113 protein-coding genes and 1 riboswitch are annotated in these 109,588 nt (G+C 72.9%); of the genes, 48 read left to right on the forward strand and 65 right to left on the reverse strand.

Going from position 1 to position 109,588, the window contains the following annotated elements; translation table 11 throughout:
- On the forward strand, positions 1–202 hold a 202-nt coding region (locus ABTY15_RS11535; RefSeq protein ID WP_350580204.1), incomplete at its 5' end, for a hypothetical protein.
- A gap of 4 nt (positions 203–206) precedes the next feature.
- On the opposite strand, the gene ABTY15_RS11540 is transcribed toward ABTY15_RS11535, so the two are convergent.
- From ABTY15_RS11540 to ABTY15_RS11555, 4 genes are all read right to left on the reverse strand, one after another.
- Entirely contained in the window at positions 207–1,373 is a 1,167-nt protein-coding gene (locus ABTY15_RS11540; RefSeq protein ID WP_350580206.1) for an MAB_1171c family putative transporter, read from the reverse strand.
- Positions 1,360–1,926, reverse strand: coding sequence for a hypothetical protein (locus tag ABTY15_RS11545; RefSeq protein WP_350580210.1), 567 nt, complete (start codon positions 1,924–1,926; stop codon positions 1,360–1,362). Before ABTY15_RS11545 ends, ABTY15_RS11540 begins: the two co-directional genes overlap by 14 nt.
- A gap of 64 nt (positions 1,927–1,990) precedes the next feature.
- Positions 1,991–2,485: a hypothetical protein gene (locus ABTY15_RS11550; RefSeq protein ID WP_350580212.1), complete on the reverse strand. Its 495-nt coding sequence runs from the start codon at positions 2,483–2,485 to the stop codon at positions 1,991–1,993.
- Positions 2,486–2,620: 135 nt separating this feature from the next.
- Positions 2,621–4,081 carry an NCS2 family permease gene (locus tag ABTY15_RS11555; RefSeq protein ID WP_350580214.1) on the reverse strand — a complete coding sequence of 487 codons (1,461 nt, stop codon included), beginning with the start codon at positions 4,079–4,081 and terminating at the stop codon, positions 2,621–2,623.
- Positions 4,082–4,234: 153 nt separating this feature from the next.
- Here ABTY15_RS11555 and ABTY15_RS11560 point away from each other — a divergent pair, with 153 nt between their 5' ends.
- Together ABTY15_RS11560 and ABTY15_RS11565 are read left to right on the forward strand one after the other, a co-directional pair.
- On the forward strand, positions 4,235–4,555 hold the full coding sequence (locus ABTY15_RS11560) for a DUF2530 domain-containing protein (protein WP_350580218.1): 321 nt from the start codon (positions 4,235–4,237) through the stop codon (positions 4,553–4,555).
- Positions 4,556–4,607: 52 nt separating this feature from the next.
- The gene (locus tag ABTY15_RS11565; RefSeq protein WP_350580224.1) at positions 4,608–7,055 is read left to right on the forward strand and encodes an HAD-IC family P-type ATPase; all 2,448 of its coding nucleotides are present in this window, start codon (positions 4,608–4,610) and stop codon (positions 7,053–7,055) included.
- Positions 7,056–7,125: 70 nt separating this feature from the next.
- Here ABTY15_RS11565 and ABTY15_RS11570 read toward each other — a convergent pair whose 3' ends face one another.
- Both ABTY15_RS11570 and ABTY15_RS11575 read right to left on the reverse strand, forming a co-directional pair.
- Entirely contained in the window at positions 7,126–10,434 is a 3,309-nt protein-coding gene (locus ABTY15_RS11570; protein ID WP_350580227.1) for a sacsin N-terminal ATP-binding-like domain-containing protein, read from the reverse strand.
- A gap of 198 nt (positions 10,435–10,632) precedes the next feature.
- The gene (locus ABTY15_RS11575) at positions 10,633–11,514 is read right to left on the reverse strand and encodes a DUF3027 domain-containing protein (RefSeq protein ID WP_350580551.1); all 882 of its coding nucleotides are present in this window, start codon (positions 11,512–11,514) and stop codon (positions 10,633–10,635) included.
- 609 nt (positions 11,515–12,123) lie between these two features.
- Here ABTY15_RS11575 and ABTY15_RS11580 point away from each other — a divergent pair.
- The 4 genes from ABTY15_RS11580 to ABTY15_RS11595 all read left to right on the forward strand — a co-directional run bounded on the left by ABTY15_RS11580 (position 12,124) and on the right by ABTY15_RS11595 (position 15,807).
- Positions 12,124–13,506: an MFS transporter gene (locus ABTY15_RS11580; RefSeq protein ID WP_502893483.1), complete on the forward strand. Its 1,383-nt coding sequence runs from the start codon at positions 12,124–12,126 to the stop codon at positions 13,504–13,506.
- Positions 13,507–13,645: 139 nt separating this feature from the next.
- The gene (locus tag ABTY15_RS11585; protein WP_350580231.1) at positions 13,646–14,182 is read left to right on the forward strand and encodes a hypothetical protein; all 537 of its coding nucleotides are present in this window, start codon (positions 13,646–13,648) and stop codon (positions 14,180–14,182) included.
- 10 nt (positions 14,183–14,192) lie between these two features.
- Complete coding sequence (locus ABTY15_RS11590; RefSeq protein ID WP_350580235.1) at positions 14,193–14,963, forward strand: futalosine hydrolase; 771 nt, start codon at positions 14,193–14,195, stop codon at positions 14,961–14,963.
- Complete coding sequence (locus ABTY15_RS11595) at positions 14,956–15,807, forward strand: 1,4-dihydroxy-6-naphtoate synthase (protein ID WP_350580237.1); 852 nt, start codon at positions 14,956–14,958, stop codon at positions 15,805–15,807. Before ABTY15_RS11590 ends, ABTY15_RS11595 begins: the two co-directional genes overlap by 8 nt.
- A 174-nt stretch (positions 15,808–15,981) precedes the next feature.
- On the opposite strand, the gene ABTY15_RS11600 is transcribed toward ABTY15_RS11595, so the two are convergent.
- Positions 15,982–16,365, reverse strand: coding sequence for a cold-shock protein (locus tag ABTY15_RS11600; protein ID WP_350580240.1), 384 nt, complete (start codon positions 16,363–16,365; stop codon positions 15,982–15,984).
- Positions 16,366–16,839: 474 nt separating this feature from the next.
- On the opposite strand from ABTY15_RS11600, the gene ABTY15_RS11605 reads away from it, so the two are divergent.
- Entirely contained in the window at positions 16,840–17,088 is a 249-nt protein-coding gene (locus tag ABTY15_RS11605) for a hypothetical protein (RefSeq protein ID WP_350580246.1), read from the forward strand.
- Here the strand turns inward: ABTY15_RS11605 and ABTY15_RS11610 are convergent.
- A complete protein-coding gene (locus tag ABTY15_RS11610) occupies positions 17,085–17,711 on the reverse strand; it encodes an HAD family hydrolase (RefSeq protein WP_350580248.1) in 627 nt (208 codons plus the stop codon). The two genes, ABTY15_RS11605 and ABTY15_RS11610, sit on opposite strands and share 4 nt — an antisense overlap.
- A 166-nt stretch (positions 17,712–17,877) precedes the next feature.
- On the opposite strand from ABTY15_RS11610, the gene ABTY15_RS11615 reads away from it, so the two are divergent.
- Complete coding sequence (locus ABTY15_RS11615) at positions 17,878–18,855, forward strand: ABC transporter substrate-binding protein (protein WP_350580250.1); 978 nt, start codon at positions 17,878–17,880, stop codon at positions 18,853–18,855.
- 32 nt (positions 18,856–18,887) lie between these two features.
- Here ABTY15_RS11615 and ABTY15_RS11620 read toward each other — a convergent pair whose 3' ends face one another.
- Positions 18,888–19,763 (reverse strand): LysR family transcriptional regulator, encoded by an 876-nt coding sequence (locus ABTY15_RS11620; protein WP_350580252.1) that lies wholly within the window; start codon positions 19,761–19,763, stop codon positions 18,888–18,890.
- A 71-nt stretch (positions 19,764–19,834) separates the two neighbouring features.
- Here ABTY15_RS11620 and ABTY15_RS11625 point away from each other — a divergent pair, with 71 nt between their 5' ends.
- Positions 19,835–20,197, forward strand: a complete 363-nt coding sequence (locus ABTY15_RS11625) for a nuclear transport factor 2 family protein (RefSeq protein ID WP_350580255.1) — start codon at positions 19,835–19,837, stop codon at positions 20,195–20,197.
- Positions 20,198–20,259: 62 nt separating this feature from the next.
- On the opposite strand, the gene ABTY15_RS11630 is transcribed toward ABTY15_RS11625, so the two are convergent.
- Entirely contained in the window at positions 20,260–20,856 is a 597-nt protein-coding gene (locus tag ABTY15_RS11630) for a TetR/AcrR family transcriptional regulator (RefSeq protein ID WP_350580257.1), read from the reverse strand.
- A 58-nt stretch (positions 20,857–20,914) separates the two neighbouring features.
- On the opposite strand from ABTY15_RS11630, the gene ABTY15_RS11635 reads away from it, so the two are divergent.
- Positions 20,915–21,790 (forward strand): alpha/beta fold hydrolase, encoded by an 876-nt coding sequence (locus ABTY15_RS11635; protein WP_350580259.1) that lies wholly within the window; start codon positions 20,915–20,917, stop codon positions 21,788–21,790.
- A gap of 80 nt (positions 21,791–21,870) precedes the next feature.
- On the opposite strand, the gene ABTY15_RS11640 is transcribed toward ABTY15_RS11635, so the two are convergent.
- From ABTY15_RS11640 to ABTY15_RS11650, 3 genes are read right to left on the reverse strand one after another with little or no spacing between them, the layout of a single operon-like run.
- Positions 21,871–22,644, reverse strand: a complete 774-nt coding sequence (locus tag ABTY15_RS11640) for an ABC transporter permease (RefSeq protein WP_350580261.1) — start codon at positions 22,642–22,644, stop codon at positions 21,871–21,873.
- Positions 22,641–23,582, reverse strand: a complete 942-nt coding sequence (locus tag ABTY15_RS11645; RefSeq protein WP_350580263.1) for an ATP-binding cassette domain-containing protein — start codon at positions 23,580–23,582, stop codon at positions 22,641–22,643. Before ABTY15_RS11645 ends, ABTY15_RS11640 begins: the two co-directional genes overlap by 4 nt.
- A 38-nt stretch (positions 23,583–23,620) precedes the next feature.
- On the reverse strand, positions 23,621–24,292 hold the full coding sequence (locus tag ABTY15_RS11650) for a DUF4097 family beta strand repeat-containing protein (protein ID WP_350580265.1): 672 nt from the start codon (positions 24,290–24,292) through the stop codon (positions 23,621–23,623).
- A 255-nt stretch (positions 24,293–24,547) separates the two neighbouring features.
- Between ABTY15_RS11650 and ABTY15_RS11655 the strand changes: the two genes are divergently transcribed.
- Entirely contained in the window at positions 24,548–25,282 is a 735-nt protein-coding gene (locus ABTY15_RS11655; protein ID WP_350580267.1) for a helix-turn-helix domain-containing protein, read from the forward strand.
- Positions 25,283–25,289: 7 nt separating this feature from the next.
- On the opposite strand, the gene ABTY15_RS11660 is transcribed toward ABTY15_RS11655, so the two are convergent.
- The gene (locus ABTY15_RS11660) at positions 25,290–25,775 is read right to left on the reverse strand and encodes a hypothetical protein (RefSeq protein ID WP_350580270.1); all 486 of its coding nucleotides are present in this window, start codon (positions 25,773–25,775) and stop codon (positions 25,290–25,292) included.
- Positions 25,776–25,896: 121 nt separating this feature from the next.
- A complete protein-coding gene (locus ABTY15_RS11665) occupies positions 25,897–26,418 on the reverse strand; it encodes a tetratricopeptide repeat protein (protein WP_350580273.1) in 522 nt (173 codons plus the stop codon).
- Between ABTY15_RS11665 and ABTY15_RS11670 the strand changes: the two genes are divergently transcribed.
- Positions 26,410–26,811, forward strand: coding sequence for a trypsin-like serine peptidase (locus ABTY15_RS11670; RefSeq protein WP_350580277.1), 402 nt, complete (start codon positions 26,410–26,412; stop codon positions 26,809–26,811). The two genes, ABTY15_RS11665 and ABTY15_RS11670, sit on opposite strands and share 9 nt — an antisense overlap.
- Positions 26,812–26,863: 52 nt before the next feature.
- Here the strand turns inward: ABTY15_RS11670 and ABTY15_RS11675 are convergent, their stop codons facing one another.
- A complete protein-coding gene (locus tag ABTY15_RS11675; protein WP_350580279.1) occupies positions 26,864–27,523 on the reverse strand; it encodes a hypothetical protein in 660 nt (219 codons plus the stop codon).
- Positions 27,524–27,619: 96 nt separating this feature from the next.
- Between ABTY15_RS11675 and ABTY15_RS11680 the strand changes: the two genes are divergently transcribed.
- The gene (locus ABTY15_RS11680) at positions 27,620–28,246 is read left to right on the forward strand and encodes a TetR/AcrR family transcriptional regulator (RefSeq protein WP_350580282.1); all 627 of its coding nucleotides are present in this window, start codon (positions 27,620–27,622) and stop codon (positions 28,244–28,246) included.
- A 41-nt stretch (positions 28,247–28,287) separates the two neighbouring features.
- On the opposite strand, the gene ABTY15_RS11685 is transcribed toward ABTY15_RS11680, so the two are convergent.
- Together ABTY15_RS11685 and ABTY15_RS11690 are read right to left on the reverse strand one after the other, a co-directional pair.
- Positions 28,288–28,878, reverse strand: a complete 591-nt coding sequence (locus ABTY15_RS11685) for a TetR/AcrR family transcriptional regulator (RefSeq protein WP_350580285.1) — start codon at positions 28,876–28,878, stop codon at positions 28,288–28,290.
- A gap of 95 nt (positions 28,879–28,973) precedes the next feature.
- Positions 28,974–29,738, reverse strand: a complete 765-nt coding sequence (locus tag ABTY15_RS11690; RefSeq protein ID WP_350580288.1) for an SDR family NAD(P)-dependent oxidoreductase — start codon at positions 29,736–29,738, stop codon at positions 28,974–28,976.
- Positions 29,739–29,851: 113 nt separating this feature from the next.
- On the opposite strand from ABTY15_RS11690, the gene ABTY15_RS11695 reads away from it, so the two are divergent.
- The gene (locus ABTY15_RS11695) at positions 29,852–30,487 is read left to right on the forward strand and encodes an NAD(P)-dependent oxidoreductase (protein ID WP_350580291.1); all 636 of its coding nucleotides are present in this window, start codon (positions 29,852–29,854) and stop codon (positions 30,485–30,487) included.
- Between the two features lie 25 nt (positions 30,488–30,512).
- Here the strand turns inward: ABTY15_RS11695 and ABTY15_RS11700 are convergent, their stop codons facing one another.
- Complete coding sequence (locus tag ABTY15_RS11700) at positions 30,513–31,040, reverse strand: hypothetical protein (protein ID WP_350580298.1); 528 nt, start codon at positions 31,038–31,040, stop codon at positions 30,513–30,515.
- A gap of 207 nt (positions 31,041–31,247) precedes the next feature.
- On the opposite strand from ABTY15_RS11700, the gene ABTY15_RS11705 reads away from it, so the two are divergent.
- A complete protein-coding gene (locus ABTY15_RS11705; protein WP_350580302.1) occupies positions 31,248–33,659 on the forward strand; it encodes an LPXTG cell wall anchor domain-containing protein in 2,412 nt (803 codons plus the stop codon).
- A gap of 108 nt (positions 33,660–33,767) precedes the next feature.
- Here the strand turns inward: ABTY15_RS11705 and ABTY15_RS11710 are convergent, their stop codons facing one another.
- Positions 33,768–34,640 (reverse strand): hypothetical protein, encoded by an 873-nt coding sequence (locus ABTY15_RS11710; RefSeq protein WP_350580304.1) that lies wholly within the window; start codon positions 34,638–34,640, stop codon positions 33,768–33,770.
- Between the two features lie 193 nt (positions 34,641–34,833).
- On the opposite strand from ABTY15_RS11710, the gene ABTY15_RS11715 reads away from it, so the two are divergent.
- Positions 34,834–37,335 (forward strand): helicase-associated domain-containing protein, encoded by a 2,502-nt coding sequence (locus tag ABTY15_RS11715; protein WP_350580307.1) that lies wholly within the window; start codon positions 34,834–34,836, stop codon positions 37,333–37,335.
- A gap of 22 nt (positions 37,336–37,357) precedes the next feature.
- On the opposite strand, the gene ABTY15_RS11720 is transcribed toward ABTY15_RS11715, so the two are convergent.
- A complete protein-coding gene (locus ABTY15_RS11720; protein ID WP_350580309.1) occupies positions 37,358–37,609 on the reverse strand; it encodes a hypothetical protein in 252 nt (83 codons plus the stop codon).
- 106 nt (positions 37,610–37,715) lie between these two features.
- Between ABTY15_RS11720 and ABTY15_RS11725 the strand changes: the two genes are divergently transcribed.
- Both ABTY15_RS11725 and ABTY15_RS11730 read left to right on the forward strand, forming a co-directional pair.
- Complete coding sequence (locus tag ABTY15_RS11725) at positions 37,716–38,120, forward strand: hypothetical protein (RefSeq protein WP_350580311.1); 405 nt, start codon at positions 37,716–37,718, stop codon at positions 38,118–38,120.
- 336 nt (positions 38,121–38,456) lie between these two features.
- Positions 38,457–38,990 carry an NUDIX hydrolase gene (locus ABTY15_RS11730; RefSeq protein ID WP_350580314.1) on the forward strand — a complete coding sequence of 178 codons (534 nt, stop codon included), beginning with the start codon at positions 38,457–38,459 and terminating at the stop codon, positions 38,988–38,990.
- On the opposite strand, the gene ABTY15_RS11735 is transcribed toward ABTY15_RS11730, so the two are convergent.
- The gene (locus ABTY15_RS11735; RefSeq protein WP_350580316.1) at positions 38,991–40,304 is read right to left on the reverse strand and encodes an NsdA family TPR-like regulatory protein; all 1,314 of its coding nucleotides are present in this window, start codon (positions 40,302–40,304) and stop codon (positions 38,991–38,993) included.
- Between the two features lie 180 nt (positions 40,305–40,484).
- On the opposite strand from ABTY15_RS11735, the gene ABTY15_RS11740 reads away from it, so the two are divergent.
- From ABTY15_RS11740 to ABTY15_RS11765, 6 genes are all read left to right on the forward strand, one after another.
- Positions 40,485–40,934: an ATP-binding protein gene (locus ABTY15_RS11740; RefSeq protein ID WP_350580319.1), complete on the forward strand. Its 450-nt coding sequence runs from the start codon at positions 40,485–40,487 to the stop codon at positions 40,932–40,934.
- Between the two features lie 62 nt (positions 40,935–40,996).
- Entirely contained in the window at positions 40,997–41,137 is a 141-nt protein-coding gene (locus tag ABTY15_RS11745) for a hypothetical protein (protein WP_350580322.1), read from the forward strand.
- Positions 41,138–41,257: 120 nt separating this feature from the next.
- Positions 41,258–41,386 (forward strand): albusnodin family lasso peptide, encoded by a 129-nt coding sequence (locus ABTY15_RS11750; protein WP_350580324.1) that lies wholly within the window; start codon positions 41,258–41,260, stop codon positions 41,384–41,386.
- 82 nt (positions 41,387–41,468) lie between these two features.
- The gene (locus ABTY15_RS11755) at positions 41,469–43,166 is read left to right on the forward strand and encodes an albusnodin/ikarugamycin family macrolactam cyclase (protein WP_350580327.1); all 1,698 of its coding nucleotides are present in this window, start codon (positions 41,469–41,471) and stop codon (positions 43,164–43,166) included.
- On the forward strand, positions 43,163–43,858 hold the full coding sequence (locus tag ABTY15_RS11760; protein ID WP_350580330.1) for a lasso peptide biosynthesis B2 protein: 696 nt from the start codon (positions 43,163–43,165) through the stop codon (positions 43,856–43,858). The genes ABTY15_RS11755 and ABTY15_RS11760 overlap by 4 nt, the downstream gene beginning before the upstream one ends.
- A complete protein-coding gene (locus ABTY15_RS11765) occupies positions 43,797–44,348 on the forward strand; it encodes a GNAT family N-acetyltransferase (protein WP_350580333.1) in 552 nt (183 codons plus the stop codon). Before ABTY15_RS11760 ends, ABTY15_RS11765 begins: the two co-directional genes overlap by 62 nt.
- Before the next feature lie 2,085 nt (positions 44,349–46,433).
- On the opposite strand, the gene ABTY15_RS11770 is transcribed toward ABTY15_RS11765, so the two are convergent.
- A complete protein-coding gene (locus tag ABTY15_RS11770; RefSeq protein ID WP_350580335.1) occupies positions 46,434–46,970 on the reverse strand; it encodes a GntR family transcriptional regulator in 537 nt (178 codons plus the stop codon).
- 176 nt (positions 46,971–47,146) lie between these two features.
- Here ABTY15_RS11770 and ABTY15_RS11775 point away from each other — a divergent pair, with 176 nt between their 5' ends.
- The 6 genes from ABTY15_RS11775 (at position 47,147) to ABTY15_RS11800 (ending at position 52,309) form a co-directional block, all read left to right on the forward strand.
- Positions 47,147–47,536: an SCO3933 family regulatory protein gene (locus ABTY15_RS11775; RefSeq protein WP_350580338.1), complete on the forward strand. Its 390-nt coding sequence runs from the start codon at positions 47,147–47,149 to the stop codon at positions 47,534–47,536.
- A 32-nt stretch (positions 47,537–47,568) separates the two neighbouring features.
- On the forward strand, positions 47,569–47,787 hold the full coding sequence (locus ABTY15_RS11780) for a hypothetical protein (protein WP_350580340.1): 219 nt from the start codon (positions 47,569–47,571) through the stop codon (positions 47,785–47,787).
- Positions 47,787–49,232, forward strand: a complete 1,446-nt coding sequence (locus tag ABTY15_RS11785; protein WP_350580343.1) for an FtsK/SpoIIIE domain-containing protein — start codon at positions 47,787–47,789, stop codon at positions 49,230–49,232. The genes ABTY15_RS11780 and ABTY15_RS11785 overlap by 1 nt, the downstream gene beginning before the upstream one ends.
- A 42-nt stretch (positions 49,233–49,274) precedes the next feature.
- The gene (locus ABTY15_RS11790) at positions 49,275–50,156 is read left to right on the forward strand and encodes a DUF2637 domain-containing protein (RefSeq protein ID WP_350580346.1); all 882 of its coding nucleotides are present in this window, start codon (positions 49,275–49,277) and stop codon (positions 50,154–50,156) included.
- A gap of 72 nt (positions 50,157–50,228) precedes the next feature.
- Complete coding sequence (locus ABTY15_RS11795; protein ID WP_350580349.1) at positions 50,229–51,743, forward strand: replication initiator; 1,515 nt, start codon at positions 50,229–50,231, stop codon at positions 51,741–51,743.
- Positions 51,740–52,309, forward strand: a complete 570-nt coding sequence (locus ABTY15_RS11800; RefSeq protein ID WP_350580352.1) for a hypothetical protein — start codon at positions 51,740–51,742, stop codon at positions 52,307–52,309. Before ABTY15_RS11795 ends, ABTY15_RS11800 begins: the two co-directional genes overlap by 4 nt.
- Before the next feature lie 63 nt (positions 52,310–52,372).
- Here the strand turns inward: ABTY15_RS11800 and ABTY15_RS11805 are convergent, their stop codons facing one another.
- Entirely contained in the window at positions 52,373–54,022 is a 1,650-nt protein-coding gene (locus tag ABTY15_RS11805) for a recombinase family protein (RefSeq protein WP_350580354.1), read from the reverse strand.
- Between the two features lie 27 nt (positions 54,023–54,049).
- On the opposite strand from ABTY15_RS11805, the gene ABTY15_RS11810 reads away from it, so the two are divergent.
- Positions 54,050–55,681, forward strand: coding sequence for a DNA repair helicase XPB (locus ABTY15_RS11810; RefSeq protein ID WP_350580357.1), 1,632 nt, complete (start codon positions 54,050–54,052; stop codon positions 55,679–55,681).
- Between the two features lie 17 nt (positions 55,682–55,698).
- Here ABTY15_RS11810 and ABTY15_RS11815 read toward each other — a convergent pair whose 3' ends face one another.
- On the reverse strand, positions 55,699–55,869 hold the full coding sequence (locus ABTY15_RS11815) for a hypothetical protein (RefSeq protein WP_350580360.1): 171 nt from the start codon (positions 55,867–55,869) through the stop codon (positions 55,699–55,701).
- Positions 55,870–56,158: 289 nt separating this feature from the next.
- Here ABTY15_RS11815 and ABTY15_RS11820 point away from each other — a divergent pair, with 289 nt between their 5' ends.
- Positions 56,159–58,210, forward strand: coding sequence for a HelD family protein (locus ABTY15_RS11820; protein ID WP_350580363.1), 2,052 nt, complete (start codon positions 56,159–56,161; stop codon positions 58,208–58,210).
- Between the two features lie 84 nt (positions 58,211–58,294).
- Here ABTY15_RS11820 and ABTY15_RS11825 read toward each other — a convergent pair whose 3' ends face one another.
- The 3 genes from ABTY15_RS11825 to ABTY15_RS11835 form a co-directional block, all read right to left on the reverse strand.
- Positions 58,295–58,981: a copper homeostasis protein CutC gene (locus tag ABTY15_RS11825; protein WP_350580366.1), complete on the reverse strand. Its 687-nt coding sequence runs from the start codon at positions 58,979–58,981 to the stop codon at positions 58,295–58,297.
- Positions 58,982–59,067: 86 nt separating this feature from the next.
- Positions 59,068–60,036, reverse strand: a complete 969-nt coding sequence (locus tag ABTY15_RS11830) for a hypothetical protein (protein WP_350580369.1) — start codon at positions 60,034–60,036, stop codon at positions 59,068–59,070.
- The gene (locus tag ABTY15_RS11835; RefSeq protein WP_350580372.1) at positions 60,033–60,416 is read right to left on the reverse strand and encodes a PadR family transcriptional regulator; all 384 of its coding nucleotides are present in this window, start codon (positions 60,414–60,416) and stop codon (positions 60,033–60,035) included. Before ABTY15_RS11835 ends, ABTY15_RS11830 begins: the two co-directional genes overlap by 4 nt.
- A 62-nt stretch (positions 60,417–60,478) precedes the next feature.
- Between ABTY15_RS11835 and ABTY15_RS11840 the strand changes: the two genes are divergently transcribed.
- Complete coding sequence (locus ABTY15_RS11840) at positions 60,479–61,174, forward strand: HD domain-containing protein (RefSeq protein ID WP_350580378.1); 696 nt, start codon at positions 60,479–60,481, stop codon at positions 61,172–61,174.
- A gap of 159 nt (positions 61,175–61,333) precedes the next feature.
- Here ABTY15_RS11840 and ABTY15_RS11845 read toward each other — a convergent pair whose 3' ends face one another.
- The 5 genes from ABTY15_RS11845 to thrC all read right to left on the reverse strand — a co-directional run bounded on the left by ABTY15_RS11845 (position 61,334) and on the right by thrC (position 66,188).
- Positions 61,334–61,702, reverse strand: a complete 369-nt coding sequence (locus ABTY15_RS11845) for a DUF8819 family protein (protein WP_350580381.1) — start codon at positions 61,700–61,702, stop codon at positions 61,334–61,336.
- Positions 61,703–61,807: 105 nt separating this feature from the next.
- Positions 61,808–63,430 (reverse strand): chaperonin GroEL, encoded by a 1,623-nt coding sequence (gene groL, locus ABTY15_RS11850; RefSeq protein WP_350580383.1) that lies wholly within the window; start codon positions 63,428–63,430, stop codon positions 61,808–61,810.
- Positions 63,431–63,766: 336 nt separating this feature from the next.
- Complete coding sequence (locus tag ABTY15_RS11855) at positions 63,767–63,970, reverse strand: cold-shock protein (protein WP_030057071.1); 204 nt, start codon at positions 63,968–63,970, stop codon at positions 63,767–63,769.
- A 602-nt stretch (positions 63,971–64,572) separates the two neighbouring features.
- A complete protein-coding gene (locus ABTY15_RS11860; protein WP_350580387.1) occupies positions 64,573–64,851 on the reverse strand; it encodes a MoaD/ThiS family protein in 279 nt (92 codons plus the stop codon).
- Positions 64,852–64,907: 56 nt separating this feature from the next.
- On the reverse strand, positions 64,908–66,188 hold the full coding sequence (gene thrC / locus ABTY15_RS11865) for a threonine synthase (RefSeq protein WP_350580389.1): 1,281 nt from the start codon (positions 66,186–66,188) through the stop codon (positions 64,908–64,910).
- A 17-nt stretch (positions 66,189–66,205) separates the two neighbouring features.
- A riboswitch (SAM riboswitch) is annotated at positions 66,206–66,342 on the reverse strand.
- A gap of 148 nt (positions 66,343–66,490) precedes the next feature.
- On the opposite strand from thrC, the gene ABTY15_RS11870 reads away from it, so the two are divergent.
- Together ABTY15_RS11870 and ABTY15_RS11875 are read left to right on the forward strand one after the other, a co-directional pair.
- Positions 66,491–67,516: a glucosyl-3-phosphoglycerate synthase gene (locus ABTY15_RS11870; RefSeq protein ID WP_350580391.1), complete on the forward strand. Its 1,026-nt coding sequence runs from the start codon at positions 66,491–66,493 to the stop codon at positions 67,514–67,516.
- A 50-nt stretch (positions 67,517–67,566) separates the two neighbouring features.
- On the forward strand, positions 67,567–69,033 hold the full coding sequence (locus ABTY15_RS11875) for an alpha,alpha-trehalose-phosphate synthase (UDP-forming) (RefSeq protein ID WP_350580399.1): 1,467 nt from the start codon (positions 67,567–67,569) through the stop codon (positions 69,031–69,033).
- Between the two features lie 15 nt (positions 69,034–69,048).
- Here the strand turns inward: ABTY15_RS11875 and otsB are convergent, their stop codons facing one another.
- A complete protein-coding gene (gene otsB, locus ABTY15_RS11880) occupies positions 69,049–69,888 on the reverse strand; it encodes a trehalose-phosphatase (protein WP_350580401.1) in 840 nt (279 codons plus the stop codon).
- A 31-nt stretch (positions 69,889–69,919) separates the two neighbouring features.
- On the reverse strand, positions 69,920–70,180 hold the full coding sequence (locus ABTY15_RS11885; RefSeq protein WP_502893479.1) for a DUF3263 domain-containing protein: 261 nt from the start codon (positions 70,178–70,180) through the stop codon (positions 69,920–69,922).
- Positions 70,181–70,247: 67 nt separating this feature from the next.
- Between ABTY15_RS11885 and ABTY15_RS11890 the strand changes: the two genes are divergently transcribed.
- The gene (locus ABTY15_RS11890; protein WP_350580408.1) at positions 70,248–70,598 is read left to right on the forward strand and encodes a cupin domain-containing protein; all 351 of its coding nucleotides are present in this window, start codon (positions 70,248–70,250) and stop codon (positions 70,596–70,598) included.
- A gap of 27 nt (positions 70,599–70,625) precedes the next feature.
- Here ABTY15_RS11890 and ABTY15_RS11895 read toward each other — a convergent pair whose 3' ends face one another.
- The gene (locus ABTY15_RS11895) at positions 70,626–71,906 is read right to left on the reverse strand and encodes an extracellular solute-binding protein (protein WP_350580415.1); all 1,281 of its coding nucleotides are present in this window, start codon (positions 71,904–71,906) and stop codon (positions 70,626–70,628) included.
- Between the two features lie 302 nt (positions 71,907–72,208).
- Here ABTY15_RS11895 and ABTY15_RS11900 point away from each other — a divergent pair, with 302 nt between their 5' ends.
- Positions 72,209–73,156, forward strand: a complete 948-nt coding sequence (locus tag ABTY15_RS11900; RefSeq protein ID WP_350580416.1) for an ROK family protein — start codon at positions 72,209–72,211, stop codon at positions 73,154–73,156.
- Entirely contained in the window at positions 73,153–74,328 is a 1,176-nt protein-coding gene (nagA, locus tag ABTY15_RS11905; protein WP_350580419.1) for an N-acetylglucosamine-6-phosphate deacetylase, read from the forward strand. Before ABTY15_RS11900 ends, nagA begins: the two co-directional genes overlap by 4 nt.
- 76 nt (positions 74,329–74,404) lie before the next feature.
- Here nagA and ABTY15_RS11910 read toward each other — a convergent pair whose 3' ends face one another.
- The gene (locus ABTY15_RS11910) at positions 74,405–75,379 is read right to left on the reverse strand and encodes a carbohydrate-binding protein (protein ID WP_350580421.1); all 975 of its coding nucleotides are present in this window, start codon (positions 75,377–75,379) and stop codon (positions 74,405–74,407) included.
- 148 nt (positions 75,380–75,527) lie between these two features.
- The gene (locus ABTY15_RS11915) at positions 75,528–77,312 is read right to left on the reverse strand and encodes a GGDEF domain-containing protein (protein ID WP_350580424.1); all 1,785 of its coding nucleotides are present in this window, start codon (positions 77,310–77,312) and stop codon (positions 75,528–75,530) included.
- A 361-nt stretch (positions 77,313–77,673) separates the two neighbouring features.
- On the opposite strand from ABTY15_RS11915, the gene ABTY15_RS11920 reads away from it, so the two are divergent.
- A complete protein-coding gene (locus ABTY15_RS11920) occupies positions 77,674–78,210 on the forward strand; it encodes a flavin reductase family protein (protein ID WP_502893480.1) in 537 nt (178 codons plus the stop codon).
- Between the two features lie 5 nt (positions 78,211–78,215).
- Here ABTY15_RS11920 and arfB read toward each other — a convergent pair whose 3' ends face one another.
- Entirely contained in the window at positions 78,216–78,647 is a 432-nt protein-coding gene (gene arfB / locus ABTY15_RS11925) for an alternative ribosome rescue aminoacyl-tRNA hydrolase ArfB (protein WP_350580431.1), read from the reverse strand.
- 67 nt (positions 78,648–78,714) lie between these two features.
- Between arfB and ABTY15_RS11930 the strand changes: the two genes are divergently transcribed.
- Both ABTY15_RS11930 and ABTY15_RS11935 read left to right on the forward strand, forming a co-directional pair.
- On the forward strand, positions 78,715–79,212 hold the full coding sequence (locus ABTY15_RS11930) for a hypothetical protein (RefSeq protein ID WP_502893481.1): 498 nt from the start codon (positions 78,715–78,717) through the stop codon (positions 79,210–79,212).
- A gap of 124 nt (positions 79,213–79,336) precedes the next feature.
- Complete coding sequence (locus ABTY15_RS11935) at positions 79,337–79,912, forward strand: TerD family protein (protein ID WP_350580435.1); 576 nt, start codon at positions 79,337–79,339, stop codon at positions 79,910–79,912.
- Between the two features lie 116 nt (positions 79,913–80,028).
- On the opposite strand, the gene ABTY15_RS11940 is transcribed toward ABTY15_RS11935, so the two are convergent.
- The 7 genes from ABTY15_RS11940 to ABTY15_RS11970 form a co-directional block, all read right to left on the reverse strand.
- Positions 80,029–81,204 (reverse strand): hypothetical protein, encoded by a 1,176-nt coding sequence (locus ABTY15_RS11940; RefSeq protein ID WP_350580438.1) that lies wholly within the window; start codon positions 81,202–81,204, stop codon positions 80,029–80,031.
- Positions 81,205–81,326: 122 nt separating this feature from the next.
- Positions 81,327–81,815, reverse strand: a complete 489-nt coding sequence (locus ABTY15_RS11945; RefSeq protein WP_350580441.1) for a DUF3180 domain-containing protein — start codon at positions 81,813–81,815, stop codon at positions 81,327–81,329.
- A 193-nt stretch (positions 81,816–82,008) separates the two neighbouring features.
- Positions 82,009–82,608 carry a 2-amino-4-hydroxy-6-hydroxymethyldihydropteridine diphosphokinase gene (gene folK / locus ABTY15_RS11950; protein ID WP_350580443.1) on the reverse strand — a complete coding sequence of 200 codons (600 nt, stop codon included), beginning with the start codon at positions 82,606–82,608 and terminating at the stop codon, positions 82,009–82,011.
- Positions 82,609–82,642: 34 nt separating this feature from the next.
- Positions 82,643–83,002: a dihydroneopterin aldolase gene (gene folB, locus ABTY15_RS11955; RefSeq protein ID WP_030059580.1), complete on the reverse strand. Its 360-nt coding sequence runs from the start codon at positions 83,000–83,002 to the stop codon at positions 82,643–82,645.
- Positions 83,003–83,250: 248 nt separating this feature from the next.
- On the reverse strand, positions 83,251–83,748 hold the full coding sequence (locus tag ABTY15_RS11960) for a nuclear transport factor 2 family protein (protein ID WP_350580450.1): 498 nt from the start codon (positions 83,746–83,748) through the stop codon (positions 83,251–83,253).
- Positions 83,749–83,762: 14 nt separating this feature from the next.
- Positions 83,763–84,635, reverse strand: coding sequence for a dihydropteroate synthase (gene folP, locus ABTY15_RS11965; RefSeq protein WP_350580452.1), 873 nt, complete (start codon positions 84,633–84,635; stop codon positions 83,763–83,765).
- Positions 84,636–84,736: 101 nt separating this feature from the next.
- Positions 84,737–86,575: a phosphatidylglycerol lysyltransferase domain-containing protein gene (locus tag ABTY15_RS11970; RefSeq protein ID WP_350580456.1), complete on the reverse strand. Its 1,839-nt coding sequence runs from the start codon at positions 86,573–86,575 to the stop codon at positions 84,737–84,739.
- Positions 86,576–86,951: 376 nt separating this feature from the next.
- On the opposite strand from ABTY15_RS11970, the gene ABTY15_RS11975 reads away from it, so the two are divergent.
- Positions 86,952–88,106 carry an alpha/beta hydrolase gene (locus ABTY15_RS11975; RefSeq protein WP_350580459.1) on the forward strand — a complete coding sequence of 385 codons (1,155 nt, stop codon included), beginning with the start codon at positions 86,952–86,954 and terminating at the stop codon, positions 88,104–88,106.
- A gap of 117 nt (positions 88,107–88,223) precedes the next feature.
- Positions 88,224–89,012, forward strand: coding sequence for a ferritin-like domain-containing protein (locus ABTY15_RS11980; protein ID WP_350580461.1), 789 nt, complete (start codon positions 88,224–88,226; stop codon positions 89,010–89,012).
- Between the two features lie 29 nt (positions 89,013–89,041).
- Here ABTY15_RS11980 and folE read toward each other — a convergent pair whose 3' ends face one another.
- The 6 genes from folE to dacB form a co-directional block, all read right to left on the reverse strand.
- A complete protein-coding gene (gene folE / locus ABTY15_RS11985; RefSeq protein ID WP_329883966.1) occupies positions 89,042–89,647 on the reverse strand; it encodes a GTP cyclohydrolase I FolE in 606 nt (201 codons plus the stop codon).
- A gap of 107 nt (positions 89,648–89,754) precedes the next feature.
- Complete coding sequence (gene ftsH / locus ABTY15_RS11990; protein ID WP_350580464.1) at positions 89,755–91,809, reverse strand: ATP-dependent zinc metalloprotease FtsH; 2,055 nt, start codon at positions 91,807–91,809, stop codon at positions 89,755–89,757.
- A gap of 226 nt (positions 91,810–92,035) precedes the next feature.
- The gene (gene hpt / locus ABTY15_RS11995) at positions 92,036–92,590 is read right to left on the reverse strand and encodes a hypoxanthine phosphoribosyltransferase (protein WP_350580467.1); all 555 of its coding nucleotides are present in this window, start codon (positions 92,588–92,590) and stop codon (positions 92,036–92,038) included.
- A gap of 70 nt (positions 92,591–92,660) precedes the next feature.
- Positions 92,661–93,788 (reverse strand): tRNA lysidine(34) synthetase TilS, encoded by a 1,128-nt coding sequence (gene tilS / locus ABTY15_RS12000; RefSeq protein ID WP_350580469.1) that lies wholly within the window; start codon positions 93,786–93,788, stop codon positions 92,661–92,663.
- A gap of 286 nt (positions 93,789–94,074) precedes the next feature.
- The gene (locus ABTY15_RS12005) at positions 94,075–95,265 is read right to left on the reverse strand and encodes an Rv3626c family coenzyme F420 biosynthesis-associated protein (protein ID WP_350580472.1); all 1,191 of its coding nucleotides are present in this window, start codon (positions 95,263–95,265) and stop codon (positions 94,075–94,077) included.
- Between the two features lie 256 nt (positions 95,266–95,521).
- Positions 95,522–97,141: a D-alanyl-D-alanine carboxypeptidase/D-alanyl-D-alanine endopeptidase gene (gene dacB, locus ABTY15_RS12010; RefSeq protein ID WP_350580475.1), complete on the reverse strand. Its 1,620-nt coding sequence runs from the start codon at positions 97,139–97,141 to the stop codon at positions 95,522–95,524.
- 76 nt (positions 97,142–97,217) lie between these two features.
- Between dacB and ABTY15_RS12015 the strand changes: the two genes are divergently transcribed.
- Entirely contained in the window at positions 97,218–97,709 is a 492-nt protein-coding gene (locus tag ABTY15_RS12015) for an inorganic diphosphatase (RefSeq protein WP_030244505.1), read from the forward strand.
- Between the two features lie 145 nt (positions 97,710–97,854).
- On the opposite strand, the gene ABTY15_RS12020 is transcribed toward ABTY15_RS12015, so the two are convergent.
- The 3 genes from ABTY15_RS12020 to ABTY15_RS12030 form a co-directional block, all read right to left on the reverse strand.
- Positions 97,855–98,064: a dodecin gene (locus tag ABTY15_RS12020; RefSeq protein ID WP_350580478.1), complete on the reverse strand. Its 210-nt coding sequence runs from the start codon at positions 98,062–98,064 to the stop codon at positions 97,855–97,857.
- Positions 98,065–98,159: 95 nt separating this feature from the next.
- Positions 98,160–99,119 (reverse strand): asparaginase, encoded by a 960-nt coding sequence (locus ABTY15_RS12025; protein WP_350580480.1) that lies wholly within the window; start codon positions 99,117–99,119, stop codon positions 98,160–98,162.
- 74 nt (positions 99,120–99,193) lie between these two features.
- On the reverse strand, positions 99,194–99,838 hold the full coding sequence (locus ABTY15_RS12030; RefSeq protein WP_350580483.1) for an RsiG family protein: 645 nt from the start codon (positions 99,836–99,838) through the stop codon (positions 99,194–99,196).
- Positions 99,839–100,310: 472 nt separating this feature from the next.
- On the opposite strand from ABTY15_RS12030, the gene dtd reads away from it, so the two are divergent.
- Positions 100,311–100,751: a D-aminoacyl-tRNA deacylase gene (dtd, locus tag ABTY15_RS12035; RefSeq protein ID WP_350580486.1), complete on the forward strand. Its 441-nt coding sequence runs from the start codon at positions 100,311–100,313 to the stop codon at positions 100,749–100,751.
- 57 nt (positions 100,752–100,808) lie between these two features.
- Here the strand turns inward: dtd and ygfZ are convergent, their stop codons facing one another.
- The 3 genes from ygfZ to ABTY15_RS12050 all read right to left on the reverse strand — a co-directional run bounded on the left by ygfZ (position 100,809) and on the right by ABTY15_RS12050 (position 102,920).
- Positions 100,809–101,771 carry a CAF17-like 4Fe-4S cluster assembly/insertion protein YgfZ gene (gene ygfZ / locus ABTY15_RS12040; protein WP_350580488.1) on the reverse strand — a complete coding sequence of 321 codons (963 nt, stop codon included), beginning with the start codon at positions 101,769–101,771 and terminating at the stop codon, positions 100,809–100,811.
- A gap of 10 nt (positions 101,772–101,781) precedes the next feature.
- Positions 101,782–102,246 (reverse strand): Fur family transcriptional regulator, encoded by a 465-nt coding sequence (locus ABTY15_RS12045; RefSeq protein WP_350580492.1) that lies wholly within the window; start codon positions 102,244–102,246, stop codon positions 101,782–101,784.
- 89 nt (positions 102,247–102,335) lie between these two features.
- Positions 102,336–102,920 (reverse strand): heme-binding beta-barrel domain-containing protein, encoded by a 585-nt coding sequence (locus ABTY15_RS12050; protein ID WP_350580495.1) that lies wholly within the window; start codon positions 102,918–102,920, stop codon positions 102,336–102,338.
- Between the two features lie 346 nt (positions 102,921–103,266).
- Here ABTY15_RS12050 and ABTY15_RS12055 point away from each other — a divergent pair, with 346 nt between their 5' ends.
- A complete protein-coding gene (locus ABTY15_RS12055) occupies positions 103,267–103,629 on the forward strand; it encodes a DsrE family protein (RefSeq protein WP_350580497.1) in 363 nt (120 codons plus the stop codon).
- Between the two features lie 22 nt (positions 103,630–103,651).
- Here ABTY15_RS12055 and ABTY15_RS12060 read toward each other — a convergent pair whose 3' ends face one another.
- The 7 genes from ABTY15_RS12060 to ABTY15_RS12090 all read right to left on the reverse strand — a co-directional run bounded on the left by ABTY15_RS12060 (position 103,652) and on the right by ABTY15_RS12090 (position 108,117).
- Complete coding sequence (locus tag ABTY15_RS12060; protein WP_350580500.1) at positions 103,652–103,924, reverse strand: DUF3099 domain-containing protein; 273 nt, start codon at positions 103,922–103,924, stop codon at positions 103,652–103,654.
- 63 nt (positions 103,925–103,987) lie between these two features.
- Positions 103,988–104,278, reverse strand: a complete 291-nt coding sequence (locus tag ABTY15_RS12065) for a DUF1416 domain-containing protein (protein ID WP_030059605.1) — start codon at positions 104,276–104,278, stop codon at positions 103,988–103,990.
- A 38-nt stretch (positions 104,279–104,316) separates the two neighbouring features.
- Complete coding sequence (locus ABTY15_RS12070; protein WP_350580503.1) at positions 104,317–105,153, reverse strand: sulfurtransferase; 837 nt, start codon at positions 105,151–105,153, stop codon at positions 104,317–104,319.
- A 224-nt stretch (positions 105,154–105,377) separates the two neighbouring features.
- Positions 105,378–105,458, reverse strand: a complete 81-nt coding sequence (locus tag ABTY15_RS12075) for an Ms5788A family Cys-rich leader peptide (protein WP_350517234.1) — start codon at positions 105,456–105,458, stop codon at positions 105,378–105,380.
- Between the two features lie 263 nt (positions 105,459–105,721).
- Complete coding sequence (locus tag ABTY15_RS12080; protein ID WP_350580506.1) at positions 105,722–106,444, reverse strand: LmeA family phospholipid-binding protein; 723 nt, start codon at positions 106,442–106,444, stop codon at positions 105,722–105,724.
- 150 nt (positions 106,445–106,594) lie between these two features.
- The gene (locus ABTY15_RS12085) at positions 106,595–107,818 is read right to left on the reverse strand and encodes a hypothetical protein (protein WP_502893482.1); all 1,224 of its coding nucleotides are present in this window, start codon (positions 107,816–107,818) and stop codon (positions 106,595–106,597) included.
- Between the two features lie 5 nt (positions 107,819–107,823).
- On the reverse strand, positions 107,824–108,117 hold the full coding sequence (locus ABTY15_RS12090) for a MoaD/ThiS family protein (protein ID WP_049659718.1): 294 nt from the start codon (positions 108,115–108,117) through the stop codon (positions 107,824–107,826).
- A gap of 684 nt (positions 108,118–108,801) precedes the next feature.
- Here ABTY15_RS12090 and ABTY15_RS12095 point away from each other — a divergent pair.
- Positions 108,802–109,533: a response regulator transcription factor gene (locus ABTY15_RS12095; RefSeq protein WP_350580510.1), complete on the forward strand. Its 732-nt coding sequence runs from the start codon at positions 108,802–108,804 to the stop codon at positions 109,531–109,533.
- Positions 109,534–109,588: the final 55 nt, after the last annotated feature.

Genomic DNA, 109,588 nt, shown 5'->3' on the forward strand with positions numbered 1-109,588 from the left:
GTTCCACCTCCGCATGGACGACGGCTCCCTCACCATCCTCAACTGGGGCGAAGCAGGCGACCTCCCCGTCTCCGCCAACTTCGACGGCGGCAACGGCGCCCCCGCCGGCAACGTCGGCATCTGGCGCCCCTCCACCGCCCAGTTCCACCTCCGCAACGACGACGGCAGCAACACCGTCCTCGACTGGGGCCAGCCCAGGTAGCCCGCTACCGCACCGCCCGCAGCCGATCCGCGGCGGCCACCACGGCCGCCGCGTCGGCCTGCGCGGCGACCCGGGTGAACCAGGCGATCTCGGCGTCCAGGTCCAGGCCGTCCCCGCGCAGCCGGATCAGGCCGCCGAACTCGGGCGCGCCGCCCGCCAGTTCGGCCGTCACCGCGTAGCGCAGCAGGGCCGCCTCGACGGACGCCGCGAGCCGGTCGCCGGACAGCCCGGCGGCGCGCAGTTGCTCCTCGGCGGCGGCCGCGTGGGCCGCGGAGAGGTGCCCGTCCAACGCGAGCACGCTGTCCCGGATCTCGATCACCTGCCGGTACAGCCTCAGCCGGGGGTTGTTCCGCCGCAGCTCATCGGGCAGCGGCAGGACGACTTCCGGCGTCGCCGTCTGGAGCAGCCGCCAGAGCGGGCCGATCCGCCGGGCGTGCCGCTCGGCCGCGTTCTTCTGTCGCCGCTCCGCCAGGGCCGGCCAGACCACCGAGAGGGTGAACAGCAGCATGGTGGCGGCCAGCAGGACCTGGGTCGTCCCGGCCACCGCCGAGGGCTCGGCGTTCGTCCAGCGCAGGTAGCGGGTCGTCAGGAAGTAGAAGCGGTGCCCGAGGTAGGTCATGCCGAACAGCGAGGAGGCCCGCATCAGCCAGAGCGAGGTGCGCACCGGCCCTGGCGAGGCGTGCCGCCCGTGGATCCAGCACAGCACCGCCGAGGCGGTCAGCCCGATCGCGGTGTAGCCGGTGAGCACCGTCCAGTACAGGTAGCCCACCGTCGAAGCCTGGCTGTACGTCAGCAGGTCCACCTCGCCGTCCGGCCGGGGCATCACGGCGAAGGTCGCCGTGAGCGTGACGGCCGTGGCCGCCAGTCCGGCCAGGTTCAGCCGGGACGCCCGGCCCCGGGAGGACGCGGTCATCTCCCGGACGAACTCCAGGATGAGCGCCGACGCCACCAGCCCGGACAGGTGCACCAGCAGGTTGGTGCCGCTGGCGACCCCGAGCGCGGCGTCGATCACCCGCCGGACCGCCGGCACCCCGATCGTCATCGAGACCGCCCAGCTGGCCCACACGCCCCACAGCAGCCGGGTCCGCCGGGCTGCCGAGCGCAGTTTGCGCAGGCTCCACAGGGTGGGCAGCCAGACGGCCGGCAGCAGCACCAGGTCAACCGGTCGCATCGGGGCGCTCCCACTCGTAGGCGTCGGCGAAGGTCCCCATCACGAGGCTGAGCGCGTCGGCGGAGGCGCGCGACGCCCGGGGCAGCGCGGCCGGGGTGGTGTCGAAGTGCTGCCACATCAGCGAGGCGAGCAGTTCGGTCTCCTGCTCCTGGTCGGTCGTCGCCCGGGTGCGGCCCCGGGCCAGCAGCCGGGCGGCCATCGCCGGATCCAGGTCGGGGAAGAGCCGCAGCAGCCCCTCGCGGTCGAGCTCGTCGCTCTGGTGGTGGTCGAGCAGGATGTGGGCCAGCTCGTGCAGGACGATGTGCGCCTGGTGGGCGGGGCTCGTCCCGACCGCGTAGTGGACGTGGTCGACGTCGGCGAAGGCGATCCACACTCCGCAGACCCCCGAGCCACGGGTGTCCCCGTCGGACAGCGGGATCAGCCGTAACGGCCGTCCGCGCCGGCGGGCCACCGCGTCGGCCAGGTTCTCGATCGTGAACGGCCTCGGGACGTCCAACTGTCCGATCAGCTTGTCGCAGCGCGCCCTGAACCTGCGCCACTCCCGTTGGTCCATCCGCGCCCCCGCGTTCGCACAGCTCCCCCGCCGCACGGCCCCCGCCGCACGCCGCTCGCGGAGTCTATTCGAACGCCTGGGCCCCCTGGTCCGGCGTTCCCTCGCGCTCGGCCAGCCCGCTGCGCTCGACCAACGACCGCACGGTGTCCACGCCGTGGGTCGACATGGTCGCCACGGCCGCGGCCCGCAACGCCACCGACCGGACGTCGTTGGCCCGCATCGCCGCGATCAGCGCGAGCTGGGCCGCGACCCGGTCCGCCACCTCGTCGTCGATGAAGTACGCCTGCGGCACGCCGAAGAAGTCGCCCAGCGCGCGCAGCGTGCCGACCGTCGGGTTGCCGGCGCGGCCCTTGACCAGCGCCCACAGCCGCCCGGTCGAGAGCGTCGGGTCGCCGGGTCTCGCGGCCGCGCGGATCCCGTCCACCACCTCGTTCAGGGTGTAGCGCCGGCCGAGCGGCTGCACGTAGCCGAACAGGAACTCCAGCCGCTGCCCCAGCCGCCCCGCCTCCGGATCAGGCTGCCGCTCGGCTTCGGCCCCGGTCCCGTCCCGCTCGCTCATCCGCCCCTACGCCCTTTCGCCCGCCCGCCGGTGACCCACAGTATTCCCGAACGGCCGGTACCCGCACCGCCCGTACGGCGACGGCCCCGCACCCGGGTGTCGGGTGCGGGGCCGTCGGCGTACGGGCGGTCGCGGTCAGAGCAGGCCGAGGGCCGGCATCAGGTAGTAGAAGGCGAACACCGCCGCCACCGCGTACAGCGGCAGCGGGACGCTGCGGCCGCGGCCGGCGGCCAGCCGCAGCACGCAGAAGACGATGAAGCCGAAGCCGATGCCGTTGGTGATGCTGTAGGTGAAGGGCATCATCACGATGGTCAGGAAGGCCGGGATCGCGATGGTGTGGTCGGCCCAGTCGATCTCCTTGACCGAGTTCGCCAGGATCAGGAAGCCGACGGTGACCAGGGCCGGGGTGGCGGCCTGGGCGGGGACCATGGTGGCGAGCGGGGTGAGGAAGAGCGCCACCACGAAGAGCAGGCCGGTGACGATCGAGGCGAAGCCGGTGCGGGCGCCCTCGCCGACGCCCGCGGTGGACTCGACGAAGCAGGTGTTGGCGGAGGAGGAGGTCGCGCCGCCGGCCGCGGTGGCGATGCCGTCCACCATCAGGATCCGGTTGATGCCGGGCAGGTCGCCCTTCTCGTCGAGCAGGTGGGCCTCGTCGGCGACGCCGAGGATGGTGCCCATCGCGTCGAAGAAGCAGGACATCAGCACGGTGAAGACGAACAGCGCGCCGGTGAGCAGGCCGACCTTCTCGAAGCCGCCGAACAGGCTGACCTTGCCGACCAGGCCGAAGTCCGGGGCGGCGACCGGGTTGCCGGGCCACGCGGGGACGGTGAGGCCCCAGTTGAGCGCCGGGATGTCGGCGACCTTGTCGATCACCACGGCCAGCGCGGTGCTGGCCGCGATGCCGATCAGGATCGCGCCGGGCACCTTGCGGATGACCAGCACCAGGGTGAGCAGCAGGCCGGCCACGAAGACCAGCACCGGCCAGCCGAGCAGGTGGCCGCTGCCGCCGAGCTGCACCGGCACGGTGGTGTGGGCGGCGTCCGGGATGCGGCTGACGAAGCCGGAGTCGACCAGGCCGACCAGGGCGATGAACAGGCCGATGCCGATCGCGATGGCCTTGCGCAGGCCGAGCGGGACGGCGTTCATGACCCGCTCGCGCAGGCCGGTGGCGACCAGCAGCATGATCGCGAAACCGGCCAGCACGACCATGCCCATGGCGTCCGGCCAGGTCATCTTGGGCGCGAGCTGGAGCGCGACGATGGTGTTGACGCCGAGGCCGGCGGCGAGGCCGATCGGGACGTTGCCGATCACGCCCATCAGCAGGGTGGTGAGCCCCGCGGTGAGGGCGGTGGCGGTGACCAGCTGGGCGCTGTCCAGGTGGGTGCCGTTCAGGTCCGTGGCGCTCGCCAGGATGATCGGGTTGAGCACCAGGATGTAGGCCATCGTGAAGAAGGTGGCCACACCGCCGCGGATCTCACGCGACAGGGTGGAGCCCCGCTCGCTGATCCGGAAGAAGCGGTCGAGGGCGCCGGCGGGGGGCTTCGGCGCGGTGTCGGCGGGCTGGGGCGACTCGGTCGCCGTCTGGGCCACAGGCATGCGTGCGTCCTCTGGTGGGGGCGGAGGAGGGGGGTGACCGCCCGGGGCGACAGTGGCCGGACGGGAAACCCAAAGTATGGTTTCCCGATCGCACACACGCTATCTTCGCGCGTAGAATCCGCCGGACCCCCCGCGCACCGTACGCTAGGCCCCATGCCCAAGACCCCGCTGCACCCCTCCCCGCCTCCGCTGGAGGCCAACGACGTCGCCATCGTCGGCGGCGGCACGGTGCTGTGGTTCGTCGCTTTCCTGGCCCTGCTCCCGTTCCAGAGCACCCTCTCCGACCACGGCCACGGCACCTGGCCGTGGATCTGCCTGGCCGGCGGCCTGCTCGGCCTGATCGGCCTCTGGTACTGCCGGGCCCGCCGGGACGCCATCGCCCGCGGCCGCGCCACCGAGGCCGCGGCGGCCGCGCAGGCCGCCGCGCACCAGCCGGACGGAGACGGTCAGGACCCGGCCACCCGGTCGGACTGAACAGTCCGTCAGCAGCACGCACCGGACATGAGGCACCCGTAGAGTCGGTGCCATGACGCAGCCTGCCCACCCCGCGGAAGAACAGCCCGGCGACGGCAACGGCCCGGACGGTGCGCACCCCCTCGGGCTGCTGCCCGGCCGGCGGGGCGGACTGACCGCCGCCGAGGTGGCCGAGCGCGTCACCCGCGGACAGGTCAACGACGTCCCGGTGCGGTCCAGCCGCTCCGCCAAGGAGATCGTCCGGGCCAACGTCTTCACCCGCTTCAACGCGATCATCGGCGTGATGTTCGGGATCATCCTGGTCGTCGGCCCGATCCAGGACGGTCTGTTCGGTCTGGTCATCGTCGCCAACACGGCGATCGGCATCATCCAGGAGCTGCGTGCCAAGAAGACCCTGGACAGTCTGGCCCTGATCGGCGAGGCCCGCCCACAGGTCCGCCGGGACGGCGCCGTCCAGCAGATCGCCGTCGCCGAGATCGTGCTGGACGACACCGTGCTGCTCGGCATCGGTGACAAGGTGATCGTCGACGGCGAGGTCACCGAGGCGGACGGCCTGGAGATCGACGAGTCGCTGCTCACCGGCGAGCCCGACCCCGTCCTCAAGCAGCCCGGCGAGCAGGTGATGTCCGGCAGCTTCGTGGTGGCCGGCGCGGGCGCGTTCACCGCGACCAAGGTCGGCCGCGAGGCGTACGCGGCGCAACTGGCCGAGGAGGCCAGCCGGTTCACCCTGGTGAAGTCGGAGCTGCGCAGCGGCATCGACAGCATCCTGCGGTTCATCACCTACCTGTTGATCCCCACCGCGATCGGGCTGATCATCAGCCAGCTGGCGGTCGAGGGCCGGGACTGGCGCGAGGCGGTGCGCCGGATGGTGGCCGGCATCGTGCCGATGGTCCCCGAGGGGCTGGTGCTGCTGACCTCGGTCGCCTTCGCGATCGGCGTGGTCCGGCTCGGCCGCAAGCAGTGCCTGGTCCAGGAGCTGCCGGCGATCGAGGGGCTGGCCCGGGTCGACACCGTCTGCCTGGACAAGACCGGCACCCTCACCGAGGGCGGCATGGACGTCGTCGACCTGCGGGTGATCTCCAACGGCGCCCCCGGTACGCACGACCCGGCGACGATCAAGCACGCGCTCGGCGTGATGGCCGGCGCCGACGCCCGCCCCAACCCCTCCATGCAGGCCGTCATCGACGCGTACGGCAAGGGCGACGGCGGCGGCGACGGCTGGCGGGTGATCGAGGCCATGCCGTTCTCCTCCGCCCGCAAGTGGAGCGGCGTGCAGCTGCTGGAGCCGCAGGGCGGCGAGGCCTCCTGGCTGCTCGGCGCCCCCGACGTGCTGCTGCCCGCCGGCCACCCGGCACTCGCCGAGGTGGACGAGCTGGGCGCCAAGGGCCTTCGGGTGCTGCTGCTGGGCCGCACGCCCGTCCCGCTGGACTCCCCCGACCCGGCCGCCGGGCTCACCCCGCTCGCCCTGGTGGTGCTCCAGCAGCGGCTGCGCGAGGACGCCGCCGACACCCTGCGCTACTTCGCGGGGCAGCAGGTCCAGGCCAAGGTGATCTCCGGCGACGCGGCGGTCTCGGTCGGCGCGGTCGCCGGGCACCTCGGCCTGCCCGGCGCCGAACACCCGCTGGACGCCCGCACCCTGCCCGCCGAGCCGGACGCCCTCGCCGACGCCGCCGAGCGCACCACCGTCTTCGGCCGGGTCACCCCGCAGCAGAAGCGCCAGCTGGTCGGCGCGCTCCAGTCGCGCGGCCACACCGTGGCGATGACCGGCGACGGCGTCAACGACGTGCTCGCGCTCAAGGACGCCGACATCGGCGTCGCGATGGGCACCGGCAGCGACGCGACCAAGGCGGTCGCCCAGATCGTGCTGCTGAACGACTCCTTCGCCACCCTGCCGTCGGTGGTCGCCGAGGGCCGCCGGGTGATCGGCAACATCGAGCGGGTCGCCGGGCTGTTCCTGGTGAAGACGGTCTACTCGGTGCTGCTCGCCCTGCTGGTGATCATCACCCACTCGCCGTACCCGTTCCTGCCCCGGCACTCCACCGTGCTCTCCACGCTCACCATCGGCGTGCCGGCCTTCTTCCTGGCGCTGGCGCCCAACAACGAACGGGCCCGCACCGGCTTCGTGAAGCGGGTCCTGCGGCTCGCCGTCCCCGGCGGCGTCATCGCCGGCACCGGCACCTTCGTCGCCTACGCGCTGGCCCGCGCCAACCACTCCACCGACCTCAAGGCCGACACCAGCGTGGCCACCCTGACGCTGTTCCTGATCGCCATCTGGGTGCTGGCCATCGTCGCCCGGCCGTACAACTGGTGGCGCCTGCTGCTGATCGGCACCATGGGCGGCGCCTTCGCGCTGGTCCTGACCGTGCCACCGCTGTCCGACTTCTTCGAGCTCTCGCTGGCCGGCACCCGCGACCCGTGGATCGGCGTCGGCATCGCGGTGATCTGCGACGTCCTGCTGGAGATCGCCTGGCGCTTCATGAAGCGCCACGGGTACGAGTAGCGCTACCTCCGGCTCAAGCGACGGCGCGGGGCCGGCCGATCGCTCGACCGGCCCCGCGCCCGCCGAGTGCTCAGCCCTCGAAGTCCCGGGCGGCGGACAGCTCGTAGGCCCGGTCCGGCTCGCTGAGCGCGGCCAGCACCTCGAAGCGGCGGTGCCACTGCCCGACCGACCAGGCCAGGCCCGCCGCCAGGCCCTCCGGGGTGGCGGCGTGCAGCAGACCGGACACCGGCGGCACCTCGAACTCGTCGTCCTCGTCGGCGGCCTCGGCCGCGTCCGGGTCGTACGGCACCTCGGGGGTGTCCGCCCCGGTGTCCCAACGCCAGTCCACGGCGGCCTCGTTGCCGTCCGGGCCGACCACCAGCAGCTCCTCGTGCTCCTCGTAGGCGACCGGGCAGCCGGGCAGCAGTTCCCGCACCACCGCCGGGACCCGGTGCAGCGTGCCCTCGGAGAGCACCCGACCGCCGGCCACCTCACTGGCCAGCGAGACGTGCAGCCGCTCGGCGAGGTCCGCGGCCAGCGCCGGGGCGACCGGCAGCAGCGGGTACGGGTGCAGGAGCTGGACCAGGTCCGGGGCGTCCGCGACGACCGCCTCGGTGGCGTCCACGATCACCGTGCGGTCCGGGCGGCGCCCGGTGTCCGGGTCCAGCGGCGGCAACGCGCGCACCACGTCCAGCGGTTCGATCCGCTCGACCTCGATCCGGGCCAGCGCGCTGTGGATGCCGTGCAGTTGGCGGTGGCTCACCTCGGAGACCGGGTCGGCGAGCCGGTCCAGCACCTCGTCCGGGCCGTGCGGTTCGGCGAGCAGCGCGGCCAGCGTGGTGCGCACCCCGAGGGCGTGCAGGAACTGCTCGTCCAGCGTGGTCCGCGCCTCGTCGTAGAGGCCGCGCAGCAGCGGGTCCGCCCCGGCGGCCCGCAGCCCGGCGGGCTCCCGGCCGTCCAGCACCGGGTGGTCGCGCAGCCACCAGGCGGTGTACGGCGGCAGGTCGGCGTACGAGCCGTCCGGCAGCAGGGTGCGGACGGGATTGACCACGGCGTCCCGGTACGGCGGGCGGGCGAGTGCCGCCAGCGCCTGCGGCCAGGCGTCGTCGTCGACCAGGTCGAGGTCGCGGACGGCCAGCAGCTCGGCGGCCACCGGCGGGACGCCCGCGACCTCGTCGGCGTCGTCCGCGTGCAGCGCCTCCAGGGCGTCCTCGGCCCAGTCGGCCAGGCCGTCGGGCGCCTCGTCGATCAGCCCGGTGGGGTGGCCGCCGGCGGCGCGGTCGGCGGGGGCGGTCGGGTCGAGCCGCTCCAGGTCGTCCGGGTCCAGCACCACGTCCTCGGCCCGGACCAGCACGAAGTCGGCCAGCACGCCGACGGCGGTCAGCACCTCGGGGCCCCAGCGCTCCAGCAGCTCGTCGTCCACCCAGCCGGCGTCCTCCTCGCGGGCGAGCGCCGCGAACGGGCTACCGGGAAGCACCAGTTCACCTGCCCGGGCGGGCTCGCCCTCGTCGTCGAGCAGCGCCAGCCGGGCCAACCAGGGGTGCTCCCCGGCGGCCGGGGCGGCGGCCTTGACCAGGGACAGGACGGCGTCGGCGAGCTCCAGCGCGGCGTCGAGGTCCTCCTCGGCCAGCTGGTGGGAGCGGGCGACGGCGGCCCGCACCTCGGGGGTGTCCAGCACCCCGGCCGGGGTGGCGGTGCCCGCGCCGAGCTTGGCCAGCAGCGGGTGGGCCGCCTCCGGGTGCGCCAGCCGCAGGTCGAGCGCGGCCAGCGCGTCCGCCAGCGACTCCGGGTACCCGGGGAAGGCCGCCCAGTCGGCGTCGTCGGAGGGCAGCAGGACGCGGCGCGGCCCGGTCACCGTCCGGCCGTCGGCCAGCGGGACGGGCAGCGCGCCCAGCGCCTCCGGGTCGGCCGCGCCGAGCGCCGCGTACAGGTTGCGCCACCAGGCGGGCTCGCGGTCGAGGCCGCCGAGCTGGTCCACCACCTCGGCCAGCGGCACCCGGCGCACGTTCAGCACCCGCAGCTCGGAGCGGCGTTCCAGACCGGCCGGCAGCAGCCCGGGGAAGATCGGCGCCAGCGCCTCGACCACCGAGCCGTCCGCGCCCTCCAGCAGGGTCGCGTCCCGGGGCCGCAGCGCGGGCGTGCCCTCCTCGACCGGCGCCGGGTGCGGCAGGAACGGCGTGCCGGGCAGCCGGGACAGGATCGCCGCCCGCAGCGCGTTGTCCAGCGCGCCCTGGCCGAGCGGCCCGGGCACCAGGCCGAGCGAGCCGAGGTCGGCGCCGCGGGCGCGCAGCAGGTCGGCGTAGCTGTCGGCGGCGCGCTCGGTGAGGAAGTCGGCGAGCGGGCCGGGGGCGACGTGCCGTCGGGTGGAGTCCAGCGGGTAGCCGGCGATCAACAGCGCGGGCAGGCCGATCGGCTCGTCGCTCGGGGTGGGCGCGTGCAGCACCGGCTCGATGCCGGGCCGCTGCGGGGTGCCGTCCTCGGCGACCGGGACGGCCCAGGTCACCGTCCAGTACGGCCGGGCGCGCTCCTCCGTGGGGCGGTCGGCGAGCAGCGCGGCGTCCAGCCGGCCGGAGGCGCCGGCGGTCTGCCAGACGGTCTGGCGCAGCCGCCCGCCCGCGTCGTCGGTGACGGTGACCTCCGTGACGCCGTCCGGGCGCGGCTCGGCGGCGGTGCGGGTCAGCGTCCGGGTGCCCTCCGGGGTCTCCACGACGACCTCGGCGAGGCCGGGGAGGGTGAGCAGCAGCGCGTCGTCGATGCCGGTGAGCAGGCGGCGGGTCAGGTCCTCGGCGGCGGCGTCCCGCAGCGGCAGCACCACCACCGTGTCGTAGCCGGCCGGCGCCGGGCCCTCGGCCGCGAAGGGCAGCCGCAGCAGCGGCACGTGGCCGTCCCGGCGGCGCAGCTCCTCGGCCAGCGCGGGCTGTGCCTCGGCCAGCGACCGGGCCTCGCCGAGCGACCAGCGCACCCCGCCGGCGGCACCGAGCACGGCCGGTTCGTCGGTGACCGCGAGGACGGCGGCGAAGCCGACGCCGAACCGGCCGACGGTGGGCTGCTCCTCGCCGCGCTTGGAGGAGGCGCGCAGGGTGGACAGCGACTCCACCGCGGCGGCGTCCAGCGGGGCACCGGTGTTGGCGGCGGCGAGCACGCCGTCGGCGAGGGTCAGCCGCAGCCGGCCGGGGCCGTGTCCGGCCCGAACCGCCGCGTCGGCCGCGTTCTGCGCCAACTCGACCACCAACCGGTCACGGTAACCGCCGAGCGCCAGCTCCTCCTCGGCGTTGGCGTCCTCCCGGAACCGGGCCGGCGAGGCGGCCCAGGCGTCCAGCACCCGCCGGCGCAACGCGGCACTCCCGAAGGGGTCCGCGAGGTGCTCGTCCGTGCCGCTGCCGATGATCCGAGGTTCCACTGGACCTGCCGCCTTCCGCCGCCCTGTACTTCGTACGGGGGCATTCTTCCTTGCCCCGGGCCCCGCTTCCGACCGGGGCGGGTCCGCGGCTCCGGTCGGGTCGGCGCACCGGGGCCGACCTGGGCGGATCACGGCCGTGCCCCGAACGCCGCGGCCCGCCCCACCGGTTCGGTGGCGCGGGCCGCGGGGCGGTGCGGGTCAGGAGTGGCCGAGCTCCTCGGCCGGGGCGTCGGGCTCGACCGAGCCGGAGGCGCGGTCCGGGTGGAGCTGGAGCGGCTCGACCACCAGCTCGTCCAGGATCAGCTCGGACGGCGCCGGCGGGGCCGGGATCACGGCCGCCTCGGAGTGCCCGCCGCAGCCGTACGCGAAGGAGACGATCTGGCCGTCGGCCGGGCCGAACTCGTTGCCGCACACGCCGAAGGCCTGCCCGAGCGAGCCGCCGATCGGGATCAGGAAGCCGCAGGTGTTGCAGTTCGCCGGAGCGGCCTGCGCCATCGGGGTCTGCGGGCCGTGCGACTTCTCCCAGCGGTCGGCGGCCAGGTGCAGACCGAGCCGGGAGAGCACCCGGCTGCGGCCCATGCCGAGCTCCTCGGCGACGGCGCCGATCTGGGCGCGGGCCGGGGCGGGCTGGACGTGCGGGTCGGTGACGACCACGTCCTCCTCGGCGGCGAGGGCCACCACGGAGTTCGGCGCGGGCTCGTCCTCGCCGCTCCAGCCCGGCTCCAGGCGAAGGTCGTCGGCGTCGGTGGGCAGCAGGTCGCCGGGGCCCATGTCGCCGGGGCGCAGCCGCTCGCTCCACGGCACCCACTCGGGGGCGAGGACGGCGTCGGGGCCGGGCAGCAGCACGACCTCGTCCAGGGTGACGTTCTTGGCGCGCGGGGCGCGGGCAACGGTCACCGCCCAGTGCCAGCCGCGGTAGGCGGCGTCCAGGCACTCGAAGGTGTGGGTGACGACGCGGTCGGCATCCGCCTGGGCGCCGAGGTGTGCCCCGACGGCCTCCGCTCCGACAGCCTCCTCGGCTGCCTGGCGGGCGAGTTCGACGGCCTCGGCACAGAGCCGATCGGGGGTACGGCTTCGCATCGCAGCACTCACGGCGTCGATTCTCTCCCAGTTCTTCTGTCGCCCACGGCGTGTTGCCTGTTCGTCGCGGCTCGGTAGTCCCTCGTCCATTCTGCGCGACCGGGGGCCGCCGCGGGTACCGGCCGCGCCGCTCGTCCGGGCCTGCCGGCGCCCCGGCGCCCGGCGGGCGGACCCTGGGCAGGCTACCCGTCGGTCGGCTCCCCGGCACAGTCCGGGGCCGCGACGGCCCTCCCGGAGGCCGCGCCGAGCGAAGCGGAATCCCGCGTCACCGTGGCGAATCTGGGGCAGGATGGGCTTGTGGCGGACGAGAACCCGTCGCAGCACGCACTGCGCGCCTCGCAGGCCGGCAGCCCCGACGAGGCGAACGCCGTGCCGCGACAGCAGCCTCCGGTCCTCGCTGCGGGCGAACCGCAGCCGGTGGACGATCCCGAGGCGCCCGCCCTCGCCGTGAGCCTGGTCAAGACGGACGTCCCGACGGACCTCGCGGCCGGGGCCACGACCGATGCCGCGACGACCGTCCCGACGGACCTGCGCTCCGGTGCCGGAATCGCCGCCACGGCCGTCGAGGAGGCCGTCCACAGCCGACACCTCACCGCCCTCGACGAGGACCTGGAGGAGGAGGCCGCCGGGCCGCACCGCCACTTCCTGGTCCGCACCGCCTCCGCCGCGGGCGTCCGCACCGGCCGGGTGGTGCACGGCACCGGCCGCCGGATCCGCAAGGCCACCTCCGCCGAGGGCGCGGGCGAGTCCGGCCTGGCCAAGCTGATCGAGCTGCACGCGCTGAACTCCTTCGGCGACATGCTGATCACCATCGCGCTGGCCTCCACCATCTTCTTCTCCGTCCCCACCGGCGAGGCCCGCGGCCGGGTGGCGCTCTACCTGCTGATCACGATGGCCCCGTTCGCCGTGCTGGCCCCGGTGATCGGCCCGCTGCTGGACCGGCTGCCGCACGGCCGCCGGGCGGCCATCGCGATGTCGATGCTGGCCCGGGCGGTGCTGGCCTGGACGATGGCCGGGGTGATCGCGGGCGGCGGCATCGCGCTGTACCCGGAGGCGCTGGGCGTGCTGGTGGCGTCCAAGGCGTACGGGGTGGTGCGCAGCGTCGTGGTGCCGCGGCTGCTGCCGAGCCGGATGTCGCTGGTGAAGGCGAACTCCCGGGTCACCCTGGCCGGGCTGCTGGCCACCGGGGTGGCCGCCGCGGTGGGCGGGCTGCTGCACCTGATCGGGCCGGGCTGGCCGTTGCGCGGGGCGTTCCTGGTGTTCGTGATCGGCACCCTGATGGCCTTCCACCTGCCGCACGAGGTGGACTCGGCGAAGGGCGAGCAGCGGGCGGTGCTGCACGCCGAGGTGCACGGCGAGTCGGCTCCCCCGCCGGGTGCGAAGGCGCCGAAGGCCTCGCTGCGCACGGTCGGCCCGTCGGTGATCCTGGCGCTGCGGGCGATGTCGGCGCTGCGCTGGCTGGTGGGCTTCCTGGTGATGTTCCTGGCGTTCCTGCTCCGGGAGGAGCCGATCGGCGGGCTGCGGCCGACGCTGGCGCTGGGCCTGGTGGCGCTGGCGGCGGGGACGGGCAACGCGCTGGGTTCGGTGCTGGGCTCCTGGCTGCGCACCCGGGGCCCGGAGGCGACGGTCACCGCGATGCTGCTGCTGGCCACCTGTGCCACCGCGGCGGCCGCGCTCTGGTACGGCGCGGTGACGGTGGTCCTGGTGGCCGGGGTGTCCGGGGTGGCGGCCTCGCTGGGCAAGCTGGCGCTGGACGCGCTGATCCAGCGGGACGTCCCGGAGGCGGTGCGGACCTCGGCGTTCGCCCGTTCGGAGACCCTGTTGCAGCTGTCCTGGGTGGCCGGTGGCGCGGTGGGCATCCTGCTGCCGCTGAACGGCGTGCTGGGGCTCTCGGTGGCCGCCGCGGTGCTCGGGGTGGTGCTGCTGTGGACGGTCCGCACGCTCTTCCGGGTGGGCCTGCGGGGGCGCCCGACGGCGCCCCGGGTGGCCTGAACCCGGCGGTGTCCGGCCCAGCGGCCGGGCAGGACGGGGCGGGACGGGGGCAGGACGGGGGCAGGACGGGGGCGGGGCACAACACGCGGTGGCCGACCCCCGCGTAGCGTGATCGGCGAAGCCCGGTAGATTCTGACGCATGAGCCTCAATTCCCGTGTCATCGCCGCCCTCGGCGCCGTCGTCGTGGTCGGCGCCGCCACGGTCGGCACGTCCGTCGCCATCGCCAGCGACCAGACCGAGCACAGCTCGCACCGCGCCACCCTGACGGTCGGCAACTCCTCCATCGCGGCGGACCCGCTCTGCTTCAACGGCGGCTCCGCGATCACCGAGGACCTCCAGCAGGAGTGCCAGGACAAGGCCACCCAGGCCCTCAAGGACGGCACCCTGCCGACCTCGGACGTCGTGGTGAGCGACCGGATCGGCGTCGGCGTGACCCCGAACGTGGGCGACACGGGCTGGTGGGCCTTCACCAACGGCGGCGCCTCGGCCGGCGGCCAGGGCGGCCGCTACAGCCTGATGAACTACGCCAAGGGCACCACCTTCTCCGGCAGCCAGTCGGCCGGCAAGGCGCTGAACGGCTCCGGCAAGACGCTGGTCACCGTGGTCGAGGGCGACAAGAACTCGGACAACCCGATCGCCGTCTGGTACTTCCAGCTGAACACCCAGGACAGCTGACGGTTCCGCGATGACCGCGCGCGCCGTCGCCCCCGCCGGGGAGCACGCACGCAGCGAGCAGCCGGGCCCCGCGCGGGCCCGGCTGCTCGTCGTGGTCGCGGTGCCCGCCGAGGCCGAGGCCGTCCTGCGCGGCCTGCCCGGCGGGGCCGCGGCGCGGCCGCTGCCCGGCGGCGGGCTGCACCGCTGCCAGGCCGCCCCGGTGGACGTCCTGGCCGGCGGGGTCGGTCCGGCCGCCGCCGCGGCCGCCGCCTCGGCCGCGCTCGCCGCGCACCGCTACGGCCTGGTGGTCTCGGCCGGGATCGCCGGCGGCTTCGCCCCGCACGCGCCGGTCGGCGCCACCGTGGTCGCCGACGCGATCCTCGCCGCCGACCTGGGCGCCGACACCCCCGAGGGTTTCGCCGACGTCACCGAGCTCGGCTTCGGCACCGTCCGGCACACCCCTCCCCCGGCCGCCGTCGCGCTGGCCGCGAAGGCCCTGGGTACCCTGGGCGCCGTCACCGGTCCGGTGCTGACCGTCTCCACCGTCACCGGCAGCGCCGAACGGGCCGCCGCGCTGGCCGCCCGCCACCCGGGCGCCGCCGCCGAGGCGATGGAGGGCTTCGGCGTCGCCGAGGCCGCCGCCCGGCACGGCGTGCCGGTGCTCGAACTGCGGACGGTGTCCAACCCGGTGGGCCCGCGCGACCGGGCCGCCTGGCGGATCGGCGAGGCACTGGCCGCCCTGGAGCGGGCCTTCGCCGCGCTGCCCGTCCCCGAACTGATCGAGGAGGCCGGCCGTGGCTGAACGGCTCAGCATCGCGTACTCGCCCTGCCCGAACGACACCTTCGTCTTCCACGCCTGGGCGCACGGCCTGGTGCCCGGCGCGGACGCGCCCGAGGTGACCTTCGCGGACATCGACGTCACCAACGGGATGGCCGAGCGCGGCGAACTGGACGTCCTGAAGATCAGCTACGGCGCACTGCCCTGGGTGCTGGACGAGTACACCCTGCTGCCCTGCGGCGGCGCGCTCGGGCGCGGCTGCGGCCCGCTGGTGCTGACCCGGCCCGGCAACGGCAGCCCGGCGGACCTCGCCGGGAAGACGGTGGCGGTGCCGTCCGAGCGGTCCACCGCCTACCTGCTGTTCCGGCTCTGGGCCGCCACGGCGGTGCCCGGCGGCTTCGGCGAGATCGTCGTCCTGCCGTTCCACGAGATCATGCCCGCGGTCCGGGACGGCCGGGTGGACGCCGGCCTGGTGATCCACGAGGCCCGCTTCACCTACCAGCAGTACGGGCTGCACAGCCTGGCCGACATGGGCGAGGCCTGGGAGGCGGAGACCGGCCTGCCGATCCCGCTCGGCGCGATCGTCGCCAAGCGCTCGCTGGGCGCCGAGCGGCTGCGCGCGCTCACCGACACCGTCCGCGCCTCCGTCCGACAGGCCTGGGCCGACCCCGCGGCCAGCCGGGACTACGTGCTGGCGCACGCCCAGGAGATGGACCCGGACGTCGCGCAGCAGCACATCGGTCTGTACGTCACCGAGTTCACCGAGGACCTCGGCGCGGAGGGCTACGCGGCCGTCCGCGCGCTGCTCACCCGGGCCGCCGCGGAGGGGCTGGTGCCCCCGCTCGACCCGGGTGCGCTCGCGTTCTAGGGCCTGTCTGACAATTCGCGCCGGATCAGCGCGCGGCGTTGGGCGCCCGGCTGGGCGGGCCGGCGAAGCGGCCTCGTACTGGGTCGTACTTGGGCGTTTCGCCGGTGCGTCCAGGCGGGATGCCCGGCGTCGCGCGCCCGGCGGGAATTGTCAGACAGGCCCTAACGCTCGGCCTCAGACGTCGAACTGGTCGGCCACCGCGCGCAGCAGGCCGGCCAGCTTCTGGCCGGTCGGCTTGGCCGGGTAGCGGCCGTGCTGGAGGCCCGGCAGCACCGCGTCCAGGGTGGTGATCAGGTCCTGGACGATCGGCGCCATGTCGTCGGCGCTCTTGCGCTGGGCGGCCGCCACCGACGGCAGCGCGTCCAGCAGCTGCACGGCCATCGCCTGATCGCCGCGGTGGCCGGCCACCACGCCGAACTCGACCCGCTGGCCCGGCTTCAGCGCGGTGACACCGGTGGGCAGCGCCTTGGTGTGGACGAAGACGTCGCCGCCGTCGTCGCGCGACAGGAAGCCGAAGCCCTTCGTCTCGTTGAACCACTTGACCTGGCCGGTGGGCATCTCGAACAGTCCTCGAATGGGTGTGAGGGATCCCGGCCCTGGCCGGGGATCACTGGGTGGTGGGAAGGTGCGGCCGACCTCGGCTCGGCGCCCGCGGGCGCTCATGGTCAGCACGCTGTCAGGAGCAGACTAACGGTCCGTCACTGCCTCATCCGCGTTCCGCGAGGGTTCCGCGCTCCGGGGCACGTTCCGGGCGGTACGGACGCGGCGGTCTCGCGGTCAGGGGTGATCCGGTACTGGCGCGGCCTGGGCGCGACTCGGCGCATTCCATCGGCTCACACCCCCGGGTCCAAGGACGCGGGGCGCACCTGTCGCGCCCCTCGGCACCCCCTGCATACCCCCGCCCAGCAGGGATCAAAACGTTCAGCTCCCGGGAAACTGCGCAACGTGACCGACCCGCTCCGGTGGCAGGGCCCGGCCGGTGCTCTGCCAGACTGGAGGCGCCCCAGCCCAACCCCGGAGGAGCGAGCAGACGTGAGCAGCCAGAGCGCCGACCGCGGCGACGTGTACGTCAAGGCCGGAGCCGTCGTCTTCGGTCTGGGCGCGCTCGCCACCCTGGTCACCTTCGTCCCGCTGTTCCTGCACCTGACGCCGCTGCCGACGGCCGCGTACTGGCTGAGCATGCTGATGCCGGCGGGCTTCCTGCTCGCGCTCACCGGCCTGTACGTGAACGCGCGGGACCAGCGCCGCCGACTGGAGTCCGCGGAGGCCGTGGGGTCCTAGCCGGCCAGGTGCCCGGCCAGCCAGGCCGGGAAGGCGGTGAGGTCCGCCAGCACCACGTCCGCCCCGGCCGCCCGCAGCTGGGCCTGGTCGTACGGGCCGGTGGCCACGCCGACCGCGACGGCCCCCGCGGACCGGGCGCCCCGGACGTCGCCGAGGTGGTCGCCGACGTACACGGTGGCGCCGTGCTCGCGCAGCGCCTCGCCCTTGGTCTCCGCCCACAGGTCGCCGACCAGGGCGTCCGCGTGCAGCCCGGCGTGCTCCAGGTGGAGGCGGGCGTTCGGCTCGTACTTGCCGGTGATCACCGCGACCCGGCCGCCGTGGGCGCGGACCGCCTCGACGGCGGCGTGCGCGCCCGGGAGGGCGACGGTCGGGGCGAAGGCGTGCTCGCGGTAGAGCGTGCGGTAGCGGTCGGCGATCTCGTCCAGCCGCTCCGCCGGGAACCAGTTGCGCAGCTCGTCCAGGAGCGGCGGGCCGAGCCTGGTCACCACCAGGTCCGCGTCGACGAAGGTGCCGGTCTCCGCCGAGAGCGCCCGGTAGGTGGCGTGGATGCCCGGCCGGGTGTCCAGCAGGGTCATGTCGAGGTCGAAGCCGACGGTGAGCGGGGCGGTGCGGAGCGCGGGCATGCGGCCAGGCTATCCAACGGCGGGCGGGCCGGACGAGGGGATTCGCCCCGGCCCCGCGGAGGCGGGTGGGCGGCGCGCTCGGGGTGGCACTTAACGGCAATTCAGGTGCCAGCTCGGACATAATCGACGCGCCCCCGAAGCCTCGCCGCCTGAGGACGGACCGCCGATGCACCGGATCACCCGCCGCTCCCTCCTCACCGGTGCCGGCGCCGCCGCGCTGGCGGCCTGCACCACCCGGCGCCCGGCCCCGCTCACGGTGGACAGCGTCGGCGCGGGCGTCACCGCCTCGCCGACCCCGGTGCCGCCGGTCACCGTGAACACCGCCACCGGGCCGGTGCTGGTGCCCGGCGAGCCGCTGCGGGTGGTGGTCCTGGACACCGACGCCCTCGACTCGGCGCTCACCCTCGGCATCACCCCGGTCGGCGCCGCGCTGCCCGCCGGGGACAGCGGCTTCCCCGACTACTGGCCGGCCTCCCGGACGGCCGGCATCCGCCCGGTCGGCCCGGCCGGCGCACCCGACCTGGCCGCGGTGCGGGCCCTGCGGCCGGACCTCATCCTGTCCAACCAGGCCCGCGACGGCGACCGCTACGAGCAGCTGCGCGAGCTCGCGCCGACCGTCCTCACCCAGACCAGCGGGGCCCCCTGGAAGGCGGACTTCCAGCTGCACGCCCGGGCGCTGAACCGGGAGGAGGCCGCGGCGGCCTTCGTCGGCTCGTACCAGCGGCACGTCAACCAGGTGACGCAGGCGCTGTCCGCCGCGAAGCTCTCGGGGCGGAAGGTCAGCCTGGTCCGGTTCGTGGAGGGCGGCGGGATCCGGCTGTACGGGCGACAGAGCTTCCCGGGGACCGTCCTGGCGGATGCCCAGGTCGCCCGGCCGGACGCGCAGAACGTCGACCACTCCGACGTCGAGATCCCGCCGGACCAGCTCGCCAAGGCGGACGGGGACCTGCTGCTGTACGCGACCTACGGCGATCCGGCGCGGGCGGGCACCACCGCGGTGCTGGCCGGCCCGGCCTGGCAGACGCTGAGCGCGGTGAAGGCGCACCGGGCGTTCCCGGTGGACGACCAGCTGTGGTTCCAGGGCATCGGGTACACCGGGGCCAACTTCATGCTGGACGAGTTGCAGCGCTTCCTCGGGGCGTAGCGGGCGCTCTGCGCGGTCCGCCCGACCGCGTCCTACCGGCCGCTCAGGGACTGGCGCAGCCGGGAGTGCAGCAGGCGGACGGCGGGCGCGGGCCGGTCGCGGTGGGCGGCCAGGCCCAGGCGGGCACGGACGGCGGCGTCGACGATCGGGACGGCCCGGAAGGCCGCTCCGGGCGCGGCGGAGGGGGTGAGGACGGCGACCCCGGCGCCGCGTTCGGTGAGGTGGAGGAGGGTCGCCGGGGAGCTGGCGTTGATGTCGACGCGCGGCTCCAGGCCGAGGCCGAGGCAGGAGCGCTCGTAGGCGGCGCGCAGGCCCGTCCCCGGGGAGAGGCAGAGGATCTTCTCGGCGGACAGGTCGGCGAGGCGGACGGACGGGCGGTCGAGGCGGTGGCCGACCGGGACGACGGCGACGATCGGCTCGTCGACCAGGATGACGGTGTCCAGCCCGGGGTCGGGCTCGCCGGCGAAGCCGATCAGGGCGAGGTCGAGGTCCCGGGCCAGCACCCGGGCCTGGAGCAACCGGGAGTCGTCCTCGTGGAGGGAGAGTTCGATCCCGGGGTGGGTGCGGCCGAGCTCGGCGACCACGTCGAGGAAGCCGGGGATCGAGCAGCCCATGATCATCCCGAGCCGGACCCGGCCCCGGACGGCGTCGGCGAACTCGGCGGCGGTGTGCTGGATGGCTTCGAGGGTGTGCAGGGCGTCCTTGGCCAGCGGGAGGATCGCCTCGCCGGCCGGGGTGAGCCGGATCCGGCGGTTCGAGCGGTCGAGCAGCCGCTGACCCAGCTCGCGTTCGAGCTTGGCGACCTGCGTGCTGATGCCGGACTGGCTCACGTGCAGGCGGGCCGCGGCGGCGGTGAAGGAGCCCTCGTCGACGACGGCGGCGAGGTAGCGCAGCTGGTGCATCTCCATAACTGCGGATGATAGCTGGCATCTGATCCATCTGTTGGACGGATCGTCAGCTTCGGGCGGACCATGGAGACATGACGACGACGAAGACCGTGCGCGAGATTTCCGAGACCTACTTCACCGCCTGGCAGGCGGGCGACTTCGAGACGCTGCGCGAGCTGCTGGCGGAGGACGTCGACTTCGTGGGTGCGCTGGGCACCGCCTCGGGGGTGGAGGAGGCCCTGGCCGGGCTCAAGGGCCTCGGGCGGGTGCTGGAGAAGATCGAGGTGCACGCGCGGGTGGTCGAGGGCGACGACGTGATCACCTGGTTCGACCTGCACACCAGCATCGCGCCGCCGGCGGCCACGGCGAACTGGAGCCACGTGGAGAACGGGAGGATCACCCGGATCCGGGTGACCTTCGACCCGCGCGAGCTGCTGGCGGCGATGGGTCGCTGAGCGGGAGCTCGACGGGGGCAGGAGGGCCGTGATCGCCGGAAGGCGGTCGCGGCCCTCCCCGGTTACCGGAACAGCTCGCCCAGGTGGTGGGTGAGGATGGCCAGTGCGGCCTCGCCGTTCCGCTGCCCGCCGAGGACGCTCGACCCGAGGCCGTTGACCATCGCGAGCAGCCCGGCGGCCGCCATTCCGGCGTCCCGGCCGGCGTCGATCTCCCCGGCCGCCTGCGCCGCGCGGAGCTGCTCGGCGAGGAAGCCCTCCAGCAGTTCGGGCTGCTGGACCACCTTGCCCATCACCTCGGGGTCGCTGAGCACCAGCGTGTAGTACGCGGTGTACGTCCGCGTGATCCGGCGGCTCTCCGGGTCGGTCGGCAGGATGCTCGTCAGGATCGCGGTGACGACGCGGCGGGGCGTGGGCGGGCTGCCGGCCTCGGCGATGAACCGCTCCATCCGGGCCTGGAGTTGGGTGCCGAGCCGGGCGAAGGCGTCCAGCAGCAGGCCTTCCTTCGTCGTGAAGTAGTACTGCACCAGCCGCAGCGACACGCCCGCCTCCGTGGCGACCGCCCGCATGCTGGCCGACTGCAGGCCCTCGGTGTCGGCGATGCGCAACAGCGCCTCGGCGATCTGCCGCCGCCGTTCCTCGTGGTCCACCTTCGCGGTCACGCGCCCGTCCTCCCGCTCTCCTGGTACACCCGTATCATGCCTGTGATACACATGTACCATGCGAATCAGCGAGTTCCGGAACACCACGGCCGAAGACCGCTTCCGCGCCGCCTACCAGCACGCCCTGACGCAGCTCTGGCCCGGGCCGAGGACCGCGCTCGACGTACCCACGGCCTTCGGCGCCACCCGCGTCTACCGCACCGGGCCCGCCGAGGGGCGGCCGATCGTCCTGCTGCCCGGTTCCGGCGGCAACGCATTGATGTGGCACCGGTACGTCGACGCGCTCGCCGCGCACCACCCCGTGATCGCCGTCGACACCCTCGGCGAACCCGGCGCGAGCGTGCAGACCGCGCCCGTCCGCGACGGCCGCGACGGCGCCGCCTGGCTCGACGAACTCCTCACCGCCCTCGACGCACCGGCCGCCCACCTGGTCGGCTGCTCCTACGGCGGGTGGCTCGCCCTGCACCACCAGCTCCACCACCCGGGCCGCGCCGACGACACCCTCACCCTGCTCGACCCGGCCGGGCTCGCCGACGTCGGCCGGCGCTTCTACACCTGGCTCATCGCCGGCGGCCTCGCCGCCCTGGCCCCGCGCGCCCTCCGGCCCCGGCTGGCCCGGCGGGTCGGCAACAGCGCCATCCTCGAGACCGAGCTGATGACCCTCGTCCGCGTCGGCATGGGCTTCCGCCGCGCCCTCCCGCCGGCCACCACCCTCACCGACGACGAACTCCGCCGCCTCACCACCCCCGCCCTCTTCCTGCTCGGCGCCCGCAGTGCCCTGCACGACTCCGCCGAGGCCGCCGCCCGGCTCCACCGCCTCGCCCCCACCGCGCGGGTCGAGCTCGTCCCCGACGCCGGCCACGCCCTCCCCACCGACAACCCGGACCTGGCCATCGCCCGCATCCTCACCATGGCCGCCGGGCAGGCCGGTTGAGCGCACCACCCCGGTCCGCAAAAAGGCTCAGGGCCGTCGGACCGGGGTGGTCCGACGGCCCTGTTCGGCCGGTTCACCGGTCAGGCCTTGTTGAAGGTGTTCTTGGCCCAGAGGTAGGAGAGCACGGCGATGCCGGCGCACCAGGCGGCGGCGATGGCGCCGCTGTTGCCGATCGGGGTGCCGAGCAGGAGGCCGCGCAGGGTCTCCATGATCGGGGTGAAGGGCTGGTACTCGGCGAACCAGCGGATGGCGGTGGGCATGGAGTCGGTGGGGACGAAGCCGCTGCCGAGGAAGGGCAGCAGGATCAGCGGCATCGGGGCGTTGCTGGCGGCCTCGGGGGTCGGGGACTTCATGCCGAGGGCGACCGCCAGCCAGGTGATGGCCACCACGAACAGGGTGAGCAGTCCGGCGGCGGCGAGCCACTCGACGGCCGTGGCGGTCGGGTGGAAGCCGATCCCGAGGGCGACGCCGATGACGACGGCCATGCCGAGCAGCTGCTGGATGACGCTGCCGACCACGTGGCCGGTGAGCACCGAGGAGCGGGAGATCCGCATGGTGCGGAAGCGGGCGATGATGCCTTCGGTCATGTCGCTGGCGACCATGACGGCGGTTCCGGTCGCGGCGGTGGCGGCCGCCATGAGCAGGATGCCGGGGACGACGTAGTCGACGTACTCGTCACGGCCGCCGCCGAGGCCGGCGCCGAGGGTGCCGCCGAAGACGTAGACGAACAGGAGCAGGAGGATGACGGGCGTCGCGACCAGCTGCACGGTCATGGACGGGTAGCGGACCAGGCGCTTGAGCTGACGCCGGATCATGGTCGAGGAGTCGCGGACGGCGAGGCTGACGGTGCTCATCGGGTGGTCTCCTTCTGCTGCTGGCCGGTGAGGGTGAGGAAGACGTCGTCGAGGTCGGGGGTGTGGACGCTCATGTCCGCGACGTCGATGGCGCGTTCGTCCAGGAGGTTGAGCAGTTCGCGGATCGTGCGGACGCCGCCGTCGCTCGGCACCTGGAGGGTGAGCGCCTCCGTGTCGGCGATCCCGGCGCCGAAGAGCCGGCGGGCCGCGTCCAGCAGCCGCTGGTCGGCGAAGGTGAACGTGATGTGGCCGCCGGGGATGAGCCGCTTGAGCTCCTCGGCGGTGCCCTCGGCGATCAGCCGCCCGTGGTCCAGGAGCGCGATGCGGTCGGCGAGTTCGTCGGCCTCCTCCAGGTACTGGGTGGTGAGGAAGATGGTGACGCCGCTCGCGACGAGCTCCCGGACGATCTGCCACATGGAGCGGCGGCTGCGCGGGTCGAGGCCGGTGGTGGGCTCGTCCAGGAAGATCAGACGGGGGTCGCCGACCAGGGTCATCGCCAGGTCGAGCCGGCGCTGCATGCCGCCGGAGTAGGTGCCGGCCGGCTTCCGGGCCGCCTCCACCAGGTCGAAGCGGTCGAGCAGTTCGGCGGCCTTCCGCCTGCCGTCCCGGCGGGACAGGTGCTTGAGGTCGGCCATGAGGAGCAGGTTCTCCTCGCCGGTGAGCAGCTTGTCGACCGCCGAGTACTGGCCGGTGACGCCGATCGCGCCGCGCACGTCGTCCGGCCGGCGGGCCAGGTCGTGTCCGGCCACCTGGACGGTGCCGCCGTCGGCCGTGATCAGGGTGGACAGGATCTGGACGGTGGTGGTCTTGCCGGCGCCGTTCGGGCCGAGCAGGGAGAAGATCGTCCCTTCCGGGACGGTCAGGTCGACGCCGTCCAGGACGACCTTGTCGCCGTAGGACTTGCGCAGTCCGTTCGCCGCGATGGCCAGGTTGGTCATGGTGCTGCTCCTCAGGGGCTCCGGTCGGGGACTGCGGGTCAGAGGCTGCGGGCGGTGATGTCGCCGTAGGAGGTGCTCGCGTGGATGGTCAGCTCGGCGGCGGCGCCCTCGCTGTTCCTGAGCGCGTTGTGGATCCGGCCGTAGGAGGTGCCGGCGTCCAGGGAGGCGGAGACGCCGTGGGCGGCGACGACCGACACCTCGCCGGCCTCGGTGCGCAGGGTGACCGTGCCGCGGACCGCCTCGGCGATGCGGATGTCGCCCTTCTGGGTGCTGATCCGGGCGGAGCCGCCCAGTCGGCCGACCGAGACGTCGCCGGCCAGGAGGCTGAGGCGGGCACCGTCGGTCTCGTCGAGCTCGATCGAACCGTGCGCGCTCTCGACGGCGACCTCGCCGAGCCGGCCGACGCCCCGGAACTCGGCGCTGGCCAGCTTCGCGTCCACCCGAGAGCCGGCGGGCAGCTCGACGGTCACCTCGACGGATCCGGAGGGGCCGAGCAACTGGTGCTTCGCCGCTGCGGCCTCGATCCGCAGGACGCCGCCGTCGTAGGAGACCTCGAACTGCTCGGCCGCCTTCACGTCGCGGCTCTTCGAGGCGTCCGCGGGCCGGATCTCGACCGTGGTGACGGCCTGGTCGCCGGCGACGAGCCGGACGCGCCCCGCGGGGATGTCGAGGACGGCGGCGACCGGGGTGGGGGTGTCGAACTTCTGCATCGTGCGCTCCTTGTCCTGGGCCGGAGTACCGGGCCGGGCGCCTTGCGCACCCGCCGTTTCCGACATTGGAAAAGCTACGTTGCTTTCCAATGTGTGGCAACAGGTTCGTTGCACAGGAGGTGCATTTGCGCAGGTGGGAGCCTATAAATCGTTGCAACTGGTGGGAATCTAATGCAACGTCAGCCGCCCGCCCGTTGCAATGGATTGAAGATGAACGCTATAGTGGGGGCATCAGGGACCACAAAGGAGGCTGTGATGCCGGGAGGCAGGCTCACCCAGCAGGAACGCCAGCAGATCGCACTGGGCCTGGCCGAGGACCTGCCCTACGCGGAGATCGCCAGGCGGCTCGAACGTCCGACCTCGACCGTCACCCGCGAGGTGATGCGCAACGGTGGCCCCACCGGCTACCGGGCCGACCTCGCCCACCGGGCCACCGAACGTCGAGCGCACCGGCGCAGGCCGACCGCGCCACCGGGGCCGGAGGCGGCCGCGCAGGCGCACGGGCCGGACACCGACGCCGTGCGCGAGTACGAGGAGATGTTCACCACCGTCCTCATGCAGTCGGGCCTGCCCAAGATGATGTCCCGCGTCCTGGTCTGCCTCTACACCACCAACGCGCGCAGCGTCACCGCGGCCGAACTCGTCCAGCGCCTCCAGGTCAGCCCGGCGTCCGTCTCCAAGGCGATCGCCCTGCTGGAGGCCCAGGGGCTGGTCCGCCGGGAACGCGACGAACGCCGCCGCGACCGCTACATCGTCGACGACGACGTCTGGTACCAGTCCATGCTGGCCAGCGCCCGCGCCAACGCCCAGTTGGTCGACGCCGCCCGCCAGGGCGTCGCCGTCCTCGGCCCCGACACCCTGGCCGCGGCCCGGCTGGAGAACATCGCCCGCTTCCTCGACTTCGTCTCCGAGAGCATCACCCGCGCCGCGGAACAGGCTCGCGACGTGCTCTCCACGAGGCCCGAAGCGCACTCGGACGCCGGGGTCTGACCTGCCCTCAGTCCCTGACCGGGCCGTCGGTGTCCTCGTCCTCGTCGAGCGTCTCGGGCGGGGGCGCGAGGAGCATCGGCGGCTCCGCCCCGGGGCCGAGGAGGGCGTCGAGCGGGGTGTCGTCGGCGGCCACCAGCACGACCGTGCCCTCGGCGAGGCCGGCCGGCAAGGACGGGTCGACCGCCGCCTCGACGTGCAGGACCAGCGCGGCACGCGGGTCGACGGCGGAGCGGGCCGGGAAGTCGGCCGGGTCGACGCGGAGGGCGCGCAGGCCGACCGGGTAGACGGCGACGGCGACCGTCAGCCGGTCGCCCGCCCGCGTGTGCTCGGCCCACCCGTCCGTCTGGAGCAGGTAGAACGCCCCGGACCCCTCGTGGCAGTACGCGCCGAGCCGGACCACGGCGCGCTCACCCGGCGTGCCGTCCGGGTCCACGACCAGGACGGCGGTGGGTAGGTCCGGGTCGAGGCCGGAGCGGACGTACAGGCGGGCCACGGGGACCTCCGGGCGAGTGCGGCGGGTCGGGCCACCAGTACAGCACCGGCCCAACGGCGCTGCGGCAGAAGGGTCGTGGTCACGCCGCCGGGGGCTCGGACGGACGGTGCGGTGGCAGGGGCTACCCGCACCGTCCGGCGTCCTCGGGGCAGCCCCGCAGCCGGTCGTGTTCGTCGAGGCCTTCGGTGCCTTGCACGATCAACGCGCCCAGGCCGTGTTCGCGGGCGATGTCGACGGCCCGCTGGAAACACACCCGGGCGTCGTCCCACTCGCCGAAGTGGGTGTGGGCGCGGCCCGTCACGACCAGGCAGTCCGCCAGAGAGTCGAGGTTCCCCATCCGCTGGTGGATCTGGCGGGCCTCCCCCAGCACGGCGAGGGCTTCCTCGCGTCGCCCCAGGCCGCGCAGCGCGTCGCCGAGATTGGACAGCGTGATCGCGACGTGGTTGGCGTTTCCGTGGCATCGCCAGATCTCCAGTGCCTCTCGGAACCGGATCTCGGCTGCTGCGAAGTCCTCCATGTGCAGATAGGAGAACGCCATCGTGCTCACCATGAAGCCGCTGGTCTCCGCCGAGCGGTCGAGGTCGAGGGCCATCTGCGCGTAGGCGAGGCCCGCCGCGCCGTCGCCCCTCTGGTTGTGGGCCACGGCGAGATTTCCCAGAACGACACCGGCAAGTCGCTGGAGGAGACGGTCGGTGGCGCCGTTCCGGTCTGGTTCAACGCCCCGCGCGACCAGCTGAACATCGCCGCCTACGGCTACCCGTCCGCTCCGCCGTTCGACGGCCAGGAGCTGGAGCGCTGCGACGGCGGCAAGCCCACCCGCCTGTCCTGGGACCGCACCCGCCCGACGATGCTCGTCATCGGCTGCACGATGACCGGCGGTTCCAGCGGTGGCGCCTGGCTGGTCACGAAGGACGGCAAGCCCGCCCTGATCAGCAATGTCTCCATTGGGCCGCACGGCCGGACGACGTGGCTGGCCGGACCGTACCTGGAGGGCGAAGCCGAAGGTCTCTACAACTTCATCGCCAAGAAGGGCTGACCGGCCCCGACCCGCGGCACGGGAAGGCCGCCGGGCCCTCCCCTCCCCCGCGTCAGGCGGCGGCGGTCCGCATCACCCGGGTGCGGACCGCCCAGGCCGCCGCGCCCAGGGCGAAGCCGTAGACCGCGACCAGGCCGTGGCCGTTCTCCTGCCCCAGCCACATGGCGAGGCCCAGCACGGGGACGCCGGCCGCCAGCGCGATCTCCTTGGGGAGGCGAGTGCGGGTGAGCAGAGCCAGGGCGAGGGTCGCGCCGAGGAAGTAGGTGGCGCCGGAGCTGCCGGCGAAGTTGCGGGGGTCGGCGCTGGGGCCGCCGCCGAGGCCGAGCAGGGTGTCGATCCGGCCGGGCAGCAGGATGCCGGCGAGGAAGAAGCCGAGGGTGAGCGGGCCGCCCCAGTACCAGTGGGCGAGGGCGGCGACGGCGGCGAGCGTGGCGAGGTTCCACAGGCCGCCGCCGAGGCCGCCGTTCTGCATGAACACCGAGGTGAACTCGCGCCACCAGCCGGACTTGGCGGGGTCGGCGTCCAGCGCGTCCATCGCCCCGGACCAGAGCAGTTGGAGCAGCACGCCGCCGACGGCGAGCGCGGTCAGGACGACGGCCGCCCACGGGACGGGCCGGCCACGCAGCGTGTCGCGGCCGACGACGCCGAGCCCGCTGTTGACCATCATCACCATCAACGCGGCCGTGGTCGCGTTGAACAGGATCGCCCCCATGCCCGTCCCCCCATTTCCAACACTGTTCGAAAACCGAGCAGGAGCAAACTAGCACAGTTTTCGAACGGTGTTGGAAAACCTTGTACGGTGGACCGCATGAAGCTCACCAAGGAGCGCATCGTCGACGCCGGCATGACCGTCTTCGCCGAGGTCGGCTACCACAACCTGTCGATGCGTCAGGTCGCCGAGCGACTCGACGCCCACGCCGGCAGCCTCTACTACCACGTGCGCGGCAAGGAGGAGTTGCTCGCCCTGATGGCCGACCGGGTCTGCCGCCGGGCCTACGACACCGGCACCGCGGCGCTGGCCGACCTCCCGCCCGAGGCCACCTGGCAGGACCGGGTCGAGGCCCAGGCCACCGCCCTGCGCCGCAGCATCCTGCCCCACCCCGGCGGCGCCCAGCTGCTCGCCGAGAGCCCCGGCGTGCTGAGCCCCGGCGGCCTCTCCCTGATGGAACGCCTGCTGCGCACCCTCCTCGACGCCGGCGTGCCCGCCGCGCACTGCGGGATCGCCGCGGACACCCTGCTCAGCCACGTCACCGGCTTCGTGCTCCAGGAGCAGAACCAACCCGCCGCCCCGCCGCCCGTCACGGCGGAGCGCTACGCCGAGCTGTGCGAGCAGTTCCCGCTGATCATGGGGCCGTTGCTGCCCCGGCTCGACCAGGACGAGAAGTTCCGCCGCAGCGTCCGGCTGCTCTGCGCGGGCTTCGCGGCACCGGCCTGAGCGGAAGCGAAGCAGCCTCGGAGCCGGCCTCGGAGCCGGCCTCAGCCGGCCGTGCCGCCCAGGGCGGCGCGGACCAGGCGGCCGATGACCGGGACGGCGCCCAGCAGATCGCCGTCCGCCGCCCGGGCTAGGCCGTCGTAGGTCTCGAACGCGGTGAGGACGAAGAGCAGCCTGGCCGCGTCGGCCGGGGCGGCCGGAAGGCGGGCGGCGAGCACGGCCGCGCCCTCGCGACGGCGGGCGTCCCGGTCGGCGACGACCCGGCCGACCTCCTCGTCCAGCGCGGCGAGGGCACGCAGGCGCCGGGTGCAGAGCGGGTCGACGGCCCAGAAGCCGCCCATCACCTCGACGAACCGGTCCACCGCCGCCCACGGGTCGGCCGGCGTGAACGCCTCGGCGAGCCGGGCCATGCCGCCCTGGGCGGCCAGGGCGTCGCAGACGGCCTCCAACAGGCCGGTCTTGGAGCCGAACTGGTAGTAGACGGTGGCCCGGGCGACGTCCGCGCGCCGGGCCACCGCGTCGAGCGAGAGTGCGCCGGTGTCGGCCAACTGGGCCCGCGCGGCCGCGACGATCCGCGCCCGGGTCTCGTCGACCTCCGCCTGCCGCTGTCCCATCCGGTAGGACCGGGGGCTCATCGCGCCCGCCTCCCCTCGCCACTCACGTCCGCAGGACCACCCGTACGACCATCCATACGACTAGGCAGTATCCACGATCCGCCCGCAGGCAGGCCTCAGACGATCACCCGCCCGCCACTGACGTCCAGGGTCTGCCCGGTGATCCAGGACGACGCCCCGGAGGCCAGGAAGAGCGTGGCCGAGGCGATGTCCTCCGGTTCGCCGAGGCGGCCCAGCGGGTGCGCGGCGGCGACCGCGGCCCGCACCTCGGGCGGCATCACGGCGGCGGTCCGCTCGGTGCGGACGGCGCCGGGCGCGAGGGCGTTGACCCGCACCCCCGCCCCGGCGAGTTCCAGCGCGAGGTGGCGGGTGTACATCAGCACCCCCGCCTTGGCGGCGGCGTACGCGGCGGAGGCGCCGCTGGGCAGCCGGCCCGCGGTCGAGGCCATGGTGACGACCGAGCCGCCGCCGCGCGCCAACACGCCGGGCAGGAAGGCCCGAACGGTGAGGAAGGTGGCGGTGAGGTTGCCGTCCAGGACAGACCGCCAGTGCTCCTCGGTCTCGCGGACGGTCGGGACGGGGTAGCCGTCGCCGCCGGCGAAGGCCGCCAACACGTCGACCGGGCCGAGGTCCTGCTCGATCCGCTCGGCGGCCGAGCCGAGCGCGGCCGCGTCGGTGCAGTCGGCGACCAGGCCGAGCGCCTGGGTGCCGCCCGCGCGCAGTTCCTCGGCGACGGCGGTCAGCGCGGCCCGGTCGCGGCCGAGGACGGCCACGGCCGCGCCCTGCCGGGCGAAGGCGCGGGCCGTCCCGGCGCCGATGCCGCGGCTGCCGCCGGTGATCACAACGACCTTGCCGTCCAGGTCGGGGTACCGAACTCCCATGTCCTGTCGCTCCTTTGGGGTTGCTTCCACGGATCGCTGTGGTTTCATTCATACAGTCCGTCTGAATGAATCTCAAGAGACGCCCCGGCCGCTCGCCCCCACAGGAGGAACCCGTGAAGATCGCCGTCGTCGGCGCCACCGGACGTACCGGCCGCCTGGTGGTCGGCCTCGCCCTGGCCGCCGGCCACACCGTCACCGCCGTCGCCCGAAACCCGGCCCGGCTACCGGAGTTCGCGACCGGCACCCCGCTCACCGCACAGGCCGACATCCACCGGCCCGGCTCCCTGCACGGGCCGCTGGCAGGCCAGGACGCGGTCGTCGCCACCCTCGGCACCGCCGACCGCCGGCCCACCACCGTCTTCTCCGACGGTGCACGCGAGTTGACCGCCGCCGCCCGGGCCGGCGGGGTGCGACACCTGGTCACGATGGGTTCGGCCGGCCTGGAGACCAGCCAACTCCCGTTCGCCCAACGGATGGTGACCAGACTGGTGGTCAACCGGGTGTACCGGGAGGTCCACCACGACCTGGCCCGGATGGAGGCGGTGCTGGACGCCTCCGACACCGACTGGACGGTGGTCCGGGTGCCGATGCTCAAGGACGGGCCGCCGGCCGCGCACCCGCTGGTCTCCTACGACCGGCCGCTCCCGCGCGCCGGCACCGCCACCCGCGCCACCGTCGCCGCCTGGATCACCGACCACCTCGGCGACCCGGAGACCTTCCGCCGCCTGGTCCACCTCGCCGACGGCTGACGGCGACGGGCGTCGCGCGGCCTGCTCAGCTCCCCGCCGCGACGCTCCGCCGCCACGCCTGGAACCGGTCGAACCGGCCGATCGACTCGCGCAGCCGGCTGTCCGGAGCCGCGAACAGGGACCTGATCCGGCCGGCCGGGTCCAGCAGCGGGATGGAGTACTCGTCCAGCTCCTCCAGCTCCGCCAACACCTCCCGCTCGTACGCGCCCAAGTCGCCCCGGGCGTACGTCACCAGCGGGTACCCGCCCGCCGGCTGCTCCGGGGGCGGCGGGACGGGGCTGCACCGCCACACCACCCCGCAGTGGCGGACCAGCGTCTCGCCCAGGTACCAGGCGGCGACCTCCAACAGCTGCTCCTCGCGGGCCTCGTGAACGGCCTCCCAGCTCGTGAACCGGTCCCGGACCAGCGCTTCGAGCCGGTCGAGCGAGGCCGGTGCGAAGTCCCAGCCGCCGCCGTTCTCCTCGGCCCACACGGGGAAGGCGCGGCGCTGCGCGGCCAGCCACGCGGTCAGCCGGGGGTTGTCGGCCCACACCGGGCTGTCGATCGTCGTCATGCGCGCCACCCTACGACGGCGGGGCCGAGCCAATCGTAATGATCCTGTGCGCAAGGCGAATTGACGTTCAGTAGACCGCGAGACGGCACGGCACTGGTATGACGATCCGTCTAATGTGAGAGGCCTTTGCGGCGTCGACATGTCACGGGGGCCCCCGACGCCGCAGCGAACCCTCATGCTTGCGGGGCCCCATGGGGGAAATTCCGCGTGACACACCACATACCCCGCCGCACGCGCCCGTGGGCGCGCGCCGGCGTCGCTCTCGCCTGCACCACCGTGCTCGCCCTCACCGGCCTGCCGGGCCTCCAGGGCACCGCGTACGCGGCCAAGGGCAAGCCCTGTGACCAGACCTACGTCCTGCCCGGCAACGGCAAGCCCGGCAGCTCCTTTCCCTGGAGCGGTGACAACCTCAGCACCACCCGGTCCAAGGACGCCTGGGACTCGTACGAGTACAACGCTCCGCGCCAGGCCCTCGACGGGCTCACCATCCCGTCCGACCCGGCCGAACAGGCCCGCTTCCTGGACCAGTTCACCAAGGAGTACGACGAGTACCCGGAGAACACGCCCGAACGCGCCTACGCGCGCTACAAGAAGTACCTCACCGAGAAGGACAACCCGAAGTACAAGACCTTCGACGCCTGGCTGGCCAACGGCTACATCCTTCCGCACAACAACAACCAGCGCGGCGCCTACTTCGAGCAGAAGGTCGTCAACGACCTCGGGCTGATCGGCCCCGACTGGCTCTGCCAGGAGGAGATCCCGATCCTGGACAAGGACGGCAAGCCCGTCCTCGGCAAGGACGGCAAGCCGCTGGTCCGCAAGTTCGACGCCGTGAACTACAAGACCAACGACTTCCTGGAGTTCAAGGCCGGCGCCAGCCGCGACACCAAGCAGGACCCGGCGAACGCGGGCTTCGTGAAGGACCCGCGGTACAAGGACGCCAAGATCACCTACGTGTTCGGCGAGAAGCAGACGAAGGCGACCAGGGACTACCTGGACGGGCTGCGCAAGGACGCCGGGAAGGACTCCCGGATCCGCACCTACGAGCACATCTCCACCAGCAAGCCGGTCTACAACAAGGCCAGCCCGTGGGCCAGCCGCGACAGGAACATGACCCCCGGCGGCAACGCGCCCGCCGGCGGGGCCTCCCGCACCGTCCAGGGCTCCCTGCCCACGCCGAAGGACATGGCCGAGCAGCTGGCGCGCCAGCGCGCCCAGGACCCGAACGGCCTGCGGGTGCGCGGCCCGGGTGGCGTCGACTTCTCCACCCTGGAACTGTCCTACGTCGGCAAGCCCGTCAAGGGCCAGGCCCTGAACTACGCCTTCTCCGCGAAGGAGGCCGACCAGGACGACGACGACCTCGGCTGGGGCGGCCAGGAGAAGGCGAAGCTCATCTCCGACTCCTTCTTCACCTGGCTCGCGCTGACGCCGGACCGGTTCTGGGTGAACCTCATGCCGGACCAGCCCGACCGGATCATGGACGAGACCTTCGGGAAGACCGACGCCGGCCGCGTGCTGCTCCAGGCCGACCTGGAGATGAAGCACGACTACGCCAAGGACGTGGACCCCCGCCAGGGCGTCGGGAAGAAGCTCTCGGACGCGATGACCGCCGCCGGCCTCCCCTGCGGCCCGACGGTCCGCAACTGGATCGTGCCGCAGCCCGCCAAGGTCCGCGCGGACGAGAACGGCATCTACATCCTCGACGCGCCGCTGAAGGTCAACACCGAGGCGTTCACCATCAACGCCCCGAACCCGAACGGGGAGTGCAAGCTCACCGACGCCCAGCGCGCGACCGCCGAGCGCCTGCTGCGCGAGATCGTCGTCCCGGACATCGAGCAGAAGGTCAACAACGCCCCGGCGTACGCGGACCTGCGCCGCGTCTACAAGGCCCGGGTCGCCGCCGAGTACGTCCGGCAGCAGGACCAGCAGCAGGCCACCGACTACCGGCCGATCATCAACAGCAACAACGTCGCCCAGTGGCCGGTCCAGGCGCCGAACCAGAGCTGGACGCCGCGCCAGACCTGGAACGACTACGTCAAGTCCTTCACCCAGGGCGACTACAGCTACCCGTGCGAGTTCGCCGGGCAGCAGAAGATGTGCGTCGTCGGCGGCGTCGACTTCTCGCAGGCCCCGAAGCAGGACCTCAGCCCCGCCGAGTTCGCCGCCCAGCACAAGGACCTGCCACGCTCCACGCAGAACGCCGCGCAGGCCATCGCCGCCAACGCGGACAACGACGCCACGCTGCTGCTCGGCGGCGGGGGCCAGGACGACGGCCGCACCTCGGTGCCGGATCCGACCCCCACGCCCACCCCGCCCACCCCGGGTGACACCGGCAAGCCCACCGCCAAGCCGACCACCCCGCCGAACGGCACCGCCGCCCCCGCGCCGTCCACCCCGGGCGGCACCGGCAACGGCACCCCCGCGCCGGGCCACGGCCCGGACGCCACACCGTCCACCCCGCCGGCCGGCACCGGCGGGACCAGCGGCGGAGGCGGCAAGGGCGGCGGCAGCCTGGCCAGCACCGGTACCCAGGTGCTGGGCATCGCGGGCGCCGCCGCGGCCCTGCTCGTCGCGGGCGCCGCCCTCCTCTGGTGGCGACGGCGCCGCACCCAGGGCTGAGACCCGGCACCCGAGCCGACCCGCGTCCGGCCCCGTACACCCGAGGTGTGCGGGGCCGGACCCGTGCTCAGCCGCGCTGCGCGGGAAGCGCCGAACGCCGGCGCAGGCTCACCCCTGCTGCGGCGGGCGCCGACGCAGGCTCAGCACCAGCAGCACCAGCGCCGACAGGACCGCCGACAGCCGCAGCACACCCGGCGCCGACAGCAGCGTGAACTGGCCCAACGGCGAGCCCGGCTGGATCCCGGCACCGCCGCCGCCCGCCTGGGCCGTCTGCTTCGCGTGCTGCATGCCGTACAGGGTGGTCGCGCTCATCGTGATCAGCGGAATCCCCAGGATCGCGAACTTGCGCATCAGATCGGTGAGTTGACGGGACAGGTAGCCGAGGCCCCAGCCCGCCAGCATGGCCGGGAAGAACCCCGTGGCGGCGCCGCCGACCAGCAGGGCGCAGGAGAGCAGGATCAGCGGGGACGGGCGCCGGGCGCCCTTCCCGCTCGCCGCGGCCTTGGCCTTCGCCCCGCCTCCGGCCTTCGCCTTGGCCTTGGCCTGGGCCTTCTTCTGCTGCCGCCGCGCCTTCGCCGAGGCCGCAGCGGTCCGGGCGGGCTCCGGCTGCGCCGCCGGCTCGGCCGCCTCCCCGGCGCGCTGGTCCGGAATCGGCTTCGCGGCCGGCTTCGGCGGCGAAGCCGACTGCGGCTCCGAGAAGTTGAGCATCACCAGGTCCCAGCCGGGCGCCCCCGAGCCGTACACCTGCGGCGGCGGGACGGCTTCCGGGTCCACCTCGGCCGGCTCCAGGCGCGGCGGGTCCAGCGGCACGGACTCCATCCCGCCCGCAGCCGGTGCCGTCGAGCCGTACGCGGCCGAGTCGTACACGCTGTCCGCGTCCGCGCCGCCCTCGGCACCGCCCTCCGCACCGCCCGCGGCCGAGCCCGCGGCCGAGCGGTCGCTCCACGGCCCGCTCTTGCGCCACCACTCGCCGTCCGTCATCACCGACACCCCGCCTCGCCCGTACCCCGGCCCCACCGAACCGCCCTCGGCCGTGACGCTACCCACCCGGCCCCCGCCCACGCGAGTCCCGCCGGCCCCGAGAAGGCCCGACCCCGGACCGACCCCGCGCCGGGGCCGAACCCGGGCGCAGCGGACACCCCCACCGTCGGTGCACCCGACTAACCTAGGTCGAATGACCACACAGCAGGGCCCCCAACGCCAAGCCAGGACGTCCGCCGGCCCCCGCACCCTCGCCGAGGAGCTGCGCGCCCGCCCCGACGACGGCCTCGCCGCCCTGCTCCGGTCCCGCCCCGACCTGCTCAACCCGGTCCCGGGCGACCTCACCCAGCTGTCCGCGCGGCTCTCCTCGCGAGCCTCCGCGCTGCGCGCCCTCGAACGCCTCGACCGGTTCACCCTCCAGGTCGCCGAGGCCCTGGCCACCGCCCCGGACGGCACCACGCTGACCACCGTCCGCACCCTGCTGACCGGCCCGGCCAAGGTGAAGCCGCACCCGGGCGCCACCGCGCTTTCAGCCGCCGAGCGGTCCGCCGTCACCGCCGCCCTGCCCCGGGCGATCGCCACCCTGCGCGACCGGGCGCTGCTCTGGGGCCCGGACAACGGGCTGCGGCTGGTCCTCGCCGTCCGCGAGGCGCTCGCCCCCACCGCCGCCAACCCCGGCCGCACCGGCCTCGGCCCGACCCTCTCCGACGCCACCATCGGCATGTCCCCGGCCCGGCTCCAGCAGCTGCTCGCCTCCGCCGGACAGCCCGCCACCCCGGACCCGGTCACCGCCATCGCCGCGCTCACCACGCTGCTCACCGACCGCGCCCGCTGCGCCGCCCTGCTCGACACCGCCCCCGAGCCCGCCCTGCGGCTGCTCGACCGGCTGGTCTGGGGCCCGCCCACCGGCACCGTCCCGGACGCCACCCGCCCGGTCACCGCGGAGGACGCGCAGAGCCCCGTCGAATGGCTGCTCGCCCGCGGCCTGCTGCTGCCCAGCGGTCCCGGCAGCGTCGTCCTGCCGCGCGAACTCGCCCTGCACCTGCGCGGCGGCCGCACCCACCGCACCGTCGAACCGCTCCAGCCCGAGCCCGCCCCGGCCGCCGCCCCGCGCGACCCCGAGGTGGTGGACCGGGCGGCGGCCGGCCAGGCGCACACCGCCGTCAAGACCGTCGAGGAGCTGCTCGACGGCTGGGGCCTCAACCCGCCGCCCACCCTGCGCGCCGGCGGCCTCGGTGTCCGCGACCTCAAGCGCACCGCGCAGGCCCTGGAGACCACCGAGCAGCAGGCCGCCTTCTGGCTCGAACTCGCCTACACCGCGGGCCTGCTGGCCCCCGACGGCGAGGCCGACGAACGCTGGGCCCCCACCCCCGGCTACGACACCTGGCTCCAGCAGGACACCGCCGAGCGCTGGAACGTGCTGGCCACCGCCTGGCTCGCCGCCACCCGCGTCCCTTCCCTCACCGGCAGCCCCGACGGCAAGGGCAAGCCGCGCGCCGCCCTCGGCCCCGAACTCGACCGCACCCTCGCCCCGTCCGTCCGCCGCGCCACCCTGGCGCTGCTCGCCGAACTCCCGCCCGGCACCCCGGCCACCGCCGTCGAGCTGCTGCCCACCCTGCGCTGGCAGCGCCCGCTGCGCGGCGGACCGGTCGGGCCCGACGGCCGTGAACTGCGCGACGACCTCACCGCCTGGACCCTCGACGAGGCCGAACTCCTCGGCATCACCGGCCGCGGCGCCCTCGCCGCCCCCGCCCGCGCCCTGCTCACCGCCGAGGCCGACCCGGCCGACGTGCTCGCCCCGCTGCTGCCGCAGCCGCTCGACCACGTCATTCTCCAGCCGGACCTCACCGCGATCGCCCCCGGCCCGCTGCTCACCCCGCTCGCCCAGGCACTCGCGCTCTGCGCCGACATCGAGTCCAAGGGCGGCGCCACCGTCTACCGCTTCACCCCGACGTCCGTCCGGCGCGCCCTCGACGCCGGGCGCACCGCCGCCGACCTGCGGTCCTTCCTCGAACAGCACAGCCGTACGCCCGTCCCGCAGCCGCTCGGGTACCTGATCGACGACGTCGCCCGCCGGCACGGCCTGCTGCGCGTCGGCGCCGCCTCCTCCTACCTGCGCTGCGACGACCCGGCCCTGCTCGGCGAGATCCTCGCCGACCGCCGCGGCGCCGACCTGCGCCTGCGGCTGCTCGCCCCCACCGTCCTGGCCGCCCAGGCCGCCCCCGACGTCCTGCTCGCCGCCCTGCGCGCGATGGGCTACGCCCCGGCCGCCGAATCCGCCGAGGGCGACATCCTGATCGCCCGCCCGGACAGCCACCGCACCCCGCCGCGCAGCGCCCCCGTCCCGGTCCCCGACGGCCCGCCCAGCCCCGACGACACCCTGCTCGCCGCCGCCGTCAAGGCCATCCGGGCCGGCGACCGCGCCGCCACCGCCACCCGCCGCGAACCCGCCCCGGACCCGCGCCACCTGCCCCGCACCGCCGCCGCCGAGACCCTCGCCACCCTCCAGACCGCCGTCCTGCTCGGCGAACGCCTGTGGATCGGCTACCTCAACGCCGAGGGCATCGCCAGCCAGCGCATCATCGACCCGGTCAAGGTCGAAGGCGGCTTCGTCACCGCCTTCGACCACCACGCCGACGAACTCCGCACCTTCGCCCTCCACCGCATCACCGGCGTCGCCGAACTCGACGAGTGACCTCCGGGGCGCCGGAAACGCCTCAGTGCCCCTGCGACTCCTTCATCTTCTGCTTGACCGCCTGGTCCGCCAGGGTGCCGATCTGACCCTGCCCGACCGGCAGCTCACCGCCGCTGACCACGTCCGCGAGCAGGAACCCGGGCGCCGCGAGCGGGCCGCCCGGGCCCTCCCCGATGCCCGCGATGGCGTGCGCGGAGCCGGCGGAGGACGCGGTGGCGGCGAAGGCCGTGCCGACGAGGGCGAGAGCGGTGAGGACACGCTTCGACTTGTTCATGACCGGCTCAACGAGCGAGGTCCCCGCCGGTCACCGGCGTGCGGTTGCGCCGCCCCGGGAGGCGGCGTAGTCCGGAAGGACAGGGGGGTTCCCCAGAGGAGGCATCATGCTCGGTGAACTGATCGGTGAGGTCAAGGGCAAGGAGACCGGCCGACGGGTCCTCGCGGCCGGTGACGGACACGCAGTCGTCGAGGTGTCGTTCGAGGGTACCGGCGGCTACTTCGGCGTCACGGTCTCCGGCTTCGGCACGTACGAGACCGAACTGCGCGCCGACGGAACGCTGTTCGGCGAGGGCCAGGGCGTCGACATGACCGCCGACGGCCAGACCGTCACCTGGCACGGCAGCGGCGTAGGCCACTTCGCCGAGGGAGGCGTCGTCGAGTACCGCGGCGCGATCTTCTTCTCCACCACCGCCCCGCAGCTGGAGCGGCTCAACTCCACCGTCGGCGTCTTCGAGTTCGACGCCGCCCCGGACGGCACGTCCACCGGCAAGCTCTACGAGTGGAAGTAGCCCGTCCCGGTTCCGCGCGGAATGCGCCACACTGGAGGGTCTGCGTCAATCCAGCCTGTCAGCCAGTGGAGGGCACCCCCGCGTGAACGACGGACCGCTCATCGTCCAAACGATTAAGCGGGATACACATCCTAAACGCTGAGTAGCCACGCGGAAAGACACGAGGGGAGATGTGGGGCCCGGCGCTCAGCATCTGCGCCCGCAGTCCGCTGGCTCCGGGCCCGGCACCACCTGGCTCGTTCCGGCATTTCGTCACCTTGACGCAAATTCGCTGGAACCTGCCTGCCCATGGGTCTGCGTCTGAGATGCTGAGGGTCCATCGAGAGGGGCCGCCGCATGCAGTGGAAGATCCACGGGGAACGTCCGATCTACGAGAACCCCTGGGTGAACCTGTGGCTGACCGACGTCGAGCAGCCTGACGGGCGCCGCTGGGAGTACCACGTGGTCAAGCTGCGGCACCTGGCCGTAGCCGCCATCGTGAACAGCGAGAAGCAGGTACTCATGATGTGGCGGCACCGCTTCATCACCGACACCTGGGCCTGGGAACTCCCGATGGGGCTCATCGAGCCGGACGAAACCCCGGCAGATGCGGCAGCCCGCGAGGCACTGGAGGAGACCGGCTGGAAGGTCGGCGAGATGAAGCCGCTGATCTACGCCCAGCCAGCGAACGGGATCACCGACTCCGAGCACTTCGTCTTCCGGGCCGATGCAATCGAGTATGTGGGCCCACCGACCGAGCGCAACGAGTCCGACCGGATCGAGTGGGTTCCTCTGTCCGAGCTGCGCGGCATGATCGACCGCCGCGAGATCGTCAGCAGCGGCACGCTCGTGGGCGTGCTCTACCTGCTGCTGGACGAGGCCGGCCTTTGATCAGCTGGCCGCGCTGGTGATCCGGTCGGCCAACGTCGCTACTGAGGCATTGGCCCGGTAGGGCTTGAGCAGGTGGCGGAACTCCTGGAGGTGGGCGACCACTCGGGGCGACTCGATCACTGCCGCGAGATCGAGGGCTTCCGTGGCGGTAGCGCACGCCAACTCGACCTGCCGTCGCTGGAGCTGGGTCCGTGCGAGCCAAAAGCTGTGGAACGCGCGGCCCCGGAGGTTCGTCGTCGGTTCGGCCCGTAAGGCTTCGGCGATGAGGGGTTCGGCGGCGGTCGCGTCCCCCAGCTGACCGAGGGCGATTCCGGTGTCCACGGTGAGCTTGGTGTGGTCGAAGTACTCGACCCATGCGGGGTCCTCGTCCCCCTCGCGGATGCGCTCGAAGTGCTGTTGCGCCTCGGTGATCGCTCGATGGGTCGACTCCTGGTCGTGTGCGCTCGCGTGGCCGAAAGCTTCGCGCATCGACAACATGGCCATCAGCCTCGGCGTACCGCCGACAAGGCGCGCGCTGTCCTGCGCGGCTCGGGCGAGCGTGATCGCGTCCTGTGCCCGGTCCTGGTAGGTCGACTGGAGGCTGAGACAGGCCAGCACGTTGGCGATGAACGGGCGGTCGTCGATCTCTCGTGCGAACCGAAGCGACTCGGTGAAGTAGCCCTGCGCTGTGTTGTACTGCCGTGCGTCGAAGTACGTCCACCCGGTGAGGCGTGCGAGTTCAGCAGCGATGCCGTGGAGACTGCGCCGATAGTTGGGATCGGCGGTGTCGCGCATTATGCCCGTGACGTATCTGAGCTGACCGATCACCGCCGGCCGGAGCGCTTCGCCGCCGTGCTGGTCATCGCGCCGCCAGTAGTCCTCGATGGACGCTTGGAGGGACCGCAGGACGTTGGGCGTGACCCGCGTGCCCGCCGCGATGGCGAGGATGTTGTCGAGATCGCTGCCTGAACGCGAATCCACGACCGGCAACGGGGCACGGGCAGGCCCGACCGCCGGTGTCGGGCCTTGGCGCGGGATCGGCGACGGTTCCCAACTGCGGTCCGCCAGACCGAGCATCCGTCCCGGAATCCGAAGGCCGTCCGCGATGCGTTCGATGACGGCCATGTTGGTGATCTTCGGTCGACCCTTCATCACCTCGCCGACCCTGCTGGGCGTCAACTCGCATGCACGGGCGATGCGCGACGGGTGAAACCCGCCTTTGCGCTTGGCGAGTTGGAAGATCAACGCGAAGTCTCTCTCCGCGCATGCCGCCACCATCTCGGGGTCTGCGAACAGTCGACGCGGAAGCCCTGGTGACGGCGTGGACTCGCTCATGGCCAGCTACCCCCAGGGCAAGGAAGATCATCGCTCAGTGTCACGCGAGATAACTGACCGCGAGTTTACCCATCGTGGGTACACGCGCTGGCCTTATTTCGATACCGCCTGCCCCGGGATTCTGAGATCGCCTCCGGGGGAACACCCGGAGCCCGACTGATGGAGGGGGCGGTCCTACCGATGAGCCTGATCAAAACCGCCGGCCCATCAGGCACCGAGCACATCGAGATCCCGGTAGTACGACCTGGCGACCTTGGGTGTCTGCTCCATCTGCGCTGCCATCCCGAATCCGCGGGGGCCGCACGCAAGTTGGTGACTACCGCTCTCACGGCCTGGTCCCTTGAGCACCTTGCGGACGTGGCTGAGCTGCTGGTGACCGAGCTGGTTGCCAACGCGGCCAAGCACACGGGGTGTTCGCGGATCTCCGTCTCGGTGGACCGGCAGGAGGCGTCGGTGTGGGTGGGGGTCCGGGACTCGTCCCGCGCGCTGCCGTGCCGTACGGAGCCGGAGGATCAGGCGGAGTCCGGGTATGGCCTCGGCCTGGTGGAATCGCTTTCGTTCCGCTGGGGGGTGGACTGGGCCCCGTTCGGCAAGTGGGTCTGGTTCGCGCTGAGGACGGTGACGCCATGACCTCGGACGGGACTGGGGCCCGCGGTCAACACCGTGGCGAGCATCGTGATCCCGTTGGCACGGTGCTGACGGGGGTCTGGGCGCTCGGGCACGTGATCACGGTTCTCCTCCTCGGAACCGCTGTGGTGAACCAACTGGACGCCGACCACCACGGCCTGGCGCACACCGCGCTGTCGGCGCCGGACCGCGAACCGCCGGCCTGAGCGGCGGCTCACCTCAAGACTCCCCCCGGCCTCGACGACGACACCGGGGCCGGGGGGTCGCACCACCGTGACGGGGACTGGACCCGCCACGCCCTACGGCAGCGAAGGGAGGTGATCAGCATGGAGGACTTCGCTCGGCTCGACCCTGAGCCGGAGGAGGAGGTCGTCGTCCTGGGTGACGCGGCGCTCCTGACGAAGGGCAGCAACAGCCAGAGTGTGGAGGGCAAGCGCTCGCCCTACGACGCCTAACGGCAGTACTGCGGCGGCACCCCAGGACCCCCGGTGGGGTGCCGCCGCACCACTCTCGCGCTCATCTCACGGAGGTGATCACATGAGCTTGTTCGGTGGGTCGATTTCCCGGTCTGCTCCGTCCCGGGTCCCAGTTGGTGCACGGGTTGTGTGGCGCGGGCCGCTGGCCTGGTCGGCGGGTGCTCCTGTGCGCTCGGCGAAGGGTGCGGGTGGGCGGCGCCTGGCTGTGTTCGGTCCGTGCGGGGCGACGGACGCCGAGCTGATCCGTCTTGCCCACTCTGCGGACCTACGTGCTCTGGACGTGGCGGCTACGGCCTGGGCGGGTGCGTACACCCTGGTCGTCGACGATGGGTACGGCGTGTGCACGGTGTGGGCCGACCCGGCGGGCGCCGCCCCTGTCTACACCGCCCGGATGGACGGGGCCCCGGTGTGGGCGTCGAGTTCGCTCGCGCTGGCTTCCCTGCTCGGCGCCGAGCCTGATACCGCCTGGCTGGCCGCTCACCTGGCCGGCCCGACCGAGTGGGTTCCCGGCCGGTCGGCCTGGACGGGAGTGGAGCAGGTTCCGCCGGGGCACCGCTGGTCGGCCACCGCATCGGGCACGTCCGGCTTCACCCCGTTCTGGCGGGTGCCGGAACTCGCCTGGGCCGATGCCGTGCGGCGGCTGCGCGCTGACCTGACGGACGGCGTCCTGATCCGCGTCTCCGGTCGTGCGGCCTCCTCGGATCTGTCGGGCGGTCTGGACTCCAGCACCCTGGCGGCCCTCGCCGCCCAGTGCGGTCCGGTCACCGGCCTGACCTACCACCCCAAGGGCAGGGAGAGCGGTGGAGACATCGACCACGCCCGTGCCGTCGCCCGCGCGTTTCCCTCAATCCGCCACCGCTTCATGGCCCTGGGCCCGGAGCACCTGCCGTTCACCGGCCTCGGTTCCCTCCCACTGACGGACGAACCGGCGCCGTCCGCCATGGTTCACGCCCAACTGGGCGCACAGCTCGACATGTTGGGTTCGGAGGGCGTCGATGTCCATCTGACGGGCGACGGTGGCGACTCGTTGTTCATGCCACCGCCCGTGCACATGGCCGATCTGGCACGATCGGGCCGCTTCCTGCGCTTGGCCAGCGACGCACAGGCATGGGCGCGCCTCTACCGGTCAAGCCCCTGGACGGCGGTGGCCGCCGCCTGCAATGCCCCGGGCAAGCTCGGCGGGGCATCGGCGCCAAGGCCGTGGCTCACCCGCTACTCGCTCGACCTGGCCGACGCCGTCACCGCTCCGTACGCGGAGGTGAACGGCCTCGGGCACGCGGACCGCCACCTCCTGGAGGAAGCCCGCTACGTCGGCCGGAGCGCTGCGACGGAGAACCAGCTCGCCGCCGCGCACGGCATCGAGATGCACAACCCCTTCACGGACACCCGCATCGTGGAAGCCGTCCTCGCCACACCCGCGCCCGAGCGGTGGTCCGCGCACCGGTACAAGCCCCTGCTGACCGATGTCGTGGCTCGTCTCCTGCCTCCCGGTGTCCTCCAGCGCGGGGCCAAGGGGGTGTTCGCGGCCGACCATCACCACGGGTTGCGCGCGAACAAGGCGGGCGTCCTGGATCTCACGGGCGGCTACCTCGCGGACCTCGGCCTCGTCCATCCGGCGGCCCTGCGCTCGCTGCTGGGCAATGCCGTGCTCGGCGTGGACATCCCGTGGGGGCTGATCGAACCCGTCCTCGGCACGGAGCTGTGGCTCCGGTCCTCGACGGCTGCCGGACAGGCTGTTCAGTGGGAGGAGACAGCGTGACCACGCCCGTGCCGACTTCGCACACGCGCACCGCCCTGACCGACCGGGCGGGCGTCGTCGTCAACTACCGGACCGGCGAGACGATCGTCCTCACGGGTGGCGCACTCGCTCGCTGGCTCGGTGCCCTGGAGCAGAGCTCGGCTCCGGCTCCGGTGATGGTCAGGGACTCGGTGGTGTCATGGGGCACGAGCGAGGCCCCCGCCCGCCTGGAAGCGCTCGCCCCACCGCCGTTGGCCTGGCGCATGGCTGCTGCTGCCGTGCTGGCGGCGACCCTTGCCGTGCGCACCGCCGGCCGCCCGGGATCGAGGTTCGGCCGCCTACGCCACCTCGCCGAACTCGGCGGGAACCTCCCGTTGCCGACAACGGCCCACGCCCGCCTGGCGATACGCTCGGTCCGCTGGGCCGCTCGTGCGTTCCCGGCCCGCGTCGCATGCCTGGAGGAGTCCACCGCGGCCTCGCTCCTGCTCGCGCTCGGCGGCCGTGGGGGTGCCTGGCGGCACGGGGTGGCCACCGACCCGATACGGCTGCACGCCTGGATCTGTGACGTTCACGGCCTGCCGGTCGAAGAACCCGAGCACACTGGCGACTACACGCCGATCAACGCACCAACCGACCTGGAACGAGGCACCGATGCCCACTCCGAACATCCTGCTGCCCGGCAAGCGCGTCAGCCTTGCGATGACCAACCGTGACCACCTGACCGACTACCACCGCTGGGAGAACGATCCCGGCACGATCCTCGGCTTCGGCACGCAGGTCGCCCAGTCCTGGGAGGTCCGCGCCGGTGGCTGGGAGGCCCAGGGCCGCAACCGCGACTACCCCCAGTTCGAGGTGGTCACCGCCGACGACCACACCCCGGTGGGCATCACGACGCTCCAGATCGATCCGGCCGTGCGGACCGCCGAGTACGTGATCCTCCTGGCCCCGGAGGCACGCGGGAAGGGCTTCGCCGCTGAGGCCACTGAGCTGACGCTCCGCTGGGCCTTCGAGTACACGGCCCTGCGCATGGTGTGGCTCAAGGTCCTGGAGCCGAACGCGGCAGGCATCTCGGCCTACCAGAAGGCCGGGTTCCAGCCCGCCGGCCGCCTGCGGCAGTCGGGTTACTGGCTGGGTCGTCCCTGCGACGAACTGCTGATGGACGCCGTCGCCGACGACTTCCTTCTCACCGCCGAGTCGGCCTGAACCACAGGCGTAACCCGGACAACCTCATAAGCGCGCCGGACCACCCCTGACCTTGGCGGGGAGGGTGGTCCGGCGGCGAGCTGACCTCGCTGACCAGCCCTGGTGCCGCATGGTACTGGGGCCAGCGGCATGTTCAGAGCGATTTTCTGACTGGGGGTCAGCATGGTGGACGTGGCATGGGCGGATCTCGGCTGGGGCAGGCGGGGCGCCACTCCGGTCGGGCCCCCCGATAGCTGCCGAGTTGTAGGGGCGGGCGGGTTCGGTCAAGCCCGCATGTACGGGCCTGTGCCTGGCGACGGTGGCGAGCGATGCGGGCTTGACGGGTTCCGTTCGCCCCGGAGAATCGGGCGGCGGGGGGCCCGAACGAACGGCGGGCAACCATCGGCCTGGAGCTTGGCCACGTCGGGCCGGACAGCCTGTCCGGGGTCCATCCTGCCCAGCCGACCGCCACCTCGTTCCTTGCGCCGCCAGCGGGGCCGGCCATAGCGGGGCGGAGACAGGAGCGGCGGGCGGCAACGCGGCGGCGCGCGGCCCGCCTCTGGCGGGCCGCTCTTGATCCAGTAATGAAACTTTGAACACGCTCCCCCCGCCCCCTTCGTCTCCCTGGTTCTGGCCGCTCTCTGCTGGCCGTACGACTTCTTGCCTACTGCTGCCCTGATCAACCATGGGCGCCAGGAAATCCGCGGTGCCCATCTCCGCTCACCCTCCGCACGCCTCGACCCTGGCGCGCTCGCGCGAGCGTGGTCCGTTCCCTCCCCACCCCTCGGCCTCGCGTTGCTTCGACCCTGCCCGGCCGACTGCGGCACCGATTGCGCCCTGGGCACACCGCCGGACCGTGGCCGTCCGGGTGCTTCTCGCGGTCCTCTACCACAAGATCGGCTCCCTACAGCGAGCCGTCCGAGCGCGAAGGTTGGTGCGCGGGCCAGAAAGTTCCGGCTGTCGTGTCACACGGAGGGCCGTTCCCGGACCTGTATGAGATGCCACGTCCTTCCCGGGCCGAGGCGCCACTACCACAGAGGCGGAGAAACGTTTTTCCCCGTCGCGGTCGGAGGGTGGTGCGCGGGGGACGGGAAGAAAGTTCGGCCGTCGTGTCACACCGAGGCGGTTTTTCCGGCCTCTAGGGGGTGACGGGGCGAACCGCGAGGACGAAAGGGAGGAACAGGGCATGTCAGGCATGGAGTCGCGATCGGCGAAGTCTGTCCACAGGCTGTGTGTGGCGAACTGGTTGGACCGCGAGCGGGGCGGCTTCTATCAGGAATCGGCGGCCGGACCCAATCGCGGAAAGGCGGCATCGTGCCCTGCGTGCGGCCTGCCGGGGCGATCCGGGCACGCATGTGGCGCACATCACTGCACCCTCTATCGGGGCTGCCAGAACTGGGAGGTATCTATGCGAACCAACATCGCGGCGGGGTCGAAATACCAGCCCGCGTATCTCCCGCGCAAGGACAGACCCGGCAGCGATGGTGTATGTGGACCGAACGCTTCGGGGCCGACACGGCGACGGAATCTAGGAAGGAACTTCCAACTATGCGATGTGACCTTCGGCACGGAAACGGCCGGTCATTCCGCTCGTCGGCGCCAATCAACTCTCGGCATTTCTCGATGGCGCTCCGGCCAGCGGAAACTTCCAGGTTTCCAGATTGGACTCATCCGCCCTTCTTGCGGTTGGCTCAGCGACAGAGTCCCGCACGGCGGAATCTGGGGAAACGTTTCTCCCGCCCTGCGGGACTCGGCTCGGCCTGGCTTGCGGCGGAGGCCCCTGCGCTGCCCCGATGGCGTGGGGGGACGGCCTGCCGGTTACCTCGCCTGCGGGTCCGGTCACCTTGATGGCCGGTCTCGCGAAACCTTGATGGCCCCCTGAACCTTGATGGGCTCACCTTGATGAAAGGAGTTGCGGGAACGTTATGAAATCCGCCGAATTCATCAAGGAATCCATCAAGGAACGCGGGGTTGAGTGCGGCGAAACAGAAACAAGCGACAAGCGGGGAGAAAGGAATCCGATGCACGGCGACATCAGCCGCATCATTCAAGGGCTGGCGCAGATCGGCGGAGCGCTGTCGGAACTGAACGAGAGGGTCGACAGCCTCAACGGGCGGCTTGCTCGGCTCGCTCCACCCGCTCTTCCAGCTCCTCGATCTTCTGCCGAAGTTGCATCACCTGAGTCTGGGTCGCGGCAACCAGCTCGGTCAGCGTGGCGAGATCGGCGGCGGACACCTCAACGGTTTCGCCGCCGGCCTCCGCCGCTCGCCCGGCCTCGTCTGGTTCTCGCGACGGCTTCGCCGAGCCGCCGTTCGCCTTGCCTTCGGCTTCCCGCCGCTCGTCCGCCTCGCGCTTGTAGCGCTGGAAAGCCTCCCGCCCGGCCCGCCTCATGGGGTTCTCCTCGGGCGTGCTGGTGCGCACGTAACTACCGCGCCCCTGGACCGCGTAGATGTACCCCTCGTCCTTGAGCAGTCGAAGGGCGTTCTGGACGGTCGAGCTGGCCAACCCGTACTGCTCCTGGAGCGCACGGGCGGAAGGCAGCCTCTCGCCGGGCTTGTACCGACCGGCCTCGATCTCCATCCGTAGCGCGTCCGCCGCCTGCACGTAGGGCGGCCGGGCGTCATCTTCAAGCGGCAGCGTCATGCATCGAGGGTAGCCGCCGCGACGCACACGCGACACACCCCGCGTACCCATGAATCCCGGGTGTATCGCAACACTCGAATGTATCGGGTGTTGCAGGTGTAGCGGGTGTGCGTGTACTGTCCTCGACGTCGGGAACTCCCGACAACCTCCAACCCCTCCTCTCACTGGAGTCCTTCATGGCTCGTATCACCATCCGCCCCGACCTGACCGGCACGTCCCACCTGCTCGCTACCCCTGCGGCGGTGAAGATGGCCGACGCCGCCACGGGCCAGGTCGCCACCGACCGCGAGAGTGGCGCGACCCTCTACACGGTCCAGCTCCTGGAGACCTACGAGGGCACGGCTCAGCTGATCAAGGTCACCGTTCCGGAGAGCGAGGCGCTTCTCTCGCTCACTCCGGGCAGCATGGTCCGTCCGGTCGGCCTGATCGCCACCCCGTGGGCGAACCTCTTCAACGGCCAGGTCAGCTCCGGTGTGGCCTACCGGGCTGAGGCCCTGGTGGCTGCGCCCCCGGCCGCCCCGGCGTCGAAGTCGGCCGCCAAGACCGCTGAGCCCGTCGCCTCGTGACCGGCATCGGCCCCGCCCGGATCGTCGGGCCCGTGGACTGCTCGTCTGCGGGCCCGGCCCCGGCCCCCTCCCCGATGCTCTACCCGCTCCTGGCGCCGGATGACGACCCCCGGTTCACCTTCGGCCTGGTCCTCGACCTCGCGGCCGTCCTCGCCGAACACGGCTACCCGCCGATCACCTCCGGCACGGACCTGGTGAACCTGCAACAGGCCCTCTTCCGCTTCCTCTACAACCTCAAGGACCCCGTCTGATGAACGCCTCCCCGCCCCCGACCGCCCCGCACCCGGCCACTTCGGGTGTCCTGGGCCCGATCGGCTCCGTGCCGTCGTGGCTGCCCTACGTCGTCGGTGCCGCCGTGCTCGTCGCGCTCGCCTACCTGGTCGTGATCGGCGTGCGCTACCTGTCCGCCGACACCGAGACGCGCCGCTCGATCCGCCAGGCCGCCCGCATCCGCCGCACCTGGCCGCGCCTGGCCCGCAACCTCGGCCTGGTCACTACCGACCGCACCCCCACGTTCCTCCAGTCCCTCGCCACCACCGGGGACAAGAAGCCCGAACCCCGCACCCTCACCCCCAAGCTCCACACCAAGCCCGACCCGTACGGCGTCACGGTCACCGTGAAGACGGTGCCCAAGATCGGCCTGGAGGAGTTCCAGAAGCGCGCCGACCACCTCGCCGACGCCTGGGAGTGCACCCGCGTCTCCGTCAACCCGGACGGCCCCGGCAAGCTCCGCATCCGCGCCGTACGCCGCGAACCCCTCTTCGAGCCCTACGCCTACACCCCGGACGGCAAGCCCCCCAAGGACCTGTCCGTCTGGGACCTGGGCATCGACGAGTACGCCCTCGCCTCGGTCCTGCGCATGTCCAACGTGCCCGGCGTGTGCGTCGCCGGCCTTCCCGGCTACGGCAAGACCAGCCTGATCAACGGCCTCATCTCCCGCCTCGCCCCCTCCGGCGCGGTCCAGTTCGCGGTGGCGGACGGCAAGGTGTCCGAAGCCCACGAAGGCGACTACGCCGACGTCGTCAACCGCCTGTTCGCCTTCGTCGGTGACGACCTCGAAGCCGCGAACAAGCTCTTCGACCGCCTCGTGAAGCTGCGGCGCCGACGCTCCTCCTCGATCCGGCGCGTGCTGGGCACCGCCAACATGTGGGCCAAGGGCCCCAGCGCGGCATGGCCGCTGGTCGTCCTGGTGATCGACGAAGCGCACACCTACTTCCGCGAGTACAAGGGCACCGACCCCGCGACCAAGCGCCTGGCCGGCCTCGCACAGGAAAACGCCCGCCTGGTCGAGGACCTGGTGAAGAAGGGCCGCTCGGTGGGCATCGTGGTCGTCCTGGCCACGCAGAAGGCCACCGGCGACGCCATCCCCACCTTCATCCGCGACGTGTGCCCGGTCTCGCTGTCCTTCGCCCAGAAGACCACCGATGCCGCAGTGGCCGCCCTGGGTGAGGACATTCGCAACTGGCCGGAGGCGAACCCGGTCTCGATGCAGGACCCCGGCTTCGTCGGCGTCGCGTCCATGGTCCGCCAGGGCCAGGAAGGCTACACCCGCATCCGCATCCCCTACGTCGAACCCGAGCACGTCGCCCGCGTCGCCGAAGCCTCCGCGCACCTGACGGCCGACCCGTTCGAGCTGCTGACCCTCCAGACGGGGCCGAACCTGACCAAGGACACCGACCTCGACACCGTCGCCTGACCATGACCCTCCCAACCGGTAGACCAGAAGGGAGGGTTGGCGATGGCCGCCACCACCCCCGCCGCACCCGGCACCGCCCGTGCGGGAACGTTCACCCGCGTCACGGTCACGATCGTGATGGCGGTCATCGCCTCCCTCGCCTTCGTCTTCTCCTTCGGCAACGTCTGGGCCCTCGCCCTGCGCCTGGGCGTCCCCCACCCGATCGCACCCCTGATCGCCCCCATGGTCGACCTGTCCGTCGTCGGCCTCCTCGTCGCCCTCCACCACCTCGTCCTGACCGGCACCGAGCCCGGCCAACTCCGCTCCGCCACCCGGCTCATGCACCTGTGCGGCGCTCTCACCCTCGCCCTCAACACCGCCGAACCCGTCATCGCCGGCCACTACGGACGCGCCTGCCTCGACACCGTCGCCCCCGCCCTCCTCCTCGGCTGGGGAGCGGTCGGCCCCGACCTCCTGCGCCACCTCGCCACCACAACACCCAACCCCAACAAGGGACTTGAACCTGACACCATCAACCCCCTGGCCCCGACTCCTGCCCCGCCGACCCCACCGGCCGACCAGCCCACCCCGGCACCCGAGCCCGCTGCGTCCCCTGCGGATACGGCCCCGCCGACCCCGGCGGCTGAACCCCCGGTGGAACCCGAACCCGCTCCGGACCTCCAGCCCGAGCCCGTTGCCACGCCCGCCCCGGCCGCTGAGCCCCCGGCCCCCGCGCCCCCGGTCCTGACCGACGCCCCGGCCCCCGCACCTGCGGCCCTGCCGGACGTACCGGCCCCGCTGCTGGGCGCCGCCCGCCGGATCGCCGACGACCACCGCGCCCGCACCGGCGACGTGATCACCCCCGGCGAACTGCGCGCCCGCCTCGGCGTCCCGCCCCGCCTGGCCGACGCCGTCCACGCCCACCTGGCCGCCGTCCCCGCCTGATCACCCCCGTCCCACCCGCCTCGCGCCGACCGCGAGCACCACACCCCTCGTGGTCGGCGCGACGGCACCCCCATGCCTCACCACCCCTCGACTGCCCGGAAGGACAGCCCTGTGACCGATCTCCACCCCGACCTCCTCGACCTGCGCGCGGTCGCCTCACTGGCCGCCCGGGACCTGGTCCACCTCGCCAACCGCGACGACTTCGACCGCATCGAGGCCACCGTCGAGCGCCTTGCCGGATGCGCCCACCCCATCCAACTGACCGGCAGTACCACCACGTTCGACAAGGCCACCGGCGACGTGCTGCGGCACTACTCCAGCGCCTCCGAACCCCTCGGCCGCACCCTCATCGCCTGCGGCAACCGCCGCTCCACCCGCTGCCCCTCCTGCTCCCGCGTCTACGCCGCCGACACCTACCAGCTCATCCGCGCCGGACTCGCCGGAGGCAAGGGCACCCCCGAAGCCGTCCGCACCCACCCCCGCGTCTTCGTCACCCTCACCGCCCCCTCCTTCGGCCCCGTCCACAACCGCCCCACCACCCGCACCGGCAAGCCCTTCCCCTGCCGCTGCGGCACCCTCCACGGCGCCGACCACCCGGCCCTGGGCACCCCCGTCGACCCCGCCACCTACGACTACGCCGGAGCCGTCCTCTTCAACGCCCACGCCGGAGCCCTCTGGGCCCGCTTCACCACCTACCTGCGCCGCGAGGTCGCCCACGCCGCCGGCCTCACCGTCAAGGAACTGCGCGACCACTGCCGGGTCTCCTTCGCCAAGGTCGCCGAGTTCCAAAAGCGCGGCCTGGTCCACTTCCACGCCATCGTCCGCCTCGACGGCCCCGAAGGCTCCACCACCACCCCGCCCGCCTGGGCCACCACCGACCTCCTCACCGACGCCGTCCGCACCGCCGCCTCCAAGGTGGCCGTCACCGTGACCGGCGACTCCATCGGCGAACGCGTCCTTCGCTGGGGCGCTCAACTCGACGTCCGCGTGATCCGCAACCCCGACACCGCCGACCGCGACGACACCCCGCTCACCGATGCTGCCGTGGCCGGGTACGTCGCCAAGTACGCCACCAAATCCGCGGAAGGCACCGGCACCATCGACCACCCCCTCTACTGCACCCGGTGCAAGGGACGCGGACGCACCCCCACCGACACCGGCGACACCCAATGCCGCTCATGCGAGGGCACCGGCCTGGCCGAACCCATCGCCGACCTCAAGGTAGCCGCACACGTCCGCCAGATGATCCGCACCTGCTGGGACCTCGGCCGCCGCGTCACCGACTTCGCCGACCTCAAGCTCACCAAGTGGGCCCACATGCTCGGCTTCCGTGGCCACTTCTCCACCAAGTCCCGCCGCTACTCCACCACTCTCGGCACCCTCCGGGGCGTCCGCCGCACCTGGCAGAGCGAACAAGCCCGCCTCCGCGCCGGACACCCGCCCCTCGACCCCGACACCACTCTCGTCGTCTCCGACTGGCGATACCTCGCCACCGGCTACACCCCCGGCGAAGAACTCCTCGCCCAAACCGTCCGCGACAACCGCACCGCCACACAACGCCTCAAGCGAGAAGGGGACTTGGAATGACGACAGCAGCCCCTAATCTCGACTGGGCGCGCGATTGTGTCGCCGAAGTCTTCGCCGACACCGTTGTCGGCGAATTCCTCACCGAGCAGCACGGAGACGGCCGATCGGCAGATGCCTCCACGTGGCTCGTGAGCACGGAGTTTCCAACCGTCGCCGCCGATCTCGCCGCGTTGCTTGGCGACGCTACGGCTGAGCCGATGGCGACCACCGGCGGCCACATCACTGTGGCAACGCGGACCACCGAAGTTCCGGTTGTGCTGGACGGACCGGAGGCTGTGACCTGTGCTCTTGTCCAGCACGCCGCGACGCGCAGTCTGGTACCTGCCATCTCTGTCCGTTTCCGACTCGCTCACGGCTATCAGCTCGGCGCATTCCGCTTCCGCTCTGCATCCTGGGATCTTGCCGAGACGGTCATGGACGTACAGCACGCGCTTGCCCAAACCGATGGGCGATCGCTCTGCAAGCTCTCCCTGCAACTGGTCCGGTTCACGGCACGGGACGGCGTCGAGATGGCCTTCTGCAAGCCCGCGCTGACGGTCCTCCGGGCCCACGGCGAGCAAAACTGACAACTCAACCCCGAACAGAGCGGCCCGCCTTCGATACCTCCGAAGGCGGGCCGCTCGCGTTCGTCAGTCCGCTACTTCCTCGGGGGCCGACCGGTCATCGCCTTGAGCGCTCGCCCCTTCCGCTGCCGTGACCTTCCCGGCTACGGACCGCCGCATCATCCCCTCCTCGCCGAAGTGGAGGGCGAGCCGCTTAAGGTCCAGGACCTTGCCCGCTTTCTCCGCCGGGGCCACCTCGACGTACGCGCCAGTGCTGAGCAACAGGTCCCGCTTCCCGGCCACGTCGGCGTCCCGCCAGACCTCCTCATGCGTCTTGCCGATCGGGACCACCTCCGTTCCCGCCGGCTTCGCGTTCCGCTGCCGCTCCTTGAGGTCGGCGATCCGATCCTCCAGCCGGGCGTACTGCGCCGTGTAGCGTGCCGCGCCGTCGTCGCCCTTGAAGAGACCGCGCTCGTACCGGTCCTTCTCCAGATCAGTCAGTGCCTCCTCGGCCTGCCTGATCTGCGGCCGGAAGTTCTCCCCTGCGTGCTCCACCACCCGCACAACGGGAAGACGGCCGAACTTCCGAAGGAACTCCGCCTCGACGTGATCCTCCATCCCCTTGCCCGCGATGCTCACGCCGTAGCAGTCGACCGCGACGCCGCCTTGCCGCTTCTTGAGCCGACCGATGCAGCGGTACCGGGTCCGCCCGCTGGCCACGTAGGTGTACATCCGGAAGCCGCACAGCGCACAGTGCACCACCCCGCGCAGCAACGACGTCGCTTCCCGCCTGCGCTCGCCCGGGTTGTTCGAGCGGCGGCCCAGTTCGTCCTGGAGCGCCTGCCAGGTGTCCATGTCCAGGATCGGCGGCCGGTTGACCAACGGCAGTCCATCGGTCCGAAGGATCGGCTTGCCGTCCTCGATGACCTGTCCGAGCAACTGCGGGTTGCTCAGCAGACTCCGGAGCGAAGTCGTGTACCACTTCTTCGAGTTGCTGCGCTTGCCGGTGGTCTGTCGCGACGTGTGCCCCGGCGACGGGACGTCGGCCTTCGTCAGGTCGATGGCAATCTGAATCAAGGAGTCCTTGGCCAGCACCCGCTTCACGATCGAGTGGATGGTCTTGGCCTCCTCCTGGTTGACGACCAGCACCTTTCCCGCGCCGTCCGGGTTCGGGGCCACCTCGTAGCCGTAGGGAACGCGTCCCCCGGTGTAGCGGCCCTCCCGCCGAAGGTGCTCATGGGCACCGGCGACCCGCATGCCGATGGTGTCCGACTCCAGCTCGGCGAAGACGGCGATCACCTTCGCCATGGCCCGTCCCATGGACGACGTGAGGTCGAGCGGTTCCGTCGCCGACGCCAGCGCGACGCTCTGCGCCTCGGTGATCTTCATGATCTCGGCGAAGTCCACCGTAGACCGGGCAAGCCGGTCGATCTTGAAGAACACGATCACGTCGAACTCGTCGAGCCGCTCCAGGATCTTCTGGAGCCCCGGCCGCTCCAGGCCCCGCGAGAACCCGGAGACGTCGATGTCCTCCTCGACGGCGACCACGGTCCAACCGCGAGCCGCGCACAGCTGCTCGCAGGCCGCCCGCTGGCGCTCTGGCGAAGTAGTTTCCTCTGTCTCGCGCGATAGGCGAACATAGATAGCTGCGCGCATGCCGGGTGCGCTGGCCGGAACGCCCTTCCGGCGTCGGGCTCGGGGCATGGCCCGAACGGTGGCAGTCGTGGTCTCTGTCACGCGGTGATCCTATCCACGGAGGTATGTGTGTCCTGCCTAATCGTCCAGAGCGACAAGACTCTCCTCCTGGAGATCGACCACCCCAAGGCCGCCGACTGCCGTCGCGCCATCGCGCCGTTCGCCGAGTTGGAGCGCGCGCCCGAGCACGTGCACACGTACCGGGTGACACCGCTCGGGCTGTGGAACGCACGGGCGGCGGGGCACGACGCCGAGCAGGTGGTGGACGCCCTGGTGACGTACTCGCGCTACCCGGTGCCGCACGCGCTGCTGGTGGACGTGGCCGACACCATGGGCCGGTACGGCCGGCTGCAACTCGTCAAACACCCGACGCACGGGCTGGTGCTGACCACGACCGACCGGCCGGTGCTGGAGGAGGTGCTGCGTTCCAAGAAGATCGTCCCGCTGGTCGGCGCCCGGGTCGACCCGGACACCGTGGTGGTGCACCCCTCCGAGCGCGGCCAGATCAAGCAGGTGCTGCTCAAACTCGGCTGGCCCGCCGAGGACTTCGCCGGTTACGTGGACGGCGAGGCGCACCCGATCCAGCTGGAGGAGGACGGCTGGCAGCTGCGCCCGTACCAGGCGCAGGCGGTGGAGGGCTTCTGGCACGGCGGCTCGGGCGTCGTCGTGCTGCCCTGCGGCGCCGGCAAGACCCTGGTGGGCGCGGCCGCGATGGCGCACGCCAAGTCGACCACGCTGATCCTGGTGACCAACACGGTGTCGGCCCGCCAGTGGAAGCACGAGCTGGTCAAGCGCACCTCGCTGACCGAGGACGAGATCGGCGAGTACAGCGGGACGCGCAAGGAGATCCGCCCGGTCACCATCGCCACCTACCAGGTGATGACGACCAAGCGGAAGGGCGTGTACGCGCACCTGGAGCTGTTCGACGCCCGCAACTGGGGCCTGGTGGTCTACGACGAGGTGCACCTGCTGCCCGCGCCGGTGTTCAAGTTCACCGCCGACCTCCAGGCCCGCCGCCGCCTGGGCCTGACCGCGACCCTGGTGCGCGAGGACGGCCGCGAGGGCGACGTGTTCAGCCTGATCGGCCCCAAGCGCTTCGACGCGCCGTGGAAGGAGATCGAGGCGCAGGGCTACATCGCGCCGGCCGACTGCTGCGAGGTGCGGGTCACCCTGACCGACTCCGAGCGGCTGGCCTACGCCACCGCCGAGCCCGAGGAGCGGTACCGCTTCTGCGCCACCACGGCGACCAAGCGGCGGGTGGTGGAGGCGCTGGTGAAGAAGCACGAGAAGGACCAGACGCTGATCATCGGCCAGTACATCGACCAGCTGGACGAGCTCGGCGAGGCCCTGGACGCGCCGGTGATCAAGGGCGAGACCAGCAACGCCCAGCGCGAGAAGCTGTTCGACGCGTTCCGCAACAAGGAGATCGGCGTGCTGGTGGTCTCCAAGGTCGCGAACTTCTCGATCGACCTGCCCGAGGCGACCGTGGCCATCCAGGTCTCCGGGACCTTCGGCTCCCGCCAGGAGGAGGCCCAGCGGCTGGGCCGGGTGCTGCGCCCGAAGGCGGACGGGCACGCGGCGCACTTCTACTCGGTGGTCGCGCGGGACACCGTGGACCAGGACTTCGCCGCCCACCGGCAGCGCTTCCTGGCCGAACAGGGCTACGCGTACCGCATCATCGACGCGGACGACGTGCTGTAGGGCGGCCCTACGACGGACTAGTACCGGACACCGTCGCGCCCGAGGAAGATCACGCGCGCGGCGGTGTCCAGGGCGATCCCGACGTTGCGGACGGCGGTGCTCAGCGGGTTGCGGTGACGGCCGGGAGCGGCGGTGGCACCGGCCGGACCGCCGGGGGGACGGGTACGGGTTCGGGTCTTTGTGCTCATACTTCAACCGTAGGCACCCGAGCGGCCGCGCACATCACTCCAACGGCCGTACCCGCCCGGCCGCGGCTCGTCCTCCGGGTGTACGGCACCCCTGAGAGCCTGCGGGGCTGGAACCCTGAGCCGGACCGGTCTAAGATCGTTCGCCTGCCCCCTCCCGAACCGTGGTACCTGCTGAAGTCCCGCAGGCAGCCGGGGGAGGCCCCGACCGCTCGGCAACCGGCCGGTTGTACCCACCGTGAGCTCCATCGATCCGCTGCACCCGCCACCGGGGCAGCCGGGAAGGTTCGCTGTGCCCGCCACCCCCACCACCGACCCCCTCCAGCGCGAACGCGACCACCTGGCCGCGTCCCGGGCCGCGCTGCGAGCGATGCGCGAGGACGTCCAGTCACTGGACCTGCGCGACGTGACCGGCACCTGGGTGTCCGCCGTCGTCCTCCAGAACCAGATCGAGGCCCGGATCGCCGCCCTGGCCGACCTGGCCCACACCCCGCTCTTCTTCGGCCGCCTGGACTACCTGCACGCGATCAGCGAAGAGTTGTCCGAAGGCGGGGGCGGAGAGAGCTTCTACATCGGCCGCCGGCACGTCCACGACGCCGACGGCGACCCGATGGTGATCGACTGGCGCGCGCCGGTCTCCCAGCCGTTCTACCGGGCCAGCCGCACCGAGCCGCTGGACGTCGAGCGCCGCCGCCGCTTCGGCTACACCGGCGGCGAGCTCACCGCGTACGAGGACGAGCACCTGAGCGACCCGAGCGAGGCGGACACCGCCTCCGCCCTGCTCGCCGCCGAGATCGAGAAGCCCCGCGTCGGCCCGATGCGCGACATCGTGGCCACCATCCAGCCCGAGCAGGACGAGATCGTCCGCGCCGACGTCTCGGGCACCATCTGCGTCCAGGGCGCCCCCGGCACCGGGAAGACCGCCGTGGGCCTGCACCGCGTCGCCTACCTGCTGTACGCGCACCGCGAGCGCCTGGCCCGCACCGGCACCCTGGTGATCGGGCCGAACAACGCCTTCCTCTCCTACATCGAGCAGGTGCTCCCGGCCCTGGGCGAGCTGGACGTCGCCCAGTCCACCGTGCAGCAGCTGGTCGGGCACGTCGAGGTGCGGGGCGAGGACACCCCGGAGGCGGCCCGGCTGAAGGGCGACGCCCGGATGGCCGAGGTGCTGCGCCGGGCGGTGCGCGCGGGCATCACGCTGCCCACCGAACCCTGCGTGGTGGTCCGCGGCTCCCGCCGCTGGCGCGTCCCGGTGTACGAACTGACGGAGATCATCGAGGAGTTGAAGGGCCGCGAGGTCCGCTACGGCGCCGCCGGCGACGCCCTGCCGCAGCGCATCGCGCACGCCGTGCTGCTGAAGATGGAGCAGGGCGGCGAGGCCCCGGACGACCGGGTGCAGGACGCGGTGGCCCGCAACACCGCGGTCAAGGCGGTGGTCAAGCAGTGCTGGCCACCGGTGGACCCGGCCAAGCTGGTGCTGCGGCTGCTCTCCGACCCGGAGTTCCTGGCGGCCTGCGCGGAGGGCGTGCTCACCGCCGAGGAGCAGCAGGCGGTGCTCTGGCCCAAGCCCGGCCGCTCGGTGAAGACCGCCCGCTGGACGCCGGCCGACGCCGTCCTGGTCGACGAGGCGACGGACCTGGTGCAGCGCACGCCCTCGCTCGGCCACGTGGTGCTGGACGAGGCGCAGGACCTCTCCCCGATGCAGTACCGGGCGGTCGGCCGCCGCTGCACCACCGGCTCGGCGACCGTCCTCGGCGACCTCGCCCAGGGCACCACCCCGTGGGCGACGGCGAGTTGGCCGGAGGCCCTGCACCACCTGGGCAAGTCGGGCGCCCACGTCGAGGAGCTGACCAAGGGCTTCCGGGTGCCGGAGGAGGTCATCGCCTACGCCTCCCGGCTGCTCCCGGCGATCGCCCCGGGCCTGGCCCCGGCCAGCTCGGTCCGCGACGCGCCGGGCTCGCTGACGATCCGCCAGATCGCCGACGGGGAGCAGCCGGAGGCCGTCCTCGCGGCCTGCCGGGAGGCCCTGACGCGCGAGGGCTCGACCGGGCTGATCGTCGCCGACGCCCGCGTCCCGCTGTTCGCCGAGGCGCTGGCCGCGGCCGGCCTGCCGTACCTCTCCCCCGGCGCCGAGACCAGCGCCGAGGCCCGGCTGACGCTCGTGCCGGCCTCGCTGGCGAAGGGCCTGGAGTACGACTACGTGGTGCTGGACGAGCCGGCCGCGGTGATCGCCGGCGAGCCGGACGAGCGGACCGGCCTGCGCCGGCTGTACGTGGCGCTCACCCGCGCCGTCTCCGGTCTGACGGTGCTGCACACCGAGCCGCTGCCCGAGCAGCTCCGGTAGCGCGCCGCGGGGGCCGGCCCGCAAAGGACCGGCCCCCTCCCGCACGACGGGTACGGCGACCGTCGGCTGTCGGCGCTTCCACGCTCAGCCGTCGATCAGCGCCCGCCACTCGGCGACCTTGGCCGCGTCCACCGGCGTCTGCCAGCCGCCGGCCCGGACCGCGCCGCCGACGTGGAAGGCGTCGAATCCCTCAGCCCGCAGGCCCTTGAGGTGTTCGGCCCGCAGGCCGCCGCCGATCAGGATCCGCTGGTCGTACCCGGGTTCGCCCCGGCGGGCCAGTTCGGCCGCCAGTACCTCGCGCCCGGCGCCCACACCGGCCGCGTCGCCCGAGGTGAGGAAGGTGTCCAGCCCGGGCAGCGCGCCGACGGCGGCCCGCAGGGCGGCCCGGTCGGTGCTGTGGTCGATCGCCCGGTGGAAGGTCCAGCGGCAGCCGGCCACCGCCTCGGCGACCACCGTGGTGGCGGCCAGGTCGACGGCGCCGTCCGTGTCCAGGAAGCCGAGCACGAACTCCTCGGCGCCCTCGGCCCGCAGCGCGGCGGCCCGGGCGCACAGCTCGTCCAGGTCGCCGGGGGCGAAGCCGTCCCGGATCCGGAGCATGACGCGCAGCGGCAGCCGGACGGCGGCCCGGATCCGGGCGAACTCCTCGACGGACGGGGTGAGCCCGTCCGCGGCCATGTCGGTGACCAGTTCGAGCCGGTCGGCGCCGCCCGACTCGGCGGCCCGGGCGTCCTGGGGGGTCAGCGCGATGACTTCGAAAATTGGTCTAGACATGCCGGACAGCCTGCCACATCCGCAGGTCCCCGGCGAGACCGCCCCGGCCCCGGCGAGACCGCCCCAGCCCCAGCCCACCGGGCCGGTCACGCCACGCTGCGGCCCGCCCCGGTGTCGCCGCCCTCGCCGCCACCGCGGCCGATCCGCTGCATGCCCATCGCGGCCAGCACCAGGAGCACCAGGACCGGCAGCGCCACCGGCAGCAGCTGCGACAGCCCGCGCGCCTCCCGCCAGATGTTGAACAGGCTGGCGAACGTCGTCAGCGACAGCACCGCGACCCCCACGGCGGCCGGCGCCACCCGCCCGCGCAACGCGGTGAAGGTCAGCAGCAGCGGCGCCAGCAGCAGCACCGCGAACCACTGGACGTCCAGCGGGAAGCTGGTGTCGTCCCACCGCTGGAGCGCCACCAGCAGCCCACCGCCGACCACCGAGGCCAACACCAGCCCGCGGGTGCGCCAGCCGGGCCGCGGCAACAGATCGGTCGGCGCCGCGAGCAGCAGCACCGCGGAGAGCGCGGACGGCAGGGTGGCCGAACCGACGTAGCCCGCCCACCACCAGTCGAAGAACGCCGGGCCCGTGAACGCCTGCGCCAGGACGGACAGTCCGAAGGCCGCCTGGAGCACCGCGACCACCCGCACCGCCGTCCAGCGCCCCAGCAGGGCTGCCATCCCGAGCAGCAGCGCGAGCACCGGCGGCGCGATGGTCAGGGCGTACGTGGTGTACGAGTGGTCCCAGGTGAGCCGCCAGGAGGCGTGGTCCGGATCGCTCACCCACGGCACCAGCCCCGAACCGGCCAGCGCCCCGGCGACCATCGGCGCGGCCAGCGCCAGCACCCGCCCCGGCACCGAGCCGCCGGTCAGCCCGAGCCGCACCCGCAGCCCGTACGCGGCTAGGTCGAACACCTCCCGGGCGAGGGCGGACCGGCCCGCCTCCGCGGTGGTGTCGGCGAACACCGCGGCCATCTCCTCGCCCCGCTCCCGGCGGTAGCGGGCCGGGTAGAGCTGGAGCACCGCGCGCAGCGCGGCCGAAGGCTCCCCGATCGTCGGCGTGGTCATGCGAAACTCCCCCCTGTCGTGGACCGCCCCTGCGGTCCTGCCTTTCCCCGCACCATCGACCGGACCACGGCGAGCCGGCGTTCGGCCTCGGTGGCGACGGCCCGCAGCCGCTCCGCCTCGGTGGCCAGCGCGCCGCGTCCGACGTCGGTCAGCGCGTAGGTGCGCCGGGCCCGGCCGTCCACGATCTCCTCGGCGGTGACCTCGATCAGGCCCTGGCCCAACAGTCGGTCGAGGGCGCCGTAGAGCGTGCCGGTGCGCATCTTGACCCGGCCACCGGAGATCGCGGCGATCTCCTGGATGAGCGCGTAGCCGTGCCGCGGGGCATCGGCGAGCGCGGTGAGCAGAAGCAGCGTGGGCTCCTGCATGGAGCGTTCTGTCATGTGACTACATATATCGTTGATCTACCTATAGGTCCAGCACTCGGCCCGACAGAATGTCTCCCATGCCCACCACCGAGGACCCGACCGACGCCCTGCTCGCCGACTGGACCGCCCTGCTGCACCGCTGCGCCGCCACCACCGACCCCGAGCCGTACGGGCGGGAGCTGCTGCGCCGCTGGTCGGAGCCGCAGCGCCGCTACCACACCACCGCCCACCTGCACGCGGCCCTGCGGCACGTGGACGACCTCGCCGGACACGCCGACGATCCGGACGCCGTCCGGCTCGCGGCCTGGTTCCACGACGCCGTCTACCGGCCCGACCGCTCGGAGAACGAGGAGCGCAGCGCCGCCCTGGCGGTCCGTGCGCTGACCGCCGCCGGCCTGCCCGCCGCCCGGGTGGCCGAGGTCGAACGCCTGGTGCTGCTCACCGTCACCCACCGCCCCGGGGCGGGCGACCGCGACGGCGAGGTGCTCTGCGACGCGGACCTCGCCGTGCTCGGCGGCACCCCCGAGGCGTACGCGGCGTACGCGGCCGCCGTCCGCGCGGAGTACGCCTTCGTCCCGGAGCCGGACTTCCGGGCGGGCCGGGCCCGTGTCCTGCGGCAGCTGCTCGCGCTCCCCGCGCTCTACCGCACCCCCACCGCCGACGCCCGCTTCACGGCCGCCGCCCGCCGCAACCTCGCCGCCGAACTCGACTCGCTGGCGCCCGCCGGGCCCGACCCCCTGACGCCCGCCGGGCCCAACCCCCTGGCCGGCTAGGGCGTGTCTTTCGGATCACGTCGGACCAGCGGGCGTCGTTGGGGTGCGTGCATCGGCGGCGCCGAGGAGGGAGTCCATGCGGAGCATCGGCGACTGACGAGAAGCCGTCGAGGTGCGTGCCCCGGCGGCGACCGCCCGGCGTGATCCGAAAGACACGCCCTAGACGAGTTGCCCCACCGGCGCGACCACCACGCCCTGCTTGCCGCACACCCAGTGCGGCTCGGGCCCGAGCTCCGGCTCCACGCTGAGCGCGTGCGGGTCCCCGTCGGCCGCACAGTCGGCGCACAGCGGCCAGCGCCCGTACGCCTCCAGCAGCGCGTCCTGGACGTCCTGGGCGACCAGCCCGAGCACGTACTCGGTGCCGTCCGGCCACTGCTCCAGCCACCACCGGCGGTGTGTGACCGCGTTCTCCACCAGCGAGACGACGGCGGCGTCCGCCACGTCCCGCGTGGTGAGGTCGGCCAGGATCAGCGCCCGCGCGTTGTGCAGGGCGGTCTCGATGTCGGTCTCGATGTCGTCGGAAGCCATCCGTCCATTCTCCGCTCGTACCCGGGAAACGCCGTGTGGGCGGCCCCCCGAAGGGGACCGCCCACACGATCCGGAATCAACCGATCCGATCGAATGCGATCAGGATCAGAAGTCCATGTCACCGCCCGGCATGCCGCCGCCGGCGGCCGCGGCGGCCTTCTCCGGCTTGTCGGCGATGACGGCCTCGGTGGTGAGGAACAGCGCCGCGATGGAGGCGGCGTTCTGCAGCGCGGAGCGGGTGACCTTGGCCGGGTCGATGATGCCCTCGGCGACCAGGTCGACGTACTCGTTGGTGGCGGCGTTCAGGCCGTGACCGGCGGGGAGGTTGCGCACCTTCTCCACCACGACGCCACCCTCGAGGCCGGCGTTGGTCGCGATCTGCTTGATCGGGGCCTCCAGCGCCACGCGGACGATGTTGGCACCGGTGGCCTCGTCGCCCTCCAGCTCCAGCTTGTCGAAGGCGACACCGGCCTGGAGCAGCGCGACGCCACCACCGGCGACGATGCCCTCCTCGACGGCGGCCTTGGCGTTGCGGACGGCGTCCTCGATGCGGTGCTTGCGCTCCTTGAGCTCCACCTCGGTGGCCGCGCCGGCCTTGATGACGGCCACGCCGCCGGCCAGCTTGGCGAGGCGCTCCTGGAGCTTCTCGCGGTCGTAGTCCGAGTCGCTGTTCTCGATCTCGGCACGGATCTGGTTCACGCGGCCGGCGACCTGCTCGCTGTCACCGCCACCGTCGACGATGGTGGTCTCGTCCTTGGTGATGACCACCTTGCGGGCGGTGCCCAGCAGGTCGATGCCGGCGTTCTCCAGCTTGAGGCCGACCTCCTCGGAGATCACGGTGCCACCGGTGAGGATGGCGATGTCGCCGAGCATGGCCTTGCGGCGGTCGCCGAAGCCCGGGGCCTTGACGGCGACGGACTTGAAGGTGCCGCGGATCTTGTTCACGACCAGGGTCGACAGGGCCTCGCCCTCGACGTCCTCGGCGATGATGACGAGCGGCTTGCCGCTCTGCATGACCTTCTCCAGCAGCGGCAGCAGGTCCTTGACCGAGCCGATCTTGGAGTTGGCGATGAGGATGTACGGGTCCTCGAACGTCGCCTCCATGCGCTCCAGGTCGGTCGCGAAGTAGGCGGAGATGTAGCCCTTGTCGAAGCGCATGCCCTCGGTGAGCTCGAGCTCCAGACCGAAGGTGTTGCTCTCCTCGACGGTGATGACGCCTTCCTTGCCGACCTTGTCCATGGCCTCGGCGATCAGCTCGCCGATCTGGGTGTCAGCGGCGGAGATGGAGGCGGTGGAGGCGATCTGCTCCTTGGTCTCCACGTCCTTGGCCTGGGCCAGCAGCTGGTCGGAGACGGCGGCGACGGCCTTCTCGATGCCGCGCTTCAGGGCCATCGGGTTGGCGCCGGCGGCGACGTTGCGCAGACCCTCGCGAACCAGGGCCTGGGCGAGCACGGTGGCGGTGGTGGTGCCGTCACCCGCGACGTCGTCCGTCTTCTTGGCGACCTCCTTGACGAGCTCCGCACCGATCTTCTCGTACGGGTCCTCGAGCTCGATCTCCTTGGCGATGGAGACACCGTCGTTGGTGATGGTGGGGGCGCCCCACTTCTTCTCCAGCACGACGTTGCGACCCTTGGGGCCGAGCGTGACCTTCACTGCGTCGGCGAGCTGGTTCATGCCACGCTCAAGGCCGCGGCGAGCTTCCTCATCAAAGGCGATGATCTTGGCCATCTGAAGTGGTCCTCCGGGACACGGTCGACTGCTCGGACCAAGGGGTGCCCGCGACGGACGGCCCTGGTGTGCGGGGGTCCATTCCCCTACCGCTCCCGGGGGCCTCACCGACCCGGTCCGCTGTCACTCTCACGCTGTGAGTGCTAACGCCAATGATTAGCACTCCGGGTGGTCGAGTGCAAGCCCAATCGCCAACCCGCGAGCCGCCGCTGGGGCCGCCGCTGGGGCCGCCCGGAAACGCCGACGGGCCCGTACGACGCGTGTCGCACGGGCCCGACGAGAAGCGAAGTGGTCACCAGCCGTAGGGCCGCGCCGAGCTCCTGGGGGCGGAAGGGGTCAGCCCGCGGCGCGGACCATGTCCGCCTGCGGGCCCTTCTGTCCCTGGGAGATCTCGAACTCGACCCGCTGGCCCTCTTCGAGGGTGCGGTAGCCGTCCATCTGGATCGCGCTGTAGTGGACGAAGACGTCCGCACCACCGTCGACCGCGATGAAGCCGTAGCCCTTCTCCGCGTTGAACCACTTGACGGTGCCCTGAGCCATTCCGAACTCCCCTAGTGCTGTGCTGGCCCTTCACGCGCCCGCAGGTCGCGGGCCCGGGTCTGGTTTGAAGGCCGGCCCGGGGAACCCCCCCTGAGCGCAGCCGTGCACGCCGCAATCCTCCGCCGGGCCACCGGACGGCATCCGGTGAGCGGGTGATTACGTCGACCGCCGCTGAATGTATCCGGATCGACGCCCTCTGCAACAGGGCCAGCCACGGGGAATTCCGGCGCCACAGCAAGGGACAGGCCGGGCGGAACCAGGAGAAATTCGGCATTCCACGCCGGACATAGCGGACGAATTACCCAAATCCCCGCAGGAATTCTGACATCTGCCTGACATGTTTCCCGGCCCTGGCCGGGCTGGTCTCACCGGCCGGACGACCGTCGGGCGATTCGCGGGCGAGGGGCGAGGAGAAGCCCCGTTCCCGTCCGAGCCACACTCTACTCCGACTTGACCCGCAAATATTCCAGCCCTAATGCGGCTGGAATGCGGACAGCCGCCCACGTGTACGGAGTGCGGAATTCCGTCCACGTGAGCGGCTGCGGTGCGGCCGTCGACATCACCGCGCCGCGGCTCGGCGGGCGCGGTTCGGCAGGCGCGGCTCAGCAGCCGCCGGCCACCGCCGGGATGATCGAGACGCTGGCGCCGTCGCCGATCTCGGTCGCCAGGCCCTCGGCGAAGCGCACGTCGTCGTCGTTCACGTAGACGTTGACGAAGCGGCGCAGCTTGCCGGTGTCGTCCAGGATGCGCGCGGAGATCCCCGCGTGGTTCTTCTCCAGGTCGGCGATGACCTCGCCCAGGGTGGCGCCCTCGGCGGCGACCTCGGCGGCACCGCCGGTGTAGGTGCGCAGGATGGTGGGGATGCGGACGTTGGCGCTCATGGCTCTCCTAGCGGGTGCGGCCGTGCGGGGGTGGGACCTGCGGGTCGGGGAGGGGTTCAGGCGGACGCGAGGCCGGCGTCGCGGAAGGACGCCAGCGTCGGGCGGATGACGGCGGTCATCCCCGCGTCGGAGACGGCGTCCAGGGTCTTCAGGCCGTCGCCGGTGTTGATCGCGACGGTCTCCTTGGCCGGGTCCAGCTGCCCGGTCTCGACCAGCTTCTTCAGCACGCCGACGGTCACCCCGCCCGCGGTCTCGGCGAAGATGCCCTCGGTCCGGGCCAGCAGCCGGATCGCCGCCACGACCTCCTCGTCCGTGACGTCCTCGACCGCGCCGCCGGTCCGGCGGGCGATGTCCAGCACGTACGGGCCGTCCGCCGGGTTGCCGATCGCCAGCGACTTGGCGATGGTGTCCGGCTTGACCGGGCGGATCACGTCCTGGCCGGCCTTGAACGCCGCCGACACCGGCGAGCAGCCGGCCGCCTGGGCGCCGAAGACCTTGTACGGCCGGTCCTCGACCAGACCGAGCTTGATCAGCTCCTGCAAGCCCTTGTCGATCTTGGTCAGCTGCGAGCCCGAGGCGATCGGGATGACGATCTGCTCCGGCAGCCGCCAGCCGAGCTGCTCGCAGATCTCGTACGCCAGCGTCTTCGAGCCCTCGCCGTAGTACGGGCGCAGGTTGACGTTGACGAAGCCCCAGCCCTCGCCCGCCGGGTCGCCGATCAGCTCCGAGCAGAAGCGGTTCACGTCGTCGTAGTTGCCCTCGATGCCGACCAACTCGCCGCCGTACACCCCGGCCATGACGACCTTGCCCTGCTCCAGGTCGTGCGGGATGAACACGCACGAGCGGAACCCGGCCCGGGCCGCCGCCGCCCCCACCGCACCGGCCAGGTTGCCGGTGGAGGAGCAGGACAGCGTGGTGTAGCCGAAGGCCCGGGCGGCCTCGATGGCGCAGGCCACCACGCGGTCCTTGAACGAGTGCGTGGGGTTGCCCGAGTCGTCCTTGATGTGCAGCTGCGCGGTGAAGCCGAGCTCGCGGCCCAGGTTGTCCGCCTTGACCAGCGGGGTCCAGCCGGGGTTCAGGTTCGGCTTCGAGGCGACGTCGGCCGGCACGGGCAGCAGCGGCGCGTAGCGCCAGATCGAGGTCGGACCGGACTCGATCCGCTTACGCAGCTCCTCGGCGGCCTCGCTGCCGAACTCGTACGCGATCTCCAGCGGGCCGAAGCACTCCAGACAGGCGAAGCTCGGACCGAGCGGGAAGCGGGTGCCGCACTCCCGACAGGACAGCGCGGCTGCGGGGCCGAGGTCAACGGATGCGGGTGCGACGGTGTCGAGAGCCATGATGGCGGAGGCCTTTCTCCTCATCTTCCCCGTGGCGCAAGCCGCGCCACAGGCCGGAATTGGCACCTGTCCCGCCGGGGCCTGTCGACGACAGCCGCGCGAGAAGGTTGCCGGGACGTCAACGGGCCGTTCCCTCAGTCCCTCTGGATGAGCTTGTGAAGTTGTGGTGGTGCTCAGCGGCGACCCCGGCGTGCGAAGGTCCGGCCGCTGTACGAAGACTGTATCCGAAGGCGCCAACCCTGAAAGGGACCGTCCGCCACGCGAGATGGCGCGTCCCACCCGATCCCGCCGAGGAGACTCCCGTGCCCGCCGAACCGACCCCCGCACTCCTCCCGCAGGCGGCGTCCTGGCTGCGCCGCCGCTCGTGGAGTGCGGCAGACCGGCCGGTGCGCACCCTGCTGGAGGCCAAGCGCCGCACCGGCCACACCGTCAGCGTGGTCCTCCCCGCGCTGGACGAGGAGGCCACCGTCGGCGACATCGTCCGCACCATCCGCCGGGAGCTGATGGAGCGCCTCCCGCTGGTCGACGAGCTCGTGGTGGTCGACTCCGGCTCGGTCGACGCCACCGCCGCCGTCGCCGCCGAGGCCGGCGCCCGGGTGGAGCACCGCGACGCCATCCTGCCCCGGCTGCCCGCCGCCCCCGGCAAGGGCGAGGTGCTCTGGCGCTCGCTGCTGGTGACCCACGGCGACATCGTCTGCTTCGTCGACGCCGACCTGCGCGAGTTCGACCCCGACTTCGTCTCCGGCATCCTCGGCCCGCTGCTCACCGAACCGGACATCCAGCTGGTCAAGGCCATGTACGACCGGCCCCTGGAAGTATCGATGGGCGGCTCCGCCGCGGGCGACGTCGCCGTCGACCCGGCCGGCGGCGGCCGGGTCACCGAGCTGGTCGCCCGCCCCCTGCTCAACCTGCACTGGCCGGAACTCGCCGGTTTCGTCCAGCCGCTCGGCGGCGAGTACGCGGCCCGCCGCACCCTGCTCGAACGGCTGCCCTTCCCCACCGGCTACGGCGTCGAACTCGGCCTGCTGGTCGACGCGTTGGAGATCGCCGGGCTGGACGCGCTGGCCCAGGTGGACGTCGGTGTCCGGCACCACCGGCACCAGGACGGCCAGGCCCTCGGCCGGATGGCCGCCACCATCTACCGCACGGCCCTGGAACGCCTCGACCGCACCCACCGGCTGAAGGCCTCCGCCGACCTGGTCCACCCGCTGCTGACCCAGTTCACCCGCGACCCGCGGACCAGGGAGTTCACCGCCCACACCCACCCGGTGACCGCCCTGGAACGCCCCCCGATGCACACCGTCCCCGAGTACGCGACCCGGCACTGAAGCCCCGCCGGAGGGGTTTGCCACGCCGGGGGCCCGGCAACGTACCATCCATGGGCGATCTCACGACCGAACGTTCGAGTGCGACCGGCACCGCACCCGTCCTGGTGGCCTCCAACCGGGGACCGGTGTCGTTCAGCACCGCCGACGACGGCACGCTGACCCTCCGCCGCGGCGGCGGAGGCCTGGTCTCCGGCCTCTCCGCCATCGAGGACCCCGACGCGGTCTGGGTCTGCGCGGCCCTCGGCGACGCCGACCGCCGGGCCGCCAGAGAGGCCCCCGACGGCCGCCTCGACCTCGCCGGGCACGAGGTCGGCGGACAGGCCGTCCGGATGCTGGACATAGATCCACAGACCTTCGCCCGCGCCTACAACGGCGTCGCCAACTCCACCCTCTGGTTCGTCCACCACCTGCTGTACGCGACCCCCACCGCCCCCGCCTTCGACGCCGACTTCCGCGCCGAGTGGAGCGCCTACCGCGCCTACAACACCGCCTTCGCCGACGCCCTCGCCGCCGAGGCCGCCCCCGGTGCCGCCGTCCTGGTCCAGGACTACCACCTGTCGCTCACCCCGGCCCTGCTCCGCGCGGCCCGGCCCGACCTGCGGATCGGCCACTTCTCGCACACCCCGTGGGCCCCGCCGGAGTACTACCGGCTGCTGCCGGACGACGTCGGCGAGGCCGTCCTCACCGGCATCCTCGGCGCCGACCGGGCCGGCTTCCTCACCCGTCGCTGGGCCCTCGCCTTCGCCGACTGCTGCGCCGAGCTGCTGGGCGCCGAGGTGGACCGCGCCGCCATGACCGTCACGCACGCCGGCCGCACCACCCAGCTCGGCGTGCACGCCCTCGGCGCCGACGCCGAGTTCCTGCGCGAACGCGCCCACCGCCCCGACGTGGACCAGCGCCTCGCCGCCCTGCGCGCCGCCGTCGGCGAGCGCCGCACCATCGTCCGGGTCGACCGCACCGAGCTGAGCAAGAACATCGTCCGCGGGCTGCTGGCGTACCGGCACCTGCTGCACACCCGCCCCGAGTGGCACGACCGGGTGGTGCACATCGCCTTCGCCTACCCCTCCCGCACCGACCTGGCCGAGTACCGCGCCTACACCGCCCAGGTCCAGCAGCTCGCCGAGGACATCAACGCCGAGTACTCCACCCCGACCTGGCAGCCGCTGATCCTGCACGTCGAGGACGACTTCGCGCGCTCCCTGGCCGCCTACCGGCTCGCCGACGTGGCCCTGGTCAACCCGATCCGGGACGGCATGAACCTGGTCGCCAAGGAGGTGCCGGTGGTCTCCGACCACGGCTGCGCCCTGGTCCTCTCCCGCGAGGCGGGCGCCCACGCCGAACTCGGCGAGGACGCGCTGAGCGTCAACCCGTACGACGTCATCGCCACCGCCGAAGCGCTGCACGCCGCCCTCACCATGAGCGCCGAGGAGCGCGCCGACCGCACCAAGCGCCTCGCCGCCGCGGCCACCGCGCTCCCCCCGCAACAGTGGTTCCTCGACCAGCTCAACGCGCTCTGAGCTCCTCCCCCGGCCTCAGCGCACGCCGAGCTCCGCCCCCAACGCGCCGAGCAGCTCCACCACGCCGGCCGGGCCCGCGACCACCAGGTCGGCCCGGTCGGCGAGTTCGCGCACCGGCGCGTCCCCCATCGCCCCGCTGCACACCAGCAGCCCCGCCAGGCCCTCGCCGCGCAGCTTCTCCACCGCCGCGAAGGCCGCCACATCGCCCAGGTCGTCGCCCGCGTACAGCACCGAACCGGCGCCGCGCTCCCGCAGGAAGCCGGTCAGCGCCGCCCCCTTGTCCACCCCGGGCGGCCGCAGCTCCAGCACCAGCCGCCCCGGCTCCACCACCAGCCCGTGCGCCGCCGCCAGCTCCGCCACCGGTGACCGCAACAGCTCCAGCGCCTCCTCCGGTGCGGCCGTGCGCCGGGTGTGCACCGCCAGCGAGCGCCCCTTGTCCTCCACCCACGTCCCCTCCGGCGCCCCCGCCGCCGCGAGCGCCCCGGGCAGTGCCGCCCGTGCCCCCGCCACGCCCGGGTGCACCGGCGGCGCGCTGACCTCGCCGTCCTCCCACCGCTCGGCCCCGTAGTGCCCCAGCACCACCACCCCGGGCAACCCGGCGAACCCGCCGTACTCCGCGGCCAGCTCCGCCGGCCGCCCGGTCACCACCACCACCGCCCGGACCAGCGGCGCCAGCGCCCGCAGCGCCCCCGCCACACCCGGGTGGGCCCGGGCGGCACTCGGATCCGCCCCGATCGGCGCCAGCGTCCCGTCGAAGTCGAGCGCGATCACCGCGCCGCCCGGCGCCGCCAGGATCGCCGCCAGCCCGTCCCGTCCGGCCCCGGTCACCGGTGCCCACGTCTCTTCGAAGCCCATGCCAGTGCCCATACCCCGGGCGCCCGGCCCGCTACCGCGCCGCCCGCCGGGCCTCCCGGACCCGCCGCAGCCGGTTCACCAGCACCGGCGCGTGCGCCAGCGCCTCCTCCCGGTCGAGCAGCGCGTTCAACAGCTGGTAGTACCGCGTGGCGGAGAGCCCCAGCTCCTCCCGGATCGCCCGCTCCTTGGCCCCGGCCGTCCGCCACTGCCGCCCTTCCAGCGCCAGCACCGCCCTGTCCCGCTCAGTCAGCTCGCCCACGTGTCCACCTCCGCCGTCACTACGGAGTGTCATTCTCACGCGCGACGCCGACACACTGTGCTCGCCCCGCCCCGCGGCCGCCCCGGCTAGCGTCGGGGCCATGACCACGCCCAGCTTCGCCGTGCACGTCCCCACCGCCGACCTCGAACCCGACCCGCTGGATCCGGCCCAGATCGTCTCCGGCACCCCCGAGGTCTCCGGGAGGGTCCTCGCCGAGTCCCCGGACGGCCGCCAGCTGCGCGGCATCTGGCAGATCACCCCGGGCGTGGTCACCGACGTCGAGGCCGACGAGATGTTCGTGGTGCTCAGCGGCCGGGCCACCATCGAGGTCGAGGGCGGCCCGACCCTGCACGTCGGCCCCGGCGACTGCGCCGTGCTGCGCGAGGGCGACCGGACCACCTGGACCGTCCACGAGACCCTGCGCAAGGCCTACGCCATCGCCCTCCCCTGATCCGCGGCAGCCACCCCCGGCCCGGGCCTACTTGCGGACCCGGGCCGTCTCCTTGACCGCCGCGTCCTGCAACCCGGCGAGCACCTGCTTCGGGTCCCCGGTGACCGCCTGTCCGATCCCGGCCTTGATCCGGTTGCTGACGTCACCCCAGGCCGGGTCCCCGAACGGGTAGAAGCTGGCGTTCGAAAGACCGACCGTGAACTGCTTGAGCTCCTCGTGCTTCGGGTCGGACGCCATCTGGTTGAAGGCGTCCTGGGTCACCGGCAGCAGGTTGTACCGCTCGTCGAACTTCAGCTGGTACTCGCGGGTGTAGACGAAGGACAGGAACTTCTTGATCTCGTTCTTGTGCCCGTTGGCCTTGAACGCCATCATCCAGTCCGCGACCCCGAGGCTGCCGGTCCTGCCCACCCCGTCCTTCTTCGGGATCGGCGCCGTACCGAACTCGATCTTCCCTGCGGTGGCCATCTTCAGCAGCGTGGGGTGCCCGTTGAGCATGGCGACCTTGCCGGCCGCGAAGTCCTGGAACACCGGGGTGCGGTTCATCCTGCCCGGGTCCTGGTAGGTCAGCCCGGTGGCCACCAGGTTGCTCTTCAGCCAGCCGAAGGTGGCCTGGTTCTGGGCGCTGTCGATGGTGTAGTTGCCGACGTCGTCGGAGAGGCTGCCACCGCCGCTGAGCGTCCAGAGCATGGATTCGGCGGGCGCCTCCTCGGGGCCGAGCGGCAGCCCGTACGGGGTGACGCCCGGCACCTTGGCCTTGATCTTCTCGGCGTCCTGGCGCAGCTCGTTCCAGGTGGCGGGCGGCTGGGTGAGGCCGGCCTGGCGGAAGACCGCCTTGTTGTAGAAGAGCACCCGCGAGGACGACACGAACGGGATCCCGTACTGCGTGCCGAGCACCTGGCCGGCGTGCGCGAAGGAGTCCAGGAACCTCGCCTGGGTGTCCATGGTGAGCACGTCGGCCGCCGGGTACAGCCGGTCGGCCGCGACCTGGTCGGCGAAGCCTCCGGTCTGCAGCAGGTCGGGGGACTTGCCGGCCGCGATCATGTCGTCGACCTTCTTGCCGATGTCGGTCCAGCTCTCCACCTGGACCTCGACCTTGATGCCGGGGTTGGCGCTCTCGAAGGCGTGCGCGAGCTCGTCCCAGTACGGCTTGGAGCCGGTCTCGGCGTTCTCCCCGTAGTCGGCGGCGACCAGCTTCAGGGTGACCGGCCCGTTGCCCTGCCCGCCGCACGCGCTGACCGCGGTGAGCGCCAGCGTGGCGGCCAGCGCGCTGCCGAGGACTCGGGTGGGGACGTGGGCGCGCCTGTTCAACGCGGGTACCGCCTTCGGAGGGAGAACTGCGGCCGGGGGAGGGAATCCGGCTGGGGGAGGCGCCACACTGCCAAATCCACCGCGCAGTGGTCCACACCTCTCCCGCGCGCCCGCCGCGTCGTTATCGAAGTGCGGACGTCATTGCGCGATGCGCAACGCGACGCCCGGCAGGATGCGAACAAATCCGGCCGGGCAAAGCCCCGCACAACCGCCGCAGCTGCGACAAAGCTCACCCACTTTGGACCAGACCAATCCGACAACTGGACTAGACCTCTTCGACCCGACCAAGGAAACTGTCCCCCGTGAAGCACGTCATCGCACTCGATGTAGGCGGCACCGGCATGAAAGCCGCGCTGCTCGCCCAGGACGGCTCCGTGCTGTTCGAAGCACGCCGACCGACCGGGCGGGAGCACGGCACGGACGCCGTCGTCGCCGCCATCCTCGACTTCGCCGCCGATCTGGCGGACGAAGGCCGGGCCCGCTTCGGCCGCGCCCCGCTCGCGGCCGGCGTGGCCGTCCCGGGCACGATCGACGAGGAGAACGGCATCGCGGTCTACTCCGCCAACCTCGGCTGGCGCGACCTCCCGCTGCGGCGGCTGCTGGGCGAGCGGCTGGTCGGCCCGGACGGTTCCGCGATGCCGGTGGCGCTCGGCCACGACGTGCGCTCGGGCGGTCTGGCCGAGGGCCGGCTCGGGGCCGGCCGGGGCGTCGACCGCTTCCTGTTCATCGCCCTCGGCACCGGCATCGCCGGCGCCATCGGCATCGACGGCCGGATCGAGGCCGGCGCCCACGGCTACGGCGGCGAGATCGGCCACGTCGTGGTGCGCCCGGGCGGGCCGCAGTGCGGCTGCGGCGCCCGCGGCTGCCTGGAGACCCTGGCCTCCGCCTCCGCCGTCTCCCGTGCCTGGGCCGAGGCCAGCGGGGACCCCGACGCCGACGCGGCATCCTGCGCCGCCGCGGTGGACGCCGGGGACGAACGCGCGCTGGCGGTCTGGCGGACCGCCGTCGACGCCCTCGCCGACGGCATCGTGCTCGCCCAGAGCCTGCTCGACCCGTCCACGGTGATCGTCGGCGGCGGGCTGGCCGAGGCCGGCGACACCCTCCTCACCCCGCTGCGCGCGGCGGTGACGGAGCGCCTGACCTTCCAGATGCCCCCGGAGGTCGTACCGGCCATGCTCAAAGACACCGCCGCATCCCTCGGCGCCGGCCTGCTCGCCTGGGATCTTCTCTCGATGGAGGTGACCGCGTGACCACCGCGGACCGTACTGCCCTGGCCGGCGCCCGGCTGGTCCTGCCCGACGGCGTCGTCGACGACGGCCGGATCGTCGTCGACGGCCCGACCATCGCCGCCTTCGGCGGGGAGACCGAACCCGGCGACCTCGACCTGGCCGGGTACACCGTCGTCCCCGGCTTCGTCGACCTGCACGTGCACGGCGGCGGCGGCGCCTCGTACGCCTCCGGCAACGCCGAGGAGGCCCTGCTCGCCGCCCGCACCCACCTCGAACACGGCACCACCACCACCGTCGCCTCCACCGTCACCGGCGAGATCGACGAGGTCGCCCGCCAGGCCGCCGTCCTCGCCGAACTCGTCGAGGACGGCGTGCTGGCCGGCATCCACTTCGAGGGCCCGTTCATCTCCCACAACCGCTGCGGCGCCCACCGCCCCGACCTGCTGCGCGACCCCGACCCGGCCCTGGTACGCAAGCTCGTCGACGCCGCCCGCGGCCACGCCAGGATGGTCACCCTCGCCCCCGAACTCCCCGGCGGCCTCGACTCGGTGCGGATGCTCGCCGACCTCGGCGTGATCGCCGCCGTCGGCCACACCGACGCCGACTACGCCACCACCCTGCGGGCCGTGGACGCCGGTGCCACCGTCGCCACCCACCTGTTCAACGCCATGCCCGGCATCGCCCACCGCGCCCCCGGCCCGATCGTGGCGCTGCTGGAGGACGAGCGGGTCGTGGTCGAGCTGATCAACGACGGCGTCCACCTGCACCCCTCCGTGCTGGACCTCGCCTACGGCACCGCCGGCGCCGACCGGGTCGCGCTGATCACCGACGCCATGGGCGCCGCCGGCATGGGCGACGGCCTCTACCCGCTCGGCCCGCTCCAGGTCGAGGTCAAGGACGGCGTCGCCCGACTGGTCGAGGGCGGCGCGATCGCCGGCTCCACGCTCACCCTGGACGTGGCGTTCAGGCGCTCGCTCACCGTCAACGGCCTGACCCTGAACCAGGCCGTCCGGTCGCTCTCCACCACCCCGGCCCGGCTGCTCGGCCTCGACGGCACCACCGGCTCCCTGGCGACCGGCAAGCACGCCGACCTGGTCGTGGTCGACTCGACGAGCTACCAGCTGGTCGCCGTCATGCGCCGCGGCCGGTGGGCCGTCGGCGGTGAGCGCTTCGGCACCGTGAAGCCCGCCTGACCGACCGCCGGGCCTCCCCGCGGACGACGACGGCCGCCCTCCCCACCGGGGACGGGCGGCCGTTGTGCGGAGCGGCTCAGCTGCTGGGCTCGACGGTGACCTGGTCGATCAGGATCGGCCCGGACGGGGCCGTGATGGTGATCGTGTTCGGGCCGGCCTGGAGCTGCGGGAGTATCCAGGTGGTGTACCAGGACGCCGCCGGGTCCTTGCCCGGCGAGTAGTTCCTGAACGCCAGCCCGCTCGGCCAGTCCTTGCCGTTCACCGCGGCCGCGCCCTTCACGTCCGCGCCAGCGTTGTTGAAGTGCACGGTCAGCTTGTACGTCCCGGCCGCGGCGACCTCGCCGGTCCAGGTCACCGAGCCGCCCTGCTGGAGCGTCAGGTAGCTGCCGTCCGCGGACTTGGCGCCCTTGACGCTGTTGCCGGACGGCGCGTTCTGGGCCTGCAACTGGCTCGCGTCCACGGTCGACGGGCCGGCCGTGGCACTGGCACTCGCCGAGGGCGTGGCCGTCCCGGACGGGCTGCCGCTCGCCGCGGCGCTGGGGGTCGCCGGGGCGGTGGTCCGGGCGCCGCCCTTGGCGTTCTTCTCGCCGTCCGGGTCGCCCTTGGAGAGCGCGATCCCGGCCCCGATCGCGATGGCCGCGATCACCGCGACGGCACCGATCACCGCGCCCTTGCTCCGGCCGCCGCTCGGCCGCTCCTCCCCCGGCTGCGGCCGGGAGTGCTCGGCGTAGCGGGTCTGCTGGGTGGGCGCCGCACCGTACTCGGCCTGCTGCGGGTAGGGCTGCGGCTGCCCGCCCGGGTAGCCCTGCGGCGGGATCCCGGCCTGCTGGCCGTACGGCGGCTGCTGCGGCCGCTGCCCGTACTGGGCGCGGCCGACCTCCATCGGGCGGCTGTACGGCGTGCGGGGCACGCCCTGCTGCGGCTCGGCCGACGGGCCGGAGGCACCCTCGGCCGGACGGTAGAGGTAACCGAACGGGTCGTCGTCCTGCGGGGCACCGCCGCCCTGGCCCTCGGGTGCTCCGTTGCTGCCGGCGGTCGTCACGGTGGTCAACTCCCCCATCCGGTTGGGCGTCGCCGGACCTGGCGGGCCGCCGGCGCTGATCATGGACGCTGTCGTCCCCGGGAACCCTACCTGTCCCGGGTGACTGCCGGAAAAGAGCCCTTGACAACCCGCCGGTAACCTGCGATCGGGCGGCCCTTCAGCCGGCCCTGCGGTGCGAGCGCTCGCCCCGGGCCCCGCGCACCGCGCCGCCCCTGGCCCGCTTCTCGTCGTACATCCGCTCGTCCGCGGTGTGCAGCACCTCCTCGATGCTCATCCCGCAGCCGGCCCAGCCGATCCCCAGGCTCACGCCCACCCGCATCGCCCGGCCGTCGATCCGCATCGGCGGGATGATCGCGTTGCGCAGCCGGTGGGCGAGGTCCTTGGCCTCCTCGCGGCCGATGCCGTCGGCCAGCACCACGAACTCGTCGCCGCCGAGCCGGGCCACCGTGTCGCCGTCCCGGACGGCCTGGCTGAGCCGGCGGGCGACCTCGACCAGCACCGAGTCGCCCGCGTTGTGGCCGAACCGGTCGTTGATCGACTTGAAGCCGTCCAGGTCGCAGAAGAGCACCGCGAGCCCCTTGTCCACCGGGGCCGCGCCGCCGGAGCGGAACGGGCCGGACCAGACCTCGCCGTGGTCGGCCGGGACCACCGCGTGCACGTGCTCGCCGTAGCCCGGGCCGAGGCCGGGCAGCGGACCGGCCTCGGGCAGCCCGTAGCCGTGCACCGGCCCGCCGTACGGGTCCACGCCCTCCAGCCCCTCGTAGGCCGCGTGCGCGCTGTAGGAGTCGGCCGGGTAGCCGCCGTACGACGACGGGTGGGCCGCCTCGCCCGGCCCGGCGACCGCGCCGACGGTCTGCGGCTCGTTGCAGAGCCGGCGGGCCAGCCGGGCCTTGAGCTCGGCGCTGTTCGGCAGGCCGGTGAGCGCGTCGTGGCTGGCCCGGTGGGCGAGCTGGAGTTCGTGGCGCTTGCGGTCCTCGATGTCCTCGACGTGGGTGAGCAGGAAGCTCGGGCCCTCGGCGGCGTCCGCGACGATCGAGTTGCGCAGACAGACCCACTGGTAGCCGCCGTCCCGCCGGGACAGCCGCAGCTCGGCCCGGCCGCTCTCGGCGCTGGTGCGTTCCAGCAGGGCGCGGTCCTCGGGGTGGACGAGGTCGGCGAAGCTCTGCTGGCGCAGCACCGCGCGGGGGCGGCCGAGCAGCCGGCAGAGCGCGTCGTTGACCCGGGTGAGCTGGCCCCTCCCGGCGCCGTGCAGTTCGGTGATGGCCATCCCGCTGGGCGCGTACTCGAAGGCCTGGCGGAAGCTCTCCTCGCTGGCCCGCAGGGCCTGCTGCTCCTTCTCCAGCCGGGCCAGCGCACGCTGCATCTCGGCCCGCAGCCGGGCGTTGCCGATCGCGATGGAGGCCTGGAGGGAGAACATCTCCAGTGCCTCGCGGGTCCACGCGCCGGGCCGCTTGCCGCTGCGCGGGCGGTCCACCGAGAGCACGCCGAGCAGGTCGCCGCCGGCGCTGTACATCGGGGCGAGCAGCCCGTCGGCGGGGTGCCAGTCGTTGGCGTAGACGGGCAGCGGGCCGTCCCCGATCCAGCGCGGGATGTCGCTGGCGACGGCCCAGCCGCGGTCGTACGGCAGGAAGCGCAGGGTGCCCCAGTGGTCGCTGACGCCGAGCAGCCGGTCCCAGGACTCGCGCGAGCCGACCTGGCCGAGCAGCACGGAGGGGCCGCCCATGGCGCTCTCCTCCAGCTCCCAGACGGCCGCCACCACGAGGTCGCCGTCCGGGCGGACCAGGCTGACCGCGGCGGCGTCGAAGCCCAGCCCGTGCACCGCGCCCTCGACGACGGCCTGCAGCGTGCCCGCCAGGCTGCGGGCAGCGTTGAGGTCCGCCACGACCCGGTGCAAGGTGCGGAGGGTCGCGAGACGGACGTACGGCTCCGACTCGGCTTCCATGCGGGGGCTCCCCGGCTGCTTCGGATAGTTCTTGATTGGTTATCGTCCGATTGCCAGAAGAACTGAATCACAGGGAGCACAGCGTTCGGCACGCTCGGTCAGCAATAGGCCACCACTTGTGACTTAAATCACACGACACTAATGCGCCCTTAATCAGCTCATCCGCCCCATAGCGGGACATAAAGCGTTATCGGAACATTTCTCGTGGTCGACCGCATTGGCCGCGCACTGAAGCCGACTGTCGCCCGGCAGGACCCCTGCTTCACTCCTGGGAGTGAGTGCGGCCACCGGCCGTGACCAGGCGTGCGCCGGTGGTCCTACGACCACGGCCCGATGCCGTTTCCGGCGACCGCCGACTACCGTGCGGTACGTGTACCCGTCACCGCAGCCCGAAGCTGCCCCCCACGCGACGCCCGACGAGTTCCGGGCCGCACTCTCCCAGCTCGCCGCCGGCGTGAGCCTGGTGACCGTCCACGACCCGGAGGACAGCGAGGACGTCGGGATGACCGCGACGTCCTTCCTCTCCGTCTCGCTGGAGCCGCCGCTGGTGCTGATCTCGGTCCGCGAGGACTCCCGGATGGACGAGGTGCTCTCCCGGGCCGACACCTGGGCGGTCTCGCTACTGACCGAGGGGCAGAAGACGCTCGGCTCCCGCTTCGCGATGAAGGGCCGGCTCAGTGACCGGCTGCTGTTCGCGGACACCCCGCACCACCGCGGCCCGCGCAGCGGCGCCCCGCTGATCGAGGGCGCGCTCGCCACCGTCGAGTGCCGCACCGAGCAGCGGATACCCGCCGGCGACCACACCCTGCTGCTCGGCCGCGTGCTGGAGGCCGTGGTGCCCGACCCCGGCGGCCGGCCGCTGCTCTACTTCCACGGCGGGTACCGCACGCTGGGTTAGCCGGTTCACTCGCCCCGCGGCGCCTGGCGGCCCTGCTTCAGCTCCGAACGGTGCCGCTTGTTGAACAGCCGCCGCTCCACCATGCCCTTGCTCGGCCTGGTCGCCCGGCGGGCCTTCGGCGGCGGCGCGCACGCCTCGGTCAGCACCGCGCCCAGCCGGACCGCGGCCGCCTCCCGGTTGCGCCACTGCGAGCGGAACTCCGAGGCGTGGATCACCAGCACCCGGCCGTCCACCAGCCGCCCGGCCAGCCGCTCCAGGGCGCGCTGGCGCCACACCTCGGGCAGCGCGCGGGAGGCCGCCAGGTCGTACCGCAGCTCGACCTTGCTGTCGGAGGTGTTGACGTGCTGGCCACCGGGGCCGGAGGAACGCGAGAAGCGCCAGACGAGCTCGGCGTCGGGGACGACCACCGACCCCCGTACGCGGATGGGCTCGGGCATGCGCCCATCATCCCGCGCCCGGCCCGCAGGGTCACCCGGTTATCCACCCGCGCCCGCAGCCCCGACAATGGCGTACGTGATCGAGCTCGGCTACTCCCTCTCCAACCGCTTCCCCGACCCCCCGCAGACGGACTACCGCACCGCCTCGGTGCACGCCCTGCGGTACGACCTCTTCTGCGGCGACGTCTACCTGGACGCCGAGGGCGCCGAGTTGTCCACAGCCTGGGGATGGGTCCCGGTGCTGGACTTCGCCTGGGCCCTGTGCGACATCGCCGAGCACCTGGACCGCGACCCGGACGGCAGCCGCGCCGCCCGGGTGCAGACCGCCGACCTCGACTTCACCCAGAACACCGAACTGCTGCAGTTCGCCCGCCGCTTCAACTGGGTCGAGATCACCGCTACCTGGCTGCCGGACGAGCCGCCCGCCGTGGTCCGCCACAGCGAACTGCGGCGCGAGGCCCGGGACTTCCTCCAGGACACCCTCGCCGATCTCTTCGATATGCACCCCGACCTGGCCGACAATCCGAACATCTGGTCCTTGCAGGGCCGGTTCCGGCGGATCTGACCCGGGTATTGTCCGGCCATTGCGCGGGATTGGCGCACCACGAAGAATTCACGGCCCTCGTGGAACCAACCCACCGGACCATTGCGTTCTCCGGGAAAAAGCGAACGAAGGGACAGCAATCGCCATGCCAGTGAGCCTCTCCAAGGGTGGCAACGTCTCGCTGACCAAGGAGGCCCCCGGCCTGTCCGCGGTGAGCGTCGGCCTGGGCTGGGACGTCCGGACCACCACCGGCGCCGAATTCGACCTCGACGCCAGCGCGATCGTCCTGAACGCGGACGGCAAGGTGCTGTCCAACGCGCACTTCGTCTTCTTCAACAACACCAGCACCCCGGACAACACCGTCGTGCACACCGGTGACAACCGCACCGGCGAGGGCGTCGGCGACGACGAGTCCATCAACGTCAACCTGGCCGGCCTGCCGGCCGAGGCGGCCCGGATCACCTTCCCGGTCACCATCTACGACGGCACCGCCCGCGGCCAGAGCTTCGGCCAGGTCCGCAACGCCTACATCCGTGTGGTGAACGCCGCCGGCGGCGCCGAGATCGCCCGCTACGACCTCTCCGAGGACGCTGCCACCGAAACCGCGATGATCTTCGGCGAGCTCTACCGCAACGGCGGCGAGTGGAAGTTCCGCGCCGTCGGCCAGGGTTACGCCTCCGGTCTGGCCGGCATCGCCCAGGACTTCGGCGTCCAGATCTGACGCCCCCTCCGGGCCCGGCCCGGACAGCACCGCGGCGCGGGAAGTCGGTCGGTCCGACTTCCCGCGCCGCGGTGTTCGACGTTCAGTGCCCCGGGGCGTTCAGTGCCCCGAAGCGTTCAGTGCCCCGAGGCGCGCAGCTCCGGCAGCTGGATCAGCTCGGTCTCGTCCTCCGGCGTCAGGTCCACCACCTCGGGAGCACCCTGCTCCGCCCCGGCCGCCGGGCGCTCCTGCGCCGCACCGTCCACGGACGCCCGGGCCGCCAGGGCCTCCTGCGCCTCGGCCTTCGCCTTCGCGGCGAGCGCCTCGTCGCCCACCACGTCCGCCAGGTCCGCGCGCTCGCCCAGCTCCGCGACGCTGCCGACGGCCGGCGCCGGGGCCGCCGCCCGCAGCGAGGCGCCCGAACCGCGGCCGAAGAAGCTGAAGCCCTGCCCGCGCGCCTGCCCGGACTGCGCCGGCCTCGGCCGCTGCCGCTCCACCGCCGTCGTCGGGGCGGCCGGAGTCCCGCCCAGCTGCCCGACCTTGGCGGTCAGTGCCGGCCGGGCCGGCGCGGCCGGCACCGGGGTCTGGGCCGGGCTCGGGCCGGTGGCCGCCGGGGCCTGGCTCGTCGGCGCCGGAGCCGGGGTGGGCACCGTCGGAGCCACCGGAGCCGGCACCGCGGCCGCCACCGGCGCGGGCGCCGGAGCCGTCGTCGCCGGGGCCGTCCGCGCCCGCAGCGCGACCTCCGCGCCGGCCGCCCGCTCCCGCTGCGCCTCCTGCGCCGCCGCCCGCCGCTCCAGCAGCCGCAGCACGGCCGCCGCGCGGACGAACGCGGCCGGACTGGCCGGGTACTTGGGGCGGCTCGCGGCGAGCGCCCGCTGGGCCGCCTCGGCCTCCTTGAGCGCCTGCTCCGCCACCGCCACGGCCCGCTCGCGCAGCAGCCGGGCGATCTCGGTCTCGGCCTTGGCGAGGCGCGACTTCTCGGCCGTCAGCCGCCGCCCGAACCGGGTGGCCCGCTCCTCGGCGACCTCGGCCGCGTACTCGGCCTCGGCCAGCTGCTCCTCGAACCGCTCCTCGGCCCGCAGCCGCTGCGCCGCCGACATCTCGGCGGCCGCCCGGGCCGCCTTGTCGCGCTGGCGCAGCAGCACCGCGAAGCCGAGCGTCGCGATCACCGCCGCGACGCCCACCGAGCGCACCAGGATGGTGTCCTGACTGAAGAGCAGGGCGGCCAGCGCGGCGACGAGCAGCACGCCGGCGGCGGTGGGGGGGAAGATCCGGCCGAGGACGGAGGAATGACGGTGACGTCCGCGAGACATGCCAAGAAACTAGCGTGCGAATTGGGGCCGTGTCAGCCCAGGGTCCCCTTCCGCCCTTGACAGTGCGCGGGATCCGCCGCAGGCGCCCGAAAACTCACCCAAGATCACGGGAAGAGCCCTGCTCAGCGGTGTGAGGCCGCCGGACCGCTCGGATCGTCGTGGTTCTCGGGCAGCTTGCACACGTGCTGGAGCCAGAGCGCCGCGGCGATCACCGCGGCCCCCGCCAGCACCGCGAGACCGGCCGTCACGGCCTGGTCCTTGCGGGCCGACACGTCGAGTTCGCCGAGCAGGTAGATGCCCGCGCCCGCGTAGATGCCGGTGACCACCGCGGAGACCAGGGCGCTGGCCTGCCCCAGCACCACCGCCCGGGCCGCCAGCAGCGGGTCGACCCGCTTCGCGCCGGGCTGCCGCTCGCGCACCGCCTTCAGCCGGGACCGCAGCGAGAACGCGGTCGCCAGCAGGATCACCGCCACCGCCGCCAGCACCACCGGCGCCGCGCCGGGCACGGCCGGCAGCGTGTCCAGGGAGGCCCACAGCTTGGAGCCGGCCCAGGACAGCGCCGTCGTCGCGGCGGTGATGCCGACCAGCAGGCGGAGGCGAAGCAGCTTCACTCGGAGCAGGTCCTTCCCGGGGTTCCAGAGACGGCCGGCCGCCCCGGTGACCCGGCGCGGCGATGCCAGGCCACCGTACCGGGCCCGGCCGGGCGGACACCCGCGCGAACGAACGGACACCTACTCGTACGGCCGGGCCCCCGGCCGAGTTCCCCGGCCGGGGCCCGACCCGGAGGCCCGGGGGGGGTGGCCGTCACTCCGGCAGCGTCAGCCAGATGTCGTCCCGGCGCTTCACGCCCTGCGCGTCCGCGCCGCCGAGCGCCTCCAGCAGCGCGGCGACCTGCCCGCGCCCGGGTACCTCGGCCTCCGGCTGCGCGTCCAGCCAGGGGGCGAGCACGAACGCCCGCTCGTGCGAGCGCGGGTGCGGCAGCAGCAGCTGCGGGTCGTCGCTGAGCACGCCCTCGTAGGCCAGGATGTCGACGTCCAGGGTGCGCGGCCCCCAGTGGACGGTGCGGACCCGGCCGAAGGCGTCCTCGATCGCGTTGCCGCGCTCCAGCAGGTCGTGCGGCGGCAGCGTGGTGCGCAGCACCACGACCGCGTTGTAGTAGGTGGGCTGTTCCTCCGGGCCGCCGACGGCCTCGGTCTCGTAGACCGCGGAGACGGCCTTGACCTTGAGCCCGGGGGTGTCGGCCAGGGCGTCGACGGCACCCTGGAGGGTGTCCAGGCGGTTGCCCAGGTTGCTGCCGAGCGCGATCACGGCGCAGCGCTGGCTGTGCAGCGTGGTGTCGGCGGAGTCCACCCGGCTCTCCAGGTCGAACGTGGTCGGCGAGGCGGTCGGGTCGCTGGTGCTCATCGGGATTCCTCTACTCAAACCGGGTCCACCGCGGTCACGCGCGGCCCCGGTGAATGGTCACGGTCACGTCGTCGAACGGCACGGTGATCGGGGCGTCCGGCTTGTGCACGGTCACCTCGACCTCCTCGACCGCCTCGTGCTTCAGGCACTGGTCGGCGATGCGCTGGGCGAGGGTCTCGATCAGGTCGACCGGCTCGCCGGCGATGATCGCGGTGACCTCCTCGGCCACGATGCCGTAGTGCGCCGTGCGGGTGAGGTCGTCGCCGGACGCGGCGGGGCGGGTGTCCAGGTACAGCACGAGGTCGACCACGAAGGTCTGGCCCTCGACGCGCTCGCGCTCGAAGACGCCGTGGTGGCCCCGGGCACGCAGACCCCGCAGGGTGACGCGGTCCAGCAAACGAATCACTGCTCCCAGTCGGACGGGCCCCACCCGGAGAAAAGGCGTGGACGGGCAGGGCGAAGGCGGGCTCCAGGCCCGCCACTCCGTTTCGAATCTACCCGCGAGCGCGGACAACACCCGACCGTCCTACCCGGCACGAACCGTCGCCACGCACACCGGAATGGCGATTGACGTGAACGTTCGGTGACCACTCGGAAATTCCCCGGCGACCTCCGGGGGGCGATTTCCCGGCCCAGTCCGGATCAGTCCTCGTCGTCCTCGTCGCCGCTGGTCAGAACGGGTGAACCGTGGTGCGACCAGAGCTTCCACCCGGCCGGGGTACGACGGAACAGATTGGTCGCGACGACCTTTCCGCCGACCAGCGGTCCGAGTTCCCCCTCCTCCTCCGCCTCGCCCCCGGAGAGGATGTTCTCGGTGCACGTGACAAGGGCCACATCGCCGTGCACCTCGGCCTCGACATCGGTCAGGAAGAACTGGATGTACTCCGTGTTCATCATGATCAGCATGTACGAGCGGGTCACCTGGGCCCGCCCGCGCAGCACCGGCCACCCGGGGTGCACGCACACCACGCCGCCCTTGTCGTCCGCGTCGGCGGCCCCCAGCCAGACGTCCTCGACCGCCTCCAGGTCCCCGCGCTCCAGCGCCTCGTAGAGCGCCCGGTTGGCCGCGAGCACCGCCTCCAGGTCCGCCTCGCGGGCCCGTCCGGCCGTCCCGCCGCTCAACCTGCCGTCACCCGTCACAGACCCTCCCGAATTCACCCTTGCCGGGCCGCGCGCTGCCAGGCCGCGACCACCCGGACGGCGTCCGCCGTGCCGGACACGTCGTGCACCCGCACCGCCCAGGCGCCGGCCCGGGCCGACAGCACCGACACCGCAGCGGTCGCGTCGTCGCGCTCCCGGGCCGGGCGGAGCTCCCCGGTTTGCGGGTCGGCCAGCAGCGTACCCAGGAACCGCTTGCGCGATGCGGCGACCAGGACGGGACGACCGAGCGCGGTGAGCGCGTCCAGCCGGCCGAGCAGCGCCCAGTTGTGTTCGGGGGTCTTGGCGAAGCCGAGCCCCGGGTCGAGGATCAACTGGTCCTCCTTGACCCCGGCCGCCAGCAGCGCGTCCACCCGGTCGGTCAGCTCGCCGACCACGTCCGCGACCACGTCCTGGTAGACCGCCAGCCGGTCCATGTCGGCGGACTGCCCGCGCCAGTGCATCACCACGAACGGCGCGCCGGTCTCGGCCACCACCCGGGCCATCGCCGGGTCGGCGAGGCCGCCGGAGACGTCGTTGACGAGCCGGGCGCCGGCCGCGACGGCCTGTTCGGCGACGGAGGCGCGCATGGTGTCGACGGAGACCACCACCCCGGCGGCGGCCAGCTCGCGCACCACCGGCAGCACCCGGCGCAGCTCCTCCTCCTCGGGCACCCGCTGCGAGCCGGGCCGGGTGGACTCGCCCCCGACGTCGACCAGGTCGGCGCCGCGGGCCCGCAGCGCGAGCCCGTGCGCGATCGCCTTGGCGGGGTCGTGCCAGAGCCCGCCGTCCGAGAAGGAGTCGGGCGTGACGTTGACCACACCCATCACGGCACAGCGGTCCAGCCGCGGCAGACCGGCCGGCAGGGCGGAGGCGGGCGAATTGCTCATGCCCTCATTATCGGACGGGGCCCCCGCCGGTGGTTCCCGGCGGGGGCCCCGTGCCCCGAGCTCGAACGACCTCGAGCGACCTCAGGGGGCCGCAGGCGGCCTCAGGCGGCCTCGGTGACCTCCTGGGCGGCCGGCGCGGGCATCAGGCCCTCGCGCTGGCGCCGACGGCCGAAGCGCGGCATGCCGAGGGTGATGAAGGCCTCGGCCTGCATCGCCGCGAAGCCGATCCGCGGCAGGTCCCGGGTGTTCGGGTACACCAGGAAGCGCGGCTCCCACTCGGGCTGGAACTTGGCGTTGAACTTGTACAGCGACTCGATCTGGAACCAGCGCGAGAGGAAGACCAGCAGCCCGCGCCAGGCCCGCAGCACCGGTCCGGCGCCGATCCGCTCGCCGCGGGCCAGCGCCGAACGGAACATCGCGAAGTTGAGCGACACCCGGCGCACGCCCATGGCGGGCACGGCCTGAAGGGCGGCGACGATCAGCAGCTCGTTCAGGCCCGGGTCGGCGGCGCGGTCGCGGCGCATCAGCTCCAGCGAGATGCCGTCCGCCCCCCAGGGCACGAAGTGCAGCACGGCCTTCAGGTCGTCGCCGCTCTCGCCCTCCTCCGGTGCCTTGTGGGCGGTGACCACCACGCAGTCGTCGTCCAGCGGGTCGCCGAAGCGGCCCAGGGCCATCGAGAAGCCGCGCTCGGTGTCGGTGCCGCGCCAGCGGACGGCCGCGTCGGCGATCCGGTGCTTCTCGGCCAGGGTGAGGTCGCGGACCCGCCGCACCTGGCAGGAGTAGCCGTTGCGCTCGATCCGCTTGACCATCTGGCGGACGTTGCGCATGGCCCGGCCGGAGAGCGAGAAGGTGGTGGCGTCGACGATCGCCTCGTCGCCCAGCTCCAGCGCGTCCAGGCCCGCCTCGCGGGTCCAGACCTCGCCGCCGAGCTCGCTGCAGCCCGTCACGGCGGGCACCCAGGCGTGCTCACGGGCCTCGGCCATGAAGACCTTGATCGCGCCCGGCCAGGCCTCCACGTCGCCGATCGGGTCGCCGGAGGCCATCATCACGCCGGAGATCACCCGGTAGGAGATGGCTGCCTTGCCGGTGGGCGAGAACAGCACGCTCTTGTCGCGGCGCAGCGCGAAGTAGCCCAGCGAGTCGCGCTCGCCGTGCCGCTTGAGCAGCTCGCGGACCTTCTCCTCGTCCTCCGGAGTGAGCTCCGGCTTGGGCTTCTCCGGGCGCAGCGCCAGGTAGGCGGTGGTGAAGGCGGTCATCAGGCCGAGCCCGCCGAGCAGGTAGGCGACCAGGTCGGACATCCGGATGTTGGTGTACCGGATCGGTCCTTCGAACCCGAACAGCCCGTACCCGACGTGCTGCAACCGCTCGTACAGGCCGGGGTGGCCGATCTCGTACTTGGTCCGGGTGCTCACGATCAGCAGGCCGAGCAGCACGCTGACGGTGCCCATCGCGATCAGGTTGACCAGCGCCCGCCAGCGGGTGCGCGGGTCGGCCTTGGCGTAGAACTCGCGCTGGTGCACCAGCATGACCACGAAGAGCACCAGCGAGACGATCGCCGGGCCGACCTGGTGCCACCGCACGATGTGCAGCGCCGCCCCGACCGGCAGCAGCACGCACACGGCCCGCCAGGCCCGGCGCTTGCGCCGGCGCAGCGCGTGCGCGAGCAGCACCAGCAGCAGGCCGACCATCAGGGTGCCGACCGCGGCCAGCGTGGTGGTGCCGCCCGGCAGCTGCCCGGCGAAGCTGTGCATCTTGGTGTGCCGCAGCTTGGGGAACACCGCGCTGGCGATGTCCACCAGTCCGATCAGCAGACAGGCGTACCCGACCACACCGGGCAGCCAGGCCCGCGGAACGGCGGCCGCCTGGGTGCGAAGCGTCTGCAGACCACGGCGGCGGCGCGGCTGCTCGGGGCTCGGCTCAACGGACACGGGAACACTCATGGAAGCTCAGCGTAGAGGCTGCGGGGCGCCGTCCGGTCACTTCGGAGGAGGACGCGTGATGGACCTTCATGCCTTTTCCTTCATCAGGCAATGCGCACACCAAGGACCCGGAAACGGTCGGTAAACCGGGGCCTCGGACGCGCTGCGGTTGAGCCGGGGGCGGGAGCCGGGGGCCGCACGCCGCGTGGCGCGGCAGGACCCTCCGGGACGCTTTACGTACGGTGGACGCCGCATTCTAGGGCGCCGGTTGCCTGCCGCCTCCCCCGCCCTCCCGACCTGCGCGGGCGTCCGGACAGCCTAGCCGCGGTGGCCCGACCTGACGGACCGCCAGACGATGAAGCATGCATCGACAGTGTCCCACCGGAAGGCCGACGGCATGGAACTGACCAGCGACGCGCTGGTGAACTCGCTGCTCGCGCTCGGCGCCGCGGCTCTCGTCACCACCCTGTGGATCTGGCCCCGGCTGGCGAGGCAGCGCCCCCTCCCGGTCCTCGGCCGGATCGGCCTGCTGACGGTCACGCAGGTCTCGGTGCTGGCGGTGCTGGCGCTGTCGGTGAACAACTCCTTCGGGTTCTACACGTCCTGGGACGACCTGCTGAGCCCCGGCGGCGCCAAGCTCGCCCTGACCAGCAACGAGAACCACAAGGGCGGCACCCCGGTCTCCGACGCGCTGGTCCAGCCGACCAACGAGGGCGGCCTGGAGACCGTCACCGACCTGCCCAAGGGCCCGCCCGAGGAGGTCGGCAAGGTCGAGTCGGTCCGGGTGACCGGCAAGGAGACCGGGCTGTCCGACCAGATGTTCGTCTACCAGCCGCCCGAGTACTTCGACCCGAAGTTCGCCCTGGTCCGCTTCCCCGTCCTGCTGATCCTCTCCGGCTACCCCGGCACCACGCTCAACCTGATGAAGGAGCTGCCGGTCGTCCGCACCGCCGCGGAGCTCCAGAAGTCCGGCAAGATGCCGCCCACCATCGTCGTGATGGCCCGGCCGACCGTCGCCCCGCCGCGCGACACCGAGTGCGTGGACGTCCCCGGCGGCCCGCGCGCCGAGTCCTGGTTCGTCAAGGACGTCCCCGAGGCGCTGCGCACCACCTACCGGATCGGCCGCTCGGCCAGCTCCTGGGGGATCTTCGGCTACTCCACCGGCGGCAGCTGCGCGATGCGGCTGGCGATGCGCTTCCCGGGCGTCTACGGCGTCACGGTGGGCCAGCACGGCGACTTCAGCGTGCACGAGGACCAGTTCACCGGCGGCAGCCTGTTCGGCGGCGACAAGGCGCTGGCCCAGCAGAGCGACCTGGTCTGGCGGCTGCAGAACCTGCCGGCGCCGCCGCTCGCGATGCTGGTCGTCTCCACCCGCAAGGAGGCGGACTACCAGCAGACCGTCCAGTTCGTCGAGCAGGCCCAGCAGGTCGCGCAGGCCAACCCGCAGTTCACCGTCGAGTCGATGTACCTGGACGACGGCGGCCACAACTTCGACAGCTGGATCCGGGAACTGCCCGCCTCCCTGGAGTGGGCCGGCGCCCACCTCGGCTGACGCATCCGGGTGATTACCGGCCGGTCGCCCCACCCGGCCGGAACCCCGGGGGGAACGTATCGCGACCGCCCGCCCGGCCCCGGGCGGGTGCCGCCCCGGATCCGTGCAGGAGGCACCGTGCTGAGCACCAGATCGCTCTTCAACGAGATCTACCGGAACGACCAGGCCTACCAGCTGTTCTGCAGCATCGCGGCCGGCGGCGAGGACCAGGGCGGCTGGGAGAACGAGCGGATCACCGCGCTCACCCGGGACCCGGTGCTCGCCCCCAAGGTCGCCCGGCACGGCGCCGACGAGCGCAAGCACGGCCGGATCTTCACCCAGCTGCTGAACAAGCGCGGCCTGCCCAAGGTGCCCGTCCCGGAGGACGCCGACTACTGCATGCTCCTGGAGCGCCAGGGCATCGGCCTCTCCCACGAGCGGCTGAACAGCGACGTCCCGCTCACCGACCGCGAGATCATCACCTACCTGGCGCACAGCCGGGTCACCGAGCAGCGCGCCGCCGAGCAGATGCGCCAGCTGGTCAAGGTGTACGGGGACAACCCCGACCTCGGCCGGGCGATGCGGATGATCTCCGCGGACGAGGACAACCACCTGGCGTACTGCCACGAGGAGCTGCTGCGGCTGCTGGCCGAGGGCCACGGCCCGTACATCCGGCACACCCTGGAGACCAGCGCCCGCGGCGAGATCCGCACCCACCGGGACGTCGGCCTCGCGGTCACCGCCCGGATGGCCAGGATCCTGCGCTGGCCGCGCTGGCAGCTGGCCGTGGTGAGCCTCGGGGTGCACGCGCTCTACCTGTACGACCGCGCATTCGGCTGGCGGCGGATGGTGACGCTGCGGATGCCCGAGCGCCGCAACGCCCTGGGCACCCCGGCCCCGCCGCACGCCGAGCACGAGGTGCTCTGAGCCCGGCCTTCAGCAGCCCTCGCGGGAGCTCAGCGACCGATGATCAGGCTCATCGCCTCGGCCCGGGTGGCCGGGTCGCGCAGCTGGCCGCGCACGCAGGACGTGATGGTCTTGGCGCCCGGCTTGCGGATGCCGCGCATCGACATGCACATGTGCTCGCACTCGACCACGACGATCGCACCGCGCGGTTCGAGGATCCGCATCAGCGCGTCGGCCACCTGGCTGGTCAGCCGCTCCTGCACCTGCGGGCGGCGGGCGTAGACGTCGACCAGCCGGGCCAGCTTGGACAGGCCGGTGATCTTGCCGCTGGTGGACGGGATGTACCCGACGTGCGCCACGCCCCGGAACGGCACCAGGTGGTGCTCGCAGACGGACGTCAGCTCGATGTCCTTCACCAGCACCATCTCGTCGTGACCGAGGTCGAAGGTGGTGGTGAGGACCTCCTCGGGCTCCTGCCAGAGGCCCGCGAATATCTCCTTGTACGCCCGGGCGACCCGGGCCGGAGTCTCCAGCAGGCCCTCGCGGTCCGGGTCCTCCCCCACGGCGAGCAGCAGCTCGCGGATGGCGTTCTCGGCCCGCTTCTGGTCGAAGGTCCCGACGGCGGGCGGACCGTCGAGCGTCACCGGGTCGATCATGCGAGCCTCGCTTACTGGGAAGACAGATTTTGCTGAGCAGCACGAATGCCGCGCCTCCAGGGTACAAACCCTGGTGACGCGGCATCCATTCCGTTCCGCGCGGGGCCTCAGCCCTCGGTCGGCGGCTCGGTTGCCGGAAGCGGCGGGAGCTTCACCACGTCGACCGGAGCGGTCTCGGTGGCGGCGGCGCCGTTGGTGAGCGCCAGCTCCTTCGGCGACTGCACCGGGGGCCGGGTGGACGGCGTCCGACGGCTGGAGCCCGTCCAGGCCGGCCGGGTCGGGCGCTTGACCACCGGGGCGAAGATCTCGGCGATCTGCTCCTTGTTCAGGGTCTCCTTCTCCAGGAGCTCCAGGACCAGGTTGTCGAGCACGTCGCGGTTCTCGACCAGGATCTCCCAGGCCTCGTTGTGCGCGGCCTCGATGAGCTTCTTGACCTCTTCGTCGACCAGCCCGGCGACCTCTTCCGAGTAGTCGCGCTGGTGGCCCATCTCACGGCCCAGGAACGGCTCCGAGTTGTCGCTGCCGAACTTGATCGCACCGAGGCGCTCGGTCATGCCGTACTGGGTGACCATGGCCCGGGCCGTCGCGGTGGCCTTCTCGATGTCGTTCGAGGCACCGGTGGTCGGGTCGTGGAAGACCAGCTCCTCCGCCGCGCGGCCGCCCAGCATGTAGGCCAGCTGGTCGAGCATCTCGTTGCGGGTGGTGGAGTACTTGTCCTCGTCCGGCAGCACCATGGTGTAGCCGAGGGCCCGGCCGCGGGACAGGATGGTGATCTTGTGCACCGGGTCGCTGTACTGGCAGGCCGCCGCGACCAGGGCGTGACCGCCCTCGTGGTACGCGGTGATCTTCTTCTCCTTGTCGGACATGATCCGCGTGCGCTTCTGCGGACCGGCCACGACGCGGTCGATCGCCTCGTCCAGGATGCCGTTGTCGATCAGCTTCTTGTCCGAGCGGGCGGTCAGCAGAGCAGCCTCGTTGAGGACGTTCGACAGGTCCGCGCCGGTGAAGCCGGGGGTGCGCTTGGCGACGGCCGACAGGTCGACGTCGGGCGCGATCGGCTTGCCCTTCTGGTGCACCTTGAGGATGTCCAGCCGGCCCTGGAGGTCGGGGCGCTCCACCGCGATCTGGCGGTCGAAGCGGCCCGGGCGCAGCAGCGCCGGGTCCAGGATGTCGGGGCGGTTGGTCGCGGCGATCAGGATCACGCCGCCCTTGACGTCGAAGCCGTCCATCTCGACCAGCAGCTGGTTGAGGGTCTGCTCGCGCTCGTCGTGGCCACCGCCGAGGCCCGCACCGCGGTGCCGGCCGACGGCGTCGATCTCGTCGACGAAGACGATCGCCGGGGCGTTGGCCTTGGCCTGCTCGAACAGGTCGCGCACGCGGCTGGCACCGACACCGACGAACATCTCGACGAAGTCCGAGCCGGAGATGGAGTAGAACGGCACCCCGGCCTCGCCCGCGACGGCACGCGCCAGCAGGGTCTTGCCGGTACCGGGCGGGCCGTAGAGCAGCACGCCCTTGGGGATCTTGGCGCCGACGGCCTGGAACTTGGCCGGCTCCTGCAGGAACTCCTTGATCTCGTGGAGTTCCTCGACCGCCTCGTCGGCACCCGCGACGTCCGCGAAGGTGGTCTTCGGGGTGTCCTTGGTGAGCAGCTTGGCCTTGGACTTGCCGAACTGCATGACCCGGGAGCCGCCGCCCTGCATCTGGTTCATCAGGAACAGGAAGACCAGGACGATGATCACGATCGGGAGCATCGACAGCAGCAGGCTGACGAAGGTGCTCTGCTTCTCGGGGCTGATGGTGTAGCCCTCGGAGAGCGTGCTCTGGTCGTTGTCGTTGATCTGGGCCTGGAGCTTGTCGGCGATCGCGACACCCTGGTCGCCGATGTACGAGGCCTGGAACTTGCTGCCGGACGGGGTCTTGCCCGTACCGGCGTTGGACAGCGTGGCGCCGTCCTTGAGCTGGATCTTGATCGTGTTCGAGTCACCAGTGGTGATCTGCGCCGACTTGACCTGCTTCGCGTCGATCGCGGCGACCACCTGACCGGTGTCCACCGTCTTGTAGCCGTTCGAGTCCGAAACGACCTGCATCAGCACGATGACGGCGAGGACGGCCAGCACGATCCACATGATCGGCGCACGGAAGTATCGCTTGACGTCCATCCATGCGGGGCGTTGCCGCCCCGTCCCTCCTGCCACTCAACGGCGCCGTGGGGCTGTGGGCCGCGGCGCATCCGGTCGGTGCTCATGTGAAGAGCGGTTTTATTGGACCGTACCGCAGGACGCCCCGTCAGTGACGGGAGCGCAGCGAGACGGCCTTCGTTCTTTTCCCCCCGGTCCAACGGGCGGGAACAGGCTCCTGTTCCCGCCCATCGCCCGAACGGGGCTCTCAGCCGCCGTAGACGTGCGGGGCGAGGGTCCCGATGAAGGGGAGGTTACGCAGCTTCTCGGCGTAGTCCAGTCCGTAACCGACCACGAACTCGTTCGGGATGTCGAAGCCGACGTACTTCACGTCGATCTCGACCTTGGCCGCGTCCGGCTTGCGCAGCAGGGTGCAGACCTCCAGCGAGGCCGGGCCGCGCGAGCCCAGGTTGCCCAGCAGCCAGGACAGCGTCAGACCGGAGTCGATGATGTCCTCGACGATCAGGACGTCCCGGCCGGCGATGTCGGTGTCGAGGTCCTTGAGGATGCGCACCACGCCGGAGGACTTGGTCCCCATGCCGTACGAGGAGACCGCCATCCAGTCCATGGTGACCTGCGAGTGCAGGGCCCGGGCCAGATCGGCCATGACCATCACGGCCCCCTTGAGGACGCCGACGATCAGCAGGTCCTTGCCTGCGTAGTCCCGGTCGATGCGCTCGGCCAGCTCCGCGAGCTTGGCGTCGATCTCGTCCTTGCTGATGAGCACCTTCGCGAGGTCAGCGCCCATGTCGTTCTGGTCCACCGGGGATACGTCCTCAAACGTTCGGGGTCTGTGTGACCGGCGGTCGGCTCCCCCGGGGCATGCCAGCCCGTCAGTCGCCCTGTCGCCGAAAGACCAGCGTGCCACACCTGCGGGTGGCCTCGACGCCCCCGGGTAGGTGCAGCGGGCCCTGACCGCGCCATCCGGTGACCAGCAGGTCGATCGTCTCCAGGTGCCGCGCGAACAGGTCGCCGGCCGGACAGCCCGCCCGCAGCGCCGCCCGGCGCAGCACCCGGCGACGCACGGCGGGCGGCAGTTCGGCGAGCTTCACGGCGTCCAGGGCGCCTTCGCCCGTCCGGAGGTCGCGTTCGGCCAGCGAGGCCCACTGGTCCAGCGCGTCCGCGTCGTCGCGGAACAGCCGGGCGGTCCGGGCCAGCGCCTCCACCACGCCGCCGCCGAGGTGCTTCTCCAGCACCGGCAGCACCTCGTGCCGGACCCGGGAGCGGGTGTAGGCGGGGTCGCAGTTGTGCGGGTCGTCCCAGACCGGGATCGCCTGCGCGGAGCAGGCCTGCCGGGTGGCCGCGCGGTCCAGCTCCAGCAGTGGGCGGCGGTAGCGGCCCTTCTGCGCCGGCATCCCGGCCAGCGACCGGGCGCCCGAGCCGCGGGCCAGCCCCAGCAGCACCGTTTCGGCCTGGTCGTCCCGGGTGTGGCCGAGCAGCACCGCGACCGCGCCCAGGCGCTCGGCGGCCTCGTCCAGCGCCGCGTAGCGGGCGTCCCGGGCGGCGGCCTCCGGCCCGCCGGCGCGGCCGACCCGGACCGGGATCGCCTCGACCGGGTCCAGGCCGAGCGAGCGCAGCCGCTCGGCCACCTGCGCGGCGCGCTCGGTGGAGCCCGGCTGGAGACCGTGGTCGACGGTGACGGCGCCGACCCGCAGGCCGATCTTGGGGGCCTCGAAGGCGGCGGCGATGGCCAGCGCCATCGAGTCCGCGCCGCCGCTCACGGCGACCAGGACCAGCGGCGAGCCGGGGGCGGCCGGGGTGCGGGGCAGCCCGGACGGGTGGCGCGGGGCGTTGCCGATCAGCGTGGTGCCGACCGCGGCGCCGACCAGCGGCGCCCCGGCCGGGCGTTCGCGGGGATCGCGCACGGGCGCGGTGAAGGTGGTACCGGTCTCGGCGGCGAGCTCGGTGAGCGTGCGGCGAACGGCCAGGCGTATCGCGGCGACGGCGGGGTGAGGGCCCACGGCGGACGACTCCTCGGCGGAGGGGGACAGGACGGCGGCGGGCGCGGCGGGACCGCGCACCTGCGTGAGCGCCGTGTTACCGGGCGCTCACAGATGGTGGCAGAAAGGAGCGACCCGCTACGCCACCCGCGCCACCGGTACGACCACCGTCCCACGTTCGGGTGAATGGAGAAACGTATCTTCACCCCCCGTCTGCCCGATTGGACCACTCGTACGAACGGGTTTGACCGCCGCCGACCACGCGGCGGCGGTCCCGGGCCGGTGCGTGCCTGGGGCCGGTGCGCGCCTAGGGCCGGGCGACGCGGGCCACCCAGGCGGCCGGGTCGTGGATCTCCTCCTTGGTCGGCAGCGTGTTCGGGGACGTCCACACCCGGTTGAAGCCCTCGATGCCGACCCGCTCCACCACCCCGCGCACGAACACCGCGCCGTCCTGGTACTGGCGGAGCTTGGCGTCCATCCCGAGCAGCCGGCGCAGCACCAGGTCGAGCCGGTTCGCGCCGCGGTCCCGGCGCTGCTGGAACTTCTCCCGGATCTCCGCCACCGACGGCACCACCGCCGGGCCGACCCCGTCCATCACCACGTCCGCGTGGCCCTCCAGCAGCGACATCACCGCCGTCAGTCGGCCCAGGATCTCGCGCTGCGCCGGCGACTGGACGATCTCCAGCAGCCCGGCCGAGGCCGTACCCTCCCGGCCCCCGGCGCCGCCCGGCAGCCCGCCACCACCGCCACCGAGCGAACCCGCCGCCTCCCGCAGCCGCTCCAGCAGGGCGCCCGGATCGACGTCCGTCTCCGCGAGGAAGGACTGCACCTCGGACTGGATGTGGTCGCGCAGCCACGGCACCGCGGTGAACTGGGTGCGGTGGGTCTCCTCGTGCAGACAGACCCAGAGCCGGAAGTCGGACGGGTCGACGTCCAGCTCCCGCTCGACGTGCACGATGTTCGGCGCCACCAGCAGCAGCCGGCCCGGGCCCGGGCCGTCCGGCCCCAGCCGCGGCTTGTCGAACAGCGCGGCCGGGCTGTCCGGCGCCTCCAGCGAGGGCTCCGCCGGGGCGAAGGTCTCGTACTGCCCCAGCACCTTGGTGGCCAGGAAGGCCAGCAGCGCGCCGACCTCGAGCCCGGTCGCCTTCTCCCCCACCGCGCCGAAGACGCTCGCCGTCGAACTGTTGGCCCGTCGCGCCTGCAACTTCTCCACCAGCGGCTGCACGACCGTCCGGAACCCCGCCACGTTCGCCCGCACCCAGCCCGGCCGGTCCACCACCAGCACCGGCGTCGCGGCGGCCGCCGCCAGACTGCTGGACCGCATCCCGGTGAACGCCCGGACGTGCTCCTCCGCCTCCAGGGCGTGCCGGCGCAGCTCGGCGACCACCGCCGCCGCCTCCGCCCGGCTCACCTCCGGCCCCGGCCGAACCAGCCTGGTCGCGGTTGCGACCGCGAGATTCCAGTCGACCATGTCAGCACCGCCGCTCGCGCTCGTCATGCCCTCACGGTACGTGCTCGGGCCCACCTGGGGGAGCCACCTGCCCGCACCCCACCCCAATCCGCGCCCCACCCGGCAAACCCCCAACACCTCACACCCGCCCACGAGTCACCGCCCGGACCCGCCTGACGAACCCCCGGCCCCGCGGCGCACACACCACTCGGCGCAGCGGCCCACTACCGGAGAGGCGGACCGACCGACGCCGCCCCGCCTGCCGTACGGCGGGCGGGGCGGCGTCGGGGGCCAGCGAGCCGGGTCAGTGGCAGCCGCAGGTGGTGAGGCGGGCGACGATGCGGTCCATGGCGGCGCGGGCGGTGTCGGCGGGGGCGGCGGTGCGGGTCATCACGGCGAAGGCGAGGAGGCGGCCTTCGGCGTCGACGACGGTGCCGGCCAGGGTGTTGACGCCGCTGAGGGTGCCGGTCTTGGCGCGGATCAGGCCGGCCGCGTCGGCCGCCCCGGAGCCGGAGCCGAAGCGCTTGCCGAGAGTGCCGGTGAAGCCGGCGATCGGCAGGCCGGTGATGACCGGGCGCAGGGTGGGGTGCTGCTCGGAGGCGGCGAGGGAGAGCAGGTGGACCAGGACGACCGGCGGGATCGCGTTGCCGGGGTGCAGGCCGCTGCCGTCGTTGAGGGACACTCCGGACATCGGCACGCCGAGCTTGGTGAGCTCCTTCACGACGGCGGCCGCGGCGCCCTCGAAGCTGGCCGGCTGGTGGGCGGCGATGGCCACCTGACGGGCGATCGCCTCGGCGAGCTGGTTGTCGGAGTTGGTCAGCAGGCGTTCGACCAGCCTGGCGATGGTCGGCGAGTCGACCCGGCCGAGCACTGCGGCGGTGGCAGCGGCCGGGGCGGTGGCGGGCTTGGCCTTGCCCTCGACGGTGATGCCCTGGGCCTTGAGCAGGGCGGCGAAGCTCTCGGCGGCCTGATCGGCCGGGTCGGCCACCCGGTTCGGCGCCTCCTCCCGGCTCTTGGGGTCGGCCTTGCCCTCGTCGACCATCAGCGGGACGACCAGGGCGATGTTCTGCGCGTCGTGGTTCTTGTGCTTCGGGTCGCCGTTGTACAGCGACAGGTCGTAGTCCAGCTTGACGGTGGTGGTGCCGTCGGCCTTGAGGGCGGCGGCGGTCTGCTTGGCGAGCGCGTCGAGCGAGGCGGGGGCGGTGTCGGCGTCGACGGGCTGGCCGCCGATCTGGACCTGGTCGGCGGGCAGCGCGGTGAGCGTCGGGTCACCGCCGCCGACGAGGGTGATCTCGCCGGGGCCCGCGCCCTTGACCACCCGGGTGGTCAGCCGGGTGTCGGCGGGGAGCAGCGACAGGGCCGCGACCGAGGTGGCCAGCTTGGTGGTGGAGGCGGGCGTGGCCGGGGTGTTCTCCCCGGAGCCGTACAGCAGTTGGCCGCTCGCGGCGTCCGCGACGGCGACCGTGACGGTGCCGAGGTTCTTGTCCCCGAGGGCGGCGGCGAGAGCCTGCTGGAGGCCCGTCCCGGTGGGAACCGCGGCGGCCGACCCGGCCTCGGCGGAGGCGAGGACGGTCCCCACGGTGGGGACCGGGCGGGCGGCCGGCGAGCCGCTGCCGCTCGGGGTCCGCCCGGGGGCGGTGGCAGCGGTGCCGGTGGTGGGGCCGGTGGTGGCGGACGGTTCGCCCGGGCGGGTGGTTCCGGTCTCGCCGGGCTTGGGCTTGCCGGTGCCCTTGCCGTGGTCGCCCTTCTTGCCGTCCCGGTCCTCGTCCTCGCCCTGTCCGGCGGTGCGACCGCTCGGGCTGGGCGACGGCTGCGCGTGCGCTCCACCCGAGGTCAGGACCGTCGTGGCGACGAGCAACACCACCCCGAACAGCCCGGCCGTCGTCCCCCTGCGGCGGCGCGCCGCCCCGACCCCTGCTCCCACCGACCGGCCCCTTTCCTGAGCACTCACTCCCGTAGGAGACACTTGGATTCTGTCAGTCCCTACCTTGGAGGAACCGTTGGAGTTCGACGTCCTTATCGAAATCCCGAAGGGCTCTCGTAACAAGTACGAGGTCGACCACGAGACCGGCCGTCTGCGGCTCGACCGGATGCTCTTCACCTCGACCCGCTACCCGGCCGACTACGGCTACGTCGAGGGCACGCTCGGCGAGGACGGCGACCCGCTGGACGCCCTGGTCATCCTGGACGAGCCGACCTTCCCGGGCTGCCTCATCAAGTGCCGCGCGATCGGCATGTTCCAGATGACCGACGAGGCCGGCGGCGACGACAAGCTGCTGTGCGTCCCGGCGACCGACCCGCGCTGGGAGCACCTGCGGGACATCCACCACGTGTCGGAGTTCGACCGCCTGGAGATCCAGCACTTCTTCGAGGTCTACAAGGACCTGGAGCCCGGCAAGTCCGTCGAGGGCGCCAACTGGGTCGGCCGTGCCGAGGCCGAGGCCGAGGTCACCGCTTCGATCAAGCGTCTTGCGGAGCAGGGCGGCCACTGAGCCGTCGTTCCGATCTCGTTCGATCACGACGGTTCGAGGCAGGTCGGGGCAGCCGGAGGCCGGGGTCCGCGGATTCGTCCGCAGGCCCCGGCCTCTGCCGTTCCCGGATGTGTCCGGATGTCCCCTGGGGGACACCCGGCGGGCGTCAGTCCTCCAGCCGGAAGCCGATCTTCAGGCCGACCTGGTAGTGCTTGATCCGGCCGTCCTCCAGATGGCCCCGGACCTGCGTCACCTCGAACCAGTCGAGGTTGCGCAGCGTCCGGGAGGCCCGCTCGACCCCGTTGCGGATCGCGGCCTCGACGCTCTCGGTCGAGGACCCGACGATCTCGGTCACCCGGTACACGTGGTCAGTCATGACGGACTCCCTCAGCTGTGCGACGGCCCCCGGTCCACCGTGCACCGCCACCGGTCGGCCCGCACGCCGACAGGGGCGAAGGAGCGCAGGACGCGCTAGAACGCCGCCCGGACCCCGCCCACCGGGACGCCGCCGCCCAGCAGCGGGGCCGCGCCGATCCGCTCCACGGTGTCGTCCGGCGCGGTCACCCCGAGCCGGCGCAGCGCGGCCGCCAGGACCGGGCCGCGGGCCCGCTCCCCGCCGTCGTCGATCTTGAAGGCGAGCGCCCGACCGTCCGGCAGCGCCACCACCTGGACCGCCTCGGCGCCCATCTTGGACAGCGCGCCCGGGACGGCCCGCATCAGCCAGGTGTCGGCCCGGCGGGTGCCGGCCACGTACTCGGGGTGGGTGCGCATCGCGTCGGCCACCCGGCGCGGCGCGCTGTCCTCGGCGGCCAGCAGCAGGCTCCGGTAGCCGCGCGCCAGGCCGGTCAGGCTGACGGCCAGCAGCGGTGCGCCGCAGCCGTCCACGCCGGCGTGCGCCGCGGTCTCGCCGGTGCCCTCCTCCAGGGCCTCGCGGGCGAGCTCCTGGATGGGGTGGGCGGGGTCGAGGTAGCCCTCGGTGTCCCAGCCGTTGGCGACACAGGCGGCCAGCCAGCCGGCGTGCTTGCCGGAGCAGTCCATCAGGATCGGGGCGCGGCCGCCGCCGGAGCCGAGCAGGAGTTCCGCCTCGGTCTCGTCCAGCGGCAGGTCGGCGGGGGTGCGCAGGGCGGATTCGTCGAGCCCGGCAGAGCCCAGGATGGTCCGCACGCCGGCGAGGTGAAACGATTCCGCGGAGTGGCTGGAGGCCGCCAGGGCCAGCAGCGCGCCCTCGATCGCCAGCCCGGCCCGCAGGGTGGCCACCGCCTGGAACGGCTTGGCGGTCGACCGGGGGAAGACCGGCGCGTCGGGGTCGCCGAGCGCGAACTCGACCGAGCCGTCGGCGGCGAGCAGCACCAGCGAGCCGTGGTGCCGGCCCTCGGTGAAGCCGGAACGTATGACCTCGGCGAGCACGGCCGGGGTGGCGGACTGGGACATGGCGGGTGGCCTTCCGGGGTGAGGGTGAACCGGGGGCGAACCGGGCCCCCGCCCGCCCGCGGCGCCTCACCCGGTCAGAGCGGGCCACCCGTGAGCAGGTCGTCGACCCGTGCCTCCCCATCACGGTACCTGCGGGTGATCTCGGCATTGCAACCGTCGGCGGTGCGCAGCAGCAGCTGCCGCCGCCCGGACACCTCGCGCTCGTGCGCGCGCAGCCGCTCCAGCGCGGCCAACAGCTCCTCGGCCGGGTGTGCGGCCAGGTCGGCCAGCTGCACGTCGCCCATCAACGCGTCGGCCTCCAGCTGCGACTCGTACCCGCGCGGCGGCCCGAGCGTGACGTGCCGGGCCGAGCGGCGCACGGTGGAGGGCGCGTCGGTGAGGATCGCGGGCAGCCGGTCCAGCAGGTCGCCGGCGGGCCCGTCGCCGCCCGGCCCGGCGGGCCGCAGCGGGCCGCCGCCCGGCCGGCGGTCGAGCTCGGCGCGCAGGATGTCCATCCGCCCGTGCAGCAGCCGCCGCAGGTACGAGAGGTCCTCCTCCTGCTCCAGGGTCTCCCGGCGCAGGGTGCGCAGCTGGTCCAGGCCCAGCCGCTCCAGGTCGGGCTCCGCCCCGGGGCCCGCCGCCGGGAGGGCGGGGCCCACCGCCGGCTCCGGGCCCCCGGTGTCCCCGGCGGCCCGCGCCGCCGGTCCGGACCGGTACCGCGCCGTGCTGCTCGCGTCCATCACCCAACCACCTGCCGTCGTCCGATCCCGCCCGCTCGCGGCGCCCCGTCCCTGCCGCCGGTCCGGCCCGTCCCCGACGGGCTCGCGCGCCCGTCCGGTGGCACGCCCGGGCACCCCCGAAAGGTTCCGGTTCCCGGTCGGAACCACCCACCCGGACGACACCGCCGGAACACCTGTCCTACCGGCTCGACCGCCCGGCCGAACCCGGCCCGGCGCGGCGGACCTCGTGGCGCCCCGGACCCTCCGTACGGTCCCCCAGCGTGCCACCCCACCCGGCGCGCGCGCACCGCCCGTGCACCCGAACGGCCCCCTGGCGAACGGGGGTGGCTGATATGACGAGGCCTTTCGCCTGGAAGAGCGGCGCCCACTCCCGCGCAGGCGCACACCCCCCGGCGCACGGCCCCACGCGCGCGCCCCACCGATGTGCCCCGGGCCGGGCAGGCCCGCACAGGAGGTCGGGCACAATGGCCGCATGCGAGCAGTGGTGCAGCGAGTGACCGAGGCCAGGGTGACGGTGGCCGGGGAGACCGTCGGCGCGATCGAGGGGCCCGGGCTCTGCGTCCTGGTCGGCGTCACCCACGACGACACCCCCGCCAAGGCCGCCCAGCTGGCCCGCAAGCTCTGGACGCTGCGGCTGCTGCCGGAGAACGACGAGGGCGTCGAGCAGAGCTGCTCGGACCTCGGCGCGCCCCTCCTGGTGATCAGCCAGTTCACCCTCTACGGCGACGCCCGCAAGGGCCGCCGCCCCACCTGGAACGCCGCCGCCCCCGGCCCGGTCGCCGAGCCGCTGGTGGACGAGGTGGTCACCCACCTGCGCGCGCTCGGCGCCAAGGTGGAGACCGGCCGGTTCGGCGCGGACATGCAGGTGGCGCTGGTGAACGACGGCCCGTTCACCGTCCTCGTGGAGGTCTGACCGCCGGGCGGGCCCTGAGCGGGCCCGCCGACGGCCGGCTGACGGCCCGCGGACGGCCTACTGCGGGACGATCACGTCCTGGTTGCCCAGCACCGTGCCGGCCAGCAGCACCGCGTCCACCGGAACGTTCCGCTTGACGATCGCCAGCGCGATCGGCCCCAGCTCGTGGTGGCGCGCCGAGGAGGTCACGAAGCCCAGCACCCGCCCGTCCGGGTCGGCCGCCAGCCGCACCTCGGTGCCGTGCGGGGGCAGCGACTCCTCGGTGCCGTCCAGGTGCAGGAAGACCAGCCGGCGCGGCGGGCGGCCCAGGTTGTGCACCCGGGCGACCGTCTCCTGCCCGCGGTAGCAGCCCTTCTGCAGGTGCACCGCGGTGCGCAGCCAGTCCACCTCGTGCGGGATGGTGCGGTGGTCGGTCTCGAAGCCGAGCCGCGGCCGGTGGTCCTCGATCCGCAGGGCCTCGTACGCCCAGATCCCGGCCGCCGGGCCGTACCCGGCGGTCAGCTCCGCCAGCTCGGCGCGCGGCACGAAGAGATCCCGCCCGTACGGGAGTTCGCGGACGGCGACGGCACCCTCGGCGGAGACCGGGGAGCCGGCCGGCAGGTGCACCACCGCGTACTCGGCGGTCGCGTCGGCGATCTCGGCCCGGTAGAGGAACTTCATCCGCTCCAGGTAGGCCACCAGCTCGCCCTGGGTGCCCGGCTCGACGTGCACCCAGGTGGTGGTGCCGTCGTCGACCAGGTAGAGCGCGTGCTCGACGTGCCCGTGCGCGGAGAGCACCAGCGCCTCGACGGCCTGCTGCGGCGGCAGCTCCAGGACGTGCTGGGTGAGCAGCAGGTGCAGCCAGACCAGCCGGTCCTCGCCGGTGACGGTGACCACGCCGCGGTGCGAGAGGTCCACGAAGCCGGTGCCCTGGGAGAGGTTCCGTTGCTCCCGGAAGATGTCGCCGTAGTGGGCGGCGACGCCCTCGTCGACTCCCTCGGCGGGGACGGCTCCGGGCAGGGCAAGCAGCGGGCTCTTCATACCGGCCAGCTTACGACCGGCCCTCCGCGCGCTCGGCGGTGCAGTCGGCGCAGCGGCCGAAGATGGCGAAATGCTTGAGATCGGTGTCGAAACCGTGCTGCTCGCGCAGGCTCCGGATGAGCGGCTCGGCGATCTCGGTGCCGGTCTCGGTGACCTTGTCGCAGTCCCGGCAGACCAGGTGCAGGTGGTGGTGGCGGCCGGCCAGGTGGTAGGTCGGGGCGCCGTGACCGAGGTGGGCGTGCGAGACCAGGCCCAGCTCCTCCAGCAGCTCCAGGGTCCGGTAGACGGTGGAGATGTTGATCCCGCTGGCGGTCTGCCGGACGTGGCAGAGGATGTCGTCCGGGGTGGCGTGGTCGAGGACGTCGACGGCCTCCAGCACGAGCTGCCGCTGCGGGGTCAGCCGGTAGCCGCGTTCGCGCAGGTCGGCCTTCCAGTCGCCGGAGAGCTGCCAGTCGGTGGTGCCGGTTTCCGCCACGGTACTGTCCCTGCCAAGTCGGGGGTCCTGAGGCAAGTGTAGGGACCGGCCCCGGGGCCGGTCCCTACCTCACGGTCAAGCGCTCGTGCTCAACGGAAGAACGCGATGCCGTCGTCCGGCAGGTCGTTGATGTCCTTGATCAGCTGCGCCGGGCTGAGCACCTTCTTCAGCTGGGCCGACATGTACGGGCGCAGCGGCACGTTCGGGGCGGCCTTCTCGCCGACCCAGAGCAGCTCCTCGTTGACGAAGCCGTACAGCCGCTTGCCACCCGAGTACTCCGGCGAGCCCTCGATCCGCGCCACCGCGTCGGTGGAGACGTCGATCTGCGGCTTGCCGTCGGCCAGCTCGCCGTACCAGATCTCGACGGTGCCGTCGTCCCGGACGGAGGAGATCTCGATCCCCCGGGCGCCGCTGGTGCCGTGGGCGTTGCTGGTGATGCGCCAGAAGGCGTGCTCGTTCTCCAGCGGACGGACCTTCTCGCCCTCGGCGTCCAGCACCCAGGTACGGGAGCGGAACTCCAGGAAGGGGCGGCCGTCGTGCCGGATCACGATCTCCTGGCCGAAGTTGCACTTCTCCGTGCCCGGGAAGTCGTAAACGCCCGCGCCCTCCCAGGTACCGAGGAGGAAGGCGAGCGGGACGACGTCCTTGTGGAGGTCAGAGGGGATCTCGATCATGTTCCTGGTCGCTGTCGTCGGTGTGGGGCTGCCTCAACCGTACGGCAGGCTCAGCGCTGGCCCTGGTAGAGCTTCATCACCGAGAAGATGGCGAACCAGGTGATCAGCACGGCCATGAGGGCCAGCAGACCGTCGAAGAACATTTCCAGACCGGACACGGGGGGCTCCCAGGCGGCGACAGTGTGGTGGATTTTGCTGGCGCTCACTCTATCCGCCGGGCACCGGCGGTTCGCGGTGAGCCCCACCACGTCCGCGGTCCGGCGATCACTCCCCCGCCGCCGAAGGTTTGCCCCGGTGATCCGGCGATTACGCCGACCGGACGTTGCGGGCCCTCTAAGGTGGCGCCATGTCGAAGAAACTCGTCATCAAGGTCACTGCAGGGGCGGACGCGCCGGAGCGGTGCTCGCAGGCGTTCACGGTCGCGGCGGTGGCCGTCGCCAGCGGGATCGAGGTCTCGCTCTGGCTGACCGGGGAGTCCTCCTGGTTCGCCCTGCCGGGGCGGGCGGCGGAGTTCGAACTGCCGCACGCGGCCCCGCTGCCGGACCTGCTGGACTCGATCCTCGCAGCCGGCTCGGTGACCCTGTGCACCCAGTGCGCGGCGCGGCGCGGGATCGAGCAGAAGGACACCGTCGAGGGCGTCCGGATCGCGGGCGCGCAGGTCTTCGTCAGCGAGATCATGGCCGACGGCGTCCAGGCGCTCGTGTACTGACGCCCACGGGCGGCTGCGGCGGCTACGGACGCTGCTCGTGGTCGGGGCGGTCCCGGTCGTGTCCTGGCTCGTCCCACTTCGGGTCGTCCCAGCGCGGGTCGTTCCACCAGTCGTCATCCGGGTCCCGCTTGTTGGCGAACACCGCGGCGGCCGGCGGGATGACCATCGCGACCAGGCACAGGCCGATCGCGGCGGGCACGGAGAAGAACCGCACCACTCCCCAGGCCAGGACGAACAAGCCCAGGCACACACCCATCATGACGTAGTAGTAGCGACGCCTCCGCCTTGCCTGCACGTCTCCACGGTACGACCGAAGGCCCCTGCCGGAGCAGGGGCCTTCAGTGCTTCGTCGCGTCGGTCAGACCGCGATCGCGACCTCGACGGCGGTGCCCTGGGAGGCCACCACCTGACGGTCCACGGTCTGGCCCGGGACCAGCGCGCGCAGGGTCCACTTGCCCGGGCGGGCGAAGAACCGGAACTGCCCGGTCGCCGAGGTGGGCACCTCGGCCGTGAACTCGCCGCCCTCGTCCAGCAGCCGGACGTAGCCGTTGACCGGCTCACCGTCGCGGGTCACCGAACCCTGGATGATCGTCTCGTTCGCCACGTCAACTCCTGCCAGGTCCGGGCCGCCGGCCTTCGCACCGCACATGTCTGTCTTCCCTTCTGACTTACGGTCGAGCCGGAGGCTCAGTTGCTGCCGAGCTCGATCGGCACGCCGACCAGGCTGCCGTACTCGGTCCACGAACCGTCGTAGTTCTTCACGTTCTCCTGGCCGAGCAGCTCGTGCAGGACGAACCAGGTCAGCGCGGAGCGCTCGCCGATGCGGCAGTAGGCGATGGTGTCCTTCGCCAGGTCGATGCCCTCGGCCTCGTAGAGGGCCTTGAGCTCGTCGTCGCTCTTGAAGGTGCCGTCGTCGTTGGCGTTCTTCGCCCACGGGATGTTGCGAGCGCTCGGCACGTGGCCGGGGCGCTGCGACTGCTCCTGCGGGAGGTGGGCCGGGGCGAGCAGCTTGCCGGAGAACTCGTCGGGCGAGCGGACGTCGACCAGGTTGAGGCTGCCGATGGCGGCGAGCACGTCGTCGCGGAAGGCGCGGATCGAGGAGTCGGCGGCCTGCGCCCGGTACTCGGTGGCCTCGCGGGCCGGCACCTCGGAGACCAGGTCGCGGGAGTCCAGCTCCCACTTCTTGCGGCCGCCGTCCAGCAGGCGGACGTCGCCGTGGCCGTACAGCTTGAAGTACCAGTAGGCGTAGGAGGCGAACCAGTTGTTGTTGCCGCCGTACAGGACGACGGTGTCGTCGTTGGCGATGCCCTTGGCGCTGAGCAGCGCCTCGAAGCCGGCCTGGTCGATGAAGTCGCGGCGGACCGGGTCCTGGAGGTCCTTCTTCCAGTCGATCCGGACGGCGTTGCGGATGTGGTTCTTGTCGTACGCGGAGGTGTCCTCGTCGACCTCGACGATGACGACCTTGGGGTCGTCCAGGTGGGCCTGGACCCAGTCGGCGTCGACCAGGACGTCGCTGCGGCTCATGGTGGTGTTCTCCATCCGAGGGCGGTTGGCGGAAGGTGCTGCTCAGCGGGGGTGCCCGAGCGGCCACGGTCCGAATATCCGTCCGAATAGCGAGACGGGAGCGGGTGTCCGGGGCGACCGGGCGGGAGATTGCGGGGTGCGGCCGGGGCGTTCGGCCGAGACGGCCGGACTACGTCACCGGGGAGATCGGCGGCGGGCGTCAACTGCCCTGCCACAATGCCGAGTTAGCGCATTCGACACAGACAGGCGGCCACGCGGCACAGGTCGACCGCCCGCCGCTTCGTGAGATCCGTCTGTCGCTTCATGTCGACGATGCTAGGGACACCGAAGGCTCGCTGTCATCAGCGTATCGAATATCGAGACCAGATGAATCGAATGCTGAGATTTGACCCCGTCATGGCCTGCGGCCACCGGCCGCGGGCGGTCCGGCGCCGCCCGGGCGGCACACAACGGGCGGAAACGGCACCGCTCCGCGGTCGGCCCTGGACGGGCGCGTCTCGCGGAGCGGAACGGAGGGGAGCTGAACGGAGGGAGTGGAACGGAGCGAAGCGGATCGGCAGAGCGGCGATCAGCCCAGCAGCCTGACGTCCTTGCCCTCGAAGGTCAGCTGGAGGCCGTCCGGCTGCGGCGTCGCCCCGTCCGCCCCGGCCAGCTTCAGCCCGGCCGGGAGCTGGTCCAGGGTGAAGCTCATCGGCTCGAACCGCTGGTTGGTGGCCCCGGCGAGCATCCCGGCCAGCCCGTTCAGGCGGAAGCCGTCCGCCGTGACGGTGTTCCCGTCGTTGTGCACCGAACCCTCGCCCTGGAGCGGTCCCAGCGAGGCCTTGATCTTGCCCGGCCCGCCGTACGACAGGGTCAGCCGGGCGTTGGCGGGCACCGGCAGCGCGGACGAGCCCTTCAGCAGCTGCGAGGCCGGCGGCAGCAACTGCGCGAGGTCCGCGTAGGTGATCAGACCGGTGCCGGTACCGCTGTCCACCGTGGCGCTCTTCATGCTGTCGCTCACCGCGACCCCGGAGAGTCTGGCCTTGAAGGAGTGCAGCGCCACCTGGCGGCTGCCGTCACCGACGGTCAGGCCGTCGGAGGAGATCCGGACGTCGTCCAGCTTCATCGACACCGCCTGGGTGAGGAACGGGAAGCCCTCGATCGACACGTCCGGGCGCTGGCTCATCCGGCCGCTGCTCACCAGTTGGTCGGCGGCCTCGTCCTCGGCCACCCCGACGGCTATCCGGTCCGCCCCCACCAGCAGTCCGGAGAGCACCACCAGGCCGATCGTCGCCTTCAGCCATCCGCGCATCGCTGTCCCCCGTCGTCGCCGGTCGCTGTCGTTCGCCGTTCCGTGGCGGCCGCTCCGTCGCGGCCGCGCCCGCACGACCGTACGACGTCCCGCCCCGGAGCATGGTTCCGGGGCGGGACTCGGGCAGGACTGGCCGGGACCGGCGGGGGGTCAGCCCGCGAGCAGGTCGGTGGCGATCCAGATCAGCGGCGCGGCCACCGCCAGCGGCAGCGCCACGCCGGCCGTCATGTGCACGAAGCGGGACGGGAAGTCGTACGCCGCGACCCGGCGGCCGACCAGCGCCCCCAGCCCGGCGAGCGCCCCCAGCGCGAGCGGCGCGCCGACCAGCAGGCCCAGCAGCACGGCCGCCGCCAGGCCCAGCACCGGGCCCAGCTGCTTCGGCCCGGGCAGCGGCGCCGCGGCCAGCACGGTGGCCAGCGCCACCGCGCCCACCCCCGCCGGGACCCACGCGGCCAGCAGCAGCGCGGTGCAGAGCGCGGTCACCACGGTGGCCGAGCCGAGCACGGTCAGCGCGTAGAACCGTTCCTTCGGGTCCGACGGGCGGAACGTCTGCAGCACCAGGACCAGCAGGAAGAACCCGCCGAGGGTGCCCACCACGGCCGCGACGCCGTTGTCGGTGTCCGCGAGCAGCACGGCCGCGTCCGCGGTGAACCCGGCCAGCGCGGCGAGCGCGATGCCCTGGCGGGCCGGCCACATGCCGTTCAGCCGGAACCAGCCGGCCGCCGTCAGCACCTGGAGCAGCGCGACCACCAGGGCCAGCGCCACCTGTCCGAGCGCGGCGCCGCCGGCCAGCAGGGCCGCGGCACCGGCGGTGATCAGCGCGGGCTGTAGGCCCGGGTCGATGATCGGCGAGCCGGTCCGGCCGCGCGGGCCGGCCTGCGGAGCGGGCTGCGGCGCAGGCTGGGACGGCACGCCCGGGTACGGCGGGCCGACGGGAGCACCGGGCACCGGGCCGGGGGCGACCGGGCGCTTGAGCGTCATGGTCGGCGGGTCGAAGGCGGGCGCGGCCGGCTGCGGCTGCGGCACGGGAGCCGCGGCCGGCATCGGGGCCGGCGTCGGGCCCGGAACCGACGGAGCGACCGGCATCGCGCCGGAGACCACCACCGGCGGCAGCAGCGTGGTCGCCGCCGCATCGTCCAGCGCCGGAACGGGCGGCAGCAGCGTGGTGGCGGCCGCGTCGTCCACCGGCGGCTGCCCGTATCCCGGGTAGCCGTACGGCGGCTGCCCCTGCACGGGCTCCTGCGGGAACTGCTGGTACTGCTGCGGCTGCCCCTGCTGGTACTGCTGCTGGTACTGCTGCGGCGGCAGGGGCTCCTGCGGCTGCTGCGGCCAGCCGCCGTAGCCGGGCTGGTTCGCGTTGTTCATGTCCGTCACGCCGCTCAGCCTCCCGCGAACGGCGGCAGCACCTCGACCGTCCCGCCCTCGGTGAGGGCGACGGTCGCGTGGTCCCGGCCGCCGACCTGGGCGCCGTCGACCAGGTAGGAGCAGTGTCCCAGCAGCTGGACGAGCTTCGGGCGGTCGGCGTGCCGCGCCCTGGCCGCCGCCAGCGCCTCCGCCAGGGTCGCCGCCTCGTACGGCTCCTCGGCCAGCCCGGCCTCGGACTTCGCGGCCGCCCAGTAGCGGATCGTCCCGCGCACCCGGGCGCCGCTCGCGGGCTCGGTGGTCGCACCCATGGGGCCACCCCTTCTCGTCGTCCTCGCCCGGCCCCGGTGACCCGGTCCGGTTCGACACCGCCGCGGCCGCCCGACCACCCGAAAGGTGGACCCGCGCGCCGCCGCCGATGTGCGTCCCATGATGGCGTGTCCGTCGTCGCGACCGGCAATCGCCCTGGCCGGGCGGGCACCGAGGACCACTCGAAGCTGTGTCCAGGCTCACCCGGCGCACGCCCGAAATCCCCCACCCGCCGGATTCGAGCCCTCCCGGTGGGGAAGGAGGTCGGCTATCCTCGTCCTCCAAGAGGGATCCGGGCAGAGTCGCCCCCGGGTCCTTTTGTGCTTTCAGGACGCCAGTACGGACGTTCTTGCGAATCGTCGGCCCACCCCCGGCGCGGAGCAGGAACCGCCCCGCCTCTCGCGGCACAACGACGTGCCCCGGCCGGCCGGGGTGTCGTCACCCGGTGCCGGGCCGCCGCCCGGGGCCGGACCAGACCGGAGGGTTCGCGGGATGAGCAGGGCAGAAACGGTGCGCCAGAGGTTGCGGGACCTCGGGCACGCGCGCCGTCGCGCCCTGCGCGCCCCCCGATCCTCCGATGCGCCCCGTACGCCCGTTCCTCTCCCCCTCAGCTCAGCACGTGCGCCATTCGGCTGTGGCGGCAGCCGTCACGCGACCGCGACGACCCGGAAAGGGGACTACCGGGTATGAGTTCTCTCCTCCTCCTCACCAACGCACTGCAGCCCTCCGCGGAGGTGCTGCCGGCTCTCGGCCTGCTGCTGCACAACGTCCGGGTGGCCCCGGCCGAGGGGTCGGCCCTGGTCGACACCCCCAGTGCGGACGTCATCCTGGTCGACGGCCGGCGTGACCTGCCGCAGATCCGCAGCCTCTGCCAGCTGCTGCGCTCCACCGGCATCGGCTGTCCGCTGATCCTGGTCGTCACCGAGGGCGGCCTGGCCGCCGTCACCGCCGACTGGGGCATCGACGACGTCCTGCTGGACACCGCCGGCCCGGCCGAGGTCGAGGCCCGGCTGCGGCTCGCGCTCGGCCGGCTCCAGGTGGCCACCGACGACAGCCCGATGGAGATCCGCAACGGCGACCTCTCGGTCGACGAGGCCACCTACTCCGCCAAGCTGAAGGGCCGCGCGCTCGACCTCACCTTCAAGGAGTTCGAGCTGCTCAAGTACCTCGCCCAGCACCCCGGCCGGGTCTTCACCCGGGCGCAGCTGTTGCAGGAGGTCTGGGGCTACGACTACTTCGGCGGCACCCGGACGGTGGACGTGCACGTCCGGCGGCTGCGGGCGAAGCTCGGCGTCGAGCACGAGCAGCTGATCGGCACCGTGCGCAACGTCGGCTACCGCTTCGTCGTCCCGGAGAAGCCGGAGAAGGGCGAGCGGCCCGAGCTCGCCCAGCGCCCGTCGGAGCCGCTGGAGGCCTGACCGGCGCGCCGGGCGGGCGCTCCCCGCCCGGCTTGTCCGGTTCGTCCCCTCGACA

This window comes from Kitasatospora sp. NPDC097643 (genome assembly GCF_040302625.1).
In the GTDB taxonomy this organism is placed as follows: Bacteria; Actinomycetota; Actinomycetes; order Streptomycetales; family Streptomycetaceae; genus Kitasatospora.

Excerpts from the sequence above, each read along its gene's own strand:
- ABTY15_RS11540 (WP_350580206.1), bottom strand. The coding sequence starts at position 1,373 with ATGCGACCGGTTGACCTGGTGCTGCTGCCGGCCGTCTGGCTGCCCACC.
- ABTY15_RS11545 (WP_350580210.1), bottom strand. The coding sequence starts at position 1,926 with ATGGACCAACGGGAGTGGCGCAGGTTCAGGGCGCGCTGCGACAAGCTG.
- ABTY15_RS11550 (WP_350580212.1), bottom strand. The coding sequence starts at position 2,485 with ATGAGCGAGCGGGACGGGACCGGGGCCGAAGCCGAGCGGCAGCCTGAT.
- ABTY15_RS11555 (WP_350580214.1), bottom strand. The coding sequence starts at position 4,081 with ATGCCTGTGGCCCAGACGGCGACCGAGTCGCCCCAGCCCGCCGACACC.
- ABTY15_RS11560 (WP_350580218.1), top strand. The coding sequence starts at position 4,235 with ATGCCCAAGACCCCGCTGCACCCCTCCCCGCCTCCGCTGGAGGCCAAC.
- ABTY15_RS11565 (WP_350580224.1), top strand. The coding sequence starts at position 4,608 with ATGACGCAGCCTGCCCACCCCGCGGAAGAACAGCCCGGCGACGGCAAC.
- ABTY15_RS11575 (WP_350580551.1), bottom strand. The coding sequence starts at position 11,514 with ATGCGAAGCCGTACCCCCGATCGGCTCTGTGCCGAGGCCGTCGAACTC.
- ABTY15_RS11585 (WP_350580231.1), top strand. The coding sequence starts at position 13,646 with ATGAGCCTCAATTCCCGTGTCATCGCCGCCCTCGGCGCCGTCGTCGTG.
- ABTY15_RS11590 (WP_350580235.1), top strand. The coding sequence starts at position 14,193 with ATGACCGCGCGCGCCGTCGCCCCCGCCGGGGAGCACGCACGCAGCGAG.
- ABTY15_RS11600 (WP_350580240.1), bottom strand. The coding sequence starts at position 16,365 with ATGCCCACCGGCCAGGTCAAGTGGTTCAACGAGACGAAGGGCTTCGGC.
- ABTY15_RS11610 (WP_350580248.1), bottom strand. The coding sequence starts at position 17,711 with ATGCCCGCGCTCCGCACCGCCCCGCTCACCGTCGGCTTCGACCTCGAC.
- ABTY15_RS11615 (WP_350580250.1), top strand. The coding sequence starts at position 17,878 with ATGCACCGGATCACCCGCCGCTCCCTCCTCACCGGTGCCGGCGCCGCC.
- ABTY15_RS11620 (WP_350580252.1), bottom strand. The coding sequence starts at position 19,763 with ATGGAGATGCACCAGCTGCGCTACCTCGCCGCCGTCGTCGACGAGGGC.
- ABTY15_RS11625 (WP_350580255.1), top strand. The coding sequence starts at position 19,835 with ATGACGACGACGAAGACCGTGCGCGAGATTTCCGAGACCTACTTCACC.
- ABTY15_RS11635 (WP_350580259.1), top strand. The coding sequence starts at position 20,915 with ATGCGAATCAGCGAGTTCCGGAACACCACGGCCGAAGACCGCTTCCGC.
- ABTY15_RS11640 (WP_350580261.1), bottom strand. The coding sequence starts at position 22,644 with ATGAGCACCGTCAGCCTCGCCGTCCGCGACTCCTCGACCATGATCCGG.
- ABTY15_RS11645 (WP_350580263.1), bottom strand. The coding sequence starts at position 23,582 with ATGACCAACCTGGCCATCGCGGCGAACGGACTGCGCAAGTCCTACGGC.
- ABTY15_RS11650 (WP_350580265.1), bottom strand. The coding sequence starts at position 24,292 with ATGCAGAAGTTCGACACCCCCACCCCGGTCGCCGCCGTCCTCGACATC.
- ABTY15_RS11655 (WP_350580267.1), top strand. The coding sequence starts at position 24,548 with ATGCCGGGAGGCAGGCTCACCCAGCAGGAACGCCAGCAGATCGCACTG.
- ABTY15_RS11675 (WP_350580279.1), bottom strand. The coding sequence starts at position 27,523 with ATGGGGGCGATCCTGTTCAACGCGACCACGGCCGCGTTGATGGTGATG.
- ABTY15_RS11680 (WP_350580282.1), top strand. The coding sequence starts at position 27,620 with ATGAAGCTCACCAAGGAGCGCATCGTCGACGCCGGCATGACCGTCTTC.
- ABTY15_RS11685 (WP_350580285.1), bottom strand. The coding sequence starts at position 28,878 with ATGAGCCCCCGGTCCTACCGGATGGGACAGCGGCAGGCGGAGGTCGAC.
- ABTY15_RS11690 (WP_350580288.1), bottom strand. The coding sequence starts at position 29,738 with ATGGGAGTTCGGTACCCCGACCTGGACGGCAAGGTCGTTGTGATCACC.
- ABTY15_RS11700 (WP_350580298.1), bottom strand. The coding sequence starts at position 31,040 with ATGACGACGATCGACAGCCCGGTGTGGGCCGACAACCCCCGGCTGACC.
- ABTY15_RS11710 (WP_350580304.1), bottom strand. The coding sequence starts at position 34,640 with ATGACGGACGGCGAGTGGTGGCGCAAGAGCGGGCCGTGGAGCGACCGC.
- ABTY15_RS11715 (WP_350580307.1), top strand. The coding sequence starts at position 34,834 with ATGACCACACAGCAGGGCCCCCAACGCCAAGCCAGGACGTCCGCCGGC.
- ABTY15_RS11720 (WP_350580309.1), bottom strand. The coding sequence starts at position 37,609 with ATGAACAAGTCGAAGCGTGTCCTCACCGCTCTCGCCCTCGTCGGCACG.
- ABTY15_RS11725 (WP_350580311.1), top strand. The coding sequence starts at position 37,716 with ATGCTCGGTGAACTGATCGGTGAGGTCAAGGGCAAGGAGACCGGCCGA.
- ABTY15_RS11730 (WP_350580314.1), top strand. The coding sequence starts at position 38,457 with ATGCAGTGGAAGATCCACGGGGAACGTCCGATCTACGAGAACCCCTGG.
- ABTY15_RS11735 (WP_350580316.1), bottom strand. The coding sequence starts at position 40,304 with ATGAGCGAGTCCACGCCGTCACCAGGGCTTCCGCGTCGACTGTTCGCA.
- ABTY15_RS11740 (WP_350580319.1), top strand. The coding sequence starts at position 40,485 with ATGAGCCTGATCAAAACCGCCGGCCCATCAGGCACCGAGCACATCGAG.
- ABTY15_RS11750 (WP_350580324.1), top strand. The coding sequence starts at position 41,258 with ATGGAGGACTTCGCTCGGCTCGACCCTGAGCCGGAGGAGGAGGTCGTC.
- ABTY15_RS11755 (WP_350580327.1), top strand. The coding sequence starts at position 41,469 with ATGAGCTTGTTCGGTGGGTCGATTTCCCGGTCTGCTCCGTCCCGGGTC.
- ABTY15_RS11765 (WP_350580333.1), top strand. The coding sequence starts at position 43,797 with ATGCCCACTCCGAACATCCTGCTGCCCGGCAAGCGCGTCAGCCTTGCG.
- ABTY15_RS11770 (WP_350580335.1), bottom strand. The coding sequence starts at position 46,970 with ATGACGCTGCCGCTTGAAGATGACGCCCGGCCGCCCTACGTGCAGGCG.
- ABTY15_RS11775 (WP_350580338.1), top strand. The coding sequence starts at position 47,147 with ATGGCTCGTATCACCATCCGCCCCGACCTGACCGGCACGTCCCACCTG.
- ABTY15_RS11785 (WP_350580343.1), top strand. The coding sequence starts at position 47,787 with ATGAACGCCTCCCCGCCCCCGACCGCCCCGCACCCGGCCACTTCGGGT.
- ABTY15_RS11790 (WP_350580346.1), top strand. The coding sequence starts at position 49,275 with ATGGCCGCCACCACCCCCGCCGCACCCGGCACCGCCCGTGCGGGAACG.
- ABTY15_RS11795 (WP_350580349.1), top strand. The coding sequence starts at position 50,229 with ATGCCTCACCACCCCTCGACTGCCCGGAAGGACAGCCCTGTGACCGAT.
- ABTY15_RS11800 (WP_350580352.1), top strand. The coding sequence starts at position 51,740 with ATGACGACAGCAGCCCCTAATCTCGACTGGGCGCGCGATTGTGTCGCC.
- ABTY15_RS11815 (WP_350580360.1), bottom strand. The coding sequence starts at position 55,869 with ATGAGCACAAAGACCCGAACCCGTACCCGTCCCCCCGGCGGTCCGGCC.
- ABTY15_RS11825 (WP_350580366.1), bottom strand. The coding sequence starts at position 58,981 with ATGTCTAGACCAATTTTCGAAGTCATCGCGCTGACCCCCCAGGACGCC.
- ABTY15_RS11830 (WP_350580369.1), bottom strand. The coding sequence starts at position 60,036 with ATGACCACGCCGACGATCGGGGAGCCTTCGGCCGCGCTGCGCGCGGTG.
- ABTY15_RS11835 (WP_350580372.1), bottom strand. The coding sequence starts at position 60,416 with ATGACAGAACGCTCCATGCAGGAGCCCACGCTGCTTCTGCTCACCGCG.
- ABTY15_RS11840 (WP_350580378.1), top strand. The coding sequence starts at position 60,479 with ATGCCCACCACCGAGGACCCGACCGACGCCCTGCTCGCCGACTGGACC.
- ABTY15_RS11845 (WP_350580381.1), bottom strand. The coding sequence starts at position 61,702 with ATGGCTTCCGACGACATCGAGACCGACATCGAGACCGCCCTGCACAAC.
- groL (WP_350580383.1), bottom strand. The coding sequence starts at position 63,430 with ATGGCCAAGATCATCGCCTTTGATGAGGAAGCTCGCCGCGGCCTTGAG.
- ABTY15_RS11855 (WP_030057071.1), bottom strand. The coding sequence starts at position 63,970 with ATGGCTCAGGGCACCGTCAAGTGGTTCAACGCGGAGAAGGGCTACGGC.
- ABTY15_RS11860 (WP_350580387.1), bottom strand. The coding sequence starts at position 64,851 with ATGAGCGCCAACGTCCGCATCCCCACCATCCTGCGCACCTACACCGGC.
- thrC (WP_350580389.1), bottom strand. The coding sequence starts at position 66,188 with ATGGCTCTCGACACCGTCGCACCCGCATCCGTTGACCTCGGCCCCGCA.
- ABTY15_RS11875 (WP_350580399.1), top strand. The coding sequence starts at position 67,567 with ATGGGCGATCTCACGACCGAACGTTCGAGTGCGACCGGCACCGCACCC.
- otsB (WP_350580401.1), bottom strand. The coding sequence starts at position 69,888 with ATGGGCTTCGAAGAGACGTGGGCACCGGTGACCGGGGCCGGACGGGAC.
- ABTY15_RS11885 (WP_502893479.1), bottom strand. The coding sequence starts at position 70,180 with ATGACACTCCGTAGTGACGGCGGAGGTGGACACGTGGGCGAGCTGACT.
- ABTY15_RS11890 (WP_350580408.1), top strand. The coding sequence starts at position 70,248 with ATGACCACGCCCAGCTTCGCCGTGCACGTCCCCACCGCCGACCTCGAA.
- ABTY15_RS11915 (WP_350580424.1), bottom strand. The coding sequence starts at position 77,312 with ATGGAAGCCGAGTCGGAGCCGTACGTCCGTCTCGCGACCCTCCGCACC.
- arfB (WP_350580431.1), bottom strand. The coding sequence starts at position 78,647 with ATGCCCGAGCCCATCCGCGTACGGGGGTCGGTGGTCGTCCCCGACGCC.
- ABTY15_RS11930 (WP_502893481.1), top strand. The coding sequence starts at position 78,715 with ATGGCGTACGTGATCGAGCTCGGCTACTCCCTCTCCAACCGCTTCCCC.
- ABTY15_RS11935 (WP_350580435.1), top strand. The coding sequence starts at position 79,337 with ATGCCAGTGAGCCTCTCCAAGGGTGGCAACGTCTCGCTGACCAAGGAG.
- ABTY15_RS11940 (WP_350580438.1), bottom strand. The coding sequence starts at position 81,204 with ATGTCTCGCGGACGTCACCGTCATTCCTCCGTCCTCGGCCGGATCTTC.
- folK (WP_350580443.1), bottom strand. The coding sequence starts at position 82,608 with ATGAGCACCAGCGACCCGACCGCCTCGCCGACCACGTTCGACCTGGAG.
- folP (WP_350580452.1), bottom strand. The coding sequence starts at position 84,635 with ATGAGCAATTCGCCCGCCTCCGCCCTGCCGGCCGGTCTGCCGCGGCTG.
- ABTY15_RS11970 (WP_350580456.1), bottom strand. The coding sequence starts at position 86,575 with ATGAGTGTTCCCGTGTCCGTTGAGCCGAGCCCCGAGCAGCCGCGCCGC.
- ABTY15_RS11975 (WP_350580459.1), top strand. The coding sequence starts at position 86,952 with ATGGAACTGACCAGCGACGCGCTGGTGAACTCGCTGCTCGCGCTCGGC.
- folE (WP_329883966.1), bottom strand. The coding sequence starts at position 89,647 with ATGATCGACCCGGTGACGCTCGACGGTCCGCCCGCCGTCGGGACCTTC.
- ftsH (WP_350580464.1), bottom strand. The coding sequence starts at position 91,809 with ATGGACGTCAAGCGATACTTCCGTGCGCCGATCATGTGGATCGTGCTG.
- ABTY15_RS12005 (WP_350580472.1), bottom strand. The coding sequence starts at position 95,265 with ATGACGAGCGCGAGCGGCGGTGCTGACATGGTCGACTGGAATCTCGCG.
- ABTY15_RS12020 (WP_350580478.1), bottom strand. The coding sequence starts at position 98,064 with ATGACTGACCACGTGTACCGGGTGACCGAGATCGTCGGGTCCTCGACC.
- ABTY15_RS12025 (WP_350580480.1), bottom strand. The coding sequence starts at position 99,119 with ATGTCCCAGTCCGCCACCCCGGCCGTGCTCGCCGAGGTCATACGTTCC.
- ABTY15_RS12030 (WP_350580483.1), bottom strand. The coding sequence starts at position 99,838 with ATGGACGCGAGCAGCACGGCGCGGTACCGGTCCGGACCGGCGGCGCGG.
- dtd (WP_350580486.1), top strand. The coding sequence starts at position 100,311 with ATGCGAGCAGTGGTGCAGCGAGTGACCGAGGCCAGGGTGACGGTGGCC.
- ygfZ (WP_350580488.1), bottom strand. The coding sequence starts at position 101,771 with ATGAAGAGCCCGCTGCTTGCCCTGCCCGGAGCCGTCCCCGCCGAGGGA.
- ABTY15_RS12050 (WP_350580495.1), bottom strand. The coding sequence starts at position 102,920 with ATGATCGAGATCCCCTCTGACCTCCACAAGGACGTCGTCCCGCTCGCC.
- ABTY15_RS12055 (WP_350580497.1), top strand. The coding sequence starts at position 103,267 with ATGTCGAAGAAACTCGTCATCAAGGTCACTGCAGGGGCGGACGCGCCG.
- ABTY15_RS12065 (WP_030059605.1), bottom strand. The coding sequence starts at position 104,278 with ATGTGCGGTGCGAAGGCCGGCGGCCCGGACCTGGCAGGAGTTGACGTG.
- ABTY15_RS12070 (WP_350580503.1), bottom strand. The coding sequence starts at position 105,153 with ATGAGCCGCAGCGACGTCCTGGTCGACGCCGACTGGGTCCAGGCCCAC.
- ABTY15_RS12075 (WP_350517234.1), bottom strand. The coding sequence starts at position 105,458 with ATGAAGCGACAGACGGATCTCACGAAGCGGCGGGCGGTCGACCTGTGC.
- ABTY15_RS12080 (WP_350580506.1), bottom strand. The coding sequence starts at position 106,444 with ATGCGCGGATGGCTGAAGGCGACGATCGGCCTGGTGGTGCTCTCCGGA.
- ABTY15_RS12090 (WP_049659718.1), bottom strand. The coding sequence starts at position 108,117 with ATGGGTGCGACCACCGAGCCCGCGAGCGGCGCCCGGGTGCGCGGGACG.
- ABTY15_RS12095 (WP_350580510.1), top strand. The coding sequence starts at position 108,802 with ATGAGTTCTCTCCTCCTCCTCACCAACGCACTGCAGCCCTCCGCGGAG.